We start from the raw sequence: 87,161 nt of genomic DNA, 5'->3' as shown, positions 1-87,161 counted from the left end.
GCTCCCTGCAAGACCTGTTAAAGTGATAATAAAATTTTTCATTTTACCCCTTATATTTTATAAAAAATTTGTAATCTTGTGGTACCCCAATATCAATAAAATAATCATCAAAAATTTGGGTTTGTATTTTTAACAATTCAAAATTTTCTTGCAAAAATTCTTCAAAAGAAAATTTTTTCTCTAGATCAAATTCATCAAAAATATCTTTTTTCAGTAAGTATATACCACCATTGATTAAGCCTTGTTTTTTAAACACCTTTTCTTCAAAAGACGTTACAATACCTTGATCATCAACATTTACAGTACCATATCTATCAAAATTTTGCATTTGTTTGAGTGCGATACAAATTTTACTATCATTTAAAGCAAGTTTTTTTAGATCAATATCAAAAATAGTATCCCCGTTTAAAACATAAGCTTGATTTTGTATAAACTTCAAAGCATCTTTTATAGCTCCACCTGTACCTAAAAGCTCTTTTTCAATGTTATAGCGTATTTTTATACCATCGAATTCATCTTTAAAGTATTCTTGGATAAGTTCGTATTTATACGAAACACTTAAGATAACTTCAGTAATTCCTTGTTTTTTTAAATACTCTAAGACAAAGGTTAAAAATGGCTTTCCATTAATGGGTGCCATAGGTTTTGGAAGATCTTGCACTACACTTTTTAACCTTGTGCCAAGCCCTCCTGCTAAAACTATAGCTTGCAATCAAAACCCTTTACCAAAAAGCTCTTCTTCTACTATAGCACAGATAATATGACCTATCAAAATATGCGCTTCTTGAATCCTTGGTGTACAAGATGATGGCACTTTAATACAATAATCACAAAGTTCATTCATAGCACCGCCACTAGCCCCGGTTAAACCTATGCTTAAAATTCCTTTTTCTTTACAAATTTCTAAAGCTTTTAAGATATTTTTACTATTTCCGCTTGTAGAAATTCCTATAAAAACATCTCCGCTCACACCTTGAGCTTGCACTTGTCTTGCAAATAAATTTTCATAGCCATAGTCATTACCAATAGCTGTTAAAATGCTCGTATCAGTACTTAAAGCAATGCTTGCAATACCAGGTCTGTCAAAGTAAAATCTACTCACAAACTCCCCAGCTATGTGCTGTGCATCAGCCGCACTTCCTCCATTGCCTGCTAGTAAAGTTTTATTGCCATTTTTATAAGTATTGATTACTTTTAAAGACACATCTTTGATTAAGCTGATCGTATCGCTATCATTTAAAATCTTAGTTTTAATATCAATTGAATCACTAAAATGAGATTTTATATATAAATTTAAATTTTCCATGATTTTGCTCCTTCTTTAGTGAAGTAGAACTCTTGCACATATCCTTGCTGTTCATTTAGAATTTTTTTAAGTTTATATTTTTTTATAGGATCAACCATAAAAAACATAAACCCTCCAGCGCCCGCTCCACTTGTTTTGCCACTATAAGCACCATTTTCCATGGCTAAATGATAAATTCTTTCAAGTTCATCATTACTTACTATATCAGAAATGATCTTTTTTGACTGCCATGACTTGCCTAAAATTTGAGCTATTTTATCAAAATCAGCTCTAAATAATGCTTCTTTCATATCTAGCGCATCTTGCTTTATCGCATGCATAGCATTAAGAGAGCTTTTATCTCCTAGTTTTCCTTTTTTATGCTCTTCTATATCTTTAGCTTCTCTAGTAATATTTGTAAAATAAAGCAAAACTCTAGCTTCAAGCTCGCTTGCTATCCAATTTTTAATGCGTAAAGGATTAACGATCACTCTTTTTTGATCATAAAATTCCATAAAGTTAAACCCACCAAAAGTTGCAGCGTATTGATCTTGTGCACCACCTACTATAGCCATATCTTCTCGTTCAATCTCATATGCTAAACGTGCAATCTCATACTCACCCAAAGGTAAATTCAGCCACTCAGCAAATGCTTTGATAATGCCCACCACCAAAGTAGAACTACCACCAAGCCCACTACCACTTGGTACATCTGAATAAGTATGCAAAGAAAAACTCAAAGGTTTTTTAACATAATCTTTTACTAAACGATTGTAAATTGCTTTATAAAGATCTAGCTTGCCATCATTTTCTAAAAAATCTTTGCTTTTATACTCTGCTTTTACATTTATATCTGATGAATCAAAGATGATTTTTCCATCATTTCTTTCTACTAAAGTACAATGCACATATAAAGATATAGTCGCATTTAAAACATAACCTGTATATTGATCACAATATAAATTTATATCAGTACCCCCGCCAGCTAAACCTAAGCGCAATGGAGTTTGAGAACGAATTATCATAACTACTACCTATTAAGTGGGATTCTACCCATAGAAATTTCTTTTCTCCAATGATTTAGCAAATCTTCAAACATCTGCCTAGCTGGAATTTCTGGTTTCCAATTGATATAGCTTTTGATTTTAGTATTATCAAACATTTGATAGTCTGCATCAATAGGACGCAATCTTTCTTCATCTTGCTCTACTTTGATATCTTTTCTTGTAGAAAGACTCAAAAGTATATCGATAACCTCAGGAAGCTTAAAAGCCTCTTCACCCGCTATATTAAAAGCTTCACCGCAAGGAACTTTTCCTTTTTCACTTTCTAATGAAAGCAAATAATAAGCCCTTATCGCATCTCTGGCATCTTGAAAAGTTCTTACACTTGATAAATTTCCTACTTTGATAACAGGCTCTTGGTAACCCGCTTCAATCAATGCGATTTGCTTTGCAACTGTACTTTCAAAAAACACATCAGAACGTCTTGGACCACTATGAGTTCCCATCCTAGTGACATAAGTTTTTATGCCATAAGCCTCACCATAGAATCTTCCCAAATAATCTGTACCGATTTTACTTATACTATAAGGACTTGCGCCATGAAAGGTTGTATCTTCGTTTAACTTAACACCTACTTTTGCCCTACCATAAACTTCACTAGAAGAACACACATGCACTACAGGATCATAACCATCTTTGGCTTTTAACAATCTAATATTTTCTAAAATATTTGCTGTACCTATGATATTAGTTTGTAAGGTTTCTATAGGTATATCAAAAGAGGTTTTTGGGTAAGACTGTGCAGCCAAATGAAAGATCACATCCGGTCGCTTGCTTTCAAAAAGCTTTTGAATACTTGAATAATCATTCAAATCAGCATAAAAAATACTAATTCTATCTTTTTTATTAATCCTATCACTTAGATGATAGATATTATCCATAGGTTCTTGCCAACGCATCATACCTATAACATCATAGTCAGTATTTTCTAGTAAAAAGTCCGCCATTTGCGAGCCAACTTGACCTGTAAAACCTGTAATCAATGCTGTTTTTTTCATATCAAAACCCTCTTAAGCTTTTTTACTATTTTGAAGGTAATCTTCATACATCATCTTAATACCTTCTTCAAGTTCTATTTTATGTTTCCAACCCAAAGAATGAATTTTAGAACAATCAAGTAGTCTATTCATAGAACTATCCGGTTTGCTTATATCAAATTTTATTTCACCTTGATACTGTGTAATTTGTTTTATTAAATAAGCTAATTCTGCAATAGACAAATCGCTACCTGTGCCCACATTAATATGTGTATTTTTTATATTATTTTTAGATAGATCGCTAAAATTAATATTATTCATTATATATATACAAACATCTGCCAAATCATCTGAATGTATAAATTCCCTCCTAGTCTTACCCGCACCCCAAAGCTCTATATGCTCTCCATAAATTCCATTAGCATTAAGATAACTTATCGCTTCATCTTGATCTTGCAAGTTAAGATCTAATAAAATTTCATCATACCTCTTTTCATTAAGAAGTTTTGCTAAATGAAATTTTCTAAGCATCGCTGGTAATACCCTAGCTGTTTTTAAGTTATAATCAGCTGTTTTTCCATATAAATTAGTCAATGCAACTGAAATAAAATTAGTATTATATTGTAAATTATAAAATTCACACATTCTAACTCCAGCAATCTTTGCTAAAGCATATGGTTCAGCATTATATTCTAACTCACTTGTAAGCAAACTTTCTTCTTTGATAGGATTATCTGCACACTGAGGATACATCCAAGAGCTACCAAAAAAAATTAATTTTTTTACATTTGAACTATACGAATTGAAAAATATATTATTCTGAATTGTTAAATTTTCGTATAAAATATCAGCTGGAGCTTTTACACCCAAAGCACTCATTTTTGCCGCTGCAAAAAAAACATATTCTGGTTGATTATTGTCAAAAAATTTTTTTACAGTACTAAAATCAAGTAAGTTTAGCTCTTCTCTTGTTGCATATATTAGATTATTATAACCTAGTTTTTGCAATTTTTCCATTATGGCACTTCCGGCAGATCCGCGGTGTCCTACTATATAAATCTTTGAATTTTTTTCCATAAATCACTCCTTGCTTACAGCTAAAATATCTCTTTCTGAAAGGATTGGAGATTTTGTTGGCCAATCAACTCCTATTCTCTCATCATTCCAAGCATAGGTGAATTGTTCATTTGCGTCCACATATTCTCCTTTATATGCACATTTGTAATAATACACTGCACTTTCGCTACTCACATAATGTGCATTTCCAAATCCAGCTGGAACTAAGATAATTTTTTGGTTATCTTGATTTATTATAAATTTTTCATGTTTTAAATAAGTAGGCGAATCTTGTCTACAATCAACCACAACCTGATGGATTTCTCCATAAACACAAGTAGCTAGTTTATATGTTTTATGATCCCCGTGTATACCTCTTATAACATTATGTCTAGAGTGAATAAATTTATCATGTATAAATTGAAGATTATCTGGCAAAAGTTTATCTATAGCTTCACTTGTAAAAGCCGTCCATATTTCTCCACGCAAATCTCTAAATTTATTAGGAGTTATTATATATACTCCTTTTAAATTTTTTGATTCTTGTATATCAAATTCTATCGCCATTATTTTCCTTTATATTTTTCTTTTATACTTTTAGCTAGATCAATAGATCTCTTAATACATACATCCATATTATAATACTCCCATTCGCCAAATCTACCATGTGAGAAAATTCCAAGTGAATTCAAATATGAAATTGCACCTGTTTTTGCTTGAGTATAGTTTAGATCAAAAAAAACATAAGCATGTTCTGTAACATTATAATCAATTGGTTTTTTCAAAAATGGTATTTTTTTCCCTTCTCTCACTAGTTTATCATAAGCAATTTCACCTATCGCCTCTGTTGTACAAAATTTTCCTTTTGGTTGCACTATAGAGCCAGTATTAGAAATTCTATGGAAACCTATACTTGAATCTGGAATATAACCCCAAGTAATATCTAAACTTCCATCTGTTTCCCAAAAAATATTTGTAACTTTATTGTATTTAAGTTTTTTAAAGCAACTTAAAGCTTCAGCGGGAATATCCTTTAAAATTTTAGGTACAAGATCCAATGGACTTGTATTTATCAGTATATCATATTTTTTTTCACCATTAACAACCCATTGGTTGTTTTCTTTTTTAAGATCTTTTACCTCATAATTCGTAAGAATATTTACATTTTCCCCTATAGCTTCTATAAAAGTATTTTGATTATTTGTTTTTGGATAATAAAAAGCAGCATGAGACATCTTATCAGTTGTTTTATCAATCAATGACTTATAAAAACTCTCCTTTGTTGGAACAGGAAGTTTCATTTGCTTTTCATCTTCTATCCATACATTATCCATATTTTTTGGCGCTATGCCCCAAATTTTAGTATTATACGGTATAAAATATTCTTTTGCCAAAGTTGGGCCAAAATGATTTATAAACCACTCTTCGAGATTGTTTCCTTTCTCATATGAAGCATTAAACATTTCATTTGTTATTTTAAAAGCCAAATTTGTATCAAAATTATCTATTTCTTTGATTGAGAATTCTATAGGATATGTAATCCAATTTTCTTTAAACAAGATTTCAGCTTTTCTAGGCAAATAATTCCATTTATCTTTACTTAATACAGTATTAAACACAAAATCCAAAACATCATCAAATTTAGAATTAAAACAATGTCCACCATTTACATGGTATGGCTTACCATCAACATCTTTTGTTCTAGCGATACCGCCTACAACATTAGATTTTTCTAAAACCTCTACTTCAAAGTCATCTTTTAGAAGTCTTGCAACAGACATACCAGATATACCAGCACCAATAATACCTATTTTCATTCTTCACTCCTTGATTTCATTTTGTTTTTTAGCTTATAAATATCAAACATCATTTTAATATAACCACCCTTATACCAATTTTTATGAGCACTGATTATTATTTCTCCGAGTTTGTAATTATAACTGTCTTTTTCTGTTAAGCTTTCATTATAATCTGGATAATTTTTTAAGCACGGTATTCCTAATTCTAAATTTTCTAATATTTTTTTTCTCCTCATCATTTTAATTCGTTTATGTTCTTTGCTGATATATATTAATATAATAGGCAGCATTAACTTATTAAACAAACCTTTGGAATAAATATTATATGCTAAACCCAATTTGTATGCTAAATGATCATATATGTATTTTTTTGCTGACTCAGATTGTATAGCATAACGATCAATAGACTTTATTATTTCACTCTCTAAAAGCAAAATAATCTTTTCGTGATTATTTAAAAAAAGACAACTAGATAACACTTTTTTATCAAAATAATTATACCTTAAAAAAAAATCTATTTTATCTTTAAATTTCTTATTGTTGGTGGTTATTAGCTTATAGATCAAATAATATGTCACGCAATAAAGATTTGGATATTTTGCTATATTTTTTATATTTAAGTAACTTAAAAAAACAAAATCATAAAGAAAATATTCAGGACCACCCCATCCATTATACAATAAATTTTCAAAAAATTTATCCATATTGTTGATATTTGCAACAAAAAATTCCTCAGCAACATCAGGCTGATCATTTTTTAACAATAAATCAACATAAAAGACCTTAAAAACAAATGCATCATCCCTGACTTGCATTGCTTCTTTTATATTTTCAATTTGCTCTGATATTGATATATTTAATTCTTTAGCATAAATATACAAATGAATAAATGCAAAAGATTTTTGATGATTATTGAAATCAAATTTTTGTAGATTACTTTTTATTATATTATACTTTTCTTGCAAAGAATACATATCATAAACACAAATTCTTTCACAATTTCCTATCAAGTAAGACAAATTAGAAAAGCCGCTACTCCCGCTCAAATATAGCTTTTTCGAGTTAGCCATTAAAGTAATATCAAAAATAGCTTTTTGATTCACATCAAAATCATGGTCTTTTGTAAAATCATTAGAAGTAAATACATTATATCCTAGTTGCGTAAAGGTATTTTTTAGTTTCGTATTTAATTTTTCATCATTACCCAATAAGACAATATTTTCGCTCTTATTTTTTTTTATTACATCTATAGATAAACATACCTCCAATGCTTTAAAGCGACAAAGATATAAAACATCTGTTCTGTAAAAAATATCGCCCCCTCTAACATGCATTGTAATATAATTTTGATTAAGAAAATCTCCAATTTTTTTTCCATACTCTAGAGCATCATTTATTTCTTTTGAAAAATCAATATTATTCCAAATTGACTTCATGCTATTTTTATATTGTATTTTAGAAATATCACTAAAAAAATTTGATATATCAGTATTCAAATTACATTGCAATATATTGTTTTTCTGAAAAAAATTACTGATAACTTCAAAACTATTTTTTTTATGACACGTCCATAAATAAGTATCATACGCTGTTTGATTATAATCGTAATAATAGTAATTTAAAATAAATTTTTCAGAAAAGAAAAATTCTTTGGGCGGAACACTAGGAAAGACAACTCCTTCAGCATTTAAATCCAAATTAGTTTCATCCATAGAATTCCAAATAAATTTAAAATTGCAATTGTAAAGATCTGATAAATATATAGCATTCATAAAAGCCAAAAATCTTTCACCTAATCCATCATATCTATTTGCAACTATAATTTTACCCATCAAATCCGCTCCTTATTCAATGTCTCTATTTAACCAATTTATCACTTCATTCTTCATATAGTTTAAATGCAAATACCTATCATCATTGTATTGCATATAGGTTTCATATTCACGATTAAAACTTTGACATGAATTTTCAAAAAAATTCTTCATAAATTTTTCCTTTCTATTTTCCATAACGTATCTTAAAAGTTCTTCTGCTTTCTGATATTGTTTAGTTTGAAGATAGAAATCAATTGTATATATTCTATATGCATCATTCTCAAAATCATATTTTAAAGCTTGTTGAATCATACTAAATGATTTTTCAGCGCTTTCACCAAGCTGCTTTGATAAAGAATACAATCTAAAATACGCCATAGCGGTATACAAATCATGTAAACCTAGTTTATATAAATTTTTTTCAATAATATTATACTGCTCTTTTAAATTAAACAAACTATGATAAGAAATCAAGTTATTTTTTCCAGATATCATCATCGATACTTTAGAAAAAACAGATTCTCTAGCTGAATAAATTTTTTCAGCCTTTGACATTAAATTCATATCAAAAAAGCTTCTTTCCATGTCAGAGTATTGTTTAGTAATAAAATCGTCTACACATTTAATAGCCTCATGATTACCAATTTTTGATGAAACATAGCTAGATAATAGAGCATTTGATTTCAAATCTTGACCAAAAACAATTACAAAATTACCGTTTTGAATCTCTTTTAATATAATCTCCAATGCAATTTCATAAGGAAAATATCGTTCTTCGACGACACACCATCCAGGTACTTTTCTAGAATCAGAAAAGATAATTTCTCCTCCTCTTATATGTATAGCAACAAATTTTTGATTCATTTTTTTATAAATCGTATTTACATCATTGATAATTTCCCTAAAAGAGCTTGAAAAATCAATAGTTTGGTAGATTTCTGATATATCTTTCAATGCTTGTTTTTCATCACAACCCTTAATCCACTTGCTTGGCAAAATATCTGTTGAATACCACCCCCATGTTTCATCACTTTTTTTGTATTTTAAATCATATAAACTTCTTTTATTAAATCCTAAATTATGACCCCAACTAGGCATAGCGCATTTAGAAGGTATCATATACCGTTTAATAAATTTGTCATCAAATACATGCGTTACATCTTCCATAGCGTTTCCCAAATAATGCACTTCGTTAGTTTTAACACTTTTTTGAACATTTAAAAAATCCACATCAATGCTATTTTCCCATGTGAAAGCAAATTTAAAGTTGATTTGTCTAGAAAGATACATACCTACCAATATACCAGCCAATCTCATACCAAATGCATCCGGTTTTGTAGAAACAACATACCCTTGTGTTTTTCGCACTAGAATCTGCAAATTTTTTAATTCTATATTTAGATCTTGCGTAAAAACTTTAACACCTTTTATTTCTATGCATTCAGATATATTAATATAATACTCATCAGACTTATCTGTGTTAAAAATTAAATCATTCTCCACTAAAATGGCTTGCCAATCATTATATAGATATACTTTTAATTTCTCCTTTTCTATTTGTCTATCAAAAGCTAGTTTAACCCCTTCAGCTAAAACACTATACCCAAGATCACATAGCCAATATAAATCTTTATTTTTATCAAGTATACATTTTTTTAACACATCTGCATTTGAGCTTATGTTTATCAAGTCAAAATCTTTGAAAATTGGATATAATTTTTTATTTATATCATCCCAATCATTAATCTTTTTAATATGCAGTTTTACATTCTTTTCTTTTCTCCATCTCCTAAGAACATCCATCATTTTATACATTGTATAGATAAAAGTTTTGTTATCTTTGCGGCAAGAAACAAAACAACTACCTATTCTATACGATAAAAATCTTTGAATTTTCATGACATCCAAATAATCAGGATATGCTTCATAAGGTAAATCAGAAGCAAGATAATCATGCTCTTTTATTTTCTTTAATTGTTTAAAATTGTTATATATTTTATACAAAGTTTTGAAAAAACTATCGTTTTTAAAGCTATCTACAATTTCAACTCCAAGCTTATACTCTGGGCTTTCCTTTATCTTCTGAATCCCAGTTCCATTTTCAACATAAAAATAAAATTCTGGATATTGCAATGAATGTTCAGAAAAAATTATTTTTAGTGTTTTTAACTTGCCTATCATTTGCAAAGGATCTTGTTTTAATTCATATAAACCAAAATGGAACATATATAAAAAGTAAAAAAACTTTTTTTCTATTTGTTTAGCAAAACCAATGTCTTGCTCTTTTTTTATATATTCGATAATTTTCAATGCATTCATAAAAATACTGCTTAACATATGATATCTTTTTGCCAGAGAAATATCACCAAAAACTTCTATATAGTGTTTAATATGAGAAGGGATGTTTGTAATCTCATTATCATACGAGCAAGTTGTATTTGAAACTATACGATAGTGATACAACTCCTCATTAAAAACATAAATATAACGGGCTTGTAAAAATAATAAAATCCCAAAATGATGATCCTCGTGTATAAAGTAATCCAAAAATTTTAAATCAATTTTTTGTAGAAATGAAAAATCAATCATTCCAGCCCAAACAAAAGCAAAAACAGAATTTGTATTGTCTACCAGATCTAGCCATTCTTTATTTGTAATCACACGAGAAAATTCATAATTATATAATTTCATAAAGCTTTTTTTTAACTCGTGTCTTCGATTATAGAATTTTTTTTCTATTTCATAATCAAAAGCATTATCAAACCACACCACATCAACCCCATCCATTCTAGGTACACATTCTTCTATGCAGTTTAATTCCCAATAATCATCAGAATCTAAAAAGATAATATAATCTATAATAGGATAAGTAAAGTTGGTTAAATCTTGTTCATCATTAAAAGCTTTATAGCTTTTATATACAGTATATATTTCATAAGGATTATGACCTTCTATATTAAATTCTATTAAAGAATTTTCTTTTATAGTTTGGGTTTTGTTTTTGAGTTTATATTCTCCACTAAAATATTCTATACCTACATTTCTTGCTGTGCTTTGTCCACCATTTTTTTTATCAAAAAGAGTTATTCTTTTATCTTTTAGAGTATATTCTTTTGCAATATTGAGTGAGTTTTCATCTGTGCTACCATCATTTACTAGTATGACTTCTAAGTTAGTATAAGTTTGATTGATTACACTATCTAAACATTCTTTTAGATATTTTTCTACATTGTATATGGGGATTACTACGCCTACGGTTTTATTATCTTTCATTTACACCTTTCTTTATGTATTGTTTTTTCAACTTCCTAATTTTAAACAGCAACTTGATATACCCCCCCCCATACCAAGTTTTATTAGCTTGTATAAGAGCTTGTCCAAGTTTATAAGAGAGATGATTTTTAAACTTTAAGGCTTCTTGATAATCAGGATAGCTTTCTAATGGAGGTAATGCTAATGATGGGTCTTTTTTTATTTTTTCTTGATAGATTTTTTGTTCTTGTTTGTGTTTATCTTTGATGTAGGATAACACAAAAGGCATTCTTATATAACCTAAGAAAGATTTAGAATTAACTATCATAGCTTGACCTAGTTTATATGAGAGTTGGTTTTGAATTCTTGCTTTGGCTGAAGCTGGGTTGATCATAGTTATTTTAGGCATAAAATCATTCACTTTAATACCAAGTTTTTTTGATAATTGTTTTGTTTGTAGTTTTTTATTAATTAAATCTTGTTCTAAATTAGAAATTTCAAGTTGCTGTTTTTTTATAGGCAAAGAATTTAAAGTTTGCTTTAAGATAATGTTATCTTGTTGAACTTTGTCTTTTTCTTGGGATAATTGAACCTTATTTTGTTCTAATAAAGAAATTTTAGAGTTTAATGCGCTTATTTGATTTTGTAAAGGTTGTAATTTAATTGGATCCATTGCAGAACAATATTCGTCAATTATTTCCTTATACCATTCTACTGAAGGTATTAAATGATTAAAATTGTATTCTTTTGGAATTTCCATCTCATTGCATAAAAATTCATCGTATATAACATTATCTGTGTAAATTTCCCCATTATTTTCAATAATAAAAAACGAAATCAAATCAACATGGTTGAAAAACACCGTAGATAAATCATCAAAATCGACTTCAACTTTAGAAGTATCATCGATAGGCCAAAATCCTGTTTCATAAAAAATATTATCTAAGCATGGCTTAGCATAATACGAACGATCTTTATTATTTAAAATTAATTTTGATTTAACCTTTCTTCTTTCAAGCCAATCCGAAGGAGTTGTTATTTTAGTCCTTTGTGTATTATTCCACGTATGATAAGCAACAATATAACAACCGTAAAATCTAGAAGTAAATTTTAACGCATCTCCTTTTTTTATCCTACAATATTTTTCCTTAAACATAGAATTTTCAATCTCAAAAATATCCTGATGTTTAAATTCAGAGGCTGGATGTACCAAGAAAGTTGGATTTTTTAAATCAATAATTTTGCGCGAAATAGAAAAATTTTTTATATTTTTGATAATATTTTCTCCTAGTTTTCTCATGATAAAGTCGCATTGATGTATTCCATATGCACCTTTTACTTGTGCAAAATATCCAAGATTATGTAAATCATAGTATTCTTGCATATCAATATAATTAAAGCCATATTTTTCTATCAGTTTTCTATGAATTCTGTTGGTATTGACAATATTTACACCATAATAAGGCAAAATTAAAACTAATATTTTTTTATTTGTTTTATAAATCTCTTCATAAAACCAATTTAGATTTCTGTATGTATTTAAATTAGAAGAAAAACTATCATTTACATTCGACTCCGTGATAATCAAATCAGCATTTTTAACTTCATCTTGTCTTCGTATAAGTTCATATAGATTTTGTATGGATGTTGTAGCACCTAAAGCAAAATTACAAAGCAATACATTTTCTTGTTGAAGTCCTTTTTGTAATCCATTTTTAATTATAGAATTACTTCCACCAAATAAAACTACCTTAATTTGTTTTTTTGCCATATTTTTTACTACACCTATCTTGAAAAAATTGTTTTGGATTATATATCAATTTTCTAAAAAGCTTATAAAACCTAGTATGCATAATTCTTAATTTTATAAAATCTGGAAAAATCAGATTAAATACTTTTATCATGATACCTGTATGATCAATTTCGTTAATATATGGTCTATAAATCAAGGACTTTAGACTATAATGAATTTTATTTATATTTTTAACATTTAAATAATTCTTTAAATCTATATTAATACAATAATATTTCGTTTCATATACTTTAGAATAAATTCTGTTATTTTTTTGAACTACTTTATACTTAGATTTTCCAAAACTATATACATTGTTTTTAAGATAATATATAAACCTTATAACTTTTTCATAATCAACACTTAAATCACTTTTCAAATACTTTAATAACTCATCTTTATTTAACACTTGATAATTAACTCCATTAATAGCATAAAAAGCAAATGCGCAATTAATACAAGGTTTATTCATCATCATAGCATAAACCCCCACACCAGAATTTAAAGTCAATACTACATCACACATATCAAGCAAATCAATAATATTTGTATCATCTTCTGTAAAAACTAGTGAGTCATAACTTGTTTTATTGATTTTGCAAGTTAAAGGGTGTTTTTTGATTAAAAAAACATGACTATATTTTAGATGTTTTGCTACTTCATTGATAATCTCTAAAAAGTTATTATACTCAAAAGGTGTATAAGTAAAATATTTTACCACTGTATCGTTTTCAACTTGTAAGGGAACAAAAACTATTTTTTTGCCTTTTGTATTTAATTTGCTTTTTAGCTTTTCAGGATTTCTTTTTTCTTGTTTTTCTAAAAAATTATCTTCATTTAAGACTTTATTTATATACTCTTTACATTCATTAATTTCTTCTATGGTTAATTTTTTATTCCAATTTTCTTCTTTATAAGTAGAAGAATCATAATTGAATCCTTTGGTGTCAAAAAACCAACTATCAGGCAAAGCTCCTCTATCATAACAAATAAATTTAAGATTATTATTTTTCACAAATTCATAAATAATTAGCCTCTTTTCATTACCATATGGGTTTGGAAATAACACACATTCAATATGATTTTCTTGAATGAAGTTTAAAAATTTATTGCTATTAAATTCGTCTTCATTGAAGAAAAAATTTTCACTTTTGCTTTGTATTTTACCAAGATAAACACTCACATCTTTTATTGAATTAAGTATCAATTTATCATTATTACATAGCAATAAAATATTTTTATTTATCGCTATCTTATCTTGAAGTGGTGGTATACTATAATCTTTTAAATTTTTTAAATTATTATAAAATTTTCTATGATTTTGAAATCTATTCCCCATGTAGTTATTTTGATTTGGCTCATCATGATAAAAATGATACATATAAGCACCATGAAAACTCATCTCATAGCCAAGCATAGAAAACCAAGTTCTAAAACCTTTAAATTCTTTTATATTCCAACTTCCCTCATCATAACATAACTTTTTTGGCATTTTTTCAAAAGAAGTTGTTTCAAATAACAATCTTGCGTAAAAATCATGATCTTCATAACTATGACCTATAAATGCTTCATTATTTCCACCTAAAGATAGAAATTTATGTTTATTTAAAACTAAAGAACTAGAGCTTAAAGAAAAATACTTAATCCACTCTCTTTTTCCATTTATTAAATCATTTTTAATCAAACTATCCCATAAATCTTTTTCTTGTGTGCAAATAAACTCACTGCCTTCCTTACTAAGATAAATAACAGGAAGTACTAAAAACTCATTAATATTTTGCGCGATATTTTTTATATCTATAAGCTGCAAAATTAACTCAAGAGTTTTTGTAGAAAAATAACAATCCACATCTAAAAACATTGCTACATCTGAATTTGCAAAAGATGCACCCAAGTTGCGACATTTTCCTTGTGAGAAAAATTCTTTTTGACTTTCATCCTTAAGATAAATATGTCCATTTTTTTCGATGATGTACTTTAAATCATTTTCCAAAGAAGAATATCCTTCAACAAATATATATTCAACTTTGTCATCGCTTTTAAACTCACATGCTTTTTGAACAACACGATCTTTTATATAAATTCTTTCCTTGCTTAAACCAAAAGGTATAATAATAGAAAGTTTCACACATTTCCTATCGCATAAAGTTGTATAATACCTACTATTTTTTCATCTTGGGTGACAACTATTTCTTTGATTTTGTGTTTTAACATAAGCTCTTCTGCTTCACTTGCCATAGCACTTGCTTCTATGGTTTTTGGACTCTCACTCATAATTTCTTTAGCTTTAAAATCAAATCTTGGCTTATCATTTGCCCTTAATGCTCTTCTTAAGTCTCCATCTGTGATAATCCCAACTAGCTTTTCATTTTCAAGTACTATACAAAGTCCTAATTTACCACTAGTCATCACATCAACTAGCTCATTAAATTCACTCTCAGGATTTACTATAGGTAGATTATTTGACACCATCAAATCACTCACCCTAGTTAAAAGCTTTCTACCCAAGCTTCCCCCTGGATGAAATAAAGCAAAATCATCAGGTCTAAATTTCCTTGCTCTCATTAAAGCCACTGCTATAGCATCACCCATCGCTAAAGTAGCCGTAGTAGATGAAGTTGGAGCAAGCTGAAGTGGGCAAGCTTCTTTTTTTACTGCTATGTTTATAAAAATATCTGCTTGTTTGGCTAGGGTAGAGTTTTGATTTCCAGCCATGACAATTAAAGGAATTTTTCTTTTTTTAATTACTGGTATAAGCTTTAAAACCTCTTCAGTTTCTCCTGAATTTGAAATAGCTAAAAGCACATCCTCACTTGTAAGCATACCAAGATCTCCGTGTAAAGCTTCACCTGGATGCATAAAAAAGCTTGGAGTGCCTGTGCTAGCCAAGGTTGCAGCTATCTTAGCCCCTATATGACCTGACTTACCCATTCCACTTACTACACATCTACCTTTGATAGATAAAATCAGCTCAACCGCTTTATTAAAACCTTCATCTAAATTATCACATAAATCTAAAATCGTTTTTGATTCTATCTCAAAAACTTCTTTGGCTATTTTAATTGCATCGATTTGACTCATCTAAATTCCTATATATTTAGCACTACATTGGTTGCAATAGCTATTTGATATAAAATTTGTGTTAACATGCTAAAGATTTGTAAATTTTGACTATCTACTTTTGGTAAAACTAAAATAGAATCTCCTGCTTTGATATCTGCTGAGCTTCTACCGCTGTATTTAGTTGCTTTGCCATTAGCATTGATTACCAAAACTCTTGATATATCAGCTCTATCGCTAAAACCACCTGCTAGGTTGATATAATATCTTAATTTTTCTTTATCCATATATACAAACGCACCTGGTATAGAAACTTCACCTTGAACTAAAACAAGATTATTTTTACTAGGTACATTTACTACATCACCTTCTTCTAATACTATAGAATTATACGCTTTGACATTATCTATAACGATTTGTCCTTTTGGTTGGGCTTGCTTTGCACGTGCAATAAATTCTAAAATCGTCTTAGCTTGAGTAGCTCTAATGCTAGCTTGCTCAGCATTAACTGAAGAGCTTGTTAGAGCTAGTGTTTCAAGCTCTTTAAGTTGGGCTTCAATAAGTTGTTTTTGGGTAGCTGCTACACTTTTTCTAAAAACTTGCAAGGCATTGATGTTTGATTGATCATTAACTGTAATCATTTTAGCAAGTTCAGCTAAAGTTGTGCCTTTTTTTACCACCACTGAATGCAAACCACTATGCTCACCTTCTATGCTAATGCTAATATTTTGCGCAGTATAATCAGGTCTAAACTCTATCTCATCACCATTATATAATTTCACGCCTATAAACTGCTTTTTACTATACGCATCTACGTGTAATTTATGATCATCTCTATAGCTTTTTACCACTGCATTAGTTACTATAGGCTTAGCTCCTGCAACTTTGGCTATATCTTCTAAATTTAAAATATCATTACTGAGCTCAAATCTAAAAGGTTTTTGCACATCTCCTTCTACAAAAACATACTTTTGCACACTACCTACTAAAATCACATCGCCCATTCTAAAAGGGAAAAGATCAAGCTGACCTTTAAGTAAAAAGTCATATAAATCTATCTTTTTAATGACTTTATTATCTCTTAAAATTTGAATATCTCTAAAACTACCATATTCTAAATTAATTCCACTTGCTTTGTCTAAATACTGTATAATAGAATCTGAGCTTAGTCCTTGATAAAGGCCTGGTTGATTCACATTTCCTGTAACAAATACCGATACATTTTGATAAATATCCATATCCGCATATACATAGACATTGCTTTTATAAATTTTATTAATAGCTTTTGTAATAACTTGTACCAAAGCACTATTTTTCACACCCAAAAGATTAATTGCTCCTACTTTTGGTATAAAAATATTTCCTTGAGAATCTACTGTTAAAGTTTGTATAAACTCTACCGCACCCCAAATTTTTACATTAATCCTATCGCCTACTGCTAATTTATAGTCAGGATTGTAAACATGTTGAGTAAATTTAGTAAAATTACCATTAAATAAATGTGCACCAAAAACTTTAGTTATCGGAGTTTGAGTTTGATTAAAATCACTTTGGTTGTTATCATAATTTATAATTTGTGGCTCTAAAGATGGAGTCAATGGCTGATTTTGAATTTTCGCAATTTGAGAAACATCTACCGCTGAAAATAAAAACAAAGGTAAAAGTAAAAGTAAAAATATCTTTTTCATTAGTATCTATGCTCCTCTATAATCATTTTAATAAATTTAACAATTCCATAAATCAAAGATAAAATCATAAAAGCTGTGAGTATATTATACAAAGCTTCTGGGTATTTAGCACTTTGAGGTAAACTTGGACTTTGCACTATAACTACTTGTTTTATCTTTCTTAAAGCTTCTATCCTAGCACTTTCATAAGCTTTTAATGCAGCTGTGTAAGCACTTTCTGCAAAACCTGCCTCTATGGTTAGATCTTGAAATTTAGCTGCAAGATCATTAAGCTTTTGAGAGGATTTTGGGGATGAAACTTTGGATTTTTCTTTTTGAAGTTGTTTTTTTAAAGCTGTGATTTCACTTTTTATAGTGACAATTTGTGGTGCATTATCATTTATATAGCTTTGCATCATCAAAAGTTCAGCTTCTTTGGCTGCTATTTTTGATTCAAGTTCAGCAATGAGTTTTAGAGTACCTTCTGCTTGTTTAAGTGGATCAAATACTCCATATTTATTTTGAAAAGCTAAAAGTTCATCTTTAGCTTTTTGGTATCTTTTTTTAAATTGCAAAAGCTCTTCTTCAGCAAATTGCATTTGATCTCTTGCGGCTTTATGTGAAATTTCATTGATAAATTTTTCACTTTCTTTAACTATAGTTGAAGCTATCAAATGCGCATTTTGTGGGTTAAAACCTTCAACTTCTACACGCAAAAGTCCATTAGCTGAGTCTTCTTGAATAATCTTAACACGGTTTTGATAATACTTTAAAAACTCTTCCTGATTAGCCGATGAAGAAATACTATAAAAAAAATCAAGTTTTTGTTTTTGATATAACTCACGAATTTGAACTTTTTCTTCTAAGATATTTAACATATCTAAAGAATGGATGTAAGATTTTAAGAAAGTTATATCCTCGCTTGAAAAAGAATTATTAGTCAAAAATGCGGCGATTCCGGTGATAGCTCCGCTATCTCCTGTAGTTGATTTCACACTTAAAACACTTTCACTCACATAGCGATTTGCTGCTATAAAAACATAATAAAATACAACAAATGCTGTTAAAATTAATACTATTTTAAAAGAATTAAATATTTCTAAATTTTTAAACTTTTTTAATAAATCATTTTGCATTTATTTTTCCTTGATACACCGCTATACCCTCATCTACATCATCATATATAGTAGCTTGCCCATCTTGCATGAATATAATTTTATCACACCATTGTTTAATTTCAGCTACATTATGCGAAACCATAATAACTTTTGACTGACTTAATTTTTCTTTATAAATTTTAGAACTTTTTTCTCTAAATTTAGGATCCCCCACAGCACCTGCTTCGTCAATCAAATAATAATCAAAATCAAATGCCATGCTTAAACCAAAAGATATTCTAGCGCTCATACCTGCTGAGTAAGTGTTCATAGGCTCATCAAAAAATTTACCAAGCTCAGCAAAATCTTCAACAAATTTAATCTTTTCTTCTAAGGCCTTTCCTTTATAACCATATACTCTAGCCACAAAACGTGCATTGTCCCTTGCTGAGAGTCTATGTTGAAACGCACCTGCTAAGCCTAGTGGCCAAGATAATTTTTTATTAGTTATAATCTTACCTCTATCTGGAAGCAAAGAACCACTTAAAAGTTTCATTAAAGTGGATTTTCCAGCACCATTGCGCCCCATCAAACCTATACTACAATTTTCAGGAAACTCAAAACTTAAGTTTTTAAAAACATAATGTCTTCCGCCATTACGTAAGGGAAAAGATTTGGTTAAATTAACTAATTTTATCATCGCACCGCTATCAACTTTTCTCTAGTAAAATAATAAAAAAACAATCCCAAAAACAAAATCACACTTAAACATGCAATAGGGTAATAATAATTATAATCATCAAGTAATGGATAATTTTGAAAAAAATTATATTTTAAAAGTTCCATGATATGCAAAAGTGGATTGTAATATAAAATGTCTAAAATAGGTTTTGGAACTATCCATATAGGAAATACCACCAAAGCTGTCCAGTATAAAACTATATTTAAATAATTTAATGCCATTTTTAAAGGCTCTGCAAAATGTCCTGCTATAGCAAAACACATTCCCATAGCAAAGCCAAATACCACAAGTAAAAAAAACGAAAACATCACTCCTAAAAAATGTTTAGGTATAACTTGCATATGCAAAAACCAACCTGCTAAAAACATTACACAAATAAAAATAGTAAAATAAATACAAAATTCAAGCATAGTCCTAGCAATAAAAACATGTATAGGGCGAATAGGTTTATAAGCAAAAAGAGTTAAATTTGATCCTATACCATTTAAAAGCTGAGTAATAATGCTCCTAAACATAAAAAAAGGTATAATCCCTATTGCTAAAAATAAAAAGATAGAAACACCCTCAGGCATGATTTGATGATGAAATTCTCTAATAGCTGCCACAATAGAAGTGATTACCAAAACCACCATCATAGGCTCTCCGATAACCCAAAAATAGCCTAAATATTTATTAACACCAAATCTTGTCTTTAGCTCTCTAAAAAATAGAGCATGTATGACATTAAACATATTTTTAGCAAACCTTTTTAAATTTTCAAAATTTTTATATTATACTTTTTTATCTTATATAATATTTAACAAGGTTTAAAAATGAAAAGAAATTTCTTTGAAGAATTAGAAAAAATTTTATATCACAAAGATATTTTTAAAAAGATTGAATTATTTAATGAATTTTATGAAAATTTCAAATCTAATTTGTATGATTTTAATCATTCCCATGAAGCGATCATTTGTAAAAACTCACAAGTTAAAATCCTTCATCCTATGAAAATAAGACGTCCAAAAGAGGCAAATAGCACTTTATCTTTAGCTAAAATCTTACATTCAGTTGCACATATAGAATATAGTGCTATAAATTTGGCTTTAGATGCTAGTTATAGATTTAAAAACTTGCCATTGAAATTTTATCAAGATTGGCTTGAGGTAGCTGATGAAGAAATTAAGCATTTTTTACTTTTAGAAAAAACTTTAAATGAACTTGGTTTTAAATATGGAGATTTCCATGCGCATGATAATCTTGAAAAAGCCTTGTTTTTAACCAAAGATAATCTTGCTCATAGAATGGGCATAGTGCATAGAGGACTTGAAGCAAAAGGACTTGATGCTAATCCTTTTGTTTTAGAAAAATTAAACACCACTAATCATCCTATAAAAAGTTTATTTGGTGAAATTTTTACCATTATATTAAATGATGAGATTAAACATGTAAATAAAGGGGATTTTTGGTGGAATTATGCAAAAAATGAAAATGATAACTACCTTGATCTTTGTGCCAAATATAAAGAATTTAACCTTTTAGGAAAAGTATATAATAAAACAGCTAGAATTCAAGCAGGATTTAGCGAAAATGAACTTCAAAAATTAGATGATTTTTATAATAAAAAATGAAATGGTGGTTAGAGGCAGAATCGAACTGCCGACACGCAGATTTTCAGTCTGCTGCTCTACCGACTGAGCTATCCAACCACTGAATTGAAGTTGTAATTATACAATAGTTTTTTTAAAAAAAGTTGAAATTTGCATAAAAATGCAAATTATTCAGAAAAAGCTCCAAATTTAAAGATTTTTTGCATTCTTAATGCAGCTAATTCGCGTTTATCGTATTGTTCTAATTCTTCTATAGCTTTTAAGACATAATCACTTAAATTTTTAATCGCATTTTCTTTATCTCTATGAGCTCCACTCATTGGCTCTTCGATGACATCATCGATCAAACCTTGGGTTTTTAAATCATCAGCAGTTACTTTCATGGCCTTAGTAGCAGCTTCACTTTTTGATGGATCATTCCATAAAATAGCAGCACAACCCTCAGGTGAAATCACAGAAAAAACTGAATTTTTCATCATAGCAAGTTTATCAGCTACTCCTATAGCCAAAGCACCACCACTTCCACCTTCGCCTATAACTACTGCTATAGTGATTGTTTTAAGAGCGCTTAATTCATATAAATTTCTAGCTATAGCCTCACTTTGACCACGCTCTTCAGCACCCACTCCTGGGTAAGCACCTGGAGTATCCACTAAAAATAATACTGGTATGTCAAATTTTTCAGCCATTTTTGCCACTCTTAGAGCTTTTCTATAACCTTCAGGATGAGGCATACCAAAATTTCTATGAAGTTTATCTTTAGTACCTCTACCTTTTTGCTCACCTATAACAATAACTTTTTTCCCACCTATATAGCCTGCATAACACACAATAGCAGGATCATCTCTAAAAGCACGATCACCATGAATTTCATAAGCATCACTTAATATAGCTTGAATATAGTCAAGCGCATAAGGACGATCAGGATGTCTTGCAAGCTGTAAGCGCTGGTAATCGCTTAAATTTTTATAAACTTTTTGAGTTTCTTTTTCAAGATTTTTTTCTAAAATTTTTACCGCTTCATCATCGCCTTTGATTTTAGCATTTGCTAAATCCTCATCAATTTGCTGAATATTTTTTTCAAAATCTAAATAAGAAGCCATATTAATCTACTTTTTTGAAAATCACACAACCATTTGTTCCACCAAAACCAAAAGAATTGCTCATTACTACATTAACTTCGCTTTTTCTTGCAGTATTTGGTATATAGTCAAGATCACAGTTTTCATCTGCTACGATTTGATTGATAGTTGGCGGTAATATACCTTGATCAAGCGCCATCAAAGAAATAACAGCTTCAATAGCACCAGCAGCACCTAAGCAATGGCCTGTTTGACCTTTTGTAGAACTAACTAAAGGAATTTGATCTTTGAAAAGTTCTTTAATAGCTGCTGTTTCATTTTTATCATTTACCGGAGTAGAAGTTCCGTGCGCATTAATATAATCTACTTTTGGATTTCCTGCCATTTTTAAAGCTTTTTTCATAGCACGCAATGGTCCTTCTAAAGTAGGCGAAGTGATATGATGTGCATCTGCACTTTCGCCAAAACCTACTAACTCAGCATAAATTTTAGCTCCACGCTTTTTAGCAGCCTCATACTCTTCAAACACTAAAGCACCAGCACCCTCACCCATCACAAAACCATCTCTTTCTTTGTCAAATGGTCTTGAAGCCTTAGCTGGATCATCATTTCTAGTAGAAAGAGCTTTCATAGCAGCAAAGCCACCTATACCCACAGCACAAATAGCTGCTTCAGCACCTACTACAAGCATTTTATCTGCATTGCCTAAAGCTATGCTTTTATAAGCTTCGCCTATAGCATGAGTTCCCGCTGCACAAGCAGTCACGCATGAGATATTTGGTCCTTGTAATCCATGCTCGATTGAAATAATCCCACCAAGCATATTAACCAAAGCTGATGGTATGAAAAAAGGAGTAATTTTACGTGGTCCACGCTGTGCGCAAGTAACGGAATTTTTTTCTATATTTGGTAAACCACCTATACCAGCTGCTGAAACTACACCAAATTCTTCTTTGTTTAAAGTTTCATCAAATTTAGCATCTTCCATAGCTTCTCTTGCTGCTTTAATACCAAGTTGTATAAAACGATCTATTTTTTTAACCTCTTTAGCATCGCAGACACTTAAAGGATCAAAATTTTTTACTTCAGCAGCAATTTGCACTGGAAAATCAGTGGTATCAAAAAGAGTGATTTTATCAACGCCACTTTTGCCATCACAAATTGCTTTAAATGAGCTATCTTTGTCTAAACCAAGGGCATTGATCATTCCTATACCTGTTACTACAACGCGTTTCAAACCGCACTCCTTATTTTAAAAATTAAAATTATTTTTGAAGATTTTCTATATAATTAACAACATCTTCGATTTTTACTAGTTTTTCAGCATCACTGTCTGGAATTTCTACATCAAATTTTTCTTCTAAAGCCATAACTAATTCAACAACATCTAAAGAATCTGCACCTAAATCTTCAATGATTTTAGATTCCATTTTAACTGCATCTTCATCAACACTAAGTTGCTCAACAACTACTTTTTTTACATCATCCAAAATTGCCATTTTTATCTCCTAGTTTAAAAAATTAAACCACATTTTACAATAAAAAAATAAATTTCTTGTTTAAAAAGTTAAAAATTAAAGATTATTACGAAAAATTTAATTATCTGTGTTTAAATAAAAGCTTAATTTTTAACAAAGGAAATTAATGCTTTTGGATAGACTTATAAAAGAAAATAAAAAAACTTGGGATCAATACATCTATCATGAATTTGTAAAAAAACTTCAAAATGGCACTTTAGAAAAAGATGTATTTTTGTTTTACCTTAAACAAGACTATATCTTTTTAAATAATTATGCAAAATGCTATGCTTTGCTTGCTTTAAATGCAAATAATGCTAAAGAAATTCAATTTGCTATTAAAAATCAAAACTACACTTTAGAAGGAGAATTAGAGCTTCATAGAAGTATTTTAAAGCTAGGTATTGATGTAGAAAAACTAGACTATAAAGATGAAAGTTTAACCAATATTGCTTATACAAGGTACTTACTAAGTGTGGGACAAAATGGAGATTATTTAGATATGCTATGTGCTTTGAGTGCTTGTGCTATAGGCTATGCATATATAGGAGAAGAAATTTATAAAGGACTTGATGAAAAAAGTTTAGAAAATCACCCTTACAAAGAGTGGATTTTAACCTATGCGGGAAAAGAATTTCAAGATGAAATTAAAGAATTTAAAGATTTTTTTAATTCTTATGCAAATAGCATTAGCGAAGAAAAATTTAAAAAATTAAACGAAATTTTTTATACTACTGTAAGACTTGAAACAGCCTTTTGGCAACATTCTTTAGAGCAAAAAATGGAAATTTAATCATCATAAAGATGATTAAATTATCAATTTAGCAATATTAATCCCTACAAAAGCAACCAAATACGCACATAAAGATGTAAATATAAAAAGATACCATGCATATTTTTTATTTCCTGCTTCTTTAGCAAAAACTATAGTTGCTGCAAAGCAAGGATTATAAATCATAACAAAAAGTATAAAAGCAACTGCTGTGCTAAAAGGGATGTTTTCTTTTATAGCCTCTTGTAAATTTAAACTTGTCTCATCAACTTCATCACCTAAAGAATAAAGCACACCCATAGTGGAAATCATCACTTCTTTAGCTGCTAAACCACTTACCAAAGATACACTAAGTTTCCAATCAAAGCCAAGTGGTGCAAAAATAGGCTCTATTGCTTTGCCAAATTGTCCAAGATAACTATTTTCTATCTGAAGCTCTTGAGTTAAAGCATCTTGAGTATTATTTTCTTGTGCAGGAAAATTACTTGCAAACCAAATAAGCAAAGAAGCTATTAAAATAAATGTTCCTGCTTTTTTTAAATACATTTTGGCTTTATTAAACACCATAAACCATACTAAATTCCAATTTGGCATTCTATATTTTGGCATTTCCATTACAAAGGGTTCATCTTGTCCTCTAAAAGCACTCATTCTTAAAATCTTAGCTACAATCAAACCCAAAAATGCACCCAAAAGATAAATCCCAAAAAGATAATTTCCCGCCACATCAGCAGGAAAAAACACTCCAACAAAAAGCACATATACAGGAAGTCTTGCGCCACAACTCATAAAATTAATAATAAAAAGAGTTAATAATCTATCTTTTTTATTTTTTAAAGTTCTTGTAGCCATAAAAGCAGGCACCGAGCAACCAAAACCCGTGATTAAAGGAATAAAACTTTTACCATGTAAGCCAAATTTATATAAAATTCCATCTAATAAAAATGCAACCCTAGCCATATATCCGGTTGTTTCAAGTAAGGCTATACCAAAAAATAAAATCATAATATTTGGTAAAAAAGTTATAACCGCACCAACCCCACCTAAAACACCATCAGCTAAGGCTGAAGCGATAAATTCATTGCTAATATTATTTTTTACCATATCACCTAAATTAGCAAAAAACATTTCTATATAATCCATAGGGATTTGACCTAAAGTAAAGGTTAGTTGAAATAAAGCCCACATAAAAAACAAAAATATAGGAATTCCTAAAAATTTATTGATTAAAATAGAGTCTATTTCTTTAGTATGATTTTTATACTTAACACCCTTACTTAAAACTTTAACACATATACCATTTGCAAAAGCAATCAGTTCTTCTTTAAAAATACTTTCCATATCTTTGCTATGATATGCCATATAAATTTTTTCTAAAGCTTCATCAAGTATTTTTCTCAAAGCGTGTGAAATGACTATATTAGCTTCATTTTTAAGCAAAGCTATCGCTAAATCTTTTGTAGAAAAATCTAAATAAGTAATTTCATTTTGATTTAAAAATTCACTTATTTTTGCGAGTTCTTCTTCTATGATATCACTATAAACACGCTCTTTGGCTTCAAATTTAGCTTCATGGGTTGAAATGATTAAATCCAAAAGTGTATTTAGATTTTCTTTGGTTTTAGCGCACACGCCAAGACAAGGCGTATTTAGAAGTTGGGATAAAATTTTAAAATCTATACTAAAACCTTCATTTTTAGCTTCATCTTGCATATTTAAAGCCATAATCATTTTGATTTTAGCCTCTATTAAAGACGCGCTTAAAATCAAATTACGCTCTAAATTTGTAGAATCAAGCACATTTACTACAAGATCAAATTTACCCTTTTTTAAAAACTCTTTTGTGATTTTTTCTTCTTCACTATAACCATCTAATGCATAAGTTCCTGGTAAATCTATAAATTTAAACTCATAATTTTTATAAATTAATCTAGCCTCAGCCTTTTCAACCGTAACACCGCTAAAATTTCCAACTTTCATATTAGCTTTGCAAAGTGCGTTAATCAATAAACTTTTACCGACATTTGGCTGACCCACTAAAGCAATGATGATTTCTTTCATTAAAACTCTTTTGAAATTTGTATTATTTTTGCTTCACTTGAGCGTAAAATCACGCAAGTTGTATCAAGTTCTACCATAATAGTAGAATTTGCAATAGAAGAGCGAATTTTTTTAACTTTTTTGTTTTTTGCAAAACCAAAACTAAAAAGTCTTGCTTGGAGTTGTTTATCTGCTTCAAAGCCTACTATAATAGCTTCTTCATTATCTTTTAATGTATCTAAAGTCATGTTTTTCCTTACAAAAACTAAGATAAAACATTATATAAAAAATTAAATTATTTCTTTTTTAAAATAATAAGCAATCTCAAAAAAATGAGATTGCTAGAAATCAAATTCATTTAGATTTTCTAAATTTTGGAGCTTTTTGACTAATTCCTCAGCCTTTTCTAAAGAAAGTGCTATGCTAGCATTAGAAAGAAATTTATCTTTTAATTCATCAAAACTTAAAGGATTATCAAAATTTCCTTTATTTATAAATACATCTTTTTTAATTACTCTTCCATCATTTAAAACAGCTTCTAAATGCCCTGGAAAGTATTTAGGGAAACCACTAGATTTTTTCTTTTCATAGCTAATTTTTTTAGCAAATTCTATTAGTTCAGCTCTATTTAAATTTTCATAAGATTTTAAAGTAATTTTGCCATCAAAAAATGCTAAAGCCATTAAAAAAGGCATAGAAAATTTGGCCGCATAAGCACTTTGTGGAGTGTATTTTGCTTCTATTGGATCACAGATAAATGAAATTGGCACTTCATCTACAAAGCAATGTATACTTTTGATATCTTGTGCTTTTAAGCCATCATTCCTTAAACTCATAGCACAATCAATAAGCCCATGTGCAAAATGACAACTTGGATAAGGTTTTAATGATACTTGCATTACTTGCCAAATTTCATTCAAGCCCTTACAAAGTTCATTTTTATCACACTCATCTTCTAAGCCAAAAGTTCTAAAGACATTATCCCTTCCTTCAAATATACTCAAAGGACCGCTCATATTAGCTTTTGCGCAATTTGCTACTAAAATTCCATTTTTCAAAGCATTAGCTATGTGTAAAACTTTAGAATTAGACCCATTAGATAAAAACTCATTCACCCCACTTGCAAAACTTCCTGCTAAACCTAGTGCATTGATGATTTGTTCTTTGTTTAAATCAAGTAAAACACAACTTGCAGCCACACTACCAAAAATTCCTGCTATAGCTGTAGTATGAAAGCCACGTTTATGGAAACTTCCTTTGCTTGCTATACCCACTCTAGCAGCAATTTCCCAACCAACAATAAAGGCTTTTAAAACTTTTTTTCCATCTTTACTTACACTAAATCCATAAGTTAAACAAAGTGGAGTTAAAATAGCACTAGCGTGCAAAATAGCTTCAGTATGAGTATCATCAAAATCAAGAGCATGCGCTGCAATAGCATTTACCATCGCAGCATAAATTACTTCAAGCTTTTTATCTTCACTCCAAATTTTTTCACTAGGATTTACGCTTAAAGCTTCAAAAGCCTTAGTTGCATTTAAAACACAAGCTTCATTTTTAGCAGCCAAGGCTGTTCCTAACGCATCAAGCATAAGCTCTTTTGCTCTTTGCTTTACTTCACTAGGGATAGCTTCATAGTCTAAATTTACGATAAATTCGGCTAGTTTTTCACTTAAATACATTTTTTCCTACTTTAGAATTGGTGCATTAGCGATTTTTTCTAAGAACTCATCAACTAATTTTGGTGCATAACCTACATAAGTTGTAGCATCCATTAAAACATCAATATCTTTTTCATTTAAAACCTTACTCACACGCTCATCTTCAAGTAAAACTTCTTTGAAAGTTTTATGATTTTCTATGCCTCTCATAGCATTTTCATAAACAATTTCATGTGCATGTTGCTTACCATAATGATCACTCAAAGTAAACATCACGCGCTCTGCTAACACAAAGCCATTAAGCGTATCAAGATTTTTTAACATTTTGTCTTTTTTAACTTCTAAATCATCAAAGACAAATTTCATATTTGCTAATACCACTGAAAGCATTAAAAATGCTTCTGGTAAAAGCTTCCATTCCATTTTCCAAACTTGGCCATCTCTTTCATGCTCATGTCTTTCTATATCGCTTAAAATTGCAATATTAGCTCTTAGGGCATTACTTACAGTCACTGCGTTTTCACTTACTGCAGGATTTCTTTTATGAGGCATAGTAGAGCTTCCTACTTGACCTTTTCCAAAAGGTTCAGCAATTTCATCAATTTCATTATGAGCTAAGATTAAAAGCTGATGTGCGATTTTGTTAAAGGTTGCATTGATATTGCCTAAAACATAACCAAGCTCGATAAAACGATCTCTTGCGGGTTGCCATGAGATATCAGGAACTTCTAAACCTAAGCTTTCTAAAGTAAGTTTTTCTACTTCATTAGCCTTGTCACTTAAGCTTGCTTTAGTTCCTACTGCACCTACGATTAATCCTACATATAATCTTTTTTCAAGTTCAATAATTCTTTCATAGTGGCGATTAAGCTCACTAAGCCAAATTGCAACTTTGTGTCCAAAAGTTATAGGTAAAGCTTGTAAAGCTAAGGTTCTTCCCATCATTGCAGTGTTTTTGTGCTCTTTTGCGATTTTTGCTAAATTTTTAGCTATATCTTTTAAATCTTGCTTGATTAAAGCCATAGCTTCTTTAAATTGTAAAACTATGCCTGTATCAATGATATCTTGCGTTGTTACACCAAAATGCACATATTCACCAAGACCATTTTCACAAGCTTTTTCTAAACCACGCACAGTAGGTACTAAAGGGTGTTTAGTCTTTTTAAACTCAGCAAAAATAAAATCCATATCCATAAATTTATAATGAGCTTTTTTAGCTATTTCTATAGCTGCTTCATTAGGGATAATGCCAAGTTTTGCTTGAGCTTTTGCTAGGGCAGCTTCTACATCAAGCCATTTTTGAATTCTATTTTCTTCACTAAAAATAGCTCTCATTGCAGGAGTACTCCAAGAATCTTGAAGCAACCTCATATCAAATACACTCACACCCATGTTTTATCCTTTAAAATTTATTTTTTCAAATGCTTGTTTTAAGTCAGCAATCAAATCCTTACTATCTTCAAGACCTATATGAAATCTCACAAAAGGTCCTCTAGTACTCCAATCTGTTGCTGTTCTTGGCGGAGTAGTAACAGTAGCTAAACTCTCATATCCACCCCAGCTTGCACCGATTGAAAAGTATTCTAAATTATCTACAAATTTAATGGCTTGTTCTTTTGAAATACCATCTGCAAATTCAATCGTTACCATACCATTAGCACCTTTATGATCACGCATAAAAACTTCGTGGTTTGGATGAGTTTTTAATTTTGGATAAAAGATTGTTTTAACTTCTTTTCTACTTTGTAAAAACTCTACTACCTCATCTGCACTTTTTTCATGTGCTTTCATTCTTACATCTAAAGTTCTCATACCACGAAGCACCAAATAAGCATCATCAGGACTTGTGGTAAACCCTAAAGCTTCTGGTAATTTGTCAAAATTTTTCCATTCTTTTTCATTAATTACTACTATACCCATAGTAACATCTGAATGCCCACTTAAGTACTTAGTTGCGGCAATCACTGAAATATCTACTCCAAGCTCAAGCGGATTTAAAAAATACCCACTTGAATAGGTATTATCAATCGCTACTGGTATGTTATGTTTGTGTGCAATTTCACAAAGTTTTGGCAAGTCTATGATTTCATAAAGTATAGAACCTGGGCTTTCACAAAGGATTAATTTTGTGTTTGGTTTGATCTTTTCTTCTACATCAGAGGCATCAGCTTTTAAAAAGTCAATTTCTACACCCATTTTAGTTAAAAATAAATCACAAATTGTTCTAACAGGTCCATAAATAGCATCAGTGATTAAAAAATGAGCATCTTTACTAGCATAATTTAAAAGCACCATAGCTAATGCTGCAAGTCCTGTTGGGAAAAGTTGCGCTCTATAACCACCTTCAAGCTCACAAATTAGTTTTTCAAGTTCAAAATTTGTTGCTGTTCCTCTAGCACCATAACTTAAAACACGATCTGTTTTTCTTAGCTCGCGGTATTTTTGCCAAGTTGCGTGATCTTTAAAAAGTATGGTTGATGCACGCATTAGGGTTGGATTAACTGATCTTACTTCGGCGTTTTGATCGCCTCTTCCTAGGTGGATTAATTTAGTTTTGTTATTCATTTTAAGTCCTTTTTTACAAATAAACATAAGTCATAATCACATTAACAATAGCAGCTACAAGCATAGGAATAGCTGTTCTTTTTACAACTTGTAATGGATTTACTTTAGCCATAGCTGAAATCGCCAAAATAGCAGGTGCAATAGGTGAAACACATCTGCCAAAACCTGTCATGATTTGAATAGGTGCTATCATAGCTATGGTTTCAACGCCAAAAGATTTTGCTATATTTGGGATAAGTGGCGCAAAAGAGAAAAATGCTGCATTTCCTGAACCCATTAAAAATGCACATACAGCAAGCAAAATAGAAACTGCTATGATGATAGCAAGCACTCCAAAACCTGCATCTTTTGCAAAACCTATTAAAGTATCCACAAAGCCAACTGATAAAAGTCCGCTTGCGAAAACTTGACCACAAACGATCAAAGAGACTGTGATTACAAACAAATGTCCCATACCTTTGAAAAATACCATGATAGAATTTAAAGTATCAATCAAACTTTTATAACGAATGATTTCAAAAATAATTGCTATAAAGGTTGAAATCATCATAGCAACCGGCACATTCATTTTAATAGCAGTAGATGAAGCTGCTTTAACTTCTTCCATAGTAGTAAATCCCATTAATACCATAATGCTATCTAAAACACTACTAAAGCCCAAAATTAACACTAAAGGTATAATAGGTAAAATCGCATAAATTCTAGGTGGCTTTTTAAGCTCTTCACTTTTGCCATCATGTTCTGCTAATTCTTTTTCAACATCATCACGGTTAAATGTGAAATTTTCTTTTTTATCAAAATATTTTGAGCAAAAATAAATCGCAATACCTACTGCTATGATAATAGGCACAGTTGTAGGAAGCTGATAATGCACAAAATATACCGCAGGATCAATTTCAGCTGTTTTTGCGGCTAAAATTACATTGCCACTGCCTGGACCATGGTCAATGTATTGACAAATAGCGATAATTGAAAGTGCAGAAAGTTTAGAAACACCTGATCGCACCAAAATAGGATACATTGTAACCATAAGCAAAAGTGCTAAACCTGCATGTGAAGGAATAAAAAGCACTAAAAACTGGATTACAAAATATGAAACTAGCAATAAAATATAAGGTGATTTTACTGCCTTTAAAGGTCTTTCAAATACTTTAAATAAAGCATAGCTTGCACCCACATGATCCATATAAGCAGAAAATCCTGCTATACACATCAAAGTAAGTCCAAGACCTGCTAGAGTACTTGACATTTTAGTATTTACTACTTGGAAAATATCAAAAAGACCTAAATGTAAAGATTGCTTTTCACTAATAATAGGAGAAAGTCCAAAAATTCCTGCTAAAGCTAACAAGAATAAACCACTTAAAAGCAACGCCATATGGGCGTTGATTTTTTTATAGAGCATAAATACAAGTAAAAATACAGAACATCCTGCAAAAAATAAACCCAACATGCTCTATCCTTTATGAGCAATAACCTCTATCTCCACTTTTGCTCCCTTAGGAAGATCTTTTACCGCAAAAGCACTTCTTGCAGGATATGGAGCTGCGAAAAATTCAGAATAAACCTCATTGAAAGCCATAAAATCATCAATATTTGCTAAAAAGCAAGTCGTTTTAACTACATTGTTAAAATAAAGATTATTTTCTTCCAATATAGCCTTAATATTTAATAATGATTGTCTTGTTTGCTCTTTCACATCTTCACTTTCTATATTTCCGCTTTCTGGATTAATAGGAAGTTGTCCTGAAATAAACAACAAACCATTAGCTTCTCTATAAGCTGAATATGGTCCTATAGCCTTTGGATAATTTGCCATGTATACTCCTTGTGTTTAAATGAAATCATAATATAATATTATCATCATAATAATAAATTGTCAATATTTTTTTATCATAATAATAATTTTTTTTATTGTTGTAAATATTAACAACTTTGATGAAAATATTTTGTAAAATAACAAAAAACAACAAAAAGGTCTAGATCATGGATGAGCAACAAAAAGAATTATTTATCAAACTTACTCAGTTTTTAGGACAGGTACTTGGAGATCAATACGAAATCGTTTTTCATGTGATTTCAGATGAGGGTTCATATATAGCAGCCATTGCAAATAACCACATTAGCGGAAGAACCATTAATTCTCCACTAACTTCTTTTGCAAGTGAGCTTGTACAAGAAAAAGAGTATTTAAATAAAGACTTTTTATGTGATTATAAGGCAAAGGTTGGAAAGTCTAAGATTGTTACTGGATCAACTTTTTTTATAAAAAATCAAAATAAAATTGTCGGAATTTTATGTATAAATCACGATACCACAGAGCTTAGAAATGCTATTAGTAAAATCATAGAACTTGAAAAAATCAATGATTTTAGTGATTTATTAGATATTCATAATCAAAACAATGTAAATTTACACAATGTGAGTAATATAGAAACACTTAGTCATTCTATAGAAGATATTTTAGCCGAAAACATAGACTTAAAATATTTAAATTCAGGATACAGCTTAAGCACTGAGCAAAAAGATGAAATTATTAAAAAACTTCATTCGAAAGGAATTTTTAACATCAAAGGAAGCATACCTATAGTTGCTAAGTCGCTTAACATATCAGAACCTAGCGTCTATAGGTATTTACAAAAACTTAAAAATAGCCTTTAATAACTAAAAAACTATTTGTGATATAAAATAAGCACTTACAACAGCGCCGATAATTAGAGCAAAACCCGGTCTTAAGTAAGAGTGATTGATCACAAATTTACCTATTTTTGTTGTGCCTGTTCTATCAAAAGCCACACATGCTATTTGATTGGCTCCTGGGACTATAAAATCTCCACTCACACAAGGATAAAGCACGATAAGAATTTGAGGAGGAATTCCCAAACTCACGCCCAAAGGCATCAAAGCTGCTACTGTTGCAGCTGGAGAAAAAATCACCATAGAAAAGGCAAATAAAGCTACACCAAATAAATACGGATAATCCTCTACAATATGCGATAAAGAATCGCTAAATAAAGGCTTATAAGCTTCAAAAAATGTTCCTGTCATCCAAGCTATACCAAAAACCCCTACAACGCCTATAAGTCCTGATTTAAATACAGAAGCTTCACCAAGTTTATTAGCAGGAACTTTAGCAAAAAGCATAATCAAACAAGCTGTTGCAAGCATAATCATTTGGATTAAATTTGGAGTAGAAAGTCTTTCTATTTTACCATTTGCAAGCTCATAATGAGGCAATAAATTTGTAAAAGTCCCAAAGAAAATAATGGTTAAAATCCCCAAAGCAAATATCAATAAAGCTCTTTTAACTTTAGGATCTGTTTCTTGTTTATCTTCTTGTTTATCTTGAGTTAAAAACTGATATTCCCCTGCTCTTACTCTTCTTTGAAATTCCTCATCTTGCTCAAGCTCTTTTCCTCTTTTAAAAACACTCAAACAAGCACATATAACACCAATTAAAAATGCTGGCATTACCACGGCTAATATTTGAACAAGCCCTACACCACTAACAGCTAAAATAGCCACCATACCTGCAGTGGCTGCACTCATAGGAGAAGCCACCACTGCAATACCTGCTGCTATAACTGAAACCGAAAGTGGTCTTTCAGGGCGAATTTTAGCTTGAGCAGCTACTTCAGCAATCACTGGATAAACAGAAAAAGCTACATAAGTAGTACCACAAAATATTGTAAAAGTGGATGTGATTAATGGACCCATAAAAACAATAGCTTGAGGTTTTTTCTTTAATGCTTTTTCAGCTATTTTTACTAGTAAATCAAGCCCACCTGCACTTTGTAAAACACTCACGCAAGTAATCACAGCAAGTATAATAAACACAACACTTACAGGAAGTGAAGCTGGTTGCATACCAAAGACTAAAACCAAAATACACATACCAAGCCCACCTGCAACCCCAAGTCCTATACCACCATATCTACCACCTATGGCTATCATAGAAAAAATAATAAAAAGTTGAAGTATAAAAATAATATCCATCTAATCTTCGCCCTTATTGTTTATTTTTTACATTTATCTAACAATTCTTTTGCATATTCAATTTGCTCTAATACTACTTTTGTTCCTGTACCACCATAAGAAAGTCTTGCGTCTATACAAGTTTCTAAAGCAATCGCTTCATAAATATCTTCTTGGATATTTTCATTAAATTGATGGAATTCTTCCATGCTAAGCTCTTCAAGCATTTTTCCGTGTTTAATACAATAATTCACAGCCCCGCCAACTATACTATGAGCTTCTCTAAATGGTATATTTTTTCTTACTAAATAATCAGCCATATCCGTAGCATTTGAAAAACCTTTTGCAGCAGCTGCTCTTGTATTATTAGCATTTACTTGCATTTTTTCTATCATAGGAGTTATGATTTTTAAACTTGCCATTAAAGTATCCATAGAATCATAAACTTGAGCCTTATCTTCACTCATATCAGTATTATAAGCTAATGGAATACCTTTCATAATAGTTAGCATTGCCATAACATTACCATACATTCTACCTGTCTTACCACGCATTTTTTCAGCTACATCAGGATTTTTCTTTTGAGGCATTATGCTTGAGCCGGTACAAAAATCATCACTTAATTCTATAAATTTAAAATCTTGACTTGAAAAAAGTATAAGCTCTTCACAAAAACGACTAAGGTGCATAAAGCACATTGCAGCAATAGCAGTAAATTCAACCATATGATCTCTATCGCTAACACTATCAATGCTATTTTCTGTTGGTTTGGTAAAACCTAGTTCTTTGGCACAAAAATGTCTGTCTATATTAAATGTAGTTCCACCAAGTGCAGCTGCTCCCAAAGGACACTCATTCATTCTTTTATATAAATCTTCAAAACGAGAATAATCCCTACTTAACATCCAAAAATATGCCATGATCCAATGTGAAAAAAGCACCGGTTGACCGGTTTGTAAATGTGTATAACCTGGCATAATAGCTTTGATATTTTTTTGAGCTTGATTGATGATTTCTTCTTGCAAAGTAGTAATTTGAGTTAATACTTCTTTAATAACAGCTCTCATGTGAATTTTTGAATCAAGTGTAGTTTGGTCATTTCTACTTCTTGCAGTATGAAGTTTTCCACCTACTGGACCTACAATTTGTGTCATTCTTTTTTCCACAGCCATATGAATATCCTCATCAGCTATATTAAACACAAAGGTTCCATTTTGAATTTCTTCTCTAACTTGTTCTAAGCCCTTGATGATAGTCTTTGCTTCATCTTCTTTTATAATGCCTTGTTTTGCAAGCATAGTGCAGTGAATTATACTTCCTTGTATATCAAAAGGAGCAAGTCTTGGCTCAACTGGCAGTGAAGCTGTGTATTCTTCAACTAATTTGTTTGTAGGCAAATCAAAACGCCCACCCCATAATTTTTCTGTTTTGTTAGACATTTGTTATCCTTTCATTAAAAAAGTTCGGGAGTAATTTTATTTAGTTTTGTTTTAATATAGCTTAAATTTTTTATTTTTTATAATAAAAAATTATAAAAAATATAGATTTTATCAAGAGAATTATTTTCTTTTGATAATTTTTAAATGATTATGATAAGTTTAAATGTATTATAAATTTTAACTATTTTTTAAAAATTTTTAATATAGCAAAAGCTATTTTTTTAAGAAAACTTTTTTTAGAATGCTTTGTTAAAAACTCTACTATATCTCTATGTCCAAACATTAGTGCAAAAGTAAAAGGTGTCATACCAAGACCATTATTTTCATCAATATTTGCCCCATGTTCTACCAAAAGCTTACACATAGGCAAATATCCTTTAAAACACACCCCTGCTAATGGAGTTTGTCCTCTATCATTTTTCTCATCTACCCTAGCATTATTTTCTAGTAAAAACTTAGCGCATTCATAAGCATTATGATAACTTGCAAGCATTAAGAGACTATCACCTTTGTGATTTTTTAAATTCACACTCAAACCTGCTTCTATCATAATCTTTAAATTTTGTAAATCATTTTTTCTTGCGTAATCAAAAGCCATAGTGCAAAGTTCTTGAATTCTTTTTTCTTCTTCGTTGCTAAACATATTTTTCCTTTTATAATCTTTAGTTTGCCACTTTTAAAGTGGCAAGTAAAAATTACATTTTCAAAGCTTTTTTAACGCCATTTGCATATTCACTTGAAATTTTTTCAAAATGACTTAATGCTCTTTGTATGATTTTTTCTTCAACCCCATTCATAGAAGCAGCGATATTTTTAAATAATTGCTCTTTTTGATCTTGATTCATTATATTAAATAAAGCTCTTGGTTGGGTATAAAAATCATCATCAAGTGGAGCATATCTTTGCGCACTACCTTCAAGTGCTAAGTCAGGCTCAAGATAGCTTTTATCTTCTTTTGGGCTATCATCATAACTATTTGGCTCATAGTAAGCAAGGCCATTTTTATAAGTGTCAAAATTCATAGCTCCTGCTACATTATAAGTATTTACTTCACTTTTTGCACGATTAACTGGTAATAAATGATAATTTGTCCCTATGCGGTATCTATGTGCATCAGGATAAGAAAAAATTCTAGCTTGCAACATTTTATCAGGACTAAAACCAATACCAGGAACGATATTGCTTGGGCTAAATGCAGCTTGTTCTACTTCATTAAAGTAATTTTGCACATTTTTATTAAGTACTAATTCACCTACTTCAATTAAAGGCACAATACTATGTGGCCAAACTTTAGTTAAATCAAAAGGATTAAAACCTAGTTTTTCTGCTTCATCTTCTTTTAAAACTTGAATTTGGAAAGTCCATTTTGGAAAATCTCCTTTTTCAATAGCCTCATATAAATCTCTTTGATGACTTTCTCTATCATTTGCTATTAAATTTGCCGCTTCCTCGTTGGTTAAATTTTTAATGCCTTGCTTGGTTTTAAAATGAAATTTCACCCAAAATCTTTCATTTTTATCATTAATCAAACTATAAGTGTGACTTCCAAAACCATGCATATGACGATAACTTGCAGGAATTCCTCTATCACTCATTAAAATAGTAACTTGGTGCAAGCTTTCAGGACAAAGGCTCCAAAAATCCCACGCAGCATTATTACTTCTTAGATGAGTTCTTGGATCTCTTTTTTGAGTATGGATAAAATCAGGAAATTTATATGCATCTCTTATAAAAAATGTCGGAGTATTATTACCTACTAAATCCCAATTTCCTTCTTTAGTATAAAATTTAATTGCAAAACCTCTTACATCTCTTTCAGCATCAGCAGCACCTGCTTCACCTGCAACGGTTGAAAATCTTATAAATAAAGGTGTGTTTTCTCCAAGCTGTAAAACTTTTGCTTTGGTGTATTGAGAAATATCTTTTGTGATTTTAAGTTCTCCATAAGCACCACTTCCTTTTGCATGAACAGTTCTTTCTGGAATTCTTTCTCTATTTTGATGAGCAAGTTTTTCAAGCAAAATATAATCTTGCATTAAAAGTGGACCTTTAGCACCCGCGCTTAACGAATTTTGATTATCGGCTATGATATTTCCAAAATCATTTGTTAGTTTTTTCATTGTGTCTCCTTTTTAAATAATAATTTTTATTATCTGATAAATTATATCCCTATATTATTAAAATAAAATTAAACGATAAAAATTATCATTATTTAAAAAATGATTATAAAATTCTTATTTTTAAAAAAATAATCTTTTTTTAAGCATAATTATTTTTATTTTGTATTAAAATTGTTAAAAAATAAGAATAAGCATTCTTATTTTAAATATTTTTACTACAAAATTAATAAAAAAAGGAGAGCTTATGGATAAGGAAACAAGAACTTATTATATTAAATTAGTTAAATTTCTTGCAGAAGCCTTGGGCAGAAATTATGAAATAGTCTTGCACGATGTAAGTGAAGATGGAGCTAATATAGCAGAAATTGCTAATAACCATATTAGCAAAAGAACTATAAATTCACCCCTTACTGGTTTTGCTATTGAAATGATTAAAAATAAAATCTATTTAGAGCGTGATTATATAACACATTATAAAACCTCAGCTAAAAGCTCACAAGTAATGTCAGGCTCTACTTTTTTTATCAAAAAAGATGAAAAACTTGAGGGTTTGCTTTGTATTAATCATGATACTTCAGCGTTTAAAAAAATCTCTGATGAAATTTTAAATCTTGGAAATATTTATGATAATTCTTATGAAAGTCCTGAGCAAGAAAACAAAGAATATATAAAACTTGATTTAGAAGAAATTGTTGAAGATATTACGGGTATGGATATTGAAAGTTTTAAAAGTAAAAGCTTAAAACCAAAAGAAAAGCAAAAAATGATAGCTAGTTTATACGAAAAAGGCGTGTTTAATGTAAAGGGTGTTATTCCTAAGGTTGCTGAGCTTTTGAGCATTTCAGAACCTAGTGTTTATAGACATTTACAAAAGATTAAATAATCATAATTTAAAAAAATTATAATTTTTGATACAATAACACTTTAAATTTTATAAAAGGAAAAATATGGCTGATGATATGATGGATGAACAAGGCGAATCAAAGAAAAAAGGTGGCAATACTTTAGTAATTATTATCGTTGTATTTTTATTTGTATTTTTGCTTGTAATTGTAGGAGCGATTGCTTATTTAATGTTTAGCGGTGGTTCTGAAGAAAATCCTGCTCCGCAAGCTGAAGAAAGCGCACAAGTTGCACAAGCTCCTAAAAAAACAAATGCAGTAGCAGCTAGAGGGAGTGATTATGCAAATATCGGCGTGATGTATCCTTTAGCACCTTTTACACTAAATTTATTAAGTGATGGTGGATCAAGATATGTAAAATGCACCATTCAACTTGAACAAAATGTTGAAACTCTAACTCCTGAGCTTGATAAAAAAGTTGCTATTATTAGAGATATTATCATTAGAACTTTAACTTCAAAAACCTTTGAAGAAGTAAGCACCACAAAGGGTAAAGAAAGATTAAAAGATGAATTAACCGGTAAAATCAATGAGGTTTTAACCGATGGTTTTATCAAAAATATTTATTTTACTGACTTTGTAGTATCTTAATGATAGGCTGTGACATAGTCGTATGCTCTCGCATAGAAAAAATTTATGAAAGACATAAAACGCTTTTCTTGGATAAATTTTTATCCAAGCAAGAGCAAAGTTATATAAAAAATACCAACACTCTAGCAGGATTTTGGGCTATTAAAGAAGCTGCTTCTAAGGCTTTAGGGGTTGGAATTTCTAAAGAATGTTCTTTTTTTGACATCATCATCTCTAAGGATGATAAAAATGCTCCACATATTAGTTTTTCCCAAAAAGTCATACAAGAATTTAATATAAAATCAGCAAGTGTAAGCGTAGCACATGATGGGGGTTTTGCTATAGCAGTAGTGGCTATAGAAGCTAAGCAAGGTTAAAACCTTGCTTACATATAAAGCCCACCGTTGACTTTTAAAATTTCCCCTGTGATATAAGAAGAATGATCGCTTAATAAAAACGCCACAGCTTGAGCTACCTCGCTTGCATCTGCAAAACGCTTTAAAGGGATATTATTAATATAATTTTGTTTTATTTCATCACTTAAAACTTCAGTCATATCACTTTTTATAAAACCTGGGGTAATGCAGTTATATCTTATATTTCTTGCAGCACCTTCTTTAGCAAAAGATTTTGTTAATGCTATCATACCGCCTTTACTAGCACTATAATTAGTTTGGCCTACATTTCCCATTTCTCCAACTATAGAAGCGATATTTACAACCGCACCAAAACGTTTTTTACTCATAGTTTTTAATGCCTCTCTACAACCTAAAAAGCTTGAATTTAAATTAGCATTAATCACTGAAGAAAAATCATCCATGCTCATTCTAAGCGCTAATTTATCATTAGTAATACCCGCATTATTAACTAAATAACTAAGCTCACCATCACTTTCTACTATAGTTGCAATAGCGCTTGTAAATTCTTCTTCAACGCTTGCATCAAATTTAATCACAGCTGCAGTGCCACCACTTTTTTCTATCTCTTCTTTTAGCGCATCAGCAAGCTCAGGCTTGCTTCTATAATTAATCCAAACTTTTAAACCATAACTTGCTAATTCTTTGGCTATTGCTGCACCTATACCTTTACTTGCACCTGTTATTAAAACATTTTTTCCACTAAATTTCATTGTTCTCCTTTAAATTAAAATAAAGCCTCATCCATTTCTTTTGGAATAGGCAAGTTTAAAATTTTAAGCACGCTTGGTGCTATATTACTAAGCCCCATGCCTTCTTTAAGCTTTTCTACTCCTTTGGCTTCTACAAAAGCAAAAACATCAAAGGTTGTGTGGTTAGTAAGCATATTTTCATTTTCATCCCTCATCGCTTCACAATTTCCATGATCTGAAGTAATAATAAAAGCATAATCATACTCTCTTGCTTTAGCAATAACCCTACCTAAACACTCATCCACACATTCAACCGCACTAATTGCAGCATTAAAATCACCCGTATGTCCTACCATATCACCATTTGCAAAATTTACTACGATAAAATCCATACCATTTTCTATACCCTTAAGCACCTCATCTGCGACTTCTTTAGCACTCATTTGAGGTTTTTCATCATATGTTTTTACCTTAGGACTTGGAATTAAAACTCTTGTTTCATTACACTCTAATTCTTCTTTTCCTCCATTAAAGAAAAAGGTTACATGGGCGTATTTTTCTGTCTCAGCTGTGTGAAGTTGGCTTAAATTTGCATTAGCTATCACAGAAGCTAAGGTATTATTTAATTCTTCTTTTTCAAACATCACAGGCAGTTTAAAACTCTCATCATACAAACTCATAGTAATGGCATTTTTTACAAGTACTTCTTTTGGAAATTCATTAAAGCTTTCTTGAGTTAAAGAAGCAACTAATTGACGCATTCTATCATTTCTAAAATTGATAAAAATCACACCATCTTCAGCCTTAATTCCATCAAAGTGTTGACTAACAACTGGGCTTAAAAACTCATCTGTGATATTTTCATCATAGCTTTTTTGTATAAATTGCACAAAATCATCACACTTTGGCGCCTTAGCAAATAAAGCATCATAATAAGACTTAACCCTATCATAGCGCTTATCTCTATCCATAGCATAAAATCTTCCCGATAAAGAAGCAAAATTAACCCCTTCTTTTTCGCAAAATTCCTGTAAAGATTTTATAAATTCTAAACCTGAATTTGGAGGACAATCCCTGCCATCGCTAATTGCATGTGCAAAAACTTCTTTATTTTCTTGCTTACAAATTTTTAAAAGTGCATTAAAATGTGTATGCATAGAATGCACCCCGCCATCACTATAAAGCCCTATAATATGTACTCTTTTGCATTTTTGTAATAAATCTTTTAAAGCCTTATTGTCTTTTAAAGTGTCATTTTCTATGGCTTTATTTATCTTGACTAAATTTTGATAGATTATGCGCCCACTACCTATACACATATGCCCTACTTCGCTATTGCCCATTTGACCTTCAGGCAAACCAACTGCCAAACCGCTTGTTTTTATTAAAACATTAGGAGTATTTTTAAAAAGCTTATCATAAGTTGGCTTTTTAGCATGAAAAAAAGCATTATAGTTTGAATTTGTATTATGTCCTATACCATCTGTAATTATCAAAATACATTTTTGACTCATTTTTTACTCTTTTTTATAATTTATTTATGTGATTTTACTAAAATTATGCTTTTAAAAAACAAATATAAGGTTAAAATTTTGCTTTATCTTACAGAATATACAAATTATATGTTTTTTTCTTATATTAGCGTGCGTGCTGGTTTTGCATTTTTTATCGCTTTGTTTTTGAGTTTGTATTTAATGCCAAAATTTATCAAATGGGCTCAAAATAAAAAAGCAAATCAACCTATTTATGAATACGCTCCACAATCACACCAAGCTAAATCTCATACCCCTACTATGGGTGGGCTTGTTTTTATCTTTGCTACTATCATAGCAAGTGTTTTAAGCGCTGATTTAAATAATAGTTTTGTAATCGTTGGATTATTGTGTTTAGTACTATTTTGCACTATAGGCTTAGTAGATGATTTGGGGAAAATTTTAAAAAAAGACAATCACGCAGGATTAAGTCCAAAAATGAAACTTCTAGGGCAATTTAGTGCTGCTTTTATCTGTGTTGGATTGTTATATTTATTTGATATAAATACTGAATTTTATTTACCTTTTTACAAGCATGCTGTTTTTGATGGTGGTATGTTTATGTTGTTTTTATGGATTTTAGTTATTGTATCAAGCTCTAATGCTGTAAATTTAACCGATGGGCTTGATGGTCTTGCAACTGTGCCTTCTATATTTTCTCTTTTAAGCCTTGGTGCTTTTTTGTATTTAAGTGGAAATGCTATTTATAGTTCTTATTTATTTTTACCTAAAATTCAAGGTTTAGGAGAACTTGTGGTGCTAAGCTCAGCTTTGGTTGGCGCGCTTATGGGTTTTTTGTGGTATAACTGCTATCCTGCACAAGTTTTTATGGGAGATAGTGGGAGTTTAAGTATAGGGGCATTTTTAGGCTATCTTGGTATAGTAAGTAAAAATGAAATTTTACTTTTGCTTATAGGTTTTGTATTTGTTTTAGAAACTATTTCAGTGATTTTACAAGTAGGAAGTTTTAAAATCTTTAATAAAAGAGTATTTAAAATGGCACCTATTCATCATCATTTTGAAAAAATAGGTTGGGTGGAAAATAAAATCATCGTGCGTTTTTGGATGATAGCCTTACTTGCAAATATTATTGCATTAATTAGTATAAAGTTAAGATAATGAAAATTTCACTTTTTGGATACGGAAAAACAACCAAAGCTTTTGCACAGCGTTTTGGAAATTGCGATATTTATGATGATCATTTTACAAATATAAGTAAGGATGAATTTAACAATACACTTTTACCGCCTTGTGAATTTGATCCTTTAAAAAGCGACTTAGAAATTCCAAGTCCTGGTTTTCCAAGTGATCATCTTCTCATACAGCAAGCAAGAAATTTAAGCAGCGAGTATGATTTTTTCTATGATGGTATGCCAAAAAGTGTTTGGATAAGCGGAACAAATGGCAAAACCACCACCACTCAAATGACACATCATCTTTTAAAACACATCAATGCACAAATGGGAGCAAACATAGGAACTCCTTTAGCACAAATGGATGCTAATGCTAAATTATGGATTTTAGAAAGCTCATCTTTTTCACTTTTTTACACCAAAATAGCTAAACCTGAAATTTATGCGCTTTTACCTATCACACCTGATCATCTTTCTTGGCATAAAAGCTTTGAAAATTATGAGCAAGCAAAGCTTAGCGTGCTTGAAAGAATGAATGAAAATGATGTGGTAATTTTACCTAAAAAATATGAGGCTTATCCAACTCATGCTTATGTTATAAGCTATGAAGATGAGCAAGATTTAGCTAAAAAAATGCAAATTGACTTAGAAAAAATTCATTTTAAAACCCCATTTTTACTTGATGCACTTATTGCCTTAAGTATAGAAAAAATCATACTAGATCGTTGCTCTTACAAGCTTTTAAATGAGTTTAAAATAGAAAAAAATAAACTTGAAGAAATATTTGATCATAAAAATAGACTTTGGGTAAATGATACTAAAGCAACTAATTTGGATGCTAGTTTAGCTGCTCTTAAACGCTATAAGGATAAAAAAATTCATCTTATCATAGGCGGGGATGATAAGGGAGTGGATTTAAGTGCTTTATTTACTTTTATGAAAGAGCTTGATATAGAGCTTTATGCCATAGGAAAAAGCACTAATAAAATGCTTGAATATGCTAAAAATGCTAATTTAAAAGCACATTTTTGTGAGTTTTTACCTAAAGCAGTAGAAAAAATCAATCAAAACTTAACTAATGATGAAGTAGCCCTGCTAAGCCCTGCTTGTGCGAGCTTAGATCAGTTTAAATCTTATGAAGAAAGAGGGGAGCTTTTTAAAAAATGTATTCAAGAATTAAGCTAAATCTTTTTGAACGCAAAGTTTTAAAAACTCACATAAATTTATAAATTTCTTGCTTGGTTCTTTATTTTTATGATAAATCAAGCAAAGCTCTCTTGAAATTTTAAAATTTTTTAATCTCACTTCAAATAAGCTTTTAGTTTCAAGTTCTTCTTTAACGCTAAATTTGGGTAAAACTGCTAAAAATTTACCTTTTTTAACCAACTCTTTTATCATAGCAGTTGAGTTTAGCTCATAAGCTAAATTAAGCTTTATATCTTTAGGCAAAGCATTTAAAAACACTTCTTTTGCACCTGAACCTTGCTCACGACTTAACCATTTAAAATCCTTTAACTCATCTATGAAAAATTCTTTTTTGAAGTCATTTTTACTCACCACAATAAGCTCATCATCACAAATTTTAATCTTTTTTATATCCTTATCTTTGCAAATTCCTTCAATCAAACCTATATCTATTTCTTTATCTAAAATATCTTTGATAATATTTTGACTATTATCCAAAGACAAATTTAACTTGATATTTTCTGCCTTTTGATCTAAAAAAGATCCTAGTAAATAAGTGCCTACATTTTGACTAACTTTCATACTTATTTCATAGCTTTGATCATCTTGCATTGCTTTTTCTATGCGCTCAAATTCTAAAATCAAAGGAGTGATTTGTTTTAAAAAAACCTTTCCTTTTTCATTTAAGCTTAAAAATTTAGCATTTCTATCAAAAAGCTTGGTGTTTAAACTTTTTTCAAGTTCAAATATAGCTAAAGACAAAGCAGATTGAGTTATACTTAATTCTTTAGCACAAGCTCTTAAATTTAAATTTCTACACAAAGCTTGAAAATATTTTATTTGTTTAAAAGTCATAAGTACTCTTTTGATAAATATTTTTAATCATTATATCAAATAAAATTAATTTTACTTATCATAAAAAAATCATTAATATTACAAAAAAACAAAAAAAGGAAAAATTCATGCATAAAAATATATATAAAAATAGAAAATTTGAAGCTTTTTTACTGCTTTTTACTCTTGCTTTTTGTGCTTTTGCTATCTCTGAGCTTAATTTTTTTAAAAATCTTGGAATTTCAGCTTTAATCATAGCCGTGATTTTGGGAGCTTTAATAGGAAATTTAGCACATCAAAATACAAATTTACTTAAAAAATCAGGAGTTTTAAGCATAGCAACAAAAGAAATTTTAAGACTTGGAATTATACTTTATGGCTTTAGAATTACTTTTAATGATTTAGAAAAAGTTGGATTAAATGGGATTTTACTAGCATTTTTAGTGGTATTTTCTACCTTTTTTATAGGGCTTTTGCTAGGAAAATTATTTAAACTTGATCTTAAAGAAAGCATACTTATAAGTAGTGGCTCAAGCATTTGTGGAGCAGCTGCTGTGATGGCAAGTGAAAGCGTTGTTAAAGGTGGCTCTGCTAAAGTTGGCGTAGCAGTTTGTACTGTGGTGGTTTTTGGAACTTTAGGGATGTTTTTATATCCTTTTGCTTGGAATTTAGGTTGGTTTGATTTTTTGAGCTTAAAGCAAATGGGGTATTTCATGGGAGCAAGCTTACATGAAGTTGCACATGCTGTTGCAGCAGGTGAAGCTGTGCAAGCAGGAGATGGTGCTGTCATAGAAAAAATGATACGTGTTTTAATGCTAGTGCCTTTTTTAATTTTCTTAAGTCTTTTTTCATTGAAATTTCTAAGCAAAAATAATGAAAAAATCTCCATTAAAGCAAATATTCCTTATTTTGCCTTATGGTTTTTATTTGCATGTGGTATTAGCTCACTTGAAATATTAAATACCGATTTTGCACTTAATTATATAAAACCAAGCATACAAACCATAGATACACTTTTACTTTCTATGGCTATGGTAGCTTTGGGAGTGAATATCCATAAAAATGTTTTAAAAAATGCAGGTTTTAAACCATTTTTGATGGCATTTTTGCTTTTTATATGGTTAATCTTTATATCAATTAGCTTAATTTTCCTATTAAATTTATAATATGTTTCATTATGAAACATAAAATTGTATTTTATATTTTTTTATTAATTTAATATTTATTTTTTACTACTTTATATTTAAATAGTATTATAATTGAGATGAAATAAATACAAAAAAAAGGAGCTAACATGTTTACGCCTAAAACAAAATGTGAATTAGTTGCTCTTGTTAGAGAAGAGCTTATTACCTTAGATGAAATCGATGTAAGCTTAATCACGGATATGTCTTATTTATTCTACTATTCTACTAGGACTAATTTTAATGGTATAGAAAAATGGGATGTATCAAATGTTAAAGATATGTCTTATATGTTTTATTGCTGCAAAAGCTTTAATCATGATATTTCTAAATGGAATGTTAGAAATGTTGAAAACATGGAAGGAATGTTTTTTGATTGTGAATCTTTTGATCAAGACTTATCTTCTTGGAATATGTCAAATGTTAAAGATACCAAGTATATGTTTTGTAATTGTCTTAAATTTAATCATAAAGTAGAAAATTGGGATGTGCATAATGCCATTACAATGGCACATATGTTTGAAAACTGCAAACAATTTGATCAAGATTTATCAAGATGGGATGTACACAATGCTAAAACAATGGCATTTTTATTGCACAATTGTACTAATTTTCACTATGATGTTAAAAAATTAGATATTGATAAAAACTGCAATGTTCAAAAAATACTAGGACATGAAGAAATACAAAATAAATATGCTATAAAACATTAATCGCAAGGTAAGCTATTGCTTACCTGCTTGGTTAATCCAAAGCCCCATAGCAATCACAACAATAACCTGCCCTAAAAATCCTTGAAATACACTAAATAATCTTAACAAAGAACTAACAGGTGTTACATCGCCAAAACCTATTGTTAGCATAGTAACTCCACTAAAATAATAACAATCAACCAAACCTTTTATTCTATTTTGAATTTGAGGTTTTAAGTCATCATCTAAAGACCAAAAATTATGAATTCCTCTTATAGGGGTTTGAAACTGTACCTCTATAACTTTTTCTTGCAAATCCACAATATCTAAATTTTCATTTTTTTGAGTAGTAATTAACATTCTATTATAATTATCTACATCACAAGAAAAATAATACAAATTCCCATACGCAAACCATATCAAAACATAAGCATATAAAATAATAAAAAATTTTTCTTTAATATTAATCTTACTACTAAAAGCAGCCCAAATACTAATAAGCAAAAACATCATCAATGCTATAGCCACCATAATAGGAATAATATTTAAAATTAAAAATAAAATTTCAGAAGTAATTTTACCTGTTGCATAAATAGCAAGCTCATCAAATAAAAAACTACAAAACAAAGGTACTATAGCAAGCAAAGTCCAAACAAAAAGAAATCGTTTGGTACTTTTATGATAAATGCTAATATAGTGATTTAAAAGCCTATGATGTAGCATTAGCGAATTAACAATAAAGGTTTTTTAGCCTTAGTTAAAATATCATTTGTCAAACTACCAAATAAAATACTTTTTAACCAGTGATGTGAATAAGCCCCCATGATCAATAAATCTATATCATTTTGCTCGCCAAAATCAAATAAAGCTTGAGCAATCTCTCCGTTTAAATGCTGAGTTTGTACATTTAAATTTGCTTCTTTAAAAATTTGACTTACTTGAGCTAATAACTCACAAGAAGATTTTTCATCTTTAGATACATTTACCACATAACGCTTTGCTTCTTTAAAAATAGGTCTTTTAATGGCTTGTTCTATGGCCTTTTTAGCTAAATTACTCCCATCATAAGCCATCATCACACTTTTAATCTCTTTAAAAGCAGAATTTACAAGCAAAATAGGCACATTTAAAGCTCTTACTAATTCTTCTGTATGAATGCCTATTTTGTTTTTCTTACCTCCGCCTTTTAAACCTGCTATGGCTAATCTTATTTGATCATTGTATTCTTTTAAAACTTCTTCCAAATCTCCATCTCTTTGCACACTAAAGCATTCTTTTACGCCTTGTTCTTTTGCATAAGCACAAAATTCTTCTAAAATTCTTTGCCCTTTTTTGCAAAGATTTTCATTTTTTTGACTTTGCTCTTCTACTAAATCTTCAATCACACATCCACTAGCGCCTATGCCAAAACTACAAGCTAATTCAGCATTAGTAAAATTTGGTTCTATTGTGTATAAAAACATTAAAGGTAAATCTAGCTTTTTAGCTAAATACACCCCATAATGCAAACTTTCCCTACAAGGCTCTAAAACATCTACACAAACTAGAATTTTTTCCATTTAATATCCTTTTGTAGTATCAATCTTGCGCTTTTTGCGCTATTAAAACACCTTCTATGATTTTTTTAATATCCCCATCTAAGATATTATCAACTTGTGAAAAAGCTTCATTTGAGCGTGTATCTTTAACTTGTTGATAAGGAAAAAGTACATAAGAGCGGATTTGATGCCCCCAACCTATCTCACTTTTTTCACTTGAATTTGCTTCATCTTGTTGTTTCATAAGCTCAAGTTCATAAAGGCGTGATTTTAACATTTTAAAAGCTGTGGCTTTGTTTTTATGTTGACTTCTATCATTTTGACATTGCACTACTATACCACTTGGCATATGAGTTATACGCACTGCTGATTCAGTTTTATTAACATGCTGTCCACCTGCTCCGCTTGCTCTATAATAATCAATCCTTATATCTTTTTCTTCAATTTCTATTTCTATATCATCATCAAGTTCAGGTGAAACCATCACACTAGAAAAACTCGTATGGCGACGCCCTGCACTATCAAATGGAGAAGTTCTTACTAAACGATGAATGCCATTTTCAGCTTTTAAATACCCATAAGCATTTTCACCTTTTACTAAAAAGCTAACATCTTTAAGCCCTGCTTCTTCGCCTTCTTGAAAGTCAAGTGTTTCTACTTTAAAACCTTCTCTTTCACAAAATCTCAAATACATCCTATAAAGCATGCTAGCCCAGTCATTACTCTCCGTTCCACCTGCTCCTGGGTGAATGGAAACTATGGCATTTTTACCATCATTTTCCCCACTTAAAAGCATAGAAATTTCAAGATTTACAATAAGATCTTCTAGCTTATTTGCATCTTCAAATAAAGCTTCTATAGTGTCTAAATCATTTTCACTATTTGCTAGATCAAAAAGCTCACTAGCGTCATTTAAAGCATTGAAAGCGTTCTCGTAGTTTTTTAATAAATTTGAAATTTTAGTTTTTTCTTTACCTATCACTCCTGCTTGTTTTACATCACTCCAAAAAGAAGGGGAATTTTCTAAATTTTCTATTTCTTTTAATCTAGCTTTTATCTCTTCAGGCTTAATAATAGAAGCGATATTTCCAACTTTGTTTTTTAATTTTTTTAAAAGTTCGCTGTATTCGTAATTATCCATAAAAATTTTCTTTCTAATTTTGATATAATTTAATCTTATAATTTTAGCAAAAAAATAAAATATTTAAAGTGAGAAATATGCCAAAACTTTTTTTAATGTCTTTAGGTTGTAATAAAAATTTAGTTGATAGTGAAATCATGCTTGGAAGATTAAGTGATTATGAAATTTGTGATGAGCCAAGCATAGCTGATGTTTTGATTGTAAATACCTGTGGCTTTATAGATAGTGCTAAAAAAGAAAGCATAAATGCGATTTTAGACTTACACGAGCAAAGAAAAAAAGATTCATTGTTAGTTGTAACAGGATGTTTAATGCAACGCTACCGCGAGGAATTAATGAAAGAACTACCTGAAGTTGATCTTTTTACCGGTGTGGGAGATTATGAAAAAATTGATGAAATGATACTTAAAAAAACTAATCTTTTTTCAAATTCCACTTACTTGCAAGATAAAAATACCAATCGTGTAATCACAGGATCAAATTATCACGCTTTTATCAAAATAGCTGAAGGATGCAATCAAAAATGTTCATTTTGCGCTATACCAAGTTTTAAAGGCAAACTCAAATCAAGAAGCTTAGAAAGTATTATAAATGAAGTAAAAGAACTTGTTAAAAAAGGCTATAAAGACTTTTCTTTTATCGCTCAAGATACAAGTTCATATTTGTTTGATCAAGGTCAAAAAGATGGACTTTTAAAGCTTATTGAAGCTATAGAAAATATCCAAGGTGTAAAGGCTGCTAGAATTTTATATCTATATCCAACAAGTATTAGCAAAGAAGTGATAGAAAAAATCATTCAATCAAAAGTTTTTGTAAATTATTTTGATATGCCTTTACAACACATCAGTGATAATATGCTTAAAATCATGAAACGCGGAGCTAACAAAGCTAAATTAATCGAACTTTTAAATTTAATGAAACAAGCCCCAAATTCATTTTTACGCACAGGTTTTATAGTAGGACACCCTGGAGAGAGTGATGAGGACTTTGAAGAATTATGCGCTTTTATAAAAGAATTTGGTTTTGATAGAATTAGTGTTTTTGCTTATTCTAAAGAAGAAGATACCGCAGCTTTTGAAATGGAACAAATTCCTAGTAAAATCATCAATGCAAGATTAAAAGTGATAGAAAAAATTGTTGATGAATGCATAGAAAAAAGCTTTAATCAACAAGTTGGTAAAAAAACCTTAGCATTTTGTGAAGGTCAAAGCTCTGAAGGAGAATTTTTCATCGGTGCAAAAGATTTGCGTTGGGATAGAAATATTGATGGAGAAATTCTCATCAATGAAAGTGATTGTGGAGATTTAGAAATGGGTGAGCTTTATGAGTGTGAAATCACACAGAGCTTAGATAAAAAACTCATTGCAAAAGCCTTAAGAAAGTTTGATGATTGATAGCAAATATTTAAATCATTTAAAGCAAGGGAAAAATCTTTTAGCGTTTTCTCATGGGAGTGATTCTAGTGCTTTATTTTTCATGCTTTTAGAAAAAAATATAGATTTTGATCTTGCTTTTATAAACTATAAAACTCGCAAAAATAGTGATAAAGAAGAACAAAGTGCCAAAGAATTAGCCAAGCATTTTCATAAAAAAATTTACATCAAAACCGCACCCAAGATAACAAAAAATTTCGAAGCTTGCGCAAGGGCTTTGCGTTATGAGTTTTTTGAAGAACTTTGCAAAAATCACTCTTATGATAATCTTTTACTAGCTCATCATTTAAATGATAAACTAGAATGGTTTTTAATGCAATTTTCCAAAGGTTCAGGGCTTAGAGAATTGCTTGGTTTTAAAGATATTGAAAAAAGGAAATATTTTACTATCATAAGACCCTTACTTGAAATTCCAAAAGAAGAAATTTCAAACTACCTAAAAGACAACAATATCGCTTATTTTCATGATGAGAGTAATGATGATGAAAAATATTTTAGAAATTTTATACGCAAAAATTTTGCCAATGAGTTTTTAAAGCTTTATCCAAATGGAGTAAAAAAAAGCTTTAAATACCTAGAAAAAGACTTAAAAGAAGAAAATATCTGTGAATTTAAAAATATTTACATTACTCATAAAGATGAAAGTTTAATCGCAAAATGCTTTAAAAAACTTGGAGTACTTTTAAGCGCCAAACAAAGACAAGAAGCTTTAAAAGGCGATGGAGTGATTTCACATAAAATAGGCATTGTTTATATACAAGAAAAAGTTTTGATTTTTCCTTTTATAAGTTGTGAGAAAATGCCGAAAGAATTTAAAGAAATTTATAGAAAAGCAAAAATCCCTAAACTCTTAAGAGCATATTTATACACAAAAAATATTGATGTAAAAGAACTTATGCAAGCTCTTTTATGATTTCTTCGAAAAGTTCTTTTACCCTTGCTTCTAAAAAATCTTTAAATTCAGCACTTGTAGCTTCGGTGCGCATGATAAGATATGGGCTTGTATTAGAAGCACGCAAAAGCACCCAGCCTTCTTTAAAGGTGATTCTAACTCCGTCAATTTCATTGCAATCAAGCACATTTTCAAAAGCGTTTGCTTTTACTTTTTCTTTAAATTTTTCTATGATTTGAAATTTATTTTCTTCACTAACCTTAAGCTTAATCTCTTCACTTGCATAAAGTTTTGGCAATTCTTTAACTAATTTTTCTATATCAAAACCATTCACTAAAAGCTCTAAGGTTCTTAAAAATGCATAAATTCCATCATCATAACCAAAATATCTATCTTTAAAGAAAATATGCCCACTAAGTTCTGCTGCTATGTCGATATTTTGCTCTTTCATCATTTTTTTAATATTAGAATGCCCAGTCTTACCCATCATGATAAAACCAAATTTAGCCACCTCATCGAAAAGATTTTTAGAACATTTTACTTCACCTAAAACTCTAGGATTTTTTATATTTTTAGCAAATAAATAGCAAAGCTCATCACCCTTAAATACATAATCTTTACTTGCGACTACTAAACGATCTCCATCTCCGTCAAAAGCAAAGCCCATTTTTGCATTTTCATTTTCTTTTAATGCAGCTTGCAATGCGTGTAAATTTTCAAGCTCTGTTGGATCGGGCGCATGATTTGGGAAATTTCCATCAGGATTTTCAAATAAAATTTGCGCATTAAGATTTAATTTTTCCACCAAAGGCTTTATAATCACTCCAGTAGCTCCATTTGCGCAATCAATGATGATTTTTTCTTTATAGTCCTTAAGATGTGAAAAATGTTTAGCTAAAAAGTCTATATATAAGCTTTTAACATCATAATTTTCATATCTTAAATCATCATTGATTTCAAGTTCTAAATACTCTTGCACTGTTAAAGAAAGCTTTTTCAAATCAGTACCAAAAAAACTTTCTTTATTAATCGTGATTTTAAAGCCATTGTATTCTTTTGGATTATGTGAGCCTGTTATCATGATATTTGCATCAAAAATATCATCAAAAAACAAACTAAAATACCCCATAGGAGTTGGTGCTAAGCCTATATTGAAAACTTGCATATTAGCTTTATTTAAACCACTGATTAAATAATTAAAAAGTTCATTTGCACTATATCTTGCATCATAACCTACGCTTACCTTCTCACAACCCCTTGCTTTCATTTCTAAACCCAAAGCATAGCCTATGGCTTTTACACTTTTTTCATTTAACTCACTTGGGTAAAGCCCTCTTATATCATACTCTCTAAAAATCAAATCTAACATTTTAATCCTTTTGTCTTCTAAGTTCTAATTTTGCTTGTTTTAAACTTTCTTCTATGTTTTCATTTTTGCTTGATAAACAAAGTTTAATTTCTAATTTTGCATTTTGATCTTTAAATTCAAAACTATATTTTTGCATAAAATTTTCAAGCATTTGAAGTTTGCTTTGCACAAAAGCCATACTTTCATTTTCAAATACAATGATAAAATAATCCTTATCATCTTTAAAAACCCTAGTATGTAAGGCTTTTTTTAAAATCCTAGCAAACTCATACATTATAAACTCGCCCATTTTTGAGCCTTTTTGATGATAAATTTCATTGATATTTTTTACTTCAATCAAGGCTAAATGAAAATTTTCAAGCCCTTGGGCATATCTTCTTAAGGCTTTTAAATTTGGCAAATTGGTTAAAGTATCAAAAAAGGCTATTTTATAAGCTTTATAGGCTAAAAATCCTATCAATACCAAAGAAGCAAATTCATAATAACCCAAATCAACACTATTGTAAAATAAAAACTGCACACTCAAGCCCATATAAGCAAGTAAAAAATGAAAATCATTATTTTTAAAATACGAAAATAATAAAAATATCATTCCCACCCAAAACACACAAAAGCTTAACTCACTAATAGGCTTAAAAAATTGCGTTGAAAGACCAAAAATTTCACTTGTAATGCTTGCATTAAAATTAGTACTTGTACTAAGTATTAACGCTACAAAACCCATGAAGGCTAAATACGCAAATTTAATGAGATTAATTCTTTCAAACACAAGTTTGCTATCTTGCAAAAATACAAAAAGCACAAAAGAAAAAGGCAAAAACACCGAGATAAACAAATGCGCTTGATATTCACTTGCCACTAAAGATAAAGCCCTAGCACATAAAATCAACAAAAGTAAGAAAAAAATCTTATTTTGCTTAAAAAAATAAGCTAAGAATAAAGCTAAAAACTCCAAAACAAGACTAAAAGAAGGTAAAAAAGATAATAAAACTAAACTCAATCAAATAACCTTAACTTAAAAATAATTTTAAAAATTATACAACAATTTTGAATTATTTTTTCATTACATATTTTTGTGCATCCTTTGCAATAGATGAAAGTTTTTCATAATGCTCTTTGCTTTCTTTTACAGCTTCTTCAATAGCCAAACCTTGCATAATAACACGGTAAAGATTTGGACGAGTTTTTTGCCAATTGCGTAAAGTTTGCACATCAACTCCTAAAAAGCCTGCTATATCTCGTTTTGTCATATTTAAATTCTTCTTTGTAAAAATTAATATTTTTGAGCATACTTGAAAATTATTTAAAAGATAACAGCATAATATTTATTCTTATTTTCTAAAAAATAAATAAATATTATGTTTTTTAAGATTTATTTTATATTTATTTTTTATAATTTTAAAAATAAAATCTAAGTTAAAAATTAAGGAGGAGTTGAATGTGAGTGCTGAAGAGATAGGCAATACTACAGCTATTATAATATTTACATTATATATGCTTCCATCAGTAATAGCACTTTGTAGAAAACATAGCAATTGGTTTGCAATTATTGCTTTAAATTTATTACTAGGATGGACTTTAATAGTATGGATTGTTTGTTTAATATGGTCTTTCATAAACAAATCACAGCAAACAATAATTATACAAAATGAAAAAATAATATCAAAGGATAAAAATGAACAAAAAAATTAAGATTGCTTTTATAGCAGGGTTAGCAAGTTTATTTGTAGCATGCGGTGGAGAAAAATTTCCAGGACAACCTAGCGATACAGTTAAAGTAAACCAAAGTCAATATACAAATGGAAATCTTAAAGAAGAAATTCCTTACAATTCTCAATCTAGAATTCATGGAGTAAAAAGAACTTTTTTTAGTAATGGACAACTACAAAGTGAAGAAGAATATAAAGATGGTAAAAAAGAAGGATTTGTAAAACAATATTTTGAAAATGGACAGCTCCAACTTGAAGCACAAACTAAAAACAATCAATATGATGGACAATTTAAATCTTATTATGATGATGGAAAAATAGAAGCCGAGGGAACTTATAAAAATGGAAAATATATCGGTGTTTATAAATTATATGCTTCTAATGGTAATATCGTTTTAGAGCAAAATTATAACAAAGATGGCAAAAAAGATGGAATTTTTAAAACGTATAGTCCAGATGGAGCCTTAATTTCAGAAGAAGAATATAAAAATGATTTAAAAAATGGTATTTTTAGAACATACAGAAATGGCGCTATAATAGATGAGCAAAAATTTGAAAACGGAAGATTAATTCAAAAATAGTTCAAAGGTTTTTTATGAAAAAAATTCTTTTATTTTTATTTTTTCACACCTTTGTTTTTGCAAATTTTTTACCAAGATGTGATGATCCAAAAATCATCACTCTTTTAGACCAACAATTAAAAAATTTTTATATATCACACTATGATGAAATGTTTGATATAGCTATAAAAGAAAAATTAAATCAAAGTGATTTTGAAACAGCTGCAATTTTTGAAAAAGATAAAATTGAAGCTTTTAATGAAATTAAATATTTTAACTTTGGTTTTCAAAATTTTAAATTTATCATTGACAGTAATATTCCAAATATTAGATTTTGTAGTGTTAAAGCTTTTTCGCCTTTTTTATTTTCAGTCCTAACAATAGATGCTAATATGCTAGAATATGTAAAAATAGAAGGGATTTATAGCATAACACAACTAGAATCAGAAATTTATGTTGCAATTATTACAGGTTTTGCAATAGATGTATTTTATGATTTTCTTGAAGACAATAAGAAACTTTTAAAAGAAATTTCTATGAAAGATTTCAAATAATACTCATTATTTGATACAATTTCAAGCAAAAAACTTAGGAATATTAATGGTAGAAGTAAAAAATCTCACTATGCGTTTTGCAAACCAACTTTTATTTGAAGATGTGAATTTAAAATTAAACCGTGGTGAAAGATATGGACTTATAGGCGCAAATGGTGCAGGAAAATCAACCTTTTTAAAAATTCTCTCAGGCGAAATAGAATCAAGTAGTGGAGAAATTTGTATAGATCCAAATTTAAAAATCGCTGTATTAGGACAAGATCAATTTGCTTTTGAAAACTACACTATCAAAGATGCGGTAATGTGTGCAAATAAAAGATTATATGATGCACTAAAAGAAAAAGAAAAACTTTATATGAGTGAAGAATTTACCGATGAAATCAATGATAGATTAAGCGAGCTTGAAATCATAACAGCAGAAGAAGATCCAAACTATGATTGTGAACTTAGATGTGAAAAAATTCTTAGTTCTTTAAATATTAAAGATTTTAATGCTCTCATGAGTACTTTACAAAGTGCGGATAAATTTAAAGTTTTATTAGCACAAGTATTATTTTTAGGTGCTGATGTGTTATTTTTAGATGAACCTACAAACAACCTTGACTTAGAAGCTATTTCTTGGCTTGAAAATGAGCTTTTAAGACATGAGGGAACTTTAGTAGTAATTAGTCATGATAGACATTTTCTAAATAAAGTTTGTACAAGAATTTTAGATGTGGATTTTAAACAAATACGCGATTTTGCTGGAAATTATGATGACTGGTATATGGCTTCAACCTTACTTGCTAAACAAGCTGAACTCAAACGCGATAAAACCTTAAAAGAAAGAGAAGAATTAGAAAATTTCATACGTCGTTTTAGTGCTAATGCTTCAAAAGCCAAACAAGCTACAAGCAGAGCTAAAGCTTTAGAAAAACTTGAACTTGAAGAGATTAAAACTTCAAGTAGGCGTGATCCTAGTATAGTTTTTAGAACAAATAGAGAAATAGGAAATGAGGTTTTAGAATTAAAAGGCATTAGCAAAGCTTATGATAGAACCTTATTTGAAAATTTAGAATTGAAATTAGAAAAAGGTGATAAAATAGCCTTAATCGGTGCAAATGGTGTTGGAAAAAGCACTTTAGCTAAAATCATCGCATCAAAATTAGAACCCGATAGTGGCCACATCCACCTTGGTGCTACCATAGAAATGGGATATTTTTCACAAGATACAACGAATTTAATTAATGAAGATTTGAAACTTTATGAATGGCTAATGAGTGAAAAATTCAAAGATTTGGATGAAATTCGCAAATGTCTTGGTAGAATGCTCTTTAGCGGAAGCGATCAAGAGAAAATGGCTTCTAGCTTAAGCGGGGGCGAAAAACACCGCTTAATGCTTTCAAAATTAATGTTAGAACGTGGAAATTTCTTACTTTTAGATGAACCGGATAATCATTTAGATCTTGAAAGTATCATTGCATTAGGTGAAGCCTTGTATAATTTCAAAGGTTGTGTGATATGCATAAGCCACGATAGAGAACTAATTAGTGCTTTTGCTAATCGTATATGGTTTTTAGAAGATGGGAAATTAACAGATTTTAAAGGAAGTTATGACGAATTTTTAGGAGGTTTAGAATGAATTCGTTTAAGATAAAATATGCAGCTGGTTTTGGACATTTTACTCAAAATCACAGAGGTTTTGGCCCAACTATTTATGTAGAAGAAAGTATTGATTTTCAAAGCGAAAAAGATTATTTTGACTATGTTGAATTTTATGAAAAATTCAGCAAAGAAGATGATACTTATTTTCACATTTCATTTTTAGAAGATCGCCCTTTAACTTCTCAAGAATTAGAAAGTAGAAATGCTTATAGAAAACTAAGGGATGAGCGCTGTAATAAAGCTAGAGAAGAGTTTATCAAAAACAATGAAATAGAAGCCGAATACTATCCAACTCATGGCGATTAAGGAATGATTTTTGCTTGTTTTTTCCTTGTAATATTTTGAAAGGAGAAAACATGCAAGTTAACCATGATAATTTATCGGTTAAAGAGTATGGATATGGTCAAAGTAGTGCTTATAAAAGCACTCAAGGAGCTAATGAAGACTTTATGTCTTTACTTAGTCAAAGCAATAGTGAAAATTTAAACGAGCAAAGCATAAAACTTGATGAGCTTTTTTCAAAAGCTATGAGTCAAGATCAATTTAGCACAGGAATTTTTAGCTCAAATATGTCAAATATTTATAATTATCGTTTTAGAGGACAAAACGAAACTCCTATGCAAGCTAATATAGAAGAAAAACAAGAACCACAAAAAGATATGGTAAAAGATCTTTTAAGTTCTTTATAAAAATGAAGTAAGCAAACGCTTACTTCCAAATAAGTCCGCTAAATTCAAACTCTTTTGCAAATTTTTTAAATTCCTCTTCTTCTTTTGCATTAACACTTAAAATCAGTTCAACATTTTCTTGAAATTTTTTTTCATATGAAATGTTATTTTTATTTAAAAAATGCTCAAATCTTGCATAAAGATGAAAAGGAATGTTTAAAATTAAAATATTTTTAGCTTCAAATTCTAAAAGTGTTGCATTTAAAATAGCTTCATTTGTAGCTTCACTATAAGCTCTTACAAGACCGCCTGTACCAAGTTTAATCCCTCCAAAATAACGCACCACAATCACCGCGCAATTAACAAGTAAAGCCCCTCTTAAGACATTCAAACAAGGCATAGCAGAAGTTCCTTTTGGCTCACCATCATCGCTTTTATCTTCTATGATTTGATCAAATTCATTCAAATACCTATAAGCATATACAAAATGCACAGCTTTTAAATGCTCGTTTCTTAGTTTTTGCATTAAAGTTTGAAAATCTTCAAAAGGACACAAAAAAGATAAAAAAGTTGATTTTTTGATTTCTATTTTTGCTTGATAAATTTGATCAATGGTTTTCATTTTTTCCTTAATTTAGTTATAATATTTAAATAAAATTATAATCAAAACAACTTATAAAAATTTAAGGATAAACTATGCTTCAAACTTGTATTTTTCCCGCAGCAGGTTATGGTACTAGATTTTTACCTGCTACAAAAACCCTACCTAAAGAAATGCTACCTATACTAACTAAACCTTTAATTCACTATGGTGTAGATGAGGCTTTAGAAGCTGGCATGGAAACTATGGGTTTTGTTACAGGGCGTGGAAAAAGAGCTTTAGAGGATTATTTTGATATTTCTTATGAACTTGAACACCAAATCGCAGGTACTAAAAAAGAATATCTTTTAAGTGAAATAAGAACACTCATAGATCGTTGCACTTTTACTTTTACAAGACAAAATGAAATGAAAGGTTTAGGAGATGCAGTTTTAAAAGCAAAGCCTTTAGTGCAAGATGAAGCTTTTGGAGTAATTTTAGCAGATGATTTATGTGTAAATGAAGATGGGGTAAATGTCCTAGCTCAGATGGTAAAAATTTATGAAAAATACCGCTGCTCTGTTATAGCTGTGATGGAAGTTGAAGCCGATCAAGTTTCAAACTATGGGGTTATAGCTGGAAATGCTGTGGAAGAGGATTTAATCATGGTAAATTCTATGGTAGAAAAACCTGATCCAAAAGATGCTCCAAGCAACTTAGCCATCATAGGAAGATACATTCTAACGCCTGATATTTTTGGCATTTTAGAAAATACTAAAGCAGGTAAAAACGGAGAAATTCAACTAACCGATGCATTACTTTCACAAGCAACTAATAATATGGTTTTAGCTTATAAATTTAAAGGAAAAAGGTTTGATTGTGGAAGCGTAGAAGGCTTTGTGGAAGCGACAAATTATTTTTATGAGAAAAGTAAAAATGCTAAATAATACTTTATTTTTTAAAACCCAAGATTTTAAAAAAATCACCGCTTATGCAAATAGAATGAATGATGAGTTAGAAAGTGGCGATATAGGGTATTATCACTTAGTAGATACAAGCTTTGATTTAATCAAAGAAAGCAAAGAATTTATCGCTACTAAAACTCATATAGAAAATATCGTTTTAGTGGGTATGGGTGGATCAAGTTGTGGGGTTAAAGCTTTAAAAGAGCTTTTATTTGATCAAGTAGAAGAAAAAAAACTTTTTATTATTGATAATACCTCCTCACATACTTTTACCCAAACTATGCAAAAAACAAATCCCCAAAAAACACTTTTTATCATAGCAAGCAAATCAGGTACAACTATAGAGGTGATTTCTTTATTTAAACTCATCATTGCTCATTTTGATTTTAAAAATGAAAATTTGCATGAAAACTTTGTGTTTATTACTGATTTTGAATCAAAACTTCACAAACTAGGTGAAGAATTAAACATAAAATGCTTTTTTATACCAAAAAATGTTGGAGGTAGATTCAGTGTTTTATCTGCTATTGGTATTGTTCCTTTGAGCTTTTGCGGGTATGATACTAAAGCCTTATTAGAAGGTGCAAAAGCTTGTTATGTGGATTTTTTTGAGAAAAAATGTGATCAAATTTTGCAAAAGGCTTATCATTATTGCACGCATAAAAGTGCGCATATTAATGTGCTTTTTTCTTATGGAGATGCTTTTAAGGGCTTTAATGAATGGTATATTCAACTAATTGCCGAAAGTCTAGGTAAAAAACAAGGCTTTAAACGCATAGGTTTAACCCCTATTGCTTTAATTGGCGCTAGAGATCAGCATAGCTTTTTGCAACTTATTATGGATGGACCCAAAGATAAAACTGTTACTTTTTTAAAAATCAAAGATAGTCAAAAATCTCCTAGTATCCCAAATATAAGCTTAAATCATTTACAAAATTGTGATTTTACTAATGAGGTTAATTTACATGATCTTTTAAACGCGCAATGTGATGCAACCATGCATGCATTAATTGCTGAAAATTTAAGCGTTGATGTCATAGAACTTGAAAAATTAGATGCTTATCATTGTGGGTATTTGATGTATTATTATGAGTTATTTACTTCTGCATGTGGCATTATGCTTGGAATTAATACTTATGATCAACCTGGTGTTGAAGTAGGAAAATTAATACTCAAAAATATGTTAAGTAAATAAATTTGCTTTATTGTAAAAAAAGAGTATAATGAAAATATAATAATTACTAACATTAAAATTTATTAGATAATAATTATTATTATTTAAGAATTTTATGTTATAATTTTAAAAAATAAAAAAGGAGATAACATGTCAGTAACAAAACAATTATTACAATTACAAGCGGATGCTCATAGTTTATGGATTAAATTTCATAATTATCATTGGAATGTAAAAGGTTTACAGTTTTTCTCAATTCATGAATATACAGAAAAAGCTTACGAAGAAATGGCAGAGCTTTTTGATGATTGTGCTGAAAGAGCTTTACAATTAGGAGAAAAAGCTATCGTTTGCTCAAAAACATTACTAGAAAATGCAAAAGCACCTAAGGTTCAAAAAGATTGCTTTACTCCAGTAGAAGTTTTAGAGCTTATTAGAGAAGATTATAAATATCTTTTGGTTGAATTTAAAAAGCTAAATGAAGAAGCTGAAAAAGCAAGCGATACTACAACAGCAGCATTTGCTCAAGAAAATATTGCAAAATATGAAAAAGTTCTTTGGATGCTTAATTCAACTATCCAAAATACTTGCTCTATGTAAGAATTTATAATGTTTTTTGACTTGCAAAGCTTTATTGCTTTAAGTCAAAAAACAAATTTAACCTCTCAAGAAAAACTACTCTTATTAAAACTTCGCACTCATTTTGAAAAAAATATCGATTTATTGCAAAAATTATATGATTATAGTTTGGTAGCTTATTGTGCTAATGTATATTTAAATCAAAGCTTGAAAAAAGAAGGTTTGCAAAAACACAAAGCCATTATAAAAGCTTTAACTAATCCTTCTTATAAAAAAGAAAAAATCCCCGTAGGTGGTTTAAACAATGCATTTTTAGCTTTAAAATTTGTAAAAAATTATGAAATACTTGAACACATCAACGAAACACACCCTCAATCTAAAATGGGTTTTAGAGCTAGTTTTATTTATGATAAAAAAAGAAAAAACTATATTTTAGCCTTTGCAGGAAGTGATTTAAATCCTTTGTGTTTTGATTTTAAAGATCTTTATAGTGATTTTTTAATTTTACTTAACAAAACTCCAAAAGGTCAAATTCAATCCATGCAGTATTTTTACAATCAACTCAAACAAAAATACACCATTGATAAAAAGCTCATCATCATAGGGCATTCTTTAGGAGGATATCTAGCTCAAGCTTTTGCAAGAACCTTTCCTAACGCGGCAAAAGAAGTCTATGCCTTTCAAGCACCTGGTTTAAACCAAAACTTTCAAAATCATTCTTATATAAATTTTCATATAAATACCACCCATAATTTAAATTTCAAAACTTACCAATGGTGGAATTTTAATTTTGTGCAAAAGCTTTATAAAAAAGATAGCAAGGAGATTTTACTACACATAGGAAGTATTAAACATCACCCTAACGTGTGTATTTATAAGCTACATGAATTATTTAAAATTCTTAACCCATAAGGGCTAAGAACTAATGTAAATCTTCATTAAGTTTTACAGCCTTTTTATTAAAAGCTGCTATCATCACTCCACTTTGAGAATCTTGTCTAAAATGTAAGCCATTTAATCCTGCTAATTCTAAACCTTTGTATATATCTTTATCAAATTTAAAATCAGGATTGATTTTTTGAAGTTCTTCTTTATTTTTTAAAGCAAATTTAGTCCCTTCTAAAACAGCAATACCCGCATCAACGATACAATTATCCCCTAAAGGAATTCCAGTAACCGAATTTGCACCCAAAAGACAAGCTTTACCGATGCTAATAGCATTACCACTTGTACCACTTAAAACACCAAGTATAGAAGCACCGCCTCCTATATCACTACCTTCACCCACAACAGCTGAAGAACTAATGCGTCCTTCTACCATACAAGCACCGGTTGTACCTGCATTAAAATTCACATAAGCAGCCCCTGGCATTATAGTAGTACCTGCAGCTAAAACCGCACCCATTCTTACTTTAGAACTTTCTAAAATTCTAGTATTATCCTCAGGAATAACATGAGCTAAAAATCTTGGAAATTTATCTACATAATCAATCCTTGGATATCTTCCACTCATTTTTAAATCAATCTCATTTTCTCTTAAAAAGTCCAAATCAATAGGCTTATTATCACTCCACGCAACATTTGGTAAAATACCAAAAGCACCTGTTAAATTTAAACTTCTTAAAGGTACTTTTTTATTTGAAAGCAAATAAAGTTTCAAATACACACTTTCTAAACTTTTTGGTGCTTCATCTTCAAAAATACAAACAAAAGAAAAAGCATTTTCTCTAAAATTTTCCTTTGCTGCTTTGATTGCTTCTATATTTTTATGACCTTGCTCTTGTAAAAATGGCGCAAAGCATTCAAGCGCAAAATCCAAATCTTCTTTAATCAAAGTAGCCACAAACTCACTTTCATTAAAATCAACATCAACCCCTCTTCTAAAAAAAGCTTCAAACATAACAGCTGCAGCAGCATAATTTTGCTCAAAATTAATCACACCAAAATTAGCTTGAAGTTTTTTACTAGGATCAACTTGACTTAGATCAAGCCTTGCTATAGCAAAAGCTTTAGGCTTTTTATAATTAATCCTTTGTTCGATTTGCTTGATTAAATTTAAAAATTCTTCTTTACTTTCTATTGGCATATTTTCCTCCTTATTGCGAACACGCACTTTTGCCATTCATTACAGGTTGAATAGCTGAATTATCTACTTTACCTTCTTGATTAACCTTTTCTATAAATTCCCAAATTTTTTCAGCAGCTTGTAAATATCTTTTTGAACTTACACTCTCAGGCATATAAAAACTTACAGGCTTACCGCTATCTCCACCTTCTCTTACACTCATTTCGATAGGAATTTGAGCTAAAACATCACACTTATAAGCTTTTGCCATTTCTTCTGTAGTGCCTTTACCAAAGATATCATATTCTTTGCCATTATCAGGACATAAAAAGCCACTCATATTTTCTATAATACCTGCAACAGGAATGTGTAATTTTTCAAACATATCTAGCGCTCTTTTGCTATCATCTAAAGATACTACTTGAGGAGTACTTACACACACACCTGCACTCACTGGCACGCTTTGAGCTAAGGTAATTTGCGCATCACCGGTTCCTGGAGGCATATCAAGCAATAATACATCAAGCTCAGGCCAAAGCACATCAGCTAAAAGTTGCTCAATCGCTTTCATGATCATAGAACCACGCCACATCAAACCTTTACCTTCTTCTATTAGCACGCCCATACTCATCATATAAACTCCATGAGATAAAATAGGACGAATTTTTTGACCTACAATTTCGGGTTTGCTTTTACTCTCACCTAGCATTCTTGGTATATTTGGCCCATAAATATCTGCGTCTAAAAGTCCTACTCTTTTACCCATTTTAGCCAAAGAAATCGCTAAATTTAAAGTTGTAGTACTTTTACCTACCCCACCTTTACCACTTGAAATCATAAGGAAATTTTTAATTTGTGGAGCGATATTTTTACCACTTCTTGAATTGCTTTTTTCTTCAGGAATTTTTGGTTGAATGATTTCTAAATTAAGCTCTAAATTTAAATCTTTTAAAGCATTTGCGATGTTTAGTCTAAGCTCTTGTGCGATTTGAGCATTAGCTGAAACAATTTCAACTACAATATGTGCTTGATTTTCATTTGATTCAATTTTTTTTACAAAACCAAAACTAACTATATCTTTTTTAAAACCTGGATATATAACTTGTTTTAGTCTTTCTTCAATTTTTTCCTTCAATTTTTCTCCTTATTATTTAAAATGATTAATTCTACTAACATAAATATAAATTTTGGCTTTTATGGTGTATAATATCGTAACATTAATAAGAAATTAAGGTGTAACAAATGTTAGATATTTCCTTGATTATGCTATCTGCGGGAGAATCGTCAAGATTTAATGCTCCGGTAAAAAAGCAGTTTTTACGACTAGGCGAACAACCTTTATGGCTTTATGCTACTAAAAATTTAAGTTCTTTTTATCCTTTTAAACAAATAGTTGTTACTTCTGGTAATATTTCTTATATGAAAAAATTTGCCCCTGAATATAAATTTGTCCAAGGTGGTGCGACTAGAGCACAATCTTTACTCAATGCTTTAAGCATGGTTGAGAGTGAATATGTTTTGGTTAGTGATGTTGCAAGAGTTTTGATTTCTAAAAATCTTTTTAATAATATCATAGAAAATTATGACAAAGCTGATTGTATTACACCTGTTTTAAAAGTAAGTGATACTACAATTTATGCTCAAGAAGCTATCGATAGAGATAAAATCAAACTCATACAAACCCCTCAACTTTCACGCACGAGTATGCTAAAAAAAGCTTTAGAGCAAAGTTCAAATTTCACCGATGATAGTACAGCTATACAAGCTATTGGTGGTAAAATTTGGTATGTGCAAGGTGATGAGTTAGCTAAAAAAATTACCTTTAAAGAAGATTTAAAAAGCTTAAACTTACCAAAACCATCTTGGGATATTTTTAATGGAAATGGCTTTGATGTGCATGAATTTGGAGAAGAAAGAGCTTTGCTTTTAGGTGGGGTAAAAGTGCATGAAAATATGGGTTTAAAAGCTCATTCTGATGGAGATGTATTAGCTCATGCGCTAATTGATGCGCTTTTGGGTGCAGCAGGGCTTGGAGATATTGGCGAACTTTTCCCAGATAATGATATGCAGTATAAAAACGCTGATTCTATGCTTTTATTGCAAAATGCTTATACTTTGGTGCAAAATTATGGTTTTGAGCTTGTAAATGCTGATATTACCATCATAGCTCAAACACCTAAAATGAAAGATTTTAAAGAAGCTATTGCTTTTAATATCGCTAAAACATTAAAAACTACGCCTAATAAAATCAATATCAAAGCTACCACCACAGAACATCTAGGATTTGTAGGAAGAAAAGAAGGCATTGCGGTTTTAGCTAGTGTAAATTTAAAATATTTTGATTGGATGAAATTATGAAAGTTTTAATAGTAGAAAATGAATTTTATTTAGCTCAAAGTATAGGCTCAAAGCTTAATTCTATAGGTTATGATTGTGATATTATCGCAAATGTTAATGAACTTGCTCATCATGATTATGAAATCATTTTGCTTTCTACTAGTATGGCTAATTTTGAACATATTATAGAAATTTTTAAGCATAAAATCATTATTTTACTTATATCTTACATAAGCTCAGATACTGTTTTAGCACCATTAAAAGCTGGCGCGAGTGATTATATACAAAAGCCTTTCATGATAGAAGAATTAATGCGTAAAATAAAGCATTTTCAAGAATTTAAAAAAATAAGTATTTTAAATCATACTTATCAATCTTACTTAAAACATAAATTTGAAACAGCAAAATTACCAAGTTTTGATTATAAGAAATTTAAATTGCCTTTGATTTTAAAAACTAATAATCAAATTTTTGCTGATCATTTTGTATTTAATTATACTAATGAACATAATATCGCAAATATCTATATAGATCTTTCACACCAACAAAATTTAGATAAGATTTTTAAGGATAATTCTTTATATTATTTAGTCAATTTTCAAACCTTAAAACCTTTAGAAAAAGAGAAAGTGTTAAATCTTGCTTTAAAAAAAGCTGTTATTATACATACAAGTGCGAATATTGAGCATAGTGAATTTCAAATTTTAGAACTAAATGAAGATGAAAAAAGCTTTGAAAGCAATGGAATTTTAACCATTGATGATTATGTTAAACACATTATCATTAGTTATCAAAATGTCTTTCCTGATACGGATTTATCTAAAAAGTTAGGAATTTCAAGAAAGTCTTTATGGGAAAAAAGGAAAAAATATGGCATTACAAAGAAAAAATAGCATTATAATCTCAGAGGAAGAATATGAGGTTTTATGCTTTATCAAAGAAGGAATTTTTGGTTCTTTTACTAAATTGATGAACCAAAAAGAAAGAGATGAAGTCCTAGCTACTGGAATGATTCATAATCAAAAGATTCCTTATACCTTAACCTTTGCACCCGCTAGCACTGAAGAGAATAATACAGTTTTAAAAAATGCAAAAGTTGGCGATAAAATAGATTTTATCTGCAATGATAAAACCATAGGGCATATCATCTTAGAAAGTAAATTTGAAAATGATAAAAACAGCAATGATATTTTTAGACCCAATGCTTGTTTAATCCAAGATTTTGGAAAAACTTGCATTAGTGGGGAATTTGAAATTTATCATAATCATATCAAAGCCATTAAAGAAGATTTTGAAAAAATCAAAAAAAGACTCAATCCTTCCAATATCACTGCCATTGTTTCAAGTTTTGACCCTTTTCACAGAGCGCATGAGAGAATTTTAAGATGGGCTATAGAGCAATCTGATCTAGTGATTATTTTCCTTATAGAATCTTATGAAAATAACGGTTTGAGCTTAAAACTTAAAAAGCGTTGTTTTGATGTTTTTGCACAAAATTACTTACCATCTTCTAGGGTTTTACTCATACCTTTGCATAATATCAAAATTTTTGCTTCGCATTTAAATCCTGTTCTTGAGTGTGCTTTGGCTAAAAGTTTTGACTGTAATAAACTTTTTGTAGGGCAAAATCACGCAGGACTTGGAATGTATTTTAATCAAAACAGAGCCTTTACTGTGCTTGATGATTTTGCAAAAGATTATAATATAGAAGTAACTATACTTCCTGAATTTGTATTTTGTGATGAGTGTAAAATGATAGTAAGCACTAAATCATGCCCGCATGGAGCTCATCATCATATGAAATACCATGGCGATTCTTTAAAAAATTTACTTAGACTTGGTATCATTCCACCAGCAGTTTTTATAAGAAGAGAAATTTCAGCTTTGATTTTATCTGAGCTTTTTCCAAATCGCTTTCATAATAAACAAAATATCTATAGCAATCTTTTCCCTACGCATGGTATTTTAGAATATCGAAGCGATAAAGAATTTTATGAGCAACTTATAAAACTTCATCAAATGTCATATATGGTGTAATCATGCAAAAATTATTTTTAACTTTTTTTTATTCAGGTAGTATTAGTAAAGCTCCAGGAACTTTTGGCACGATAGCAGCACTAATCCCTGCTTTTTTTATTTTAAGGTATTTAGGCGTAGAAACTTTAATCTTACTTGCAATTTTGCTTTTTTTAATCTCTATAAAAATCATCGATCAGTATGAAAAACAAACAGGCATACACGATGATAAACACATCGTTATAGATGAAGTTGTAGGGGTGTTTTTAGCTTTAGCAATTTGCGGACAAAGTGTTTTTACATTTTTACTTTCTTTTGTTTTGTTTAGATTTTTTGATATCACAAAACCATCTATCATAGGTAAAATTGACAAAAAAACCAAAGGCGGTTTAGGTGTAATGCTAGATGATGTTTTAGCAGGAATTTTCGCAGGATTATTTAGTGCAGTAATTTATGGAATTTTACTTAAATTTGATCTTTTATGGTTTGATATAAGTATTATGGAGATATTTTAGCTTCATAAATTTGTGAAGCTATTTTCTAATTTTCTTTAGAGTAAAATAACAATAATTCTAATTGTATTTGCTATACGGTTTTAGTCTCTTTTTAAATTTCTTTATGATAAAATTAAATGTAATCACTTGCTTTTAAAAGCTCTGTTTTAGTCTCTTTTTAAATTTCTTTATGATAAAATGTAACCATAGCTTGATAGGGCGTCGCTTGAGTTTTAGTCTCTTTTTAAATTTCTTTATGATAAAATTCGAGAGTATCTCTCATATCGCCACAAACGTTTTAGTCTCTTTTTAAATTTCTTTATGATAAAATAAAAAGTTAATTTTCATACGCTACATCCTGGTTTTAGTCTCTTTTTAAATTTCTTTATGATAAAATTAAGCCGTCATTTTCCCAATCGTCGTTATCGTTTTAGTCTCTTTTTAAATTTCTTTATGATAAAATTTTTCACGAAAATAAGCTAAAGTTGACTGAGTTTTAGTCTCTTTTTAAATTTCTTTATGATAAAATTGGATAAGATGAAAAAATATAACTTTACTAAGTTTTAGTCTCTTTTTAAATTTCTTTATGATAAAATAGATCTTTATCAAATAAAGAAAACTAGGTGTTTTTCTATGGAAAAAGATCTAAAATATGCTATAATTCTTGCTAAAGAAATTTAAAAAGAGACTAAAATAAGTGGTTTTTGGTCATCCACGCAGGGTTACAATCCCTTTAAAACCATTAAAATTCAAATAAACTAGGTTGTATAAACTTGGTTTTTTTCCTTTCTTTGTTTATTTTTTCATTGCCATATTTAAAATCTTTACTTTTTTCATCATATTCAAATAAAACTAGATTTTTATCATCATTCATTTTTTCATTAAAAGAAACCCCACCTAAAAGAATTTGCATATTATCAAACTGTTTTTCTGTTATGGTTAAAACTCTTATATTTCCATAAGGTGGTAAAATTTTCTCTATCGATTTTATCGTTGTTTTTGCCGAAGCTGATCCTTTGCAAATTTTCACATACACGCTAAATTGCATCATAAAAAATCCAAGCTTTATCAATGAGTTTCTAAATCTATTTGCGTTTTTTTGATCCTTTTTACTTTTGGTGGGCATATCAAACATCAATAAAACTCTCATAAATTTATCTTCTATCATATAAATTTACCATCATCAGCTCATCATCTTCTAATAAAGCATTTTTAAAATTTTGCACGTAAAAATTTATAGCTCTATTTAAAGGATAAGATTTATTTTCAAAAACCACTTCTTCTTGCAAAATACTAATTAATTTTTGCTTTGTTTCTTTGTCTAAAAATTCACTATCTTTTGTATCTTTTAGCTTAAATACACATAAATCAATCAACGGTCTAAAAACTTCTATCAAATCATCACAAAGATTAAAATCATTGTAAATATTATCATGCTTTATACCCTGCCATGGTAAAAGCCCACTTATACAAACAGCCCTAACGATAAGCGATCTTATAATAGCATAACCATAATTTAATCCAGAATTTATAAAACATATATCATTTCTTGTAAAATCTTTACCAAATAAAGTTTTAAAATATAAAGCAGCTGCAGTTGATTCTAAGTTTTTAGAGTCGTTTAAATTTACATTCTTAGCCATATTTAAAAGTTCTTTGGATTCTTTGGAATGATTGGTAATTTTTAAAATATAAGCTTGATTTGAAATTTTGTTTTTAATAATCTTTTGCCATAAAATTGCTTTTCTTTGCAAACTTACCGCAATTTGTTTTTTAGCTACTTTTGCACTTATAAAATGTCCCAAAAATGGAGAAAAAATTCCATTTATATTATGGGATTCATCACAAGTTAAAAGTATAATTTTGTATTTAGCTAAAGCGCTAAGCAAACTTGAAGTAATACTTGCTTGTAAAGATTCTAATATAATAAAATTAATATCTTTTAGAAAAATTCTAGCTTCTTTATCATCTTGTTTTATTACAAGATGATTTAACTCAAGACTTAGTTTTGCTTGATTTGCAATCAATACACTTTTAAAGGCTTCATCGTAAGCCATGTTTTTTACTTGTCTTCAAAGATATATTTTCTCTTGGTTGAAAATCTGCTTTTATTTTATCCCCAAGAGGGGTTATAATGTATTTTTCAAATATTTTTAAATTTTGAATTCCTAAACCTTTTGTTTTTGCTTTTCCTTCCTCTGCCTTAGAAAATAATAATTTTTGATTGTCTGTTAAATTTTCAAATTTATTATCATGTTTTTCAACACAAATACTAGAAGAACCAATATCAAAACTATTAAAATATGCAAATTCAGGCTCTTGCATATTTTTTTTCTGCAACAAAATCAAATCATTTTTATATAAAGAAAAACAAAATTCATAACTTTCATCTATTGTTTGCCATTGTTTTGGATTGTTATTTTTATCTTTACCAGTGATCACTATTTTATTTGGCAAAATTCCTAAGGCAAAATCCATAGCATAAATAGGTATAGCATAAAATTTGTTTTGCTTTTTAAAGATATCAACTCTTACCATAGTATCATTTTCAACATATTTTGTGCCTATTTTTCTAACTCTTCCACAGCTTAGCGCTATTTGTAAGCCTTCTTTAGAATTATATTTTTTAATCATTTTATCTTCAGAATAAAAAGTTTCTTCGTGCAAAGCACCTCTTGCTCTTTTTCTAGGTGGTGTTGAGACAAATATTTCATCGATTTTACTTAAAATTTTTTCCCTAAAGCCTTTAAAAGGTTCAAAAAATTTAACTTGATGTTTATAATTATCACTTGTAAGCTCTTTAGCATAAAATCTTGCTTTTAGAAGCTCTTGATTTTTCTTAAAATCTGAAAAAGCTTTTATGATTGAGCTTGTACTATAAGCAACTATAATCGCATCAAGCGCATGGTGAAGATGATTATTTCTATCTTTTTTATCAAAACCCCAAGTGTGTCTTAAAACAGATGTGAGCATACCATTGACAGTTTGAATATGGATTTTACTTCCTTTTTCCCCACTTTTTAAATTTGTATTTTCATTTTCACTTAAAGGTAAAAAATTTAAATACTCTTTTGTATATTTAGCTATTAAAGTTGTGATATACCTTGTGTCGTTTAAATTTCTACTGATGAAATCTTGCTGTTGTTTGTCTTTGAAATTTTCATCTAAAATTTTATTTTTCTTTTTATAAGGAAGATTTTGAGCTAGTGTTTGAATTTTACTCCATTTTTCTATGTTTTTTCCAAAAGCTTCAAAAGGTGTTTTGTTAAGTTTCTCTTGATTTTCTTTGGTAAAAACCAAAACCTTGTTTATGAGTGAATCATCAAAACTTCTTGAGTAAGGATATATATGATCAACTTCTAAGGCTTTTTCATCTTTTAAATGTTCTATGGATATTTTATTACCACTATAAATACAAATTTCTTTTTGTTCTTTCCATAGTTTTAATTTTAAAATATTTTTAGCACTTGCCTTAAGCCCTATGTTTTCACACTCCTTTAAAGCCCAAGCATTAACCGCTTGATTTTCTTCTTGTTCTTTTTTTATTTTTTCTCTTGCTTTCTTGCTAAGCCCTACATCTCTTGCCAATTCTAAATGAATTTTATGCACTTTGCCATATTTTTTAAGCAAAGCATTTAAGACCTTTCTATACTCACTTATAGCTCTATTAACAATAGGGTTACTAAGCTCGTGCGCAAATATACTATCACAGAAAGCTGGAAGGAAATCTTTTTTTTCATCAACTGTTTTTGGTTTTAAATTTGTAATTTCACATGCTTCATAGTATCTTTTTCCCTCTCTCATCAAAGGAAGGATCATGCCAAGTGCTTTGAAACTAAGATTGATGTAATCATTAAATTCAATTTCAAGTAAATTATTGATTTGCTCATTGCTTAAATTGTATTTTTCTAAAACAGTTTTAAGTTTAACATTATCTTTTATTAAGGTAATATGCGTAGATATTTGATCCAACTCTTGTCTACTAAGAGAATGCACTCCTAAAGCTTTTTTAAATTCTACTAACTTTCTAAAGTCAATTAATTTTGCATTTTCAGCGTTTTCTTTATCGTATTTAAGACTTTTAAAACTAATACTTTCATGCAAATTGATACAAGATCTAAATTTTTTATATGTGATACTTCCTTTATCTAAAATGAGATTTAAAACTTCATTTATTGTTTGAGTTGGTACAATCTCTCCGCTTATTTTTTCCAAGCTTTTTATTTCATTGATAATCTTAGTTAAAGCCACAAACTCCCAAGCGCTATATGAATTTTTGCAAGCTCGCTTTTCTTCCTCAAAAAAAGTACAAGCTCCCACTAAATGTGAAAAATCTTTTAAAGGTCTTTGAAAAAATGCGACTTTAAGAATTTCATTTATAAAATCTTCACTATAGTTATAGCCAAATTCTTTTTGTTTTTCTAAGATAAGCTTTAGTTCTTTTTCTAAGTCACTTGATAAAACACAATTATTATAATTATCTTTGGTATTGCGGATCTTGATGAAATTTTTAGTGTTTTCTTTATATTTTTGGAAAAATTCTTTATAAAAATATTCTCCAACACTTTGATAGTTTTCTAATTTCAAAACATTATTTTTTAAAGCACTTAAAATTTTTCCTTTTTTGGCGTCGTTTGATTTTTTTTCGTTTTTGTTCATGTAGCCACGATGTTTTGCTATATGCAAAATCACTCTTGCTAGGTCTTTTGTTTCTAACTTTTGAATCAATGCTTTATATCTTAGCTCATAAATGCTTGTTAACTTCCCTTCGTAAGCCTTAGGCAGCTCTCCATCAGCTGCTACATAATCTTTGAAGTTTAGTTTTAATTCTTTTGCAAGAATACGCTTGATAGCAACCAATCTTGCTTTTCTTCTTTTTAAACGTCTTCTAGAACTTCTTGCATTGCGTCTAGGTAAGGCTAAAGATTCTTTATTTGATGGGTTTTCAGCCTCGGTAAAAATTCTTACTCCACAATCTTTTAGTTCATCGTTTTCTACAAAAGCCCAACCTATAGAATTAATTCCTATATCAAAACCTAATATCTTCATAATATTACTCTTTGTTGATTTAACTGCTATAGTTAAAATTATATAAAATTTTTATACATCTTATATTAAATTTATATAATAAAATTTCTAAAACAGATTTTAAAAAGCCACCGAGTATGATGGCCTTACTCTTGAAAAAAGATTAAAATAAGAAATTAATTTCAAGCTACCACTTAATAGTAAAATAATTTTACAAAACTAAATTTTTAACTCCTGCTATTTAAAAACATCAAACTTTAGCATTATTTTATAAATCCGCTTGCAAGAACCAAATCTTTATCGTAAAATACTGCCATTTGTCCGCTAGCAAGTCCATAAACAGGCTCTTGTAAGATGATTTTTGCACTCTTATCTTCATTAATCAAAACTTTACACGGGGTTGATCTTGATCTATAGCGTATTTTTACTTCGCAATCTAATTCTTTAGCATCGATAAATAAATTAATATTATCAAGCTTAAATTCACTTATCCTAAGCTCTTCTTTTTTACCTACTATGATTTCATTTTTTTTAGGATCAATTTTTAATACAAAATGTGGCTCATGAGCCCCACGCACCTCAAAACCTCTTCTTTTACCTATAGTATAGTGCATATAACCTTCGTGTTTTCCTACTTCTTTACCGCTACTATCTCTTACAATACCTGGAATTTTAGTATCCATAAACTGATCTAAAACTTGCACATAAGTATCTTCCACAAAACAAATCTCAGAACTTTCCTTTTGTGTTGCAAAAGATTTTAAAACATCGATTGTAGAAGCAAATTTTTTCACATCTTCTTTTTTCATCTCTCCAAGAGGGAAAATCAAATACTCCAAAGCCTCTTTATCTGCATTTGCTAAAAAATAGCTTTGATCCTTACTCTCATCAACTGCAGTTTTAATCAAACCATTTTCTATCCTTGCATAATGACCTGTGGCTAATTTTTCACAACCCAAACTCTTAGCAAATTCCAAAAGCTTGCCAAGCTTGATAAAGCGATTACACAAAGCACAAGGATTTGGCGTCTTGCCTTCTTTGTAGGTATCAACAAAAGGCATATAAACTTGATTTTTAAAATCTTCTTGTAAGTCTAAAATGTGATATTTAATGTCTAAAAATTTAGCAACTTTTTCAACTTTTTGTATATTTTCTTCATGGTAATTAGCTTTTCCATGAAGCTTCATATAACAACCTATAATCTCATGTCCTGCTTGTTTTAACTTATAAGCAGTTACAGTACTATCTACACCCCCACTCATTGCAACAAGAATTTTCATCTTTTTCCTTTATCATTCTTATAATTTCATCTAAATCATCACTTATACTATACTTTAACTCATCATTTTTAGATATAGTTCCAAGTTCTAGCAAAGAAGTTTTGATAAATTCATCAAGAGGTTGCCAAAATTTTTGCCCAACTAAGATAATAGGAACATCTTTTTTAAAACTAAGTTGTTTAAGAGTAAGAATTTCAAAAAATTCATCTAATGTTCCAAAGCCGCCTGGGAAAATCACAAAAGCTAGACTCTTTTGAATAAGAGCCATTTTGCGAATGGCTAAGCTCTTAAAAGTGATATTATACTCTAAAAAGTCATTTGCTTTTTGCTCAAATGGTAAATGTATATTAAATCCAAAAGATTTTAAGTGTGAAGTTTGACTTTGCATAGCCCCATAATTTGCAGCTTGCATAATACCACCGCCACCACCACTGATGATACTATAACCAAGATCTGCTAACTTTCGGGCTAATTTTGAAGCCAAAATACAATACTCATTATCTTCTTTTAAACGCGCAGAACCAAAAAAGGTTATGCCTTTTTGAATTTTTTCTAATTCTTTAAGATAAGCAATATCTTCAATGATATATTCTTTCATCTTAGTTGCTCTAATCTTTCTTTTTTAGAGCCTATCTCAGTAATTTGCACTCCAAAGTTTCCATCTACGATAACTACTTCTCCATAAGCAATTTTTTTATCGCCTATTAAAATTTCTAAAGGATCATTTGCTAATTGATCAAGCTCGATAACCGAACCTATATCCATAGTTAAAACATCTTTTAAAAGCATTTTTTTACTACCTATACGCACTCTTATAGGTAAGCGTACATCCATGATCAAACCGATATTTCTTAGCTCTTCTACATTAGCCAAGGCTTTATGATCTTGCGTATGATCTTCATTTGTTGCTACGATTTCTTCTAAGTCAGTTTTAGTTAAAATCTTATAAATTTTTTCATCAAAAACTAAAGAAATTTTTTCTTCTAAATCAGCTATTTTTACATTGTATAAATATAGTTTATGAAAACCACCAAGTTCTAAGCTATCTGCAACAAATTCACAATTTTCTAAACTAAACTCCATTTTTGGAATTTCTTTTTGCGCGCCTAAGGTTGTAGAAAATGCTGAGATGATATTTTGTATAGCTTCTTTAGCAGCGTCCATTTCATCTTCATTTAGCTCACTGTTTTTGGAGATTTCTTCTTCTCCCATCATCCACTCACCAATTGCACTCATTAAAACTGCACTTGCTAGGATTTTGATTTTCATTTCATTATTAACGCTAAAAGTAGCGCTAACTAATGGTGGAGTCATAGAATCTTGAGAATTTACATCATACTCATAATACTCACTAAATTCAGCACTTTTTCCTGTTAAACCTTCTATTGTACTTACACATTCATTGACGAATATGCCTAAAAAATCATTGATCATCGTCTTCCTCTTCTAGTTCTTCATTATCATCATACGAATTTGCTTTTGCTCTTCTTTCATCCTCATATTTTTCAAGCATTTCTTTAATCTCATCTTTATCAGTTTTGATAAGTTCTAAGATTTTAATTGACTTTCTAAATCTATGAAGTCCCACTTGAGCTAAAAATACTTCTTTTTTATCAATAGCCACTATAGCTTTATCATCTGCACTTCTATCAAGCTTTAAAATATCCCCTTGTTTTAGATCTAAAAATTCATTTACATTGATAAAAGTTTTACCAAGCATCGCTTCATAAATTACCTCAGCACGACCGATCAAGGTTTTAAGTTCTTTATTTCTTGATTTTTTAGCCGAAGTTTCACCCATCATAATATCACGATTTGCCAAACGACTCAAAATACTTTCCAAATGTACAACCGGATAACAAATATTTACCATACCACTTGAATTTCCGATGATAATCTCCATTACCACCATGATAACAATCTCATTTTGTGAAACAATTTGCACAACATTTGGGCTTGATTCTTTTGCTTCTACGCTTGGATAAATTTCAGTAACATTCATCCAACTTTCTTTAAGCCTTTGCATAATAATACGCAAAATAGAATCAAGCAAATTAAGCTCGATTTCTGTAAGCTCTCTTAAGGTGTCAAAACTTTCACCTTGACCACCTAAAAGTCTGTCTATCATAGGGAAAGCAATACTTGGATTAATCTCTAAAACACAGTTTCCATCTAAAGGCTTAATCGAAAAAACGTTAAAACTTGTTGGCGAAGGTAAAGACATCAAAAACTCACCATAAGTCATTTGATCTACTGAGTGAAGTTTAATCTCAACTATACTTCTCATCATAGATGAAATTTGTGAAGCAAGATTTCTTGCTAATTTATCATGAATCCCTTTGATAGAACGAAGCTGTTCTTTAGAAACCCTATTTGGGCGCTTAAAATCATATACTACTATATCTCTTTTATCTTCTATTTCTTCTAGTTTTGAAGAAGCAGTACTGTCATCACTATCATCATCGACAACTTCTAAAAGAGCATCAATTTCTTCTTGGGAAAGTATCTCAGCCATTAAACTAGCCTTTCTCTAATCTTCTTAAGCAAACGCTTATGAATTTGTGAAATTCTTGACTCGCTAATCTCTAAAATCTCTGCGATTTCTTTTAAATTTAATTCTTCATAATAATAAAGCTGTATTACAAGCTTTTCTCTTTCTTTAAATTCTTCCAAAACTGCGTTGATTTTTTCTATTAATTCTTCTTTTTCTATTTGTTCTATGATATTGCTATCATTAAAGCAATTTAGTTGTTCATCCAAAGGCATAACAAGCGATATAGCATGAGCTGCTCTTGCTTCTTTAACCTTTTCTACTTCTAAATTAAGTCTTTGTGCTAAATACTCATCATCAGGTTCTTTTTCATTTTCTTGATAAAACTCATCTATAATAGCGTCAATATCTTTAATGATTTTTCTATTACTTCTGCTCATTACATCAAGGCTTCTTAGATAATCAAGCATAGCTCCATTGACTCTTTTTCTTGCAAAGCCCCAAAAATTATCATTTTGTTCTTTATCATAACGGCGTGAGAGTTTAATCATCTCTTCTACGCCGATACTAATTAAATCATTTACATCAATGCTAGCAGGCAAACGCTCTTTAAGTCTAAAAGCCATAGCTCTTAATGCTGGCATATAAGAGATGACTAAGTCATCTTGTTCTTTTTTTAGCGTAGAAGCATAGGCATTATGCGGCTGCATGTTTTACTTTTCTTTTTGAAGAGCTTTCAAGCTTTTTAAGGTCTTCACGCTCTTCTTGAAGTTTTTCAAGCAAGTAATCCATTTTCTTTTCTCTTGCGGCTAATTCTGCTATAAAGCTATTATTTTCATTTTCATATTTTTCTTTATTAAAGCTTCTACCGCTAATTTTATTAACATCTACAAAAATCATAATTACTATATGGATTAACACATAAAATACAAAAGTAATCAAACAAGTATATACAACTATCTCTACTGCATCTTCTATATTAACTATGGTAAACATTAATCCTATAAAAAAACCACAAACAGTAAAAAAAGCAACAAAATTCTCTGGTCTCATCTTTTTCCCTCAATCTAAAAACGATCCAAAAGCTTTTTGAAAAAACTCATAATGCTTTTATCTCCCACATTATTAAGCACTTTTTGTTCCAACCTATACAAAAGCTTAGAGGCTATGGTTTTTAGCTCATCACTTGCATTTGTGTCATCATCACTAAATAAAGTTCTTTTTTTAATACTAGAACTAATATCTTTACTTTGACCTAAAAATCCTAAAAATTCTAAATTTAAACTATGCTTAATGTTAATATCTGCTACTTTTTTAATGTTATCAAAAATTCTCAAAGCCTCGTTTTCATTTTTAACAACATTAAACACCATTAATAAATTCTCTTTAGTTTTTGAAGTGGTTTTTATAGTAGCATAAGCATCGGTAATCGCAGCAGGATCAGGCACAGTTATAACAATAACCTCATCAGACATTTCTAAGAAATTTCCTATATTACCACCTATACCTGCTCCTGTATCAATGATTAAAAAGTCTAAATCATCTAAAATACTTGTTTGATTTAAAAATCTCTCATAGATGTTTTTATCATTATATTTTAAAATTTCATCGCCACTTTCACCTGGGATAAGCCATAAATTTGGTTTTACTTCTATTAAAATATCTTCTAGCGAGCATTCACCCTTTAAAACATGTAAAAGGTTTTTTTCTACACGCACATTTAAAATCACATCTAAATTTGCAAGCCCAATATCTGCATCAAAAAGCCCTACTTTATAACCATTTTTAGCTAGGATGTTGCCCAAATTTGCACTAAAAGTACTTTTCCCAACCCCACCTTTACCGCTAGTAACTGCGATAAAATGAGTATGTTTTACATTTGAGTTTTCATTTTTTACTAGATCTTTTAATTTTTCTGCTTGATTACTCATTTTCATCCCTTCTAAAACCTTCTAACACACAACGCACTAAAAAGTCACTATTAGCCACTTCTATATCATCAGGCACTTCTTGACCTATGGAAAAAAAGCTCATCGGAGTGCTAGTTTCATAAAGTAAAGAAAACACATTTCCAAATACTTTTGTTTCATCAAATTTTGTAATGATTAAAGTGTCTATATTTAAAAATGAAAAATTATTATAAGTTTCTAATAAATCTTCATATTTTGTATTTGCTGAAAGCACTAAATTTACATCAATTTGCGCATTAGAATGCGATAAAAATTCTTTTGTTTTTTCAAGTTTTGCTTTATCATACTGTGAATTTCCGGTTGTATCTACTAAAATAACCTCACAAGTATTTAAACTTCTAATTGCATCATCTAAGTCATTTGGCTCTATACTATCAATAATAGGAAGTTTCATCATCTTAGCATATTGGAAAAGTTGTTCTACTGCACCTATTCTATAAGTATCAAGAGTTATAATACCGGTTTTGTAGCGTCTATCTCCATAAGCATAACGAAAAGCAAGCTTTGCTAAAGTAGTAGTTTTACCCACTCCTGTTGGGCCTACTAACATCATGATTTTTTGCTTTTTAATTTCACTTTCTAAACGACATGGAAGCATATTGCGCAAAAGTGAGTAAAAATATCTTTGCACTGCTTCTTGATTTGCTTTCATAGTGCTTGGCATATTTTCAATAGTTGCTTTCATAATCGCTTCTAAATGCGCTTCTTGCATACCACTTGCCTTAGCTTGCTTATAAATACTTGCAAACTCAGGTGGTATAGCTAGTTCTTTACGTAAATCTGCCTTATCATCCCACATCATATCCACAAGCAAATTCATTTTATCATTAAGCTTATTCATTTGCTTTTCAAAGGCTTCAATTTTTTTATCATAATTTGGATTTGGCATAGAAAAATCTTGATAGTTTGAAACCTTGCTAATTTCTGAACTAACCTGAGAAAGTTTATTTTTTAAATTTAAAAAATTATCATCTTTTTTGCTTGTATTTAAATAAGGATTAATAGGTTTTTGCTTAGCTTTTGAAGAAAAATCAATCACTACATCTTCTTCTTTTTTTTCATCTTCAAATTTTGGAGCTTGAATTTTAGCCTCAGGAAAACTTGCTGCGTTTGGTTTTTTCTTTGGTGGCATAGGTAAATTGTTTTGTTTTAAATGCTCTTCATAATCAGCTTCTTCAATCGCTACTATAACCTCGTATAAAGGTTTTTGATTGATGGTTTTTGGACGAATTTGCTTATTAGTTACTATCAAAGCCTTATCGCCATAATCTTGCTTAACCTTAGGTATAATCTCATCTGTGCTTTCAACTGTAAAAGTATGAATCAATTGTCCCATATTTTTCCTTATCTTAACAAGCCCAAAGGCAAAGTTACGCTAATTCTATCATTTACCCCCACATGAGGCACTGTGCAATACTCATCTTTACGCGCTTTTTTTGAAAAATACAACAAATCCAAATCAAGCGTTCTAGGAGCATTTTTAAAAGTTCTTTTTCTTTTGAATTTAAACTCATAAAAAAACAAAACTTTTAAAAGTGCTCTTGCGTGCAAACTTGTGCTAACAACCATCACTGCATTAGTAAAGTCTTTTTGCTCTTCAAAACCAAAAGCTTTATTAATCAAAAATGGCGATGTTTGCAATACTTGCAAGCGTTTATCTTGCATTAAAAGCCTAAATAAACTCCGAAAGCGTTTTTTCTCATCTTCTATATTACTTCCAAGTCCTATAATGGCTATGTATTTTCCTTTTTTATCTGCCTTTGAATAAAAAGGAAAAAAACGAATTTTTTCTAACCTTCTAGCTCCTTTAATCAGCAAATTATAACACCACTGCCTTTTCTTTATCAAGATAGACCATATCTTCTATCCTAATACCAAGTTTATCTTTGATATAAATTCCAGGTTCAATGGTAAATACCATACCTTCTTTTAGTTCATAATCACTTCTTGGACTAATGTTTGGCAACTCATGTATATCAAGCCCCACTCCATGCCCCAAGCTGTGAATAAATTCTTTTTCAAAACCTGCGTTTTTAATCACTTCTCTTGCGATAAAATCAAGCTCACTTGCCATCATACCAACGCGTGCTTTTTCAATAGCTTGAAGCTGGGCTTGCTTGACCACTTCATAAATTTGCATAATTTCTTTATCTTTAAAATTTGGCTTATTTTTATCAAATACTATACCACTCTCATCAAAACAAGCCGTTCTTGTACGATCAGAACAATACCTTTGATAAACCACACCCGCATCAACTAATAACAAATCTCCATATTCTAAACATTTATCACTAGGTAAAGCGTGTGCCTTAGCCGCATTTTCATTAATAGCTACAATAGGTGAAAAAGAAAGTCCTAAAGCACCTTTTTTTTGAAAAATTTCACATGCTTTAAAATGTAATTCTTTTTCACTTTTTCCATGGCCTTCTTGGCTGATAAATTTAGCAAATTCTTCAAAGCATTCTTTGCCAAAATTTACAGCCTTTTGCAAAAGTTGTAATTCCTTGGCATTTTTTATAATGCGTTTGTTTTTACTCAAGTCTAATTTTTCTTCAAAAACGATATTTGCACTTTTACTAAGTTCTTTAAATTCAAAATAGCTAAAGTCTTTTGGGTCAAAACACACCCTATCAATTTCTGCTTTTTCTAAAAGCTCTCTAGCACTAGCAAAAAGATCTTGTGCTAAAACCACCTTAGCATTTTTTATCATTTCGCTAGCTTCAAAGCTATATCTTGCATCAGTGATGAAAAATGCTTCATCTTCAAGTTTTAAAAACAAAGCATTATCGCAAGAATAGCCACACTCATAAAAAAGTGCATTTTCGTTTTTTAAGATAAAATTCATTGATTTGCTTGTTGTGCTTTTGCTTGAGCTGCTTTATATGCATTGATTTGATCAAAAATTTGGAAAAGTCCCATTAAAGCCATATGATAACCAAAAGGACCAAAACCTACCACGCTACCTGCACAAACTGGTGCTATCATGCTTTTTTGTCTGAATTCTTCTCTTCTGTAAGTATTGCTAATATGCACTTCAATCACAGGCATATTAATCGCTGCGATCGCATCGCGGATTGCTATAGAAGTGTGTGCATAAGCAGCTGCATTAATAATCACTCCATCTACACTACCTAAGCATTCTTGAATTTTATCAACCAACTCACCTTCAAAATTACTTTGAAAAAACTCAATCTCTACATTAGCTTGTTTTGCAGCTTGTTTCATTTGCTCATGGATATCTTCCATTTTCATATTACCATAAATATGAGTTTCTCTCACACCAAGCATATTGATGTTTGGTCCTTGTATTACCATAACTTTCATAATCTAACCTTTATTTAGTAAAATTTACTATATTATAGCATTTTAAAGCTAAATTTTAGCTACAATTTCCCTTTTTAAAGGAGGTAAAATGTTTATAATAGCACCCAAGATCATCCTAACTTGCGATGATGATTTTAATATTTTAGAAGACAAAGCAGTTCTTTTTGATGATAATATTTTAGAAATTGATAGTTTAGAAAATTTACAAAAATCTTACCCACAAGCTAAGCTTATACCAACTCCAAAAGATACCTTACTTTTACCTGCTTTTATCAATCCTCACACGCATTTAGAATTTAGTGCAAATAATGGAAATTTAGTCTTTGGGGACTTTTTAAAATGGCTTGATAGCGTTTTTAATAACCGCGAGCAATTAAACGAAAAAGCCAAAGAAAAATTAATCTCACAAAATATCCATAAAATGTTAAAAAGTGGCACTGCTACCATAGGAGAAATTTCAAGCTTTGGGAGTGATTTAAACCCTTGTATCAATTCACAAGCTAGAGTGGTATTTTTCAATGAAATTTTAGGTTCAAATGAAAATTTTATCCAAGCTAAAAAAGAAGAATTTTTAACTCGTTATGAAAAAAGTATGAGTTTTAAAACTTCTAAATTTATCCCTGCTATTTCAGTACATGCACCCTACTCAACCCACCCAGAACTTGCCAAATTTGCTATAAAACTTGCTAGAGAAAATGATCATTTACTAAGCACACATTTTCTTGAAAGTAATCATGAAAACAACTGGCTAAGATTTAAAAAAGGTGGTTTTAAAAAGAGCTTGGTTAAATTTAGCAAAAATCCTATGCCATTTTACACTCCACAAAGCTTTTTAGAACTTTTTAAAGGCCAAAGGACTTTATTTACACATTGTGTATATTTTAAAGAATGGAATTTGCTAGATAAAAATTTACACTCGATCACGCATTGTGCTTTTTCAAACAGACTTTTGAGTAAAAATACTTTTAAATTAAAAACTGCTTTAAAAAATGGTGTTAATATCCACCTAGGAACCGATGGCTTAAGCTCAAATACTTCTTTAAGTATGCTTGATGAAATGAGAGCAAATTTACTTATACATGATGATTTTGAGTTAGAAAATTTTGCTAAAATATTGCTTTTAATAGTGACTAACAAAGCCGCAAAAGCTTTAAATTTAAACCTAGGGCAAATTCGAAAAGGCAAAATAGCTGATTTTAGTCTTTTTGCTTTACCAAATAGCACAAATTTAAAACAACTTCCTTTGCAATTTATCTTACAAAGCAAAGAAGTGTTAAAACTTTTTATAGAAGGAAAAGAATGCAAATTATAAAATCATTTTTTAAAGGAATTGGAAAAATCATCTCTTATATCAACACTTATTTTAAAACCTTTGTGTTTTTGTTTATCGTATTTTTGATCCTTGCTCCAAGCGGAGATAATGCTAAACTTTCTAATGCAAACTTAGCACAAATTAATCTTAAAGGTGAAATTAGCGATGCGAGTAATCTTTTAGAACAAATTTACAAAGTCAAAGATGATAAAGCTATAAAAGGGGTTTTGCTTTTTGTAGATAGCCCTGGTGGAGCTTTTGCACCAAGTATGGAAATAGCTTTAGCTATACAAGATCTTAAAGCTAAAAAGCCTGTGGTAGTGTATGCAGGTGGAACTATAGCAAGTGGAAGCTACTTAAGTGCAGTAGGAGCTGATATGATCATCGCTAATCCTGCTAGCTTTGTAGGATCTATTGGGGTAATCATGCAAGGCTTTGAAGTAAGCAATCTTGCACAAAAACTTGGTATAAATGAGCAAACTATCAAAGCAGGAAATTACAAAGAAGCAGGAACTTTCATGCGTAAATGGAGTGAAGATGAAAAAGACTTTTTGCAAAATTTAGCCAATCAAAGCTATGAGCTTTTCACGCAATTTGTCGCTAAAAATCGCAAATTAGACTTAAATCAAACAAACTCATGGGCTGATGCGAAAGTGTTTTTAGCAAATGAGGCTTTAAAATTAAAACTCATTGATAAAATAGGCAATTATGAGCAAGCCAAAAAAGAAGTAGAAAAACTAGCCAAAGTGCAAAACCCTATCTGGCAAAAAGAAGATGCTATAGATAAGTTTTTAAAACGATTAGAAGAGCAAAGTGCTAGCTTTTTCGCTAACACTTTAGCACGATTTTTCACACAAGTAAGCTCACAAAAAATTTATTAAGATTTAATAATCTCATAAAATCCATAAGTATCATTTTCTAAAAAGCCTTTATATAAAGGCTTTAGCTTTAAATCTAACTTAACATTTTCAAAGGTATTTAAAATTGAGCTTGAAAAAATCAAAAGCATATCTAGCTCATCTTTAAAGGCTTTTAAAAAATTCTCCCCACCCTCATACATGATAAATTTAGCCTCACTAGGAATGTTTGTAAAAATTTCTCTTTTAGGTACGCTAAATAAAGGAATGTTTGGATCAAAACTTTCTAAATTTTGATGGCTTAGTATGCATAAATTTGGTGCTTTAGCTTGAACTAACCTTGCATCTAAAATAGGCCTATCATGTCTTATAGTTTCTCCGCCCACTACAAGTAAATCAAGCTTTGAGCGTAATGTGTGAGCATAGGTTCTACTTGCTTTAGAACTTACGATTTTACCATAAGCAGAGCCGTTTAAAGAAAGGGCTAGTTTAAAAAATTTAAAGCTTGATTTTTGCCATTTTAAAAAAGGCTTTAAAAGCTCTTTGGCTCTTTTCTCGCAAATTCCCATGTGAACTTTTATGCCTTGATTTTTTAAAAACTCTGCCCCACCGCTTGCGAGCTTATGCTCATCTTTAGTGGCGATAAAAACTTCGCTAAAACCAAGCGTGCTAAAAAGCTTTGCACAAGGTGGGGTTTTACCCTGGTGATTGCAAGGTTCTAAACTCACATAAGCACTAGCGCCTTTTAGCAACCCCTGATGATTTTGACAAATAAACTCATGCAAATCGTTTGCATTTTGTGGTAAATCTAAATTTGGATTAAGCACTTTTAAGGCTTTACTCACTGCTTCAAGCTCTGCATGAGCCTTACCTGCTTCTTTGTGTGCTTCTATGCTTAAGATTTTGCCATTTTTATCTAAGATCACACAGCCTACGGCTGGATTAGGGTAGGTTAAAAGCTGATATTTCCAAGCTTCATCTATGGCTAAATTCATATAAAATTCGTGATTCATGTTACTCCTAAAAAGGCAAAGGCACAAAAAGTATTTGCACTTTTATATCATCTTTAAAATAATGCTTTTCATTTTCAAACCACAAATGCTTACTTGCATTAAATTCTAATTCTTTTATTTTATCTTTTAGCTTGCTTGTTCTTTCACAAAGTGGATAAATAAGCTTTATATCATTTATTTTAAATTTACAAGCATAAGCAAACATTTGATACAAATCACTTTGTGATATACCATGCTTTTTATCTTCGCTATTTTTGTCAGGAATTTTCCATTTTGTATCTAAAATCATTTCATTTTCTATATACAAATCAGGCTTTAACATAAAACATTTTTCACCATTTTTATTTGCTAGATATTTTCCGCTACTTTGAGTTTTGATATTTTTATTTGGATTTGCAAATTTAAGCATATAAGCTACATAATCTTCAAAAATTTTCTCCATAGGAAAAAGCAAAGCAAAAGCTTCATTTTTGCCTTCATATGGAGTAAAAGTTTTATTTTGTAAAAATATCTTACACCAAGAAAGTATATTTTCATAATAATCAAAATGCCTTGAAATTTTATAATCAAAATCTTTTGTATAATTTTTAGAAAATTGCACCTCATCAAGCATTTGTATAGCTTTTATGATTTTAAATTTATTTATAAAAGTTTTTGATTTTA

At 29.9% G+C, this 87,161-nt stretch carries 85 protein-coding genes, 1 tRNA gene, 1 pseudogene and 1 CRISPR repeat array; of the genes and pseudogenes, 28 read left to right on the top strand and 59 right to left on the bottom strand.

Annotated features, from left to right (window positions below; all coding sequences use genetic code 11):
• Nucleotides 1–43 precede the first annotated feature (43 nt).
• The 16 genes and pseudogenes from L8W55_RS04110 to L8W55_RS04035 all read right to left on the bottom strand — a co-directional run bounded on the left by L8W55_RS04110 (nucleotide 44) and on the right by L8W55_RS04035 (nucleotide 20,336).
• Nucleotides 44–712: a nucleotidyltransferase family protein gene (locus L8W55_RS04110; RefSeq protein ID WP_263677461.1), complete on the bottom strand. Its 669-nt coding sequence runs from the start codon at nucleotides 710–712 to the stop codon at nucleotides 44–46.
• On the bottom strand, nucleotides 713–1,306 hold the full coding sequence (locus tag L8W55_RS04105) for a D-sedoheptulose 7-phosphate isomerase (protein ID WP_263677460.1): 594 nt from the start codon (nucleotides 1,304–1,306) through the stop codon (nucleotides 713–715).
• Nucleotides 1,294–2,310 carry a dehydrogenase gene (locus L8W55_RS04100; RefSeq protein WP_263677459.1) on the bottom strand — a complete coding sequence of 339 codons (1,017 nt, stop codon included), beginning with the start codon at nucleotides 2,308–2,310 and terminating at the stop codon, nucleotides 1,294–1,296. Before L8W55_RS04100 ends, L8W55_RS04105 begins: the two co-directional genes overlap by 13 nt.
• Before the next feature lie 5 nt (nucleotides 2,311–2,315).
• Entirely contained in the window at nucleotides 2,316–3,347 is a 1,032-nt protein-coding gene (locus L8W55_RS04095) for a GDP-mannose 4,6-dehydratase (protein ID WP_263677458.1), read from the bottom strand.
• Between the two features lie 12 nt (nucleotides 3,348–3,359).
• The gene (locus tag L8W55_RS04090; RefSeq protein WP_263677457.1) at nucleotides 3,360–4,403 is read right to left on the bottom strand and encodes an NAD-dependent epimerase/dehydratase family protein; all 1,044 of its coding nucleotides are present in this window, start codon (nucleotides 4,401–4,403) and stop codon (nucleotides 3,360–3,362) included.
• Between the two features lie 3 nt (nucleotides 4,404–4,406).
• On the bottom strand, nucleotides 4,407–4,949 hold the full coding sequence (locus tag L8W55_RS04085) for a dTDP-4-dehydrorhamnose 3,5-epimerase family protein (RefSeq protein WP_263677456.1): 543 nt from the start codon (nucleotides 4,947–4,949) through the stop codon (nucleotides 4,407–4,409).
• Nucleotides 4,949–6,199, bottom strand: a complete 1,251-nt coding sequence (locus L8W55_RS04080) for a protoporphyrinogen/coproporphyrinogen oxidase (RefSeq protein WP_263677454.1) — start codon at nucleotides 6,197–6,199, stop codon at nucleotides 4,949–4,951. The genes L8W55_RS04085 and L8W55_RS04080 overlap by 1 nt, the downstream gene beginning before the upstream one ends.
• Entirely contained in the window at nucleotides 6,196–8,016 is a 1,821-nt protein-coding gene (locus L8W55_RS04075) for a hypothetical protein (RefSeq protein ID WP_263677452.1), read from the bottom strand. The genes L8W55_RS04080 and L8W55_RS04075 overlap by 4 nt, the downstream gene beginning before the upstream one ends.
• 2,256 nt (nucleotides 8,017–10,272) lie before the next feature.
• Nucleotides 10,273–11,268: pseudogene (locus tag L8W55_RS07965) on the bottom strand (glycosyltransferase family 2 protein); the annotation flags it as partial.
• Nucleotides 11,258–13,018 carry a hypothetical protein gene (locus tag L8W55_RS04065; protein ID WP_263677449.1) on the bottom strand — a complete coding sequence of 587 codons (1,761 nt, stop codon included), beginning with the start codon at nucleotides 13,016–13,018 and terminating at the stop codon, nucleotides 11,258–11,260. The gene L8W55_RS04065 and the pseudogene L8W55_RS07965, both read right to left, overlap by 11 nt.
• Complete coding sequence (locus L8W55_RS04060; RefSeq protein ID WP_263677448.1) at nucleotides 12,999–15,167, bottom strand: galactosyltransferase-related protein; 2,169 nt, start codon at nucleotides 15,165–15,167, stop codon at nucleotides 12,999–13,001. The genes L8W55_RS04065 and L8W55_RS04060 overlap by 20 nt, the downstream gene beginning before the upstream one ends.
• Nucleotides 15,164–16,120: a KpsF/GutQ family sugar-phosphate isomerase gene (locus L8W55_RS04055; protein WP_412175267.1), complete on the bottom strand. Its 957-nt coding sequence runs from the start codon at nucleotides 16,118–16,120 to the stop codon at nucleotides 15,164–15,166. Before L8W55_RS04055 ends, L8W55_RS04060 begins: the two co-directional genes overlap by 4 nt.
• 8 nt (nucleotides 16,121–16,128) lie before the next feature.
• Nucleotides 16,129–17,787: a polysaccharide biosynthesis/export family protein gene (locus L8W55_RS04050; RefSeq protein ID WP_263677447.1), complete on the bottom strand. Its 1,659-nt coding sequence runs from the start codon at nucleotides 17,785–17,787 to the stop codon at nucleotides 16,129–16,131.
• Nucleotides 17,787–18,902, bottom strand: coding sequence for a capsule biosynthesis protein (locus tag L8W55_RS04045; protein WP_263677445.1), 1,116 nt, complete (start codon nucleotides 18,900–18,902; stop codon nucleotides 17,787–17,789). The genes L8W55_RS04050 and L8W55_RS04045 overlap by 1 nt, the downstream gene beginning before the upstream one ends.
• The gene (locus L8W55_RS04040; RefSeq protein WP_039617525.1) at nucleotides 18,892–19,563 is read right to left on the bottom strand and encodes a capsular polysaccharide export system, ATP-binding protein; all 672 of its coding nucleotides are present in this window, start codon (nucleotides 19,561–19,563) and stop codon (nucleotides 18,892–18,894) included. Before L8W55_RS04040 ends, L8W55_RS04045 begins: the two co-directional genes overlap by 11 nt.
• Nucleotides 19,560–20,336 carry an ABC transporter permease gene (locus L8W55_RS04035; RefSeq protein ID WP_263677444.1) on the bottom strand — a complete coding sequence of 259 codons (777 nt, stop codon included), beginning with the start codon at nucleotides 20,334–20,336 and terminating at the stop codon, nucleotides 19,560–19,562. Before L8W55_RS04035 ends, L8W55_RS04040 begins: the two co-directional genes overlap by 4 nt.
• Before the next feature lie 81 nt (nucleotides 20,337–20,417).
• On the opposite strand from L8W55_RS04035, the gene L8W55_RS04030 reads away from it, so the two are divergent.
• Nucleotides 20,418–21,215 carry a ferritin-like domain-containing protein gene (locus L8W55_RS04030; RefSeq protein WP_263677443.1) on the top strand — a complete coding sequence of 266 codons (798 nt, stop codon included), beginning with the start codon at nucleotides 20,418–20,420 and terminating at the stop codon, nucleotides 21,213–21,215.
• Between the two features lie 2 nt (nucleotides 21,216–21,217).
• Here L8W55_RS04030 and L8W55_RS04025 read toward each other — a convergent pair.
• From L8W55_RS04025 to acpP, 4 genes are all read right to left on the bottom strand, one after another.
• Nucleotides 21,218–21,293 (bottom strand) — tRNA-Phe (locus L8W55_RS04025).
• A 68-nt stretch (nucleotides 21,294–21,361) separates the two neighbouring features.
• The gene (locus L8W55_RS04020) at nucleotides 21,362–22,297 is read right to left on the bottom strand and encodes an acetyl-CoA carboxylase carboxyltransferase subunit alpha (protein ID WP_039617520.1); all 936 of its coding nucleotides are present in this window, start codon (nucleotides 22,295–22,297) and stop codon (nucleotides 21,362–21,364) included.
• A gap of 1 nt (nucleotide 22,298) precedes the next feature.
• Nucleotides 22,299–23,513 carry a beta-ketoacyl-ACP synthase II gene (locus L8W55_RS04015; protein ID WP_039627924.1) on the bottom strand — a complete coding sequence of 405 codons (1,215 nt, stop codon included), beginning with the start codon at nucleotides 23,511–23,513 and terminating at the stop codon, nucleotides 22,299–22,301.
• 28 nt (nucleotides 23,514–23,541) lie between these two features.
• A complete protein-coding gene (acpP, locus tag L8W55_RS04010) occupies nucleotides 23,542–23,775 on the bottom strand; it encodes an acyl carrier protein (protein WP_263677440.1) in 234 nt (77 codons plus the stop codon).
• 145 nt (nucleotides 23,776–23,920) lie between these two features.
• Between acpP and tenA the strand changes: the two genes are divergently transcribed.
• Nucleotides 23,921–24,586: a thiaminase II gene (tenA, locus tag L8W55_RS04005; RefSeq protein WP_263677438.1), complete on the top strand. Its 666-nt coding sequence runs from the start codon at nucleotides 23,921–23,923 to the stop codon at nucleotides 24,584–24,586.
• A 15-nt stretch (nucleotides 24,587–24,601) separates the two neighbouring features.
• Here the strand turns inward: tenA and feoB are convergent, their stop codons facing one another.
• The 7 genes from feoB to L8W55_RS03970 all read right to left on the bottom strand — a co-directional run bounded on the left by feoB (nucleotide 24,602) and on the right by L8W55_RS03970 (nucleotide 32,650).
• Nucleotides 24,602–26,626, bottom strand: a complete 2,025-nt coding sequence (feoB, locus tag L8W55_RS04000; protein ID WP_263677437.1) for a ferrous iron transport protein B — start codon at nucleotides 26,624–26,626, stop codon at nucleotides 24,602–24,604.
• Nucleotides 26,626–26,853, bottom strand: coding sequence for a FeoA family protein (locus tag L8W55_RS03995; protein WP_039625344.1), 228 nt, complete (start codon nucleotides 26,851–26,853; stop codon nucleotides 26,626–26,628). The genes feoB and L8W55_RS03995 overlap by 1 nt, the downstream gene beginning before the upstream one ends.
• A 93-nt stretch (nucleotides 26,854–26,946) precedes the next feature.
• The gene (locus tag L8W55_RS03990) at nucleotides 26,947–28,287 is read right to left on the bottom strand and encodes an MmgE/PrpD family protein (RefSeq protein ID WP_263677435.1); all 1,341 of its coding nucleotides are present in this window, start codon (nucleotides 28,285–28,287) and stop codon (nucleotides 26,947–26,949) included.
• A 6-nt stretch (nucleotides 28,288–28,293) separates the two neighbouring features.
• Nucleotides 28,294–29,658 carry an adenylosuccinate lyase gene (purB, locus tag L8W55_RS03985; RefSeq protein ID WP_263677434.1) on the bottom strand — a complete coding sequence of 455 codons (1,365 nt, stop codon included), beginning with the start codon at nucleotides 29,656–29,658 and terminating at the stop codon, nucleotides 28,294–28,296.
• A gap of 3 nt (nucleotides 29,659–29,661) precedes the next feature.
• Nucleotides 29,662–30,831 (bottom strand): cystathionine beta-lyase, encoded by a 1,170-nt coding sequence (metC, locus tag L8W55_RS03980; protein WP_263677432.1) that lies wholly within the window; start codon nucleotides 30,829–30,831, stop codon nucleotides 29,662–29,664.
• 13 nt (nucleotides 30,832–30,844) lie between these two features.
• Nucleotides 30,845–32,284 carry a C4-dicarboxylate transporter DcuC gene (dcuC, locus tag L8W55_RS03975; protein ID WP_263677431.1) on the bottom strand — a complete coding sequence of 480 codons (1,440 nt, stop codon included), beginning with the start codon at nucleotides 32,282–32,284 and terminating at the stop codon, nucleotides 30,845–30,847.
• Between the two features lie 3 nt (nucleotides 32,285–32,287).
• A complete protein-coding gene (locus L8W55_RS03970; RefSeq protein WP_240379422.1) occupies nucleotides 32,288–32,650 on the bottom strand; it encodes a Rid family detoxifying hydrolase in 363 nt (120 codons plus the stop codon).
• 167 nt (nucleotides 32,651–32,817) lie between these two features.
• Between L8W55_RS03970 and L8W55_RS03965 the strand changes: the two genes are divergently transcribed.
• Entirely contained in the window at nucleotides 32,818–33,492 is a 675-nt protein-coding gene (locus L8W55_RS03965) for a transcriptional regulator (RefSeq protein ID WP_087700703.1), read from the top strand.
• A gap of 3 nt (nucleotides 33,493–33,495) precedes the next feature.
• On the opposite strand, the gene L8W55_RS03960 is transcribed toward L8W55_RS03965, so the two are convergent.
• From L8W55_RS03960 to L8W55_RS03945, 4 genes are all read right to left on the bottom strand, one after another.
• Nucleotides 33,496–34,827, bottom strand: coding sequence for an anaerobic C4-dicarboxylate transporter family protein (locus tag L8W55_RS03960; protein WP_263677428.1), 1,332 nt, complete (start codon nucleotides 34,825–34,827; stop codon nucleotides 33,496–33,498).
• Between the two features lie 20 nt (nucleotides 34,828–34,847).
• Nucleotides 34,848–36,245, bottom strand: coding sequence for an argininosuccinate lyase (argH, locus tag L8W55_RS03955; RefSeq protein WP_263677427.1), 1,398 nt, complete (start codon nucleotides 36,243–36,245; stop codon nucleotides 34,848–34,850).
• 181 nt (nucleotides 36,246–36,426) lie between these two features.
• On the bottom strand, nucleotides 36,427–36,888 hold the full coding sequence (locus L8W55_RS03950; RefSeq protein WP_263677426.1) for an ankyrin repeat domain-containing protein: 462 nt from the start codon (nucleotides 36,886–36,888) through the stop codon (nucleotides 36,427–36,429).
• A gap of 52 nt (nucleotides 36,889–36,940) precedes the next feature.
• Nucleotides 36,941–38,365: a catalase gene (locus L8W55_RS03945; RefSeq protein ID WP_263677424.1), complete on the bottom strand. Its 1,425-nt coding sequence runs from the start codon at nucleotides 38,363–38,365 to the stop codon at nucleotides 36,941–36,943.
• Nucleotides 38,366–38,609: 244 nt separating this feature from the next.
• On the opposite strand from L8W55_RS03945, the gene L8W55_RS03940 reads away from it, so the two are divergent.
• The 3 genes from L8W55_RS03940 to acpS all read left to right on the top strand — a co-directional run bounded on the left by L8W55_RS03940 (nucleotide 38,610) and on the right by acpS (nucleotide 40,214).
• Nucleotides 38,610–39,248, top strand: a complete 639-nt coding sequence (locus L8W55_RS03940) for a transcriptional regulator (protein ID WP_214125995.1) — start codon at nucleotides 38,610–38,612, stop codon at nucleotides 39,246–39,248.
• Nucleotides 39,249–39,312: 64 nt separating this feature from the next.
• Nucleotides 39,313–39,858, top strand: coding sequence for a flagellar basal body-associated protein FliL (fliL, locus tag L8W55_RS03935; protein WP_404842191.1), 546 nt, complete (start codon nucleotides 39,313–39,315; stop codon nucleotides 39,856–39,858).
• A complete protein-coding gene (gene acpS, locus L8W55_RS03930) occupies nucleotides 39,858–40,214 on the top strand; it encodes a holo-ACP synthase (protein ID WP_263677423.1) in 357 nt (118 codons plus the stop codon). The genes fliL and acpS overlap by 1 nt, the downstream gene beginning before the upstream one ends.
• A gap of 8 nt (nucleotides 40,215–40,222) precedes the next feature.
• Here the strand turns inward: acpS and fabG are convergent, their stop codons facing one another.
• Nucleotides 40,223–40,966 (bottom strand): 3-oxoacyl-ACP reductase FabG, encoded by a 744-nt coding sequence (gene fabG, locus L8W55_RS03925; protein ID WP_263677422.1) that lies wholly within the window; start codon nucleotides 40,964–40,966, stop codon nucleotides 40,223–40,225.
• A 14-nt stretch (nucleotides 40,967–40,980) separates the two neighbouring features.
• Nucleotides 40,981–42,459 carry a 2,3-bisphosphoglycerate-independent phosphoglycerate mutase gene (gene gpmI, locus L8W55_RS03920; RefSeq protein WP_263677421.1) on the bottom strand — a complete coding sequence of 493 codons (1,479 nt, stop codon included), beginning with the start codon at nucleotides 42,457–42,459 and terminating at the stop codon, nucleotides 40,981–40,983.
• Nucleotides 42,460–42,537: 78 nt separating this feature from the next.
• On the opposite strand from gpmI, the gene mraY reads away from it, so the two are divergent.
• Entirely contained in the window at nucleotides 42,538–43,596 is a 1,059-nt protein-coding gene (mraY, locus tag L8W55_RS03915) for a phospho-N-acetylmuramoyl-pentapeptide-transferase (RefSeq protein ID WP_263677420.1), read from the top strand.
• On the top strand, nucleotides 43,596–44,795 hold the full coding sequence (murD, locus tag L8W55_RS03910) for a UDP-N-acetylmuramoyl-L-alanine--D-glutamate ligase (RefSeq protein ID WP_263677419.1): 1,200 nt from the start codon (nucleotides 43,596–43,598) through the stop codon (nucleotides 44,793–44,795). Before mraY ends, murD begins: the two co-directional genes overlap by 1 nt.
• Here murD and L8W55_RS03905 read toward each other — a convergent pair.
• The gene (locus L8W55_RS03905) at nucleotides 44,787–45,650 is read right to left on the bottom strand and encodes a LysR family transcriptional regulator (RefSeq protein WP_263677418.1); all 864 of its coding nucleotides are present in this window, start codon (nucleotides 45,648–45,650) and stop codon (nucleotides 44,787–44,789) included. The genes murD and L8W55_RS03905 overlap by 9 nt on opposite strands.
• A gap of 107 nt (nucleotides 45,651–45,757) precedes the next feature.
• Between L8W55_RS03905 and L8W55_RS03900 the strand changes: the two genes are divergently transcribed.
• Nucleotides 45,758–46,795 (top strand): YeiH family protein, encoded by a 1,038-nt coding sequence (locus L8W55_RS03900; protein ID WP_263677417.1) that lies wholly within the window; start codon nucleotides 45,758–45,760, stop codon nucleotides 46,793–46,795.
• 128 nt (nucleotides 46,796–46,923) lie between these two features.
• Nucleotides 46,924–47,526, top strand: coding sequence for a BspA family leucine-rich repeat surface protein (locus tag L8W55_RS03895; protein ID WP_263677416.1), 603 nt, complete (start codon nucleotides 46,924–46,926; stop codon nucleotides 47,524–47,526).
• 12 nt (nucleotides 47,527–47,538) lie between these two features.
• Here the strand turns inward: L8W55_RS03895 and L8W55_RS03890 are convergent, their stop codons facing one another.
• The 3 genes from L8W55_RS03890 to prfB are packed head-to-tail and all read right to left on the bottom strand — an operon-like array spanning nucleotide 47,539 to nucleotide 50,184.
• Entirely contained in the window at nucleotides 47,539–48,228 is a 690-nt protein-coding gene (locus L8W55_RS03890; protein ID WP_263677414.1) for a potassium channel family protein, read from the bottom strand.
• The gene (locus L8W55_RS03885) at nucleotides 48,228–49,064 is read right to left on the bottom strand and encodes a universal stress protein (RefSeq protein ID WP_263677413.1); all 837 of its coding nucleotides are present in this window, start codon (nucleotides 49,062–49,064) and stop codon (nucleotides 48,228–48,230) included. Before L8W55_RS03885 ends, L8W55_RS03890 begins: the two co-directional genes overlap by 1 nt.
• Before the next feature lie 19 nt (nucleotides 49,065–49,083).
• Nucleotides 49,084–50,184, bottom strand: a complete 1,101-nt coding sequence (gene prfB, locus L8W55_RS03880) for a peptide chain release factor 2 (RefSeq protein WP_047207962.1) — start codon at nucleotides 50,182–50,184, stop codon at nucleotides 49,084–49,086.
• 77 nt (nucleotides 50,185–50,261) lie between these two features.
• On the opposite strand from prfB, the gene rimO reads away from it, so the two are divergent.
• Both rimO and tilS read left to right on the top strand, forming a co-directional pair.
• Nucleotides 50,262–51,578 carry a 30S ribosomal protein S12 methylthiotransferase RimO gene (gene rimO, locus L8W55_RS03875; RefSeq protein WP_263677412.1) on the top strand — a complete coding sequence of 439 codons (1,317 nt, stop codon included), beginning with the start codon at nucleotides 50,262–50,264 and terminating at the stop codon, nucleotides 51,576–51,578.
• Nucleotides 51,568–52,530 carry a tRNA lysidine(34) synthetase TilS gene (tilS, locus tag L8W55_RS03870; RefSeq protein WP_263677411.1) on the top strand — a complete coding sequence of 321 codons (963 nt, stop codon included), beginning with the start codon at nucleotides 51,568–51,570 and terminating at the stop codon, nucleotides 52,528–52,530. Before rimO ends, tilS begins: the two co-directional genes overlap by 11 nt.
• On the opposite strand, the gene L8W55_RS03865 is transcribed toward tilS, so the two are convergent.
• The 3 genes from L8W55_RS03865 to L8W55_RS03855 are packed head-to-tail and all read right to left on the bottom strand — an operon-like array spanning nucleotide 52,511 to nucleotide 55,128.
• On the bottom strand, nucleotides 52,511–53,878 hold the full coding sequence (locus L8W55_RS03865) for a phosphomannomutase/phosphoglucomutase (RefSeq protein WP_263677410.1): 1,368 nt from the start codon (nucleotides 53,876–53,878) through the stop codon (nucleotides 52,511–52,513). The genes tilS and L8W55_RS03865 overlap by 20 nt on opposite strands.
• A 1-nt stretch (nucleotide 53,879) precedes the next feature.
• Nucleotides 53,880–54,878, bottom strand: coding sequence for a GGDEF domain-containing protein (locus L8W55_RS03860; RefSeq protein ID WP_263677409.1), 999 nt, complete (start codon nucleotides 54,876–54,878; stop codon nucleotides 53,880–53,882).
• A 52-nt stretch (nucleotides 54,879–54,930) separates the two neighbouring features.
• Entirely contained in the window at nucleotides 54,931–55,128 is a 198-nt protein-coding gene (locus L8W55_RS03855) for a hypothetical protein (protein WP_039627892.1), read from the bottom strand.
• A gap of 190 nt (nucleotides 55,129–55,318) precedes the next feature.
• Between L8W55_RS03855 and L8W55_RS03850 the strand changes: the two genes are divergently transcribed.
• The 6 genes from L8W55_RS03850 to L8W55_RS03825 are packed head-to-tail and all read left to right on the top strand — an operon-like array spanning nucleotide 55,319 to nucleotide 59,034.
• Complete coding sequence (locus tag L8W55_RS03850) at nucleotides 55,319–55,570, top strand: superinfection immunity protein (protein WP_201787069.1); 252 nt, start codon at nucleotides 55,319–55,321, stop codon at nucleotides 55,568–55,570.
• Complete coding sequence (locus L8W55_RS03845; RefSeq protein WP_039627890.1) at nucleotides 55,554–56,168, top strand: toxin-antitoxin system YwqK family antitoxin; 615 nt, start codon at nucleotides 55,554–55,556, stop codon at nucleotides 56,166–56,168. Before L8W55_RS03850 ends, L8W55_RS03845 begins: the two co-directional genes overlap by 17 nt.
• 14 nt (nucleotides 56,169–56,182) lie before the next feature.
• Nucleotides 56,183–56,701: a hypothetical protein gene (locus tag L8W55_RS03840; RefSeq protein ID WP_039627888.1), complete on the top strand. Its 519-nt coding sequence runs from the start codon at nucleotides 56,183–56,185 to the stop codon at nucleotides 56,699–56,701.
• A 46-nt stretch (nucleotides 56,702–56,747) separates the two neighbouring features.
• Nucleotides 56,748–58,322 carry an ABC-F family ATP-binding cassette domain-containing protein gene (locus L8W55_RS03835; protein WP_214099012.1) on the top strand — a complete coding sequence of 525 codons (1,575 nt, stop codon included), beginning with the start codon at nucleotides 56,748–56,750 and terminating at the stop codon, nucleotides 58,320–58,322.
• Entirely contained in the window at nucleotides 58,319–58,651 is a 333-nt protein-coding gene (locus L8W55_RS03830; RefSeq protein WP_039617462.1) for a hypothetical protein, read from the top strand. Before L8W55_RS03835 ends, L8W55_RS03830 begins: the two co-directional genes overlap by 4 nt.
• A gap of 50 nt (nucleotides 58,652–58,701) precedes the next feature.
• The gene (locus L8W55_RS03825) at nucleotides 58,702–59,034 is read left to right on the top strand and encodes a hypothetical protein (RefSeq protein ID WP_039666553.1); all 333 of its coding nucleotides are present in this window, start codon (nucleotides 58,702–58,704) and stop codon (nucleotides 59,032–59,034) included.
• A gap of 19 nt (nucleotides 59,035–59,053) precedes the next feature.
• On the opposite strand, the gene L8W55_RS03820 is transcribed toward L8W55_RS03825, so the two are convergent.
• Nucleotides 59,054–59,635, bottom strand: a complete 582-nt coding sequence (locus L8W55_RS03820) for an IMPACT family protein (RefSeq protein ID WP_263663600.1) — start codon at nucleotides 59,633–59,635, stop codon at nucleotides 59,054–59,056.
• 74 nt (nucleotides 59,636–59,709) lie between these two features.
• Between L8W55_RS03820 and galU the strand changes: the two genes are divergently transcribed.
• From galU to L8W55_RS03800, 4 genes are all read left to right on the top strand, one after another.
• Complete coding sequence (gene galU / locus L8W55_RS03815; RefSeq protein ID WP_039667975.1) at nucleotides 59,710–60,540, top strand: UTP--glucose-1-phosphate uridylyltransferase GalU; 831 nt, start codon at nucleotides 59,710–59,712, stop codon at nucleotides 60,538–60,540.
• On the top strand, nucleotides 60,530–61,753 hold the full coding sequence (locus L8W55_RS03810; protein WP_263677407.1) for a glucose-6-phosphate isomerase: 1,224 nt from the start codon (nucleotides 60,530–60,532) through the stop codon (nucleotides 61,751–61,753). The genes galU and L8W55_RS03810 overlap by 11 nt, the downstream gene beginning before the upstream one ends.
• 129 nt (nucleotides 61,754–61,882) lie before the next feature.
• A complete protein-coding gene (locus L8W55_RS03805; RefSeq protein WP_263677406.1) occupies nucleotides 61,883–62,332 on the top strand; it encodes a Dps family protein in 450 nt (149 codons plus the stop codon).
• Nucleotides 62,333–62,341: 9 nt separating this feature from the next.
• The gene (locus L8W55_RS03800) at nucleotides 62,342–63,223 is read left to right on the top strand and encodes an Mbeg1-like protein (RefSeq protein ID WP_263677405.1); all 882 of its coding nucleotides are present in this window, start codon (nucleotides 62,342–62,344) and stop codon (nucleotides 63,221–63,223) included.
• A 10-nt stretch (nucleotides 63,224–63,233) separates the two neighbouring features.
• Here L8W55_RS03800 and L8W55_RS03795 read toward each other — a convergent pair whose 3' ends face one another.
• Both L8W55_RS03795 and L8W55_RS03790 read right to left on the bottom strand, forming a co-directional pair.
• Entirely contained in the window at nucleotides 63,234–64,397 is a 1,164-nt protein-coding gene (locus tag L8W55_RS03795) for a 2,3,4,5-tetrahydropyridine-2,6-carboxylate N-succinyltransferase (protein ID WP_263677404.1), read from the bottom strand.
• Between the two features lie 10 nt (nucleotides 64,398–64,407).
• Nucleotides 64,408–65,511, bottom strand: coding sequence for an Mrp/NBP35 family ATP-binding protein (locus tag L8W55_RS03790; protein ID WP_039640738.1), 1,104 nt, complete (start codon nucleotides 65,509–65,511; stop codon nucleotides 64,408–64,410).
• Nucleotides 65,512–65,618: 107 nt separating this feature from the next.
• Here L8W55_RS03790 and L8W55_RS03785 point away from each other — a divergent pair, with 107 nt between their 5' ends.
• The 4 genes from L8W55_RS03785 to L8W55_RS03770 are packed head-to-tail and all read left to right on the top strand — an operon-like array spanning nucleotide 65,619 to nucleotide 69,244.
• The gene (locus tag L8W55_RS03785; protein WP_263677401.1) at nucleotides 65,619–66,734 is read left to right on the top strand and encodes a bifunctional 2-C-methyl-D-erythritol 4-phosphate cytidylyltransferase/2-C-methyl-D-erythritol 2,4-cyclodiphosphate synthase; all 1,116 of its coding nucleotides are present in this window, start codon (nucleotides 65,619–65,621) and stop codon (nucleotides 66,732–66,734) included.
• Entirely contained in the window at nucleotides 66,731–67,606 is an 876-nt protein-coding gene (locus L8W55_RS03780; protein WP_263674875.1) for a hypothetical protein, read from the top strand. Before L8W55_RS03785 ends, L8W55_RS03780 begins: the two co-directional genes overlap by 4 nt.
• Nucleotides 67,584–68,750 (top strand): sulfate adenylyltransferase, encoded by a 1,167-nt coding sequence (locus L8W55_RS03775; RefSeq protein WP_263677400.1) that lies wholly within the window; start codon nucleotides 67,584–67,586, stop codon nucleotides 68,748–68,750. Before L8W55_RS03780 ends, L8W55_RS03775 begins: the two co-directional genes overlap by 23 nt.
• Before the next feature lie 2 nt (nucleotides 68,751–68,752).
• On the top strand, nucleotides 68,753–69,244 hold the full coding sequence (locus tag L8W55_RS03770; RefSeq protein WP_039627871.1) for a phosphatidylglycerophosphatase A: 492 nt from the start codon (nucleotides 68,753–68,755) through the stop codon (nucleotides 69,242–69,244).
• 77 nt (nucleotides 69,245–69,321) lie between these two features.
• A CRISPR array of direct repeats spans nucleotides 69,322–69,819; the repeat unit is 36 nt; unit sequence GTTTTAGTCTCTTTTTAAATTTCTTTATGATAAAAT.
• Nucleotides 69,820–69,965: 146 nt separating this feature from the next.
• On the opposite strand, the gene cas2 is transcribed toward L8W55_RS03770, so the two are convergent.
• The 14 genes from cas2 to aroQ all read right to left on the bottom strand — a co-directional run bounded on the left by cas2 (nucleotide 69,966) and on the right by aroQ (nucleotide 83,316).
• Nucleotides 69,966–70,391: a CRISPR-associated endonuclease Cas2 gene (cas2, locus tag L8W55_RS03765; protein ID WP_214126836.1), complete on the bottom strand. Its 426-nt coding sequence runs from the start codon at nucleotides 70,389–70,391 to the stop codon at nucleotides 69,966–69,968.
• Entirely contained in the window at nucleotides 70,378–71,280 is a 903-nt protein-coding gene (cas1, locus tag L8W55_RS03760) for a type II CRISPR-associated endonuclease Cas1 (protein ID WP_263677398.1), read from the bottom strand. Before cas1 ends, cas2 begins: the two co-directional genes overlap by 14 nt.
• Nucleotides 71,267–74,275, bottom strand: a complete 3,009-nt coding sequence (cas9, locus tag L8W55_RS03755) for a type II CRISPR RNA-guided endonuclease Cas9 (RefSeq protein ID WP_263677462.1) — start codon at nucleotides 74,273–74,275, stop codon at nucleotides 71,267–71,269. Before cas9 ends, cas1 begins: the two co-directional genes overlap by 14 nt.
• Before the next feature lie 239 nt (nucleotides 74,276–74,514).
• Nucleotides 74,515–75,531: a tRNA 2-thiouridine(34) synthase MnmA gene (gene mnmA, locus L8W55_RS03750; RefSeq protein WP_263677397.1), complete on the bottom strand. Its 1,017-nt coding sequence runs from the start codon at nucleotides 75,529–75,531 to the stop codon at nucleotides 74,515–74,517.
• Nucleotides 75,494–76,129 carry a TIGR00730 family Rossman fold protein gene (locus L8W55_RS03745; RefSeq protein ID WP_263677396.1) on the bottom strand — a complete coding sequence of 212 codons (636 nt, stop codon included), beginning with the start codon at nucleotides 76,127–76,129 and terminating at the stop codon, nucleotides 75,494–75,496. The genes mnmA and L8W55_RS03745 overlap by 38 nt, the downstream gene beginning before the upstream one ends.
• A complete protein-coding gene (fliY, locus tag L8W55_RS03740) occupies nucleotides 76,126–76,965 on the bottom strand; it encodes a flagellar motor switch protein FliY (RefSeq protein ID WP_039617433.1) in 840 nt (279 codons plus the stop codon). The genes L8W55_RS03745 and fliY overlap by 4 nt, the downstream gene beginning before the upstream one ends.
• A complete protein-coding gene (gene fliM / locus L8W55_RS03735) occupies nucleotides 76,955–78,046 on the bottom strand; it encodes a flagellar motor switch protein FliM (RefSeq protein ID WP_087700665.1) in 1,092 nt (363 codons plus the stop codon). The genes fliY and fliM overlap by 11 nt, the downstream gene beginning before the upstream one ends.
• A complete protein-coding gene (locus L8W55_RS03730; RefSeq protein ID WP_039627867.1) occupies nucleotides 78,046–78,732 on the bottom strand; it encodes an RNA polymerase sigma factor FliA in 687 nt (228 codons plus the stop codon). Before L8W55_RS03730 ends, fliM begins: the two co-directional genes overlap by 1 nt.
• Nucleotides 78,719–79,075, bottom strand: a complete 357-nt coding sequence (locus tag L8W55_RS03725; RefSeq protein ID WP_039617428.1) for a hypothetical protein — start codon at nucleotides 79,073–79,075, stop codon at nucleotides 78,719–78,721. Before L8W55_RS03725 ends, L8W55_RS03730 begins: the two co-directional genes overlap by 14 nt.
• Before the next feature lie 14 nt (nucleotides 79,076–79,089).
• Nucleotides 79,090–79,953: a P-loop NTPase gene (gene flhG / locus L8W55_RS03720; protein WP_214118644.1), complete on the bottom strand. Its 864-nt coding sequence runs from the start codon at nucleotides 79,951–79,953 to the stop codon at nucleotides 79,090–79,092.
• Nucleotides 79,946–81,328 carry a flagellar biosynthesis protein FlhF gene (gene flhF / locus L8W55_RS03715; RefSeq protein ID WP_263677393.1) on the bottom strand — a complete coding sequence of 461 codons (1,383 nt, stop codon included), beginning with the start codon at nucleotides 81,326–81,328 and terminating at the stop codon, nucleotides 79,946–79,948. Before flhF ends, flhG begins: the two co-directional genes overlap by 8 nt.
• An 8-nt stretch (nucleotides 81,329–81,336) precedes the next feature.
• The gene (gene folK, locus L8W55_RS03710) at nucleotides 81,337–81,810 is read right to left on the bottom strand and encodes a 2-amino-4-hydroxy-6-hydroxymethyldihydropteridine diphosphokinase (protein WP_039617423.1); all 474 of its coding nucleotides are present in this window, start codon (nucleotides 81,808–81,810) and stop codon (nucleotides 81,337–81,339) included.
• Nucleotide 81,811: 1 nt separating this feature from the next.
• Nucleotides 81,812–82,837 (bottom strand): M24 family metallopeptidase, encoded by a 1,026-nt coding sequence (locus L8W55_RS03705; protein WP_263677392.1) that lies wholly within the window; start codon nucleotides 82,835–82,837, stop codon nucleotides 81,812–81,814.
• Nucleotides 82,834–83,316: a type II 3-dehydroquinate dehydratase gene (aroQ, locus tag L8W55_RS03700; protein ID WP_039625266.1), complete on the bottom strand. Its 483-nt coding sequence runs from the start codon at nucleotides 83,314–83,316 to the stop codon at nucleotides 82,834–82,836. The genes L8W55_RS03705 and aroQ overlap by 4 nt, the downstream gene beginning before the upstream one ends.
• 88 nt (nucleotides 83,317–83,404) lie before the next feature.
• Here aroQ and L8W55_RS03695 point away from each other — a divergent pair, with 88 nt between their 5' ends.
• Both L8W55_RS03695 and sppA read left to right on the top strand, forming a co-directional pair.
• Nucleotides 83,405–84,628 carry a metal-dependent hydrolase gene (locus tag L8W55_RS03695; RefSeq protein ID WP_263677391.1) on the top strand — a complete coding sequence of 408 codons (1,224 nt, stop codon included), beginning with the start codon at nucleotides 83,405–83,407 and terminating at the stop codon, nucleotides 84,626–84,628.
• Nucleotides 84,616–85,509 carry a signal peptide peptidase SppA gene (sppA, locus tag L8W55_RS03690; protein WP_263677390.1) on the top strand — a complete coding sequence of 298 codons (894 nt, stop codon included), beginning with the start codon at nucleotides 84,616–84,618 and terminating at the stop codon, nucleotides 85,507–85,509. The genes L8W55_RS03695 and sppA overlap by 13 nt, the downstream gene beginning before the upstream one ends.
• Here sppA and ribD read toward each other — a convergent pair.
• Together ribD and L8W55_RS03680 are read right to left on the bottom strand one after the other, a co-directional pair.
• Nucleotides 85,506–86,498 (bottom strand): bifunctional diaminohydroxyphosphoribosylaminopyrimidine deaminase/5-amino-6-(5-phosphoribosylamino)uracil reductase RibD, encoded by a 993-nt coding sequence (gene ribD, locus L8W55_RS03685; protein WP_263677389.1) that lies wholly within the window; start codon nucleotides 86,496–86,498, stop codon nucleotides 85,506–85,508. The two genes, sppA and ribD, sit on opposite strands and share 4 nt — an antisense overlap.
• Nucleotides 86,499–86,505: 7 nt before the next feature.
• The coding region (locus L8W55_RS03680) for an McrC family protein (protein WP_263677388.1) at nucleotides 86,506–87,161 on the bottom strand (656 nt) is incomplete at its 5' end.

Origin of the sequence: Campylobacter sp. FU_520 (assembly GCF_025772385.1) — a bacterium.
GTDB classification, from domain to species: Bacteria; Campylobacterota; Campylobacteria; order Campylobacterales; family Campylobacteraceae; genus Campylobacter_D; species Campylobacter_D lari_C.
The sequence above is the reverse complement of the archived record's forward strand: the minus strand, read 5'-3'. Positions and strand labels throughout refer to the sequence as shown.

What these genes read in the sequence shown, in the direction of transcription:
- L8W55_RS04105 (WP_263677460.1), bottom strand. Translation starts at nt 1,306, where the DNA reads ATGGAAAATTTAAATTTATATATAAAATCTCATTTTAGTGATTCAATT.
- L8W55_RS04100 (WP_263677459.1), bottom strand. Translation starts at nt 2,310, where the DNA reads ATGATAATTCGTTCTCAAACTCCATTGCGCTTAGGTTTAGCTGGCGGG.
- L8W55_RS04095 (WP_263677458.1), bottom strand. Translation starts at nt 3,347, where the DNA reads ATGAAAAAAACAGCATTGATTACAGGTTTTACAGGTCAAGTTGGCTCG.
- L8W55_RS04090 (WP_263677457.1), bottom strand. Translation starts at nt 4,403, where the DNA reads ATGGAAAAAAATTCAAAGATTTATATAGTAGGACACCGCGGATCTGCC.
- L8W55_RS04085 (WP_263677456.1), bottom strand. Translation starts at nt 4,949, where the DNA reads ATGGCGATAGAATTTGATATACAAGAATCAAAAAATTTAAAAGGAGTA.
- L8W55_RS04080 (WP_263677454.1), bottom strand. Translation starts at nt 6,199, where the DNA reads ATGAAAATAGGTATTATTGGTGCTGGTATATCTGGTATGTCTGTTGCA.
- L8W55_RS04065 (WP_263677449.1), bottom strand. Translation starts at nt 13,018, where the DNA reads ATGGCAAAAAAACAAATTAAGGTAGTTTTATTTGGTGGAAGTAATTCT.
- L8W55_RS04055 (WP_412175267.1), bottom strand. Translation starts at nt 16,120, where the DNA reads ATGAGTCAAATCGATGCAATTAAAATAGCCAAAGAAGTTTTTGAGATA.
- L8W55_RS04050 (WP_263677447.1), bottom strand. Translation starts at nt 17,787, where the DNA reads ATGAAAAAGATATTTTTACTTTTACTTTTACCTTTGTTTTTATTTTCA.
- L8W55_RS04045 (WP_263677445.1), bottom strand. Translation starts at nt 18,902, where the DNA reads ATGCAAAATGATTTATTAAAAAAGTTTAAAAATTTAGAAATATTTAAT.
- L8W55_RS04040 (WP_039617525.1), bottom strand. Translation starts at nt 19,563, where the DNA reads ATGATAAAATTAGTTAATTTAACCAAATCTTTTCCCTTACGTAATGGC.
- L8W55_RS04035 (WP_263677444.1), bottom strand. Translation starts at nt 20,336, where the DNA reads ATGTTTAATGTCATACATGCTCTATTTTTTAGAGAGCTAAAGACAAGA.
- L8W55_RS04030 (WP_263677443.1), top strand. Translation starts at nt 20,418, where the DNA reads ATGAAAAGAAATTTCTTTGAAGAATTAGAAAAAATTTTATATCACAAA.
- L8W55_RS04020 (WP_039617520.1), bottom strand. Translation starts at nt 22,297, where the DNA reads ATGGCTTCTTATTTAGATTTTGAAAAAAATATTCAGCAAATTGATGAG.
- acpP (WP_263677440.1), bottom strand. Translation starts at nt 23,775, where the DNA reads ATGGCAATTTTGGATGATGTAAAAAAAGTAGTTGTTGAGCAACTTAGT.
- tenA (WP_263677438.1), top strand. Translation starts at nt 23,921, where the DNA reads ATGCTTTTGGATAGACTTATAAAAGAAAATAAAAAAACTTGGGATCAA.
- feoB (WP_263677437.1), bottom strand. Translation starts at nt 26,626, where the DNA reads ATGAAAGAAATCATCATTGCTTTAGTGGGTCAGCCAAATGTCGGTAAA.
- L8W55_RS03995 (WP_039625344.1), bottom strand. Translation starts at nt 26,853, where the DNA reads ATGACTTTAGATACATTAAAAGATAATGAAGAAGCTATTATAGTAGGC.
- L8W55_RS03990 (WP_263677435.1), bottom strand. Translation starts at nt 28,287, where the DNA reads ATGTATTTAAGTGAAAAACTAGCCGAATTTATCGTAAATTTAGACTAT.
- purB (WP_263677434.1), bottom strand. Translation starts at nt 29,658, where the DNA reads ATGGGTGTGAGTGTATTTGATATGAGGTTGCTTCAAGATTCTTGGAGT.
- metC (WP_263677432.1), bottom strand. Translation starts at nt 30,831, where the DNA reads ATGAATAACAAAACTAAATTAATCCACCTAGGAAGAGGCGATCAAAAC.
- dcuC (WP_263677431.1), bottom strand. Translation starts at nt 32,284, where the DNA reads ATGTTGGGTTTATTTTTTGCAGGATGTTCTGTATTTTTACTTGTATTT.
- L8W55_RS03970 (WP_240379422.1), bottom strand. Translation starts at nt 32,650, where the DNA reads ATGGCAAATTATCCAAAGGCTATAGGACCATATTCAGCTTATAGAGAA.
- L8W55_RS03965 (WP_087700703.1), top strand. Translation starts at nt 32,818, where the DNA reads ATGGATGAGCAACAAAAAGAATTATTTATCAAACTTACTCAGTTTTTA.
- L8W55_RS03960 (WP_263677428.1), bottom strand. Translation starts at nt 34,827, where the DNA reads ATGGATATTATTTTTATACTTCAACTTTTTATTATTTTTTCTATGATA.
- argH (WP_263677427.1), bottom strand. Translation starts at nt 36,245, where the DNA reads ATGTCTAACAAAACAGAAAAATTATGGGGTGGGCGTTTTGATTTGCCT.
- L8W55_RS03950 (WP_263677426.1), bottom strand. Translation starts at nt 36,888, where the DNA reads ATGTTTAGCAACGAAGAAGAAAAAAGAATTCAAGAACTTTGCACTATG.
- L8W55_RS03945 (WP_263677424.1), bottom strand. Translation starts at nt 38,365, where the DNA reads ATGAAAAAACTAACAAATGATTTTGGAAATATCATAGCCGATAATCAA.
- L8W55_RS03940 (WP_214125995.1), top strand. Translation starts at nt 38,610, where the DNA reads ATGGATAAGGAAACAAGAACTTATTATATTAAATTAGTTAAATTTCTT.
- fliL (WP_404842191.1), top strand. Translation starts at nt 39,313, where the DNA reads ATGGCTGATGATATGATGGATGAACAAGGCGAATCAAAGAAAAAAGGT.
- acpS (WP_263677423.1), top strand. Translation starts at nt 39,858, where the DNA reads ATGATAGGCTGTGACATAGTCGTATGCTCTCGCATAGAAAAAATTTAT.
- fabG (WP_263677422.1), bottom strand. Translation starts at nt 40,966, where the DNA reads ATGAAATTTAGTGGAAAAAATGTTTTAATAACAGGTGCAAGTAAAGGT.
- gpmI (WP_263677421.1), bottom strand. Translation starts at nt 42,459, where the DNA reads ATGAGTCAAAAATGTATTTTGATAATTACAGATGGTATAGGACATAAT.
- murD (WP_263677419.1), top strand. Translation starts at nt 43,596, where the DNA reads ATGAAAATTTCACTTTTTGGATACGGAAAAACAACCAAAGCTTTTGCA.
- L8W55_RS03905 (WP_263677418.1), bottom strand. Translation starts at nt 45,650, where the DNA reads ATGACTTTTAAACAAATAAAATATTTTCAAGCTTTGTGTAGAAATTTA.
- L8W55_RS03900 (WP_263677417.1), top strand. Translation starts at nt 45,758, where the DNA reads ATGCATAAAAATATATATAAAAATAGAAAATTTGAAGCTTTTTTACTG.
- L8W55_RS03895 (WP_263677416.1), top strand. Translation starts at nt 46,924, where the DNA reads ATGTTTACGCCTAAAACAAAATGTGAATTAGTTGCTCTTGTTAGAGAA.
- L8W55_RS03890 (WP_263677414.1), bottom strand. Translation starts at nt 48,228, where the DNA reads ATGCTACATCATAGGCTTTTAAATCACTATATTAGCATTTATCATAAA.
- L8W55_RS03885 (WP_263677413.1), bottom strand. Translation starts at nt 49,064, where the DNA reads ATGGAAAAAATTCTAGTTTGTGTAGATGTTTTAGAGCCTTGTAGGGAA.
- prfB (WP_047207962.1), bottom strand. Translation starts at nt 50,184, where the DNA reads ATGGATAATTACGAATACAGCGAACTTTTAAAAAAATTAAAAAACAAA.
- rimO (WP_263677412.1), top strand. Translation starts at nt 50,262, where the DNA reads ATGCCAAAACTTTTTTTAATGTCTTTAGGTTGTAATAAAAATTTAGTT.
- L8W55_RS03865 (WP_263677410.1), bottom strand. Translation starts at nt 53,878, where the DNA reads ATGTTAGATTTGATTTTTAGAGAGTATGATATAAGAGGGCTTTACCCA.
- L8W55_RS03855 (WP_039627892.1), bottom strand. Translation starts at nt 55,128, where the DNA reads ATGACAAAACGAGATATAGCAGGCTTTTTAGGAGTTGATGTGCAAACT.
- L8W55_RS03845 (WP_039627890.1), top strand. Translation starts at nt 55,554, where the DNA reads ATGAACAAAAAAATTAAGATTGCTTTTATAGCAGGGTTAGCAAGTTTA.
- L8W55_RS03840 (WP_039627888.1), top strand. Translation starts at nt 56,183, where the DNA reads ATGAAAAAAATTCTTTTATTTTTATTTTTTCACACCTTTGTTTTTGCA.
- L8W55_RS03835 (WP_214099012.1), top strand. Translation starts at nt 56,748, where the DNA reads ATGGTAGAAGTAAAAAATCTCACTATGCGTTTTGCAAACCAACTTTTA.
- L8W55_RS03830 (WP_039617462.1), top strand. Translation starts at nt 58,319, where the DNA reads ATGAATTCGTTTAAGATAAAATATGCAGCTGGTTTTGGACATTTTACT.
- L8W55_RS03825 (WP_039666553.1), top strand. Translation starts at nt 58,702, where the DNA reads ATGCAAGTTAACCATGATAATTTATCGGTTAAAGAGTATGGATATGGT.
- L8W55_RS03820 (WP_263663600.1), bottom strand. Translation starts at nt 59,635, where the DNA reads ATGAAAACCATTGATCAAATTTATCAAGCAAAAATAGAAATCAAAAAA.
- galU (WP_039667975.1), top strand. Translation starts at nt 59,710, where the DNA reads ATGCTTCAAACTTGTATTTTTCCCGCAGCAGGTTATGGTACTAGATTT.
- L8W55_RS03810 (WP_263677407.1), top strand. Translation starts at nt 60,530, where the DNA reads ATGCTAAATAATACTTTATTTTTTAAAACCCAAGATTTTAAAAAAATC.
- L8W55_RS03805 (WP_263677406.1), top strand. Translation starts at nt 61,883, where the DNA reads ATGTCAGTAACAAAACAATTATTACAATTACAAGCGGATGCTCATAGT.
- L8W55_RS03800 (WP_263677405.1), top strand. Translation starts at nt 62,342, where the DNA reads ATGTTTTTTGACTTGCAAAGCTTTATTGCTTTAAGTCAAAAAACAAAT.
- L8W55_RS03795 (WP_263677404.1), bottom strand. Translation starts at nt 64,397, where the DNA reads ATGCCAATAGAAAGTAAAGAAGAATTTTTAAATTTAATCAAGCAAATC.
- L8W55_RS03785 (WP_263677401.1), top strand. Translation starts at nt 65,619, where the DNA reads ATGTTAGATATTTCCTTGATTATGCTATCTGCGGGAGAATCGTCAAGA.
- L8W55_RS03780 (WP_263674875.1), top strand. Translation starts at nt 66,731, where the DNA reads ATGAAAGTTTTAATAGTAGAAAATGAATTTTATTTAGCTCAAAGTATA.
- L8W55_RS03775 (WP_263677400.1), top strand. Translation starts at nt 67,584, where the DNA reads ATGGCATTACAAAGAAAAAATAGCATTATAATCTCAGAGGAAGAATAT.
- L8W55_RS03770 (WP_039627871.1), top strand. Translation starts at nt 68,753, where the DNA reads ATGCAAAAATTATTTTTAACTTTTTTTTATTCAGGTAGTATTAGTAAA.
- cas2 (WP_214126836.1), bottom strand. Translation starts at nt 70,391, where the DNA reads ATGATAGAAGATAAATTTATGAGAGTTTTATTGATGTTTGATATGCCC.
- cas1 (WP_263677398.1), bottom strand. Translation starts at nt 71,280, where the DNA reads ATGGCTTACGATGAAGCCTTTAAAAGTGTATTGATTGCAAATCAAGCA.
- mnmA (WP_263677397.1), bottom strand. Translation starts at nt 75,531, where the DNA reads ATGAAAATTCTTGTTGCAATGAGTGGGGGTGTAGATAGTACTGTAACT.
- L8W55_RS03745 (WP_263677396.1), bottom strand. Translation starts at nt 76,129, where the DNA reads ATGAAAGAATATATCATTGAAGATATTGCTTATCTTAAAGAATTAGAA.
- fliY (WP_039617433.1), bottom strand. Translation starts at nt 76,965, where the DNA reads ATGATCAATGATTTTTTAGGCATATTCGTCAATGAATGTGTAAGTACA.
- fliM (WP_087700665.1), bottom strand. Translation starts at nt 78,046, where the DNA reads ATGGCTGAGATACTTTCCCAAGAAGAAATTGATGCTCTTTTAGAAGTT.
- L8W55_RS03730 (WP_039627867.1), bottom strand. Translation starts at nt 78,732, where the DNA reads ATGCAGCCGCATAATGCCTATGCTTCTACGCTAAAAAAAGAACAAGAT.
- L8W55_RS03725 (WP_039617428.1), bottom strand. Translation starts at nt 79,075, where the DNA reads ATGAGACCAGAGAATTTTGTTGCTTTTTTTACTGTTTGTGGTTTTTTT.
- flhG (WP_214118644.1), bottom strand. Translation starts at nt 79,953, where the DNA reads ATGAGTAATCAAGCAGAAAAATTAAAAGATCTAGTAAAAAATGAAAAC.
- flhF (WP_263677393.1), bottom strand. Translation starts at nt 81,328, where the DNA reads ATGGGACAATTGATTCATACTTTTACAGTTGAAAGCACAGATGAGATT.
- L8W55_RS03705 (WP_263677392.1), bottom strand. Translation starts at nt 82,837, where the DNA reads ATGAATTTTATCTTAAAAAACGAAAATGCACTTTTTTATGAGTGTGGC.
- aroQ (WP_039625266.1), bottom strand. Translation starts at nt 83,316, where the DNA reads ATGAAAGTTATGGTAATACAAGGACCAAACATCAATATGCTTGGTGTG.
- L8W55_RS03695 (WP_263677391.1), top strand. Translation starts at nt 83,405, where the DNA reads ATGTTTATAATAGCACCCAAGATCATCCTAACTTGCGATGATGATTTT.
- sppA (WP_263677390.1), top strand. Translation starts at nt 84,616, where the DNA reads ATGCAAATTATAAAATCATTTTTTAAAGGAATTGGAAAAATCATCTCT.
- ribD (WP_263677389.1), bottom strand. Translation starts at nt 86,498, where the DNA reads ATGAATCACGAATTTTATATGAATTTAGCCATAGATGAAGCTTGGAAA.